Source organism: Burkholderia sp. SRS-W-2-2016 (assembly GCF_001931485.1).
Classification (GTDB): Bacteria; Pseudomonadota; Gammaproteobacteria; order Burkholderiales; family Burkholderiaceae; genus Paraburkholderia.
Genome location: NZ_MSDV01000078.1, coordinates 57,672 through 173,014 on the forward strand (window position 1 = coordinate 57,672; position 115,343 = coordinate 173,014).

The window sequence follows — 115,343 nt, forward strand, 5'->3', positions numbered from 1 at the left end:
GCGGCGTTGTTGGTGAGCTGCGTCGCGACCGCTGTACCGCTTGCCGCATTGGACAGATCGTGAGCCTGCCCGTCGACGACCCCGGCAATCGCGCCCGTCGCGTTCAGGTTGATCGTGGTGCCGGCATCGATGGTCCCGTTCGCGCCGCCTTCGTCGACGATCGCGACACCGTTCGCGCCGTTCACGTTGTAGACCGACGTACCGGTGGCCAACGTGGTGCCCGCGCCGGTCGCGACCACTCCACGCGCGCCCTGACCGTCGACGTTGCTCGTCAGCGTGCCCGCCGTCGACAAACCGCTATAGCTCGCGCCGCCCGCAACGCGGAACAGCGTCGAATCGTCTGTGCCGACCGTGAGATTCTGCGCGGCCACATTGATGCTCGAACCCGCGCCATACGCGTAGAAGCCGATCTGATTGGCGCCCGACACGAAATCCGGCACCGCGTTGGCGCTGACGTTGATCGTCGCGCCGTCGCGCGCGTGCACGCCGATCGCGCCCTCACCAGTCAGATTGACGGCGCCGTCGATCGTGGCCGTCGCATTTGCGCCCTGCGCCCACACGCCGTAGTTGCGCGTGCCTGATGCAGGATCGGCGCCGCCGGCGACGTTGATCGTGCCCGTCGATGTCGCCGCGGTAGGTGTCGAGCCGGTGCCGAGCACTTCGATGCCGATTCCGTTCACGCCATTGAGCGTAATCGTGCCCGTGTTGGTGATAGTGGCCGCGCTATTGCTCGCGAGCATCCCCACGTTGACGAACGGCACGTTCATCGCGCCATTGATCGCGATGTTGCCGCTATTGTTCAGGACCCCTGAAGTGGAATCCACACTCGCCATCGCGGTTGCATTCTGCGTCAGCGTACCGATCGTGATGTTGCCGAGATTGCTCGCGTTGCCGCTACTGCCGAGCACGATCCCGTAGGTGTGCGCGGACAACTCGACATCGGCGACGGCTTCGGGCGCCGACGCGTCGTATTGGGCCGCGCGGCCGAGATAGATCGTGCCGTCCGCCAGATTCGTGAAACTGCCGCCGTCAACGAGGCCGCCGACCACCGCGCTTTCGAACTTCGTCGGATTGACGCCGACGTTGATGATGCCGGCGTTGGAAGCGACCGCATTGTCCGACACCGCGACCGCATAGTTCAGTTGCGACGTGTTCGCGCTGCTGTAGGTCCACGCCGCGACGTTCATGATGCCGTTGTTGACGAAGCTCGTGCCGGCGCCGCTGGCATCGACCGCGTAGCCTTCCGCATAGTTGTTCAGGCCGAAGTTGTCGGGCAGCGTCGCGGTGCCGGTGTTGAAGTTGCCGCCGGACGCATAACCGGCCGAGATCACGCCGTTGTTGACGCCCTGAGCGCCGCTTTGCAGAGCGACGAGCGTCGCGGTGCCGGACAGCTGTCCGTCGTTCACGAACTTTGCACCGTTTTCCGCGAGGGCCGCATAGACCTGGCCGCCCGTGTCGAGCTCGCCGCCTGCCGCGACGTGCAGCAGCGCATTCTGGCCCGTACCGCGCATCACCGCCACGGTCCCGACCGGAAGATTGCCCGTATCGCCCGGCGTCAGATTGTTTGCGTATTGGACCGTTTGAGTGGAAAACGCGACGGCCTGATTGAACGCCGAGTCATACGCCGACGGCGAATTCAATGCGCCGCTCTGCAGCGATTGCACGAGGAAGTCGTTGTACGTGGCCAGCGATGCGGCATCGGTGACGGTCCACGCGCTGCCGTCGAATGCCTGGAAGGTCCCGGCATAAACCGGCACCTGCATCGTGAAGTCGTTAGTCGTACTGTTCGGTGCGAGCGCGGTGAAAACGATCTGATTGCGCGAGTCCCAGTTGATTACCGACGATGCCGCGCCGGTGCCGTCGGCATAGACGAGGCTCGACTGCTTGGCGGCCATCACGATGCTGTTGCCGGCGGCCGACGGCGCGTTCGCCGGATCGCCAACGTTGACGTCGAGCGTGCCGCCGGTGCTCGCGACCGTCCCGATACGGGTGTCGACGTACTGATCGCCATTGACGTCCTGGAACACCGGCACGGACGACGAGCTCCAGTTCGAAGTAGCGAAGTTGTTCGAGTTGTAGGTCGCGATCGTGGTGTTGGCGCCGGTGATCGGATCGGAGGTGGAAACGCTCTGCGTCCGCCCGCCCAGTATGAGGTTCTGTTGATTGGGGTCGCCCGACACGATGGTCGTGCTGCCGAGCGGCACTCTGGAATAACCGCTCTGGCCTCCGGAACCGGTCCACGCGCCGGAGACGGTCGCCGCGTCGCCGCCGGACACAGCGACCGCGCCGGCCTGATTGCTGTTCGTCGCGGGGCTGAAGCTGCTGAGCGCGCAGGTGCCGCCTGAGGTGACGGTCGAGCCGTCGCCGCAGTTCGATGCGTAGGCGGTTGCCGCCGGCAGGGTCGTCACGCTGAATCCTAGTGCGATCGCGATGCGCCGCAGCGATCGCAGCGGCGCGCGGTACTCACCGCCGCTGCCACGGCCTGCAACCGCGCTGCCGGTGCGCTTGCCGCGCTGTTTCGTTGTTTCCGCCACGGCAACCCAACTGCCGAGCGCCTCACTCCATATCGAACAAAATGCTTTATTCATGGCCGCCAATTTCCCCGTTCAGTACATGGTCGCTCACTCATGACCGTATTGGAGCCAGGGCGGGATTTTCCTGCCTCTCGAATATTTCCAACGTCAACCATGAGGTCCGGACATCGCAAGACGAATGTCTGCCTTTAATTTACTAAATGAAAGGCGCCAATCACGGCCACCGGATTTAAATATGGTTAATTTTTTATTATATTGAGTTAAATTGGAAAATCTCTAAATCAAAATCGCGAAACCCGGAGTCTGATAATTGCGATTTTTGTGTAGGATAAATTAGCGGAAAATGAGATTGGTTCGAGGGGAGATCGAGGGGGCGCGGACGGCGTGGAGTGCTTACGGCAACGCGGTTACAGCGGTGACGGCCCGCCAATCCACCTCGTCGATGAGGAGCGTTCCGACGATGAATTCAGATATATCTCAGATAATTTTTGAGATGACATCGAATGGTCGATCAACGACCACAAAATGACATTTAAATTGATAAATTTTACAGACAGAAAATTTCATTCATAAAATCGCAAACCCTGTATGTTCGCCTCCGCACATTTTTAAATACGAATTAAATCGAAAATCTGGTTTTGCGTAATATTTGAATATGTTGGTTGTACAGCGGATAGTCGCGGGGATTTTGTTGTGGCGCTACGCAAGCTTTTAATCGGGCAGCGCACGTCGTCAGATTCAGCCTCTATGCAGATAGATGAACATATCCAGATCCGCGGCGCGCTGCGGGTCGACTTCGTTCGTCAGCAGCTCAATGCCGGTCGCCTGCCGGCTCGTACCGAGATGCTCGGCGTTGAGGTAGATGCGCCCATCGGTCGTGTCGGACCAGATGTGTGCCGAACGCAGCCGGATACGACACAGCACGCGTGACGGCCTCCATCCGGTTTTCCATCCGGCGTCTTTGAGCTGGCTGGCATAGGCCTGTGTGATGAACGCGCCGAACATGTGCGACGAGGCGCTGATGAGAAAATCGCGGGCCTGCGGGGAAGGCAGCCACACAATGCCGTGCTCGCCCGGGGCACCGAAATTCTGGCCATCGTCGACCTTACTCACGGTTCCATCCAGCCTCACACGCTGAAAACCGAAAGGCTGCGCGAGCGGCGCGTCACTCGGGACCGTCGCGGCACGCCAATAGAGCCGGTCAGGATCGGTCGCAGGATACGGCAAATCCAGTTCGATCTCCGCGACCGGCTGATCCTCTTCCACATGGTCCGGCATCGTGTCGAAGCCGAAGAAAATGCCGCCCACGAACGCCCGCTCGTACACCGACCTGCCATTCAGGATCAGGTCCTCTTCGATAAGCTGTATCGGCTTCTTTTGCTGGTCGATCAACACGATGGACCGCAACGAGATCACCCTGGTCTTTTGTGGCGCGCCGATCTTCGAGCACAGCGTGTCGAGCGCATCCTGCACGTTGTTCACGTTCGTCAGATGCGCGCACTTGCCCGGCATGTACGCCGTACGGGCCGCGGTCTCGAACGCGGCAGTGAACAGGATCGGCGGAACGACCAGCCCTCCGGCGTCCACCAGTGAGGCCTGCACCTGGTGCGAGTCGCCGTGCCGCGCGGCGTCGATGGCCCACTCTACTTGCGCGAGACCATTCGCATCCGTGAAAGTCTGAGGCGAATTGGCGGCATCGCAAAGCGTGCCGTTGATCTGGCATGAGCCGCCCGCCGGACCGACAAACGACCATTTCACCGCGGCGCCGTTGACGGGATGCTCACCGCGGACCACCCCCACGCGAAGCTTGCCCGGCAGCGCCACCATGCCCGCCGTTGCCGTGGTGAACAGATTCTGGCCGTCGCCGCCGCGATACACGGGTATCCGGTCGCTCAGCATGCCGAATGGAATACGGCAATCGTCGAGAACGATCGCTCCCGGCGCGCCGTTCATCGCGGCGATGGACGCGTAGCGCACCTCGGGGCCGTGGGGTGTCATGGCCTGCGGCGTCGCGCCCGTCTTCGGCCAATCGACGCTGCCGTTCGCGCGCGCGGCGCACGTCCAGTAGTCGCCCCGGCGGAACGTTCCCAGTCCCGCCTTCACGATGAGCCCGTCGCCCGTATCGATGTCCTGCGATTGCACCGCGCCGCCTGCCGCGACGACCGTCGCGAGCCCCTCGCCGTCGGAGAACGCATCCCATAGCCGCAGGAGCCAGCCGCCGTTGCCGTCCGCGCCCACCGCGGCGATGTCGCCAGCGCTCTGCTCTTCGAGCACCACGCGATCGTCGGCCGCGAGCGCCACGCGGTACAGCCGCTCAGTCTTCAATGCCTGCCGCGGATCGACGTCATCGTGGACGGATACCAGCTCGGCGTACTGCCCGGGCGCGAACCAGTTGCGCTGATCGAGCGGCGGCGCGCCGACCGTGATCTCGTTTCCGGACACTTTCGTCACGCGCGCCAGCACGCTCGCGTTGCGCCGCGAGAACTTGATCCGCAGCTTGTCGAGCTGGAACCGCGGACCGTCTGCATCCGGGAACGCGGCGTCGGGAACGCCGTCGTGAATCTCGAAGCGGTAGCACAGGTTTTCCATGCGGTTGAAGCCGCCGGCGGGCGTGAGGGAACACGGGTCCGTGGATGCGACGGCCGCCTGCTCGATGACGGTCAACTTGCCGGTCGAGCCCGCAATGAGCGATCGCCACTGCGCGTCCGCCGCGCCGGTTGCGCAACTGACCGGGTTCGCACCGCCGATCGCGAGCGGAAAGACCTGCCAGTCGACCAGCGAGCGGCCCGAAGCCTGCGCGTCGCCCAGCGCCACGTCGGCGAGGCCCGAATCCTCCACGGAATCGATGTAACGCACGAGCGCCTTGATGCCGATGATCGCCGGCGACACGACGCCGTCGTCATTCCGGGGATGCGGCTGGGTGCCGTTGGTGCACGACGACGGATTCTCCAGCAGCCATCCGTCGAGATACCCGTGGCCCGCGCCGATCTTGAACGTCGCCGCCGTCGCGCCGGGCGTGATGTGGAAGCCGTCGTTGCCGGCGGGCACGAGCAGGTCGTCGGGCGGCCCCAGCGTGTCCGCCGTTTCCGTCTCGATGCGGTCGAGTTGGTGGCGCGACTGCTGGTCGAGGTCGGTATCGAGAAGCGCCATCCCCTGGCGCGCGACCACGGCACGCGGACGCCGCGGATCGCTCATCGGAATGCGTAAGCGGGTTGCATCGTTTCGGATCGTCATGGCTGGGTCCTCAATTGGGCCGCCAGGCTCGAACGCGTGTCGTCGATGACGCAGGCTTCGATGCCGAAGGGGGTGTAGTCGTCAAACAGGCTTTCGAGGTTCGCACGCCGCAGCCCGTCGGCCGCCGATGAGAACGCACCCATCTCGGTATCGTTCTCTCCGCCGAGGCGAATGCCGTCGCTCACGGCCGCGTGCAGCATGGCGACCATCGGCTCGTCGAGCGAGGTGTCGAGAAAGAGCGGCAGCACGGACAGACGCGCCGACGTGTCTTCCGGACCCGAGAGCGGCGCACCCTTCTTCGCTTGCGCCGCCGCGACGGCGAGGTCGGGCTGACAGCGAAAGCGCCGCGGCACCTGCGAGGACGGCGCGATCGAGCTGAAGCGCACGCAGCCGGACTGAGTGCGTGTCACCGTCGCCGCCGCCCAGAAAATCACATTCGTCGCTTCGAGCGATTTCATCTCGCTCGTGCCCAGAATCGTCACGTTGCGAAGCGTCGTGTCGAGGCTGGATGCGTCGATTGCCAGGTCGAGCGCGCCGTCGTCGGACACGATCGAGTCCGCAATCGCGAGCGTGCCGGTGCCGGGCGTCGCGGCGTCCTCGAGATTCAAACGCCCCACGAGACTTCGCTCGATCACGACGTTCATCCCCTGCAACGCCGCCTTCGTGCCGAGCGCCGCGGCGCCGGGCGCGCGCAGCGTGCAGTGCCGCACGCGCAACCGCGACACTGCATGGTTGTCGAGAACCAGACCTTGGGTGAGTTCCAGCCCGTCGAGCACGAGCACACCCGCTCGCACGTCCGGACCGGGCGCCGCGCTCGCCACCACCCGCAACGGCGCGTCGATTGTGAAGCGCCGTTCGCGCCGCACGAGATAGCCGTGGCGGTCCGGGTTGAAGGCGACGCTGGCCGTTTTCCGGCTCGCGCGCCATTGCGCGCTCACGATATGCAGCTCGCTTCCCGGATGCGCGTTGACCGTGATGTCCTTGGCCACGCCCGCCGCGCCTTCGCGGTCGCAGCGCGCGAGGGCGATGATGCCGCGCTTGCCTGCGCCGCTCGCGGCCCATTCCGCCAGCGCGACATCGAGCGACGCAACGATGCGGTCGGCGTCGCCGGGCAAGCCCGTGGGGGCCTGGGCCGGGTCCACGACGCGCACGAAATGCTTCAGCTTGTCCGTATCGGTGATGTCGAACGGCACGTCGTCGGCGTTCCGCTCGTGCGGTCCGGCGCCCATCTCCATCCCGAGACCCGTGGCAAACGCCGCGCGTACGTCCTGCACGTCCGCGGCGCCGGCGGCCGGCGCCGCCACGATCAGCCGGCCCGTCACAGGATCGACGCAGCATCGGACCGGTTGGCCGGGCGGCCCGTCCAAGGGCTTCGGCACCGCGCCTTCGAACCCGTGATAGGCAAGCATGCGAGCCGGCCGCGCACCCGACGTGACAGGCAACGCGTCCAGGTTGGCGATGCGGACCTGTTCCGGCATCACGCGGTCGTAGTGGTCGGCACCCGTGTTGCGCAGGAAGATCACGAACGGCAATCCGTCCTCGAACCACGGCGCGACACCCAGCCGCGCGGGACGCTGTTCGCTGTTCGCGTCGCGCAGCTCCTGCGTCTCGAGGTGCAAGGGCAAGCGGCGCAGCCGATCGCGCAGACGCGGCTCCACCATCCGTTCATCCTCGTGGTTCACGCGCCGGTCGGGGTTGAACAGCCGTAGCGCGCGGCCCGGCTGCGCCGCCAGCTGGAAATATCCCGCGTACTGGTTCGCGCCCGCGGGCCAGGGTCGCGCCGCCGGCACGCCGGCAAGCGCCGCGTCGTCGAGCGTGGCGTCGGCGCGCGGGACCGGAAACGCGAGAATCGCGGGACGCTGGATATGCACGCCCACGTTCGGTACGTGATGGCGTCCGCCCGCGCGCGCGATCGAGCGCACGTCGATCAGGCGCGGCAGCGTGTCAAACGCGGTGCCGACCCGAGACGCCGTGACGCCCCGCACCGGCAACGCCGTGCCGGAACGCTCCGGCCTCACATCGAGGAGATGCTGGCAGCGCGCGAGCCGCTGAAAGTATTCGACAGCGACCGTGCCATAACCGCCCACATCGCTGCCGAGCGCTTCGAGCACGCGCGCTGTCCCCTTGCCGCGCCGGTAATGAAGCGTGTTGGCAATGTACGCGCGCGCGCTCAAGCCATGGCCGGCCGGCAGCGGCCGCAGTGGGTCGGCCGCGACCAGCGCGGCGAGGTCCGCGAGCGCGGCCTGCGGCGCGGTCTCCACGAACATCGAGTCGTAGAGCACGTCGATTTCGGCGTCGATCGCCGCGCTGCCCGAGGCCAGCAGCTTGATGAGCGCCTTGAGCTGCCAGCCGCGCGCCGCATCCTCGGTCCGCACGTGTGCGGGCAGCAACGCATAGAGCCGCTCGGTGGCGGCGTCGATACGCGCGAGCGACGTATGTGCGGTCACGGCGCCATCTCCACGAATTGAACGGCGTCGGCATCGACAACCAGCAGTCCGGCAGCGACGAACTGCCCTTTGTCGATGTGCGGGATGGGGCAAAGCAGACGGCCGTCGCGCTCGGCGGGCCCGTCGGGCAACGCGAACGTGTCCAGGCGCGCGGCGAGCACGCCCTCCACCGACTGCAGCGCCGCGAGCACCGCGCTGCGATGAAGCGCTTCGCCGAAGCGTCGCTGGAGCGCCGCGAAGCGGTCGCGCAGGACCGCGCGCGCCTTCGCCTCCACGTCCTCGCGGCGATACCCCGAAGCGATCGCGAGCGCGGCGACGATGGTCGCGACGAGCGTCGTGAAACCCTCGATGCGGACACTGCGCCCGGGGGGCGAGACGAGCGCCAGCGCATCGCGCAGCGAGCTGACGATATCCGATCCGGCTGTCGGCGGCGCGAATGTGGTCGTGGCGATGGTGAGACACACCACCGAGCGCATCCTCGTCTGGAGTTCCGTGGCGAGCGCCTTGCCGACGCCGCGCCGCGTGCGTGCGAACGCTTCGTAGTCGGCCAGCGAAACGACGCGGTCGAGCGTGCGGATCGATTGCGTCGCGCCGCTGCGCAGGTCCTCGATGCCCTCCGCGTCGCTGCCGCCTTCGGCCGGAACGAGGTTGGCGGCCTTCGGCACGCCGAGCACCGGCGTCATGACCGTGGTGAGGCGCCCGCTTTTGAGGTTGCCCGCCAGCCCGCCGCCCGTGCGATACAGCGCCGTGACGTTGTTCACGCCCGTGGCCAGCCGCCCGGCGAACATGACCTCGCTGCTTCCGTCGCGCAAGCGCTTCACGTGGCAGACGCGGTCCGCGGAGTCCTTGCCAAAGAGTGTCGGCGCTTCGTCGTACAGACGGTTGCCGACGCGCACGTCGATGGCCGGCTCATAGCCGCGCGCATCGGCGGATGCGAGATAGGTGAGCGGCGAACGCTTGAGCGCGAAGCGCGGCATGGCGATGGTCGCGCTTGACGAACCGAGCAATTCCGCGCCACCTGGAGGCGTGTCGCCATGCGAGGCGCTCACCGCGTTGGCGGCGATTGACAGCCTGGTCGAGCGGAAGCTGATGGAGACCGCCCGCGCGAAGAGAATCAACGTGTCGTTACCCGAGGGCCGGCACGACTTCACGATGGCGACTTCCGCGGCGGGAGCGCCCTGCTTGCCGCTGCCCGCCCATGTCTCGCCCGACAGCACGACGCGCCTGCCAGGCGGCAAATTCACCTTTCCCGCGACGGCGATCCGGTCTGCCTGCGACGGCGCGGGCAGCGGCTCGTCCCGGTCATACTGAAGCAGCGCATAGCGGCCGGTCTCCAGGTAGATCGCCGTCTCGCGGACGCGGTTTATGAAGTCCGGCGTGAGGTCGAAGTCCTCGATCGTGATGTGGGTGACCTTCGCGGACAGCCCGCACCCCACGACGCCCCGCTCGTTCACTTCGGCGATGCGCGCGAGCCCGCGCGCGCCCGTGTCACGCTCGAACAGGACGAACGCGCCTTTCACCGCTTCGGCATGCACCGCATCGAGATCGACCTCGTCGGCGTGGATCGAGTCGGGCAACTTCGCGCCCTGCGGGAGCAGGGCGGGATCGGGAGCGTTGACGCCGAACGCGGCCGCGCGCGCGCCCAGAATGACCAGATGGTTCCTGAACCCAGCGTCGGCCGCCGTGTTGATGGCCGCGACCGCCACCAGCGAGGCGAGCGTGATCACCGTGCGCGACGGTGTCGTCTCGGGCGGGTCGCTGTCGGGCTTGCGCGTCACCGCGCACACACGTCCATAGAGCCAGGGCCTGGTGCCGTCCTTTCCCGACCAGACGATGACCGCGTCGCCCACCTTGACGGGCATCGTCAGGTCGGCGACCACCATGTCCAGTTCGCCGGCGCCGTCATCGATACTCTGTAGATCTTTTTGCAGCACCGGCCCGAGCGCGTTCCACTCCGGACGCACCTCCAGATCCGCATCGGTCTCGAAGATCTGCGGCAGTTCGTTCTGCCCCGGAACCGAAGCGATCCTGGTGCCCTTCGGCACGATCCGGCTCGACCCCGTGGCGTCCGCCTCGTCGGCCGTGAAGGCGAGCGTCGTGGTGGCCGCGAGCGCGGGCCGCATCTCATAGCCCAGCAGCCGGGTGAGATCGACGAGCGCGCCGCGATCCTGTGTGCGGAGAATCGAGCCGTCATCGGACAGGCGTGCCGCGTACCAGGCGAGCACGTGCATCGAGGCGGCGAACGCGTCGATGAGCGCGATGGCCGGATCATCGTCCTCGCGCGTGGTGAGTCCGTCGAGCGGGCGCTCGCGGTCGATCTCGACGGAGGCGATCGACTCCAGCAGGCGGCGTTTGATCGCACCGTGCGCATAGTCGAGCGGGTCCGCCACCGCGGGACGCGGCACGACACCGGATGCCGCGCAGATCGCACAGGTTCCGCAGTAGCACGCCATCGGCCGGACCGGGTTCATCGGCCACCTCCGATGTCCAGCACGAGCCGTCCGCGCTCGGGAAAGCTCGGGTCATCGTCGAGCTGCAGCACCTCGAACGAATGCGGCCGGATCACGCCTTCGGTGAGTTCCGTGCCCGGCAGTCCGCGCAGCCGCTGGAACTTGCGCACGTTGACGCTTTGCACGCCCTCCACCTTCATCACGGCCTGGATGAGCCGCGACAGGTAAAGCGGCGCGCCGAAGGTGAAGTGGTCGGGATGGAACAGGCCCGGCACGCCGCCGGGGCCTCCCGAGGGACGCAGGGCCTCGCGCACGCGCGCGCCGACCATCGCGCGCAACGCGCCGGGACGCGCGCATACGAGCAGCTCGATGTCGAGCGGCGCGGGAATCGCGTCGTGCAGCGCCACGTCGAATGCCATCAGACGATAGCGCTCGAAGTGGTTGAGCAGCGAGCGGCGGAACGTTTCATCCATCGCGAGGCCGCCCTTGCGATCCACGTAGACCAGCATCGTCTGCCAGGCGCCCGTCCAGCGCGGCACCGCGACGGCATTCGCGACACCGTCGTGCCACCTCGCGACGGCGGCGTAGTCGGCCGCCGAGACCGCGCGCTCCTGGCGCCGGAATGCCTGCGGCGCGGCGATGCGCACCGCGGCGATCGGTTCGGGATCGCAGCCTCCACGCGCGGGCAGCGGATTGCTCACCACTACGTTCGCCGCGTCGTAAGGCGGCGCGAGCACCACGTGCGCCAGCGCGCCGGCGCCGATGTTGCCCGCGAGGCCGACGCCGAACCGTCCGCTCACCGCGAACCGCGCGTCCCTGGTCGGGGCGAGCCCTTCGACGTTGTCGCCGAAGCGCAGCGCCACGCGCAAGTCGATCGCCGTCTCGACCACGAAGCCGCGGTCGAAATGATCGCTCGCGAGCAGATCGCGGCGCGCGGTCCACACATTGAAGTCGTCATCGAGGACGAGTGCCGGCAGACATGCCGATGGCACGACCTGCGAGAGCGACGAAGCCGTCATGGCCGGGCCGAGATCGACGGCCTGAATGCGCGCGACGTCGCCGCGATCGAGCGTGGGGCGCCACGGATCGTCCGCCTCGGGCGCGGGCGGCGCGAGTCGCGGGCGCAGCGCCTCGATCTCGCCCGAGGTCATGCCATCCACCGCGGGCGGCAGCGACGCACCGTGATCGGCGAGCACGATGTTCGCGCAGGCTTCGGCGCAGATCGTTGCGGCGGCCGCCGACAGCGCATCGGCCGAACGGGTCTGGATCACGAGATCGAAGGGGAGCGCATCCGCTTCGCCCCATTCGACCGTGACCAGCGTAGCCGTCGGCCTCAGCTTGTCGGTCACGACGCGCGCGTGAGTAATCCGGACGATGTGCCGGTGGTCCTGGCGCGCGTCGGCTGCCACGCCGTTCTCGGGCGATACCGTCTCGACCAGCAGGAGAAAATCGCCCACGGCGAGGGGCGTCTTCGCGGTCATATCGGCGACGAGCGTGGTGGACGTCGCGCCCTTCGCGAGACGGCATTCGTCATCGCCCCAGGTGTAGAACGAAATGTGATTTCGCCACGGCTGCAAGCAGATCCCGGCGACGGTCTCGTAGACCATCGGCGCCAGCGTCAGCACGTTTCGATAGACCGACACGGGTACGACCTCGGGCACGCCGTCCAGACGCACCAGCAACGGCGTGTGCGCGGCGACCTTCACATCGGCGTCGCGCGTGTCGAATCGCGCGAACACGCGCGCGCTCGCGCCCTCGTTCACCGCGTAATCGACCAGCCGCGCGTGGCGTGCAATGGACGTGCGGCTGCGCGCCGTATCGATGAACGCCTCGGTGCCGACCCAGTCGAGCCGGTAACTCTGCTGATCGGCCCGATAAGCGCCCGCTTCGACGAGCATCGTGGTGAAATCGACCGGATTGTCCTCGCGAAAGCCGGGCACCAGTTGCGCAACGCGATCCAGCATGAGGCGCCGGAAACCCTGATAGTCGCGCACCCGATAGTCGAAGGGCGGGTCGGGCAGCGGCTGCGCGTCGCCGCCGCAATCGGGCGCGCAGTCGAAATCGCTCGCGCACGCGCCCTTGAACGAAAACTCCACTGCGGCGAGGCGGTCGTCGATAAACGTCGGCGGATCGTCGTTGCTCGCGCCGGAGACGATCGCCAGCCGGTAGGTCGAAAAATCCGTCGGCTGGTTGCCGTCGATGGTGAGCGTGTAGCGCGTTACGTGGCCCGCGCCATCGAGATCCGCATCGACCTTCGCGACCTTCGGCGCGCGATAGCGCACACCGCCCGTGAGCGCGATGTTGTCGACGCCGAGCGCCGCCGCAGGCATGGCGAGCGGCTTCACGAGAACAACGTCGATCATCGTCGTGTCGGCGGTCGTGGCGCCCGCCTTCAGCTCGATGTAGTCGATGCCGCTCAGTTGCCCGGCGGCCGCGAGGATCAGGGTGCGGCGACGTTCGTCGCAGCACGCGAAGCGGTCCGCGTTCATCCCAGTCGCCAGCGAAGCGTGCTTCGTCCGGGCGCCCGCGAGGCGAGCGTCTCATACTCGAGATCGATCGCGAGCACGGCTGTGGCCTCGTCGAACGAAACGGACAGATCCCGCACTTCGAGCAGATCGCCGAGCCATTGCGTGATCGCGGCCTGCAGCGTCGCCGGCAACGCCACCGCGACAGGGCCGTTGCCGGCGGAGAACACCATCTGCACGACGGGGCTGCCCAGGTCCGGCCGCATCACGCGCTCGCGGCACAACGTCAGGATGAGCAGTTCGAGCAGCTGGCGCACGTGCTCGTCGCTGGCGTACTCGGCGGTGGCGCTGCGGCCCGAGGCGGCGACGGCGAACGGGAACGCGAGGCGGCTCATGTCGCGATCACCCGCGTCTGGGCGCCCATGATGACGGGCGGCCCGCCCGGCAGCTGTTCCGCCGACTGGCAGAGCGCGACGGTCGGGTTGATCAGCAACGGCACGCCATTGGACGTGACGCGCGTCGTGCCGACGATCCATCGCGTCGTCACGCACGGCTGCGGCTTGCCCCCCGGCGCGAACGTGCAGCCCGCAACGAGACCCTGGTCGTTCAGCAGAGCCGCCGGCATGTTGTTCACCATCACGCGCGGACTCGCCGCGACGATGTTGAGCGGCCCCCCGTGCGGACAGGTGGCGGCGGCGCCGGCATGGAGGACGGGCCCGGGCATGTCAGGTCACCGTGAGCGCGCCGTTGTTGATGATCACGGACGGCCCCACCATCGCGATGGAGGCGCCCTGCCCATTCATCATCGTGATTCCCGCCGTGCCGATGATGATCACGGCGCCCGTCGCGGTCTTCACGATGACCTGCTGCGCGGGATTGTCGGAGAGCGTGACCGACGTTCCCGTGGTGGTCTGCAGGTGGATGTTCGGTGTCGCCGGCGTGCCGCCCACCAGGGCGAGCGGAGGAAATCCCGCCGGATCGGGCCAGAAGCAGCCGCTCCACAGCGGGCACTCGGGATCGCCCGCCTCGAATTCGATCCAGACGCTCGATGCGACCTGCGGCAGCGCGACGACACCCGCCCCCTTGCCCGCGAACGGAAACGACGGCAACGCCCACGTCGACGGAAACAGCCCATAGCGGTCGCTGAGCTGCACCTGGATGCGGCCCTGCAGTTGCGGGTCGAGGTTGTTCAGCACCGTCGCGCGGTACTTGCCGAAGTAGCGCGGACCCGAGCTCATGCCGGCACACCCGCTACGTTGGCGATGAGCCCGTCGCGCACGAGCTGGAAGGACTGCTTCCAGCTCCCGCGGCCGAGCGTGTTGGTGACCGAGCGCACGAACCACAGACCGTCGTGCGCGAGTCCCGCTCCGCGCACGCCGACGAGCGCGCGGGCGTCGAGCGGCTGACCATAGCGGGTCAGGTCCAGCGTGCCCGATGCCGTCACAGGCTCGGTTCCGGCGCGGCCCGCGAGCAGCGCCACCATCACCTCCGGCATCTTCATCCTGGCGGTCTCCAGCAGCTTCATCCTGGTGGGAACGAGCGGACGCGACGAAAGCGGCGGCTTGAGCAGGCCGATATCCGGCACGGGAACGGGGACCGCAAAACCCGCCACCGTGACGAACGCATACGGCAGCGTGGCCGCATTGCCGTCCGCGGTGAACGAAAGGCTCTCGACGTTGGACGCGTGGTCCATGTCGATCGTGACCGCCGGCTGCGGCACGCCGACCCGGACCTGCGGCCCCCAGTACGCGGTATTCATGCCGGGCACGGGGCCCGCCGTCACATAGAACTCGTAGCCCGCGTCCTTCGCCAGCTTCTCCACGTATTCGAGGTCGGTGCCCTGCTGTTGCGCGTAGTGGTCCGCCGGCACGCTGGGCGACTCGAAGATCGCGGGGACCGGAATCGGCGCGATCCCGAACATCGCATACCTGGCCACGATCAGCGCCACGCGCGCGAACGACGGCATCGCGGGGTACGGCATGCCGTCGTTCGCGAACAGGTTCATGTAGCCGGTGACGTCCTCGCCCGTGATCGTGAGGCGGTTCTCGCCCGGGCGCGGCGACGCGGCCACGTCCTGCCGCTTGATGGGGCCGTCGATCAGCACCTTCGGCACGCCGTTTAGCGTCGCGAGCAGGATCACGCGGATGAGCGGATCGAAGAAACCCGAAGGCAGCAGCGTCTTCGCGATCGACGAAGTCTTCGAGTAGGTGAAGACGACCTGGAAGCCCGAGCGCTGACCGACGGCGATGGTGACCTGCGCGCTCTCCAGCGCATCGATCACCTCGCGCGGCGCGGGCGCCACCGCGACGGGCCCCATCAACAACGTGAGCGTGACACCTTTAAGCGTTGCCATCGCTGGCCACCTCGAGCGGTAACGGAATGACGAGCAGGCGGCCCTCCGGCTTCGTGGCCTCGGCGGGCTCGGCATCGCCGTTGGCGTCGCAGATCCGCCAGTACTGCTCGGGATCGCCGTAGGCCTGCGCCGCCACATCGTCGATGCGCAGGTTCGATTCGGGACGGATGCGCTCGAGCGCGCGATAGCGCTCCATCGCGGGAATGATGCGGCGAGCCACGTAAGGCGTCTGCGTGCCGTCGGGCGCCGTGTGGATCGCGAGCGGCACGTTGCGATAGCGGCTGTTGGGTGAGAAGTCGTCGCTCATGGCGCCCGGTCCAGTCCGAGAGACTGCACATTCGCGGGCTTGCGCGCGGCGAGTCTCTCGCGGCGCCGCAAGGCCGTCATGAAGAGTTCGGCGCCTTTCGTGCCGTACGACAGGTCGTCGATCGAGAGAATCCGTAGACCGATGCTCACGCGTGCGCGTATCGGATTGAGCTGCGGATCGAACGCTTCCTCGACGACCGAAAGATCCGTGATCCGCACGGGCAGCGCACGGTTCCTGCCCAGCACCAGCAGCACGAGCGGCGAAGGCAGCGGCAGCACTTCGAGCGTGCCCGATGCGGCCAGCCGGTTCGCGGCATCGAGGTCATCGGCGCGCGGCGTGACGATGGTCTCCAGGTCCGCAAGTTCGGGCGCGATGCCATCGCTCACCGTCTCGGGATTGCGCTGCGGATGTTCGAGGCGGTCCGCCGCATCGAGTTCGATTTCGAGCTTGAGCGTTTCCACGGGCGGCCCCACGAGCCGCAGCGCCTCCACTCGGTCGCCCGATTCCACCTTCGCGGCACGCGGCGCGAGCGAGCGTGTCAGCGTGTCGGGGTTGTACTGAAACGCGACCGTGCGGAGCACGGCCTTGCCGTCGGCGTCCATCAGGATGAAGCCGCCGGCGAGGGTTTTGGGAGAGCGCGGGATGGCCGTCACGATACCTCCGTCGTCTTGCCTTCGGACTTGCCCTTGCCGATGAGGTCTCTGACGATATCCATCGGGTCGATTTCCTTAGGCTCGAGCGCGATCTGCGAGACATCGGGCCACGTGATCTCGCCGGCCTTGCCGTAAGCGATCTTGCCGAGCGTGAGCTTGAGCTCGGGGCCGATCTGCTTCTGTATCTGCTTCGCGTTCCACGTCCATGTATGCGAGAGCGCGCCCCATGCGGCGTAGGCCTCGGCGACGAGATCCACGTTGAGCCTCGCGCTCATGTTGCCTTTCGCGTAGGCCTCGGCGGAGAACGTAAACGCCTGCGATGCATAAGCGGCGTCGAAGTCCACCGCGCCCTCGCCCTGGATCCGCAGCGCGGGCGTGATCTCAACGCCGCCCTTGAGCCCGGCGGCCCCCGCCAGCGCCTCCGCGCCAAGGTAGGCGCCGAAGGTTCCCCAGATCTCGCCGTAGGCGGGAACGGAGAGCTTGCCCTTGAGCGACGCCTGCACATTCGGTTCGTCCTCGAGCGGATACAGCTCGCCCTTGAAGGTCAGGCCCTTCAGCCATACCGGACCCACGCCGTAGTTGAGGCCCGCCGAGGCCTTGATTTCACCGAACGCGTTGATGCCCGGAATCGGCGTGGGCACCGGGAACTTCACGCCGATGCCCTTGATGAAGGTGAGCTTGCCGCCGGTGGGCGCGGGCCACATCTTCGTGAGTGCGATGTCGGCAACGGCCACTTCCCCGCGTACCTTCACGCGGTTGTTGTGGGACAGCTCCAGGCCGAGCGTGGGACGGATGTCCTTCGTGACCTGATAGCCGATCTTGCCCTTGCCCGTCGTGTGCCCCTGTTCGTCGAATGCGAGATCGAGCTGGCCCGACGCCTTCTCCGTCTGCACGCTCACGGTTGCGCTGCCTGAGAACTTGCCCTCCGGATCGCCGTCCTTGCGGCTGTAGGTGACCTTCATCGTCGAGTCGAGCGAACGCCACTTGATGGCCGCATCGCCAGTGAGCTGCAGCACCTCGTTCTCGTAACCGCCGTTGAGCATGACCTTGTCCACTAACGGCAGCGGCTTTTCGACCGTGACGCCGCCGCGATACGCGAGCGGTCCGCCGTTCCAGCCCACGCGCAGGTTGAGCGTCGAGCTGCGCACCTGCGTGACGAGGCTGCCGTCGCCGAACGCATGCATGACGCCCTGTTCTTCCCTGAACCCGAGGCGCACCGTGGTGGTCGAGTTCGGAATCGACGCGCTCGTCGCGGTCAGCGCACCCGCCCAGCCCTTGTCGGTGCGGTACGAGACTTCGCCCTTCGCATCCTTGATGCCCGGAATCTTTTGCGCGGGCGCGAGCGAGCCTTTCGCGACGAACGCGCCACCTTCCTCCGCGGCGTCGATCGTGCCGAGGATCAGCGGCTTTGCCTGCGGGCCCAATTCCATGTCGAGCTTGCCCGACGGCTTGAACTTCATGAGGTCCAGACTCACGCTGCCGCTCGCGAAACGGAAAAACGACGACACGCGTTGCATGGCGGCGCTCGCGTTGATCGCCGCCGGGTCGATGGGCTGCACGAGCCTCAGCTCGTCCGGTCCGAAGGCAACCTTGAGATCGCCGAGGAAGCGCACCGACGGACTGATCACGCCTTCGCCAACAAACCCTTCTCCGCTCACATCGAGCCTGGTGAGCTTTCCCCTGCTGAGGTACGGATAGTAGAACGGAAGATCCTTGTTTCTGGACGGATCGAGTTTGAGCTGCCGTACCTCGCTCGCCGCCTCCTTCTCCGCCGCGGACGTGCCCGCCGACGGATCGGGTGTGTCGGGCCGGGCCCCCACGCTCGCCGAGAGCGTGATGTTGCGTTCGCCCTTGAGCATCGGTTTGGACAGGAGTTCCGCCTCGATGGTGTCGACGCCCGCCGTGGCGCTGCTGCCCGCGCTGCGTTTGTACTGCACGAACCGCATGCCGGGGATGAGACGGCGCACGCTCGAATCGATCGGCGTTGCGTCGGTGCCGCGCACCCGGATGACTTCGCTCGCTCCGCCGGCCACCACTTGCACGGGCGTGCCCGTCCCCTTCGCCATGACCTCCTTCGAGCCCACGACCTTCTTGTCGCGCAGCAGCTTCTCGACGAGATAGCTTGCATCCTCGCTGTCCTCGGGGACCCTGGCCTCCTTGAAGCGGATCTGCAACTGCACGACGTGCGTGCGGTTGGGTTCGAGGATGCGGCGTACTTCGCCGATCAACGCGGTATAGGTATCGCGTCCCGACGCCTGGTTCTTGTCGGACAGGAGCAACTGCAGGTTACCCGGCACGCTCGTGCCGCCGACCTGCTTTTCGACCACGTGGTCGATGTCGCATCCCGCGCTGGTAAGCGTGCCCTTCGCGAGGCCGTCCACAAGCTTCTTCACGTCGGCCTGTCCGACCACCGCGTTGACCTCGGGATCGGACCCGGCGGTGTCGCGCAGGCCCTTGGCGAGGCCTGTCAGACTGGTGAATCCATAGTTGTTGAGCCAGATGTTCTTGTACTTCTCGCCCGGCTTCTCCATGTACGCCTTGATCGACTCGGCCGCCGCGTAGTTCTTGCCGTCGAAGACCGGCGAGAAAACGAGGCGGCCGCCCGACGCCATCGCGGTGTAGCCCTCCTGCACCCATGCGCCCTTGCCTTTCACGCGCGGCAACCTGAACTGCGGAACGGTCACGACGAGCACCGTCGCATTGCGCCCGGCCGGGGTTTCCTCGATCACCTCCACGTCGGCGGGCAGGTCCGGGTTGGATCCGGCGGGCGCCGCGGGTGTCCTCGCATCCGCCGCGGCGGGCGTCTTCGCGCCCGCTGCAGCCGGCGTATCGCCGTTCGCGCGGAATACCGCGGGTGTGCCGACGCGCGTGAGCGCGCCGACATGGCGGCCCGCGGTCACGTCGAGCGCCGCGCGATCGGCCTGCGCCTCGAGTTCGGCGTCGGCGTGCGCGGGCAGCGGGCCGTCCGCCTTCATCTGGACGCCTCGTTGCTGCACGCTGTGGGCGAGCTCGTGCGCGATCAGCGCCTGGCCCGCGACCGACGCCGGCCGGTACGCGCCTTCGCCGAACACGAGATGGTCGCCCGCGGCGTAGGCGCGCGCGCCGAGCGCGCGGGCATCGTCGTGAGCGCGCGCATCGTCGTGCACACGGATGCCCGAGAAGTCGCGAGCGAAACCGGTCTCCATCGCGGTGCGCGTGCCTGCATCGAGCATGTGGCCACCGTCGGCGACGGGCGGCGCCATCACGCTGCCGCTATTGCCGAATGTCGAACGCCGTTGCGCGATCACGGGACGCGGCTCGTTGCGCGGGGCAGGGCGGCGCGCGGGCGTACTGTGCGGGCGCACTTGCAGCGCTGACGACCTCATCGCGGCGACTCCAGCTTCGCCGCCACCGCTTCCCGCACGGCCATCGAGAGCCGGTCGGCCGGCATGCGCGATGAGCGCGAAAGCGGCGCGCCGTCACGCACGGCGGCAAACGCCTGTTCGAGCGCCGGCAGCAGCGCATCGGCGAGTCGCCGCGCCTCCAGACCCGACGCACTGCTGATCGTCACGCGCCGCACTTTCACCGACAAGGACGGCGAGCGCAGTATCAACTCGTTCATGCGGCGGCCTCCAGGTTGAACACGGGCATCGGCTGGTCGTGCTTGCGCAATTCGTCGGCAAGCTCGGCCGCGATGCGCCGCGCGTCGATTACTCCGCCACCGTCCGCCGCGAGGAAGGCCGCCCCCAGCGCAACGTTGCGGATACTGCCGCCGCTCAGAGGCAACGAGGCGAGCACGCGCCAGTCGATCGAGCCCAGCGGCGCGCCGCACGGGAACGCCTGCTGCCACAGGCGCAGCCTCTCGTCCTGCGACGGCATCGGGAAATCGACCACGAAGCGGAAGCGGCGCAAAAACGCAGGATCGATTGCATGCCGCATGTTGGTCGTGACCACGGTGAAGCCGCGGAACGATTCGATCCGCTGCAGCAGGTCCCCGATCTCCGCGTTGACATGGCGATCGGTCGCGTTGCCCACGGTGCCGCGCGCGCCCCAGATCGCGTCGCCTTCGTTCCATACCATGACGGCGCCGCAGCGTTCGGCCATGCGAAAGGCGGCGGCAATATTCTTCGAGGTCTCACCGATGTACTTGCTGATCAGCTGGCTGAGATCGATGACCATCACGCGCAGGTCGAGCGAGGAGGCGAGCACCTCGGCGGACATGGTCTTGCCGGTGCCGCTCGGGCCGGCGAAGAGCGCGGCCACGCCGCGGCCGCGGCCGCCCATGCGCTCGCCGAAGCCCCATTCGTCGAGCACCGTGGTCGCGTGCCGCACGTGCATCTCGACGCGGTGCAGCGCCGACTCGACGGGCGGCGGCAACACGAGGTCGCTCCAGCGGAACACCGGCTCGGCGATCGCCACGCCCGGCGGCATCGCGCCGCTCGCCACGCGGCCCGCGGCATGCCACAACGATCGCGCCGCTTCGCTACCGTCAGCCGCCTGCTCGATGGCGGGCGCCATGCGCATGCACAACGCGTCGATCTCGTCGGGCCGCAGCGCGAACTGCGCGGCGACGCGCGCGAGCCCGGGCCCCAGCTTCGCCGCCGGGGCGCCACCGAGCGCGCGCTGCCAGCGATCGAGCGAGGCGCCCGGACCGTCGGGTCCCGCGCCGATGTCGCGCACGCGCCGCCGCATCGGCGCGGACAGGCGCGCGCCCGCGATAATCACGTGGCCCGCCGTGCGGTCGATGAACTCGGCGACCGGTCCCGCGGCGCCAGCATCGGCAATCACGATGAGCGCGGCCCCGTCGAGTGCCGCGTCGCGGCTCCAATGGCGCGCGAGGCGATCGCGCGCCACGGCCTCCTGCGGGATCTCGTCGCCCGCGAGCATGTACGGCACGAGGCCGAGCGCCTGCAGGCACGCGGCGATCGTCGCGATATCGCCGCTCTCGATACAGCCCACCGGCGAAAGCCCGTCCCCGCCCCGCGCGCCGAGCGTCTCCCGCAACTCGCGCACAACGTCCTCGCGCGCGAGCGCGGGGTTCACAGGCACGCGGGCGATGCGCGCCTCGACCTCGGGCTCGCACGGCGGCGCGCCGCACAGGCGGTCCAGCACCGCCTCGCGCAGCCATATGCGCGATTCAATTCTGGGCATCTCTTCCTCGAGCGCGACGAAGCCGAAACGGCGCAAGCTCGCATGGGCCGACAGCAAACCGGCGTGCAAACCCGGCACGAGGCGCTGCGCGAGCCATAGCGGCACGCCGGGCACGCCGCCGGGACAGGCCTGCGCGACGCCGCGCGCGACGCGCTCGGACAACGCGGCCGCAAACAGCAGCAGTACGAGGCCCGCCTCGGCGGGATCGAGCATGAAGCCTTCGACGATGCGCCGCATGACGCCTCGCGTATCGCCACGCTCGAGCGCATGCGCAAGCGCCGTGAGCGCCGCGCCCTCGTCGGGTCGCCCGAGCGAGCGCAGCGCATCGAGCGCCGCCGTCTCGGCGAGCGCGAGGAGCGGTTCCTGTCCGGCTGGCACACGAGGTGAGGTCGCGTTCATGAGCTGAAAACGTTGCGGTCGTCGTTCGATGGATCGGCCTCGGGATCGGCAACCGGCCGCCCCGAGATGGAGACGCTTTGGACCTCCTTGAGCGGGGGATACGTTTCGTCGGTGTCGAGGAACACGGTCGTCACGACGTAGTACGCGCACGGCCGCATCGGCGATTGCAGCGCGCCCCAGATCTTCGTGGACAGATCGACGTCGAGGGCCATCTGCGTGATGGTGATCGATTCGGGCTGGCTGGCCGGGTCCTGCAGCGGCTCCCCGGGAAGCGTGTCCGTGAGCTTCGACGGCACCAGGGGCACCGCGACCGCCGCAAGGATTTTCGCGATCATCGGCCGTGGAACGATGGCGTTGCGATGAAGCGCATTCATGCCGATACCGAGCACCGCTTCGCGCTCGAGATCGGCGCCGTACGCGCCTAGCATGTAATGCAGATCGAGCACCAGCGGCGCCTTTGCGAAACGCGCCCCCTGGCCGTCGATGTGCGGGTCGCACATGTTGCGCCACGCACCGTTCGTCGCGACGTGATGCAGGTACAGCACGAGCCCCGCCGATTCCGCGGGCGCACTGCCGACCGGCGTTGACGCCGGACGCGGCGGCGGCTCGACCGACACCTTGGGCGGCGTCAGCGACGAGCCATAGACCGCCTTGAGCCGCCCCTCGATGATCGAACGCAGCACGAAGGTCGTCGCGGGGATGGCGAATTGCGCGCTCATTGCCCGCCCGCCCCGTGGCGCGTCAGATATTCGTCGAGCGACACGGCCGGGGCCGGGTTGCTCGCGCGCGGTGCCGGCGCGGCCGGCGTGTGTTGTGGCTCGATGCGGATCTCGATGCGATCGATCTCGATGACGAGCGGCTGCGGCACCGCCGATGCTTCGGCGACGGCGCGCACCGGCCCGGACGATGGCGGCGGCGAGACCGGTTGCGCGTGGACCGGGATCGGCTCGTGGTCTCGCGGCGGATCGATCTTGACGATGACGGGTGGAGCGTGCGCCGCGCTGTCCGTCGGCTCCGTCGCCGGCAGCGTGTGTGGCGTGTCGCGCGGCTCCGTGATGCGCGGCAAGAGCGTCGCATCGACGCCATCGCGGACCTCGCTGCGATGCAATTGGACGCGCTCGATGACAGGCGGCGCGGCACGGGGCGCCACAGCGGCCGGCAGCGGCGCGATCGCTGTCGCGGTTACGGATGCGGGCCGCCCAGTCCCGTTCTCCGACGGGCGCTGCGCGTCGTCCGTCTGCTCGCGCGGAACAAAGGCCGCAGCCGTGCGCGGCGCGTCTGCCGTGGTCTCGCGCTCCATGCGCGGCGGCACTGGCAGCGCGGATGCAGGCTGGAAAGATTCGCCGAGGGTCCGAGGCGGCGGCGCTTCAGTCTCGACATCGAAGACGTCGAGACCGTCGGGGCGCGCGTCGTCCACCTCGAAGAGCGATCGCGGACGCGGCGCGGCGGCGCCGGGCTGTCCCAGCGCCGCGCGATCGACGGCCTCCCAGAAGCCCGACATCATGCCCTCGCCTGCGGTGGAACCGCGCCGCGCAGCGCGGCCATCGCAACGTAGCGATGCCGCCGCTCGACCGGCAGCGCGAGTATCGCGTCCTCGCTCCAGCCGTACGTGGATGCCAGCCGGTCGACGTCGCGATACAGACCTTCGACGATCGCGTCGATCTCGTGCGCAACCAGGGCGGCCACTTCGACCGACGCCGCGAGCGCCGTGCCGCAGCCGACGCACGTGATGTTCACGACGATGTTCGAAAGCGGATCGATCACTTCGAAGCGGCGCCCCAGGCGCAGCATCGCCAGCTCGTGCAGGACACTCCCCGCGCCGTCGACGCGGCACCGCTCGAGCACCGCCGAGCGCACGTCATGGCTGGCGGCCGCCGCCTCGATATCGGTCATGCGCGGGAGGCGGAATACGCCCATCCCGCGGCCCAGATTCAGCTTCACGCGGGCGTCGCGTGGCGCGGCCGGCGTATCGAGGAACGCCTTCAATGGCAGATCCAGCTCATTGTCGACGCCGCAGGCAGAGCACTTCACGCAGGCTTCGAGCGGCCCGCGAACCAATGCGCAGTGCAGGCGCAGCAGCCGCCTGTTACGGTCGCCGAGCGTGTCGTCGCCGCACGCGCGCGTGTCGTCCATCGCGCGCACGAGACGCGCCAACCGCCGGTGCGGCGGCACCGACCGGTCGAGACTCCAGGCGGCCACCAGGCGTGCGGCTGAGAGCACGGCGTACGCTCCGATCAGGGTTCGGTGAACTTCGGCGGGGCCGGCTCGGTCACGGCGGGATCACGCTCCCAGCCCTCGTTCTCGATCTTGAGCTTGGCGATGGCGACGCCGTTCGCGTTGGCATCCAGGTCCGGCAGTGCCTGGAACTCCGACACCCAACAGCGGAAAATGCTGTACGAGAGCACCGTCTGCCCTGCCTCGTTGAGCAACTCGATGATGATGTCCTTGCGAAAATCCGCGAGCGATACTTCACTGCCTGCAACGGAGCCGAAGTTCCACACCTTGTTGGCCCAGCGCTCGAAATCAAGGTCGTGGGTCACCCCGCGCTCGATCGTGATCGCGTCGTATTCGGTGCGTCCCGGCGCTTTGAAGCTGGTCGAGGGATCGCCGCCGCAGCGGTGCTTGATCATCTCCGTGGTGCGCTTGAGCGTCGAGATCTTCGAGACGCCAGCAACATAGCGCCCGTCCCATTTCACGCGGAACTTGAAGTTCTTGTAAGGGTCCAGCCGGTTCGAACCGGCGGAGAACTGGGCCATGATCGCGCTCCTCTCAGGCGGTGGCGGGTTGGACCATCTGCTGCAGCGAAACCACGACGAACTCCGCCGGGCGCAGCGGCGCAAAGCCAACGATGATATTGACGACACCCGCGTTGATGTCCTCGCTCGTGGTGGTGGTCGCATCGCAACGCACGAAATACGCATCGCGCGCGGAGGTGCCCTTGAACGCGCCTTGACGGAAAAGCATCTGCATGAATGCGGTCACGTTCATCCGCAACTCCGCCCAGAGCTGCTCGCCGTTGGGCCTGTGCACCGCCCAGCGCAACGAATCGCTCAGGCTCTTCAGGATCAGGAGCGCGATACGGCGCACGGGGATGTACTTCCACTCGCTGCCTTGCGCGTCCGCGCCGTCGATCGTGCGCGATCCGAAGCTCACCGTCTGGTAGATCGGAAACTGCCGGATACAGTTGAGGCCGATCGGGTTCAGGCTGCCCTGGTCGGCATCGGAGACGGGCACGGACGTCCCGTACACGCCCGTCAGCACCGCCTCGGTGCCGGCGGGCGCCTGCCACGGGCCCGTCTGTGCATCGGTGCGCGCGAAGACACCGGCAATGGCGCCCGACGGGGGATGCGAGATGATCATCCCGGGCAGGAGCGGATCATCGACGCGAATTTTGGGGAAGTAGGCGGCGGCGTGGTTCGACTGGAACGTGAACTTGAGCGATTTCCACGCCTCGGCCTCGCCCGCCGTCTGCACGTCGGGAAACGGATCGACGAGCAGGAAGGCGAGCTTGTTCTCGCATACGCGCGCGGCCTCCGCGTACACCGTCATCGCGTTGGAGTGCTGCAGCGCGCGCGGGTCGCTCGCCAACGATCTCACGAGGTCGGGCAGGCACAGGATGTTGAAGAACGGGTCGCCGTCGTCGAGTTCCGTGACCGCGCTCTTGAATTCGTCGTCGGCCGGCTGGCCCGAGACGTCGCCGTCAGCGCCCGGGGTGGCCGCGGAGACCTGGCTCCCCTTGTAGGGCATCCCGAGGCGATAGCGCGACGGGTTCACGATCTGTGGCGCAAGCGAGTATGTGCCGAGCAGCTTCTTGCCGGCGCTCGGGTCGGAAAGCGTGACGGTGGCCTCGCTCACTCGTCTCTGCAGATTCGTCGCCGTTGGCGGCGACGTGCGCAGCCGCAAATAGACGTTGCTGTGGGCGCTGTCGATGGGCTCCGTGTAGGGCGCGATCTCGATCGCGACGTTTTGCATCGCTTTCGCCGCGTTCGTGTCCTCGCGAATCGCGCTGTTCAACGCGCGGGCCAGCCGGTTCGCGAACTCCAGGGCGGAGGTCGGTTGCACGTCGTCCTTCTCGAACACCGTCACCGCCAGGTTGTCGATCACCGGCTTCGCGTCGTAGCTGCCATCGTCTTTCGGCATCGCCACGGAGAGTTGCACAAGAACGTCCGCCGCAAACTTGCCGGGCGTGAACGCCTTGCCGATCTTGTAGATCGTGCCGCTCGCCTGGGGTCCCGCCGCGTCGGTGCCCGCCACGCTCACGCCGACGAGTTTAGAGCCCGTATCGATGTCGTCGAGCACATTCGCGAGGTAGCGGCTCGCGGACGTATCCGTGGAAAGATCGCCGAAGCGCTCGACGCGACCCGTGGTCCGGTCAGTGATCGTCACATTGAAGCGCTTCTGGTCCGCCGCGGCGTCATAGGGCTTTGCGCCTATGCCGAATGAATCGATCTCGACGAAGAGCTCATTGCCGGATCCGCCCGAACTTAGCGCCGTGAACGTGAACGAATCCGCGTTCGAACCATCGTCCTTCTTCAGCGTGCTTTCGGCACAGCCCGCGTTGCTGACCTTCACGCGCTTCACGAAAGCTTCTTTGCCGCCATTGTCAAAGAAATGCGCGACCGAGTAAGACAGGCTGCTGGTCGGGATCAGCGGCCCGAACGCGCGCTGGAATTCGAAGATGTCGCGGACCCGGATCGGCCGGCCGTCGATGCCGGTTTTCGTGGGCCCAACGAACAGCGCGATCGACGTCGAGGCCATCGCGACGCTTCGCACGCCGCTCGGGATTTCCTGCGTATAGACACCGGGACTTTTGAGCTGCAGCATCGCGCTTCCCTCCATGAAGTTTGTCGTCAGCGTGAAGTCCCTGTCGGCGGGGCGGCAAAGTACCAGACGCTACCGTCCGCCATCACCTTCTTCACAATCTCGCCGCGCTCAAACAGAGAGTCGAGCGCTTCATGCACGCTCGCGGTCGACTCCTCGTAGCGCTGCCGCATCAGCCACCACGCGATGATTCCCTGGAAGCTGTCTCCCGCTCCGCCGTGCGTGCGCAGGTAATCGCGGATGCGTCCTGCGATGACGACTTTGTCTTCCTGGCACATGGCAGCCTCGCGCCCGAAGGTGGGTCGCGCATTTTTCGCAAGGGTCATGCCAATCACGACCGGCACGGCAAAGCGTTGAGCGGAAAGGCAATCGCGGGACCCTACGCGCCCGGTAATGGGATGTCCGTATCACACGCGGCACGTGCGCAGATGCGATCAACCCGTTGATAGGCTTGCGATTGCCGGAGGTGGGACCTTCGCGCCCCACCTGGGACCCGAAGGTCCCGGTCCCTCAAGCGCCGGGCTGGTGCGCAGCGAACTGCAGGCCGTGCTTGCGCAGCAGCCGGCGAAATGCGCTGCGGTCCTTGCCCGCGCGGCGCGCGGCCAGGCTGATGTTGCCGCCCGCCTCGACGAGCAGGCTCTCCAGGAACGTACGCTCGAAGGTGGCGACCATTTTTGCCTTCGCGTCACGAAAGTGAACTTCGGCGGGTGTCGCAGGAACGATTGGCGCGCTGCCCTGCGCGCCATCCGGAGGAATGTGGATCACCGGGCCGTCGGCTAGCAGATAGTGTCGATGGAGCAGGTTCTCGAGTTCGCGTACGTTGCCCGTCCAGGCGTGCGAACTCATCCAGGCAAGCGTCTCGGGGTGCAGCCGCTTTGGGCCTTGCCTATAGCGCGCGCAAAACAGGCGCAAGAAGTGCTCGGAAAGCAGGGCTATGTCGCCCTCGCGCTCGCGCAACGGCGGCAGTGCCGCCGTCAGCACCTGGAGGCGGAACATCAGGTCGTTGCGAAAGCGCCCCTGCCGCACGAGCGAGCCGAGGTCCGAGTTGGTGGCCGCCACGACGCGCGCGTCGGACTTACGGCCGTCGTGTCCGCCAAGGGGGCGATATTCGTGGTCCTGCAGGAAGCGCAGGAGCGTTACCTGTCCCTTGCCGGTGAGCGCATCGACCTCATCGAGAAACAGCGTGCCGTGGTGTGCGCGCTCGATGAGGCCCGTGCGCCGCTCGCGCGCGTCGGTGTATGCGCCGCGCTCGTGCCCGAAAAGCTCGTTCTCGAGCAGATTGTCCGGTATCGCACCGCAGTTCACGGCAATGAACGGATGATCGCGTCGCGCACTGACATAGTGAACGGCGCGCGCGGCCAGTTCCTTGCCGGTTCCCGTCTCGCCCACGATAAGCAACGGCGCCTCGCAGCGCGCATATTTTCTAAGTACCTCAAGTGCGCTGCGCAACGCTTGCGAGCGGCCCAGCATCTGCAGCGCGATGCATTCCTCCAGCACGTCCGCTTCCGCCGGAACGCCGCTTGCCTGGACGCCGCCCTCGAAGAACCGCGTGAGGCGCAAGGACAGTTCGGCGGTATGGCACGGCCAACCGAAGAAATCGATGCAGGCGCCGAAAACTTCCTCGTCCCCTGCGGCGGCTGCGCTCAGAAAGGCGCCGAGCACGCGGGGCGTGGCGGGGGCGCGTAGCAAGGATAGCAATCGTTCCCTTGGATAGCGGCTATCCAATAGCAACACCGCGGGATCCTCCACGCGGGGCGCACGGAGCCAGGCGTCGCTGTCGACTCGCGTTGCATTGAACCCCAGGGACTGGATGGCGCGTACCAGCGTATCGCTATTGCCCGAATCCGCGAACGAAACGAGCGCGAGATGCCCTCGAGAAGCGTCTTTTCGTGAGTCCACTCCCCCTCCCCTGGTCTGGATGCAAGTACCAGATGACAATGAAGGCTCGGCACGCGGTTTTAATACACTCACCCCAGGCAGCTTGCGATGCGTGGAAAGTATTCGAACGCGGACATCACGCGCAATCGGGCACTCTCAAAGCCAACGTTCCCATTTGCAATGGTCCCTTCGCCTGAGCATATAGGCAGGAATCCGAAAACAAGGCGCGACGCTTACCTTTTCATTCCGATCTTTGCAAATCAATATCGCGGAGATTTATTGATATATCGGACGGGTATTCAGAATCGACGACGGAATGCTGCTGAAACATGCCTGAACTGCCACGAGAAGCATAGAAAGTCAGTTGAAATGTTTCCAGCCAGTATAGCTACATTCAGCGCAGAACTGTGCGGCCTCCAACATTCAGGAAGAACACTCAGAGAGATAGAAGACCCGACACGTTCGTTAGCTAACGTCAGCTACTCGAGGAAACGTGTCTGTCCAAAATGAAAGTATTCGTGGCCAGGAACACAACTCACCAAGGGGGTGTCAGAATTTCCGTGTTCAAGGCGGGTTGAGAATCACACGGAAGGTCGAACGAAGCGATCCTCATAAAGAATCGCGAACTGGTTCATGGCCGCCTTCCAGTCATGAGCGGCACGCCCCCAATCGGCAGTAATGTTGCGCAGTGCCAGCCAGATGAGTTTCGTGGCTGCCTCATCGGTCGGGAAGTGTCCCCGTGTTTTGATAATCTTACGCAGCTGCGAGTTGATGTTTTCGATGGCGTTCGTCGTGTATATAACCTTGCGAACGGCCGGCGGAAAGGCGAAGAACGGAATCACGCGATCCCAGGCGCTGCGCCACGCCGCGCTGACTGGCGGAAATTTCTGCCCCCATGGCCCGTCAGCAAAGGCATCGAGCTGGGCCTGAGCCGCTTCCGCGCTGGGCGCGGTGTAGATCGGGCGAATCGCGGCAGCCAGTCCCCTGCGGTCTTTCCAGCTCGCATAGTCGAGGCTGTTGCGGATCAGGTGAACGATGCAGGTCTGCAGCGTGGTCGCGGCAAACACCGCCGCCAGGGCCTCGGGCATGCCTTTGAGCCCATCGGTTACGGCGATCAGGATGTCATTGACGCCGCGTGTCCTGAGATCGTTGAAGACCTTCATCCAGAACTTGGCGCCTTCAGTGTTCTCGATCCACAGACCCAGAATATCGCGTGTACCGTCGGGCAGAACGCCCAGCGCCAGGTAGATCGCCTTGTTGCGCACGACAGCGTCTTCGCGGATCTTGACCCGCAGTGCGTCGAAGAACACCACCGGATACATCGGCTCAAGCGGGCGGGCCTGCCATGCGGTCACTTCGGCCATGACCTCGTCGGTCACGGAACTGATGAAGTCGTGAGAGACCGCCGTGCCGTATTGCTCCTGCAAAAATCCCTGAATCTCGCGCACGGTCATGCCGCGGGCGTACATCGCGATGATCTTGTCGTCGAACCCAGTGAAGCGTCGTTCGTGTTTGGGAATCAGCAGCGGTTCGAAGCTGCCGTCACGGTCGCGAGGCACCTCGATACGGATCGGGCCATCTTCGGTCAGGACCGTCTTGGCGCCCGTGCCGTTGCGCTGGTTGGTGACGGCGGCGGGCTTCACAGCGCCGGGCGGATAGCCGAGATGATGATTCATCTCGCCGCCCAACGCCCGCTCGATCAGGGCCTTCTTCAGGGCCAGCGTGGCGGCATTGATCGCGTCGGCCGTCATCGGGCCATTGCCGAACTGTTCAAGCAGTTCAGGGGGAATCGCCGGCAGGTCCGCCGGCGGGGTCTTCGGTTTGCGAGGCATATATTCTCCTGGGGAGCATCATATGCCTTGAACACGAAATAACTGACAGGCCCCTCACCAACTTCTACAGTAGAGGTTTGATATGGCGAACAACTTCTCTCGAATGCAATCGAGACCGTCAAACGTCCTGAATTAATTACGCCTGACTGGTTGAATGTGGCTGGACAGCGCCCGGGCACAGTACTCAGGAATCTACTCACCTCAATTTTTTATCCCCACACCTAACCCCTCAACCCAACTCCCAATTCCCCCACCCGAACAATCACCACATCTCCATCCAATATACCCATCCGGCCGAACAACCCACACCGCCCCACCGCGCGCACGATAAGCAGCCGCAAATTCCCCCGCCGCGTCCATAACCGTTGTCATAGCCTCATACCCACGCACATCACAACCGGGCGCCGTAACAAGAACATGTGCTACAGCATCGGGCAATGCCATCGACAAAGCGCGGCAACCATCGACAAACGCATCATATTGTTCCGCCCTGTCGACATAACCTACGACGGTATGCCTCCCTCGCCCAATGTACTCATGCAATCGTCTTTCATGGCCCACGAATCGCTGCGTCAGTCCCCGCGCATCCGGCGCCCGATCCCCAGGCGCAGGAGCCTCGGGATGAGCATCAGTCCAAAGATCCGCAACGATCGGACTACCGCGATAAGAAATCAGCAACTGTGTCTCACGCATCGCCGGATTCGCCGCCTGCCGCGCGAGCACAGCATTGAGCGCCGCGCTCGTCGATTTGACAACGTCGACGCCAACCGGATGTCGTTCCGCCTGATAGCTATCGAGTAAAGCGGGCCCCGCCAGACCCTTCACAACGTGCGCCAGTTTCCACGAAAGGTTGTGCGCATCCTGCAGACCGGTGTTCATGCCTTGACCGCCCACCGGCGGATGGATATGAGCAGCGTCACCGGCGATGAACGCACGACCCCGCCCATACGCGGACGCAATCCGATGACTCACCCGATAAACCGACGACCAGCGCATCGAAGATAGCCGCGAGCCCTCCGGCAAAGAAGGCAACAAGAGCCTGCACATCGTGTCGAAGTCCGGCGCCACATCGTTGGCAAGCGAAGAAGCATGTTCATCGGGAACGATCATGGAGAGCCGGTAGTGCTGCGCGGAACCGCAAACCGGCACAGCCGCGACGCTCACTTGCGCCCGTGCCGGATCGGTCCATTCGAATCGGTACATCGGCCCGCGCGGACACGGCCAATCGACATCGATATCGGCCAGCGCGAAAGTCTGTGGATATTTGTCCCCGTCGAAACTCAGGGCCAATGCAGATCGAACCTTGCTGTGCGCCCCATCGCATCCGACCAGCCATTTGCATCGCACGGTCGATGCCTCACCGTGCGAGCCGGTCAGAGCAACGTCGATCGCGTCGCCATTTTCGGTAAAGCTATCGAGCGTACCGCCGTAATCCACGCGACCGCCGTGCTGCGCGAACGCCGCTTCGAGCAGCCGCTCGGTCTCGTACTGTGCAAGTGAGAGTGAGCCGTAGGGTAGCCCTTTATCCGGTACTCGCATTGAGCGGGTGGGCACCATCACACCGTCGACCCAGGTTTCGACGCCGGTGAGCCACGTGCCCGCCGCGATGGCGCGATCGACAATTCCGAGGTCTTCGAAAATCTCAAGCGTGCGCGGCGTAATGCCGAGAGCTTTACAGAAATAGCCTCTGCCCGGCATTTTGTCGATCACCTTGACCGCGACACCATCGCGCTGCAATTGAGTGCCGAGCAATAAGCCGACCGGGCCCGCTCCAACGATAAGGACGTCCACATCCGTCATATTCCGCTCCAGACAGGTCGTTGTGCAGCCAGAAGGAGTGACGCGCATGGAGAAAAACCTTCGAGCGCGCACAGCAAAATACTAGTGGGTAACGCGGGACAATCCTATTCGCGGCTTGCGAAGAGGGGGACGGATCCGCGCACATTGACCGCCTCCGTCACCCGTACTTCTCGACTGTTCCGATGTGACGCTGTTCGCAACCGTCGCTTCCCTGCGAAAACCGCCGCTTTCACGGAAATATCACCTACGCTTTTGCATCGAATTATCGCGACCGGATTCCCACTAAAGCCCGTCCAACGAGTGTTGGAATTGAGCCGCCGTTTGTACTATGTTTCCCTACAGTGCGGCGGAGCCCTGCCGGCGCATGGAGCTTTCCAGTTTCTGCAATAGTCGCGCAAGCGTGGACTGATGGAGGAAGCGGTGGGCCAAATTCAACAGAAAACTCTCGGGTACAGGTTGGGCAGGCGAATCCCGCGCAATGATCGTTCGCCAGAGATTCCAGCTATTTTTAAGCCAGTTTCGCGTCCAGAAGTCTGCATACATCCTCCTGTAAGCAAGCCCGTTTCACTTCATGCCGCCGCATTGCTTGCACTCAATGCATTTGATTGCGTCCGCAACCATGACAGAGCGACACGAGTAGATGGCCGCACACGGTCCACGGTCATCCTCCTGAACCTCGCGGTGCTTGCCGCGCTGCAGCCGTCGGAGCGCGCGCTGGCTGCGCCGCCCTGCTATGCGATTAGTGGCGGTGGACTGGTTGCCGAGGAAATCGATGGTTGTGGCGGTTACGGCGGCGGGGTCCAGACAACCGGCTCGAACCCGACCGCCAGTACAGGCGGTGAGAGCAATCCGGCCGGTGCTGGCGCAAATGGCCAGGCTGGAGCGGGTAGCAACGGCGGCGGCGGGGGCGGCTCGGGTACGACAGGCGGCTCGGGCGGCGGTACCAACGCCGGCGGCGGTGGCACGCAGGCGGGTCAAGCTGGCGGCAGCGCCACGGGTGCCGGAGCCGGCGGCGGCGGCGGAGCGCATGGCGCGGTGACCGCGACTGACGTCAGCAACGCGACCTCCATCTCCGGCGGCGCGGGCGGTGCCGGTGCGTCGGGGTCAGCGGCCGCAGGCGGCGGTGGCGGCGGCGCCGGCGGCTACGGGGTTGTCGTGAGCAGCCCCAACGTCGCGGTCACCAACAATGGCAACGCGTCGATTGCCGGCGGTTCGGGTGGCACGGGAGGCGGCTCCGGAACTGGAACCGCGGGAGAAGGCGGCGACGGTGGGCACGCCGTCGAGTTCGTGACCGGCGGCGGCACCCTGGTCAATTCGGGCGCGATCAGCGGCGGCCGCGGCGGCAACAGCGGCGCGTCGGGCTTGGCCACGTCTTTCCCGGAAGGCGGTAACGGCGGAGTCGGGGTGAGATTCCTGAATGGCGGCGCGATGCTGACGAATTCCGGCAGCATTGCCGGCGGCGACGGCGGCAACAACAGCCAGGCCAACGCCACCAATTCCCTCGGCGGCAACGCGGGCGCCGGCGTGAGCGGCGCCAATATCCCGATCACCAACACCGGGACCATCCGTGGTGGGAACGGCGGCAACGGCGGAACCGGCGGCATCGGACAGGGTGCGAACGGCGGCGCCGGTATTGTCGACTCGGGCTCCACGGGCACCATCATCAACAGCGGCACGATCCAGGGCGGTAATGGCGGCGCGGGACGAACAGCGTTGGGCGCCAGCGGCAATGGCGGCGGCGCCGGCGGTGTCGGGATCAGCGCGTCGGGCCTGAGCATCTTCAACAATGCCGGCGGCTCGGTGATCGGCGGAGGAGGCGGCGCGTCGACGGCAGCCGGCGCCGCGGCGGGTGCCGGCGGCGCGGGGATCAGCGGAGCCGATCTGACCATCTTCGACAGCGGCACGATCACCGGCGGCAGCGCCGGCGGCGTGCAGGCCAACGCGATCACCTTTTCTGGCGGCACGAATTATCTGGAATTGCGCCCGGGTTTCGTCATCAACGGCAATGCGGTTGTCCAGGCGGGCAGCGGTACCCTGGCGCTCGGCGGCAGCGGCAATTCGACGTTCGACGCGTCACGCATCGGCGCACAGTATCTGGGTTTCGGCCAATTCCTGAAAACCGGCGCCGGTACCTGGCAATTGACGGCGCAACCGCCGGCGGGACCGCCGACGCCGTGGACGATCCAGCAGGGCACGCTGGCGATTTCGAGCAATCTCGCCCTCGGGGTCAACAACGAGGTCCTCACCTTCAACAACCCGGGCAGCCTGAACCCGCCGCCCACGCTTCGATTCGACGCGGCAGGCATCGATCTGAGCCGCGGCGTGATGCTCGCGACCGCCGGCACCTTCGATACGGCCGGCAACGCCGCCACGATCTCCGGCCAGATCGCAGGAGCGGGCGGCCTCATCAAAACCGGCGACGGGACGCTGACACCGATCGGCACCAACACCTATAGCGGCGGCACGACGATCCAGCAGGGCACGCTGGCGATTTCCACCGACGGCAATCTCGGCGCCACGTCGGGCGGCTTCACCTTCAACAGCAACAATCAAGGCACCGCACCGGCACTGCAATTCCTGGCGGACGTCGTGACCAGCGCCGGCCGCACGGTGACGCTTGCGACCACTGGCACGGTCGATACCCAGGGCAATGCAGCGACGCTATCCGGTCCGGTCACTGGCGGCGGCGCTCTCGTCAAAGCCGGCACGGGCACGCTGACGCTAAGCGGCGCCAACACCTATACCGGCGGCACGCTGCTCAACGCCGGCACGCTCACGGTCGGCAACAACTCGGCACTCGGCACCAATACGCTGGCGATGGCGAACGGCACCACGCTGTCGTTCGCGAGCGCGGACAACTTCGTCGTCGGCAACAACATCTCGCTCACCGGCACCGGTAACGTCACCCCGCCGTCGGGCACGCAGCAGACCTTGTCGGGCACGATCTCCGATGGCACGTCGGCGGCCGGCAGGCTGGCGATGCAGGGCCCCGGCACACTCGTGCTGACCGGCGGCGACACCTACACAGGCGGCACGACGATCAGTGCCGGCACGCTGCAACTCGGCAACGGCGGGACGAGCGGCAGCATCGTCGGCGACGTTACGGACAACAGCGTCCTTTCATTCAACCGCAACAACGATCTTCAGGTCGACGGCACGATTTCCGGCACGGGCAGTGTCGCGCAGATCGGCACCGGTCGCACCATTCTGACGGCCGCCAACACCTATACAGGCGGTACGACGATCAGCGCCGGCACGCTGCAACTCGGCAACGGCGGAGCGAGCGGCAGCATCGCCGGCGACGTCACGGACAACGGCGTCCTCGCGTTCGATCGCAGCAACGACCTGCAATTCGACGGCACGATCTCCGGCACGGGCAGCGTCGCGCAGACCGGCTCGGGCAGGAGCATTCTGACCGCGGTGAATCCCTACACGGGCGGCACCACCGTCAGCCACGGCACGCTCGTCGTCGGCGACCCGGCGCATACGGGCGCGGCGCTGTCGGGCGGCGGACCGATCGAGGTGGCGCCGGGCGCCACGCTGGGCGGCTACGGCACCGTCACGGGCAACGTCACCAACGACGGCACGGTGAGCGCCGGCAACGCCACGCCCGGCTTCAGCACCGCCGCCATCGGCACCTTCACGGTCAACGGCAACCTGCTCAACGAGGCGAGCGTCAATCTTGCGTCCGACCCGATCGTCGGCAACGTACTGCACGTGACCGGCAACTACGCGGGCGGAACGGCAGCCACCGTGACGATGAACACGCTGATCAATCCGGGCGGGCCGCTGGCGAACCAGCTCACGGATCGTCTGCTGGTCGAGGGCAATACGTCCGGCACGACGCTCGTCACCGTGAAGCCGCTCGCGGAAAGCCCCGGCGGGACGACCTCGCCGACCGGTGTGATCGACGCATCGGAAGGTATTTCGATCGTGCAGGTGGCCGGCAACTCGACTCAACAGGCCTTCGCACTGCCCGGCGGCTACGTGGTGGCGCCCTCCTCGCCGCACGAGTACCGGCTCTACGCGTATGGGCCGGGCTCGTCGCATGGCCCGGCCGATGCCGCGCAGGCGCTGGTCGGCAACGGCGGCAATCACTGGGATTACCGGTTGCAGTCGGCCTATGTCACGCCCGAAGGGCCGGTGGATCCCGAGCCGCCCGCTTTGAACGGCGGGCAGGTCGACCCCGAGGTGGTGATTCCGTCCGAGGCGCGGCCGGAAGTCGTCCCGCAGGTCGCCGCCTACGTCACGGCGCCGGCCGCGTTGCTCTACGCGGGCATGATCGACATGGACTCGCTGCACCGCCGCCTCGGCGAAATCCGCGACGACCAGGCGCTCGATCGCGACGGCGGACCGGGCGAGATGTTCATCCGCGCGTATGGCGGCAACTTCAACTATTCGACGAACATTGCGTTCAAGAACTTCGGCTACGACGCATCCGGCGACTACAGCGCGATCCAGTTCGGCGCGAACGCGTTGCGCTACCGCACCGAAGGCGGCCTGTGGCGGTTCGGGCTGGCCGGCTCGGTGGGCTGGTTGCATTTCGAGCCGCAGGCGGTCGACGGTCCGAGCAGCAGCCGCTCGGATGTCTACCGGCTGTCCGGCTACGGCACTTACCAGAGCCGGCAGGGATGGTACGTGGACAGCATCGTGTCGGTCGGCTGGTTCAACGGCACCGTGAACACGTCCTCGCGCGGCGAGGCGATGAAGCTGGAGGGTAACGATTACGCGGCGTCGCTGGAGGCGGGCTATCCGTTCGCGCTTCCGTATCACCTGAACATCGAGCCGCAACTGCAGCTGGTCGGCCAGCACCTGAGCTTCCACAATGCGGTCGATGCGGACGGGCTGCCCGTCAACATTGGTTCGCAGAACCAGGTGACGGGCCGGCTCGGCGTGCGCGTGACGCGGCCGGTCGACGTCGTGAGCGGCCGCGTCACGCCGTATCTGGGCGTCGATGTGCTGCATGCGTTTGCCGATGGCACGGTCGTGCAGGTCGGCGACGAGGGCTTCACATCGGGCAAGATGGGCGACGCCGTGCAGTTCTCGATCGGCGTGAACGGCACCACGAGCCCGAAACTGTCGCTCTACGGCCGCGTGTCGTACCAGCAGTCATTCGGTAGCGCGGGCTTTCGCGGCTGGCTGGTCAATGCCGGCGCCCGTTACCTGTTCTGACGATGGATTTCACCTGAGACCCGCCGCCGGCCTCGCAGGCAGTTGCTGTTCATGCGCGGCCGACATTACTGAAAGGAGCAGTCACGATGAAAATGCAACACAACGCCCCCCGGATCGCGTCGACCCTGCTCGTCGCGGCGTTTGCGTTTGGTCAGGCAGGGGGTGCAATTGCGCAGACCGCCGCCCAACCGGCCGCCAACGAGATCCACAGGACCGGCATGCCCGCGACACAGCAGCAGGGCGACGTATCGTACGTATCGGGTGGAGTGGGTCGCGACGAGTCCGCGGCGCTGCGGCAGGCACGCAGGCAGTGGCCACTGTCGCTGCAGTTCACCGGTCCCGGCTCGAGCTATGTGGCCGACGTCCAGGTACGGATCGCCAAAGGCAGCACGACCGTGCTCGATACCACTTCGCACGGGCCGTATCTGCTCGCGCGGGTGCCTCCGGGGCGTTACACGGTCAGCGCGACGTACAGCGGCGTGACCAGGAGGGAGACGGTCAACGTCCGTGGCAACGGCAGCGCACGCGCGGTGTTCTCGTTCCCGTCCACCCATTGAGCGTAGTCTCGGCGGCGCGCCGAAGCTCGCGCGCCGCCGCGACCGGCACGCGCCGCTCGGCGCCGCGCGCGTTAGAGCGGCACGAACCGTCCTCCCCGCCACTCCGCCCCCCGCGCAAACTCCACGAACGAGCGCAAATAATCGATAGAAGCATCCCCGTCGCGCGTCCCCAGAAAGATCTGCTTCGCAATCCCCTCCTTCCCGAGCTTCACGCTCACGACCGGCATCCGCTCCGCGTACTCTTCCGCCAGCCAGCGCGGCAGCGCCGCCACCCCGCGATTACTGGCGACCATCTGCAACATGATGTCGGTGGTCTCGATCGTCTTATGCCGCCGCGGCGCCACGCCCGCCGGCCGCAGAAAATAGTTGTAGATGTCGAGCCTATCGGTCTCGACCGGATACGTAATCAGCGTTTCACCGACCAACTGCTCCGGCTTCACATAGCGAGCCTTTGCAAGCGGATGCCCGTCCGCGACCACCAGCACCTGCTCGTAGTCGAACACCGGCTCGAAGCGCAGCCCCGGACGATTCAATGGATCGGGCGTCACCAGCACATCGACGTCATACCCGAACAACGCGCCAATCCCGCCGAACTGAAAGCGCTGCTTCACGTCGACATCCACGTCAGGCCAGCGCGCGAGATACGGCGACACTACCTTTAGCAGCCACTGGTAACACGGATGGCACTCCATCCCGATCCGCAACGTGCCGCGCTCGCCCTGCGCGTATTGCTTCATGCGCTCCTCGGCCTGCTCGAACTGCGGCAGCAGCCGCTCGGCCAGCGCCAGCAGATACTGCCCCGCCTGCGTGAGCCGCAAACTACGCCCCTCGCGATCCCAGATCGGTGTGCCCAACTGCTGCTCGATCTTCTTGACCGTATGACTGAGCGCGGATTGCGTCAGAAACAGCGCGCCGGCCGCAGCGGTGAGCGAACCCTGCCGCGCGACTTCGCGAACGATGACGAGGTGAATGCGTTCAAGCATGGCGCGGGACTCGCATGGCAAAAACTGTAGATGAACAAAACTAATGGATGAATGAAATAATGCCATTTTATTTCATCTATCGATAGCTCTATCATCGCTGCCACTTCGTCAGTTTTGACGTATTTCTCTACCGGATGGCAGCGCACATGGTTACCACACACAATCTCGGCTTCCCGCGCATCGGCGCTCAACGCGAACTGAAGTTCGGCCTCGAACGCTACTGGAAAGGCGAGTCGTCGCGCGATGAACTGAAGGCGCTCGGCGCGCAATTGCGCGCGCGTCACTGGAGCGATCAGCGGGGGCTCGACCTCGTACCGGTCGGCGACTTCGCGTTCTACGACCAGGTGCTCGACATGAGCTTCACGCTCGGTAATCTGCCGGAGCGCGTGCGCGGCTTTCATGGCGACAAGCTCGACAACTATTTCCGCGTCGCGCGCGGCCGCTCGGCGCAGGGCGAGGAACAGCACGCGGGATGCTGCGGCGGGGTCGCCGCCGGCGAAATGACCAAGTGGTTCGATACCAACTACCACTACATCGTCCCCGAATTCACCGCCGACACGCAGTTCAATCTCGATACGTCAGGTTTGCTCGAACAACTGCGCGAAGCCCGCGAACAAGGGGTGAAAGCGAAGCCGGTGATCCTCGGCCCGCTCAGCTACCTGTGGCTCGGCAAGGCCAAGGACGACTCCGACAAGCTCGCGCTGCTGCCGCGCATCATGCCGGTGTACCGCGCGCTGCTCGACTACTTCAGGGTGATGGACGTCGAGTGGGTGCAGATCGACGAGCCGGTGCTGGTAACCGAACTCGAACCGGCGTGGCGCGACGCATTCACGACCGCTTATGCCGGTTTCGAAGAGCGCGGCGTGAAGCTGCTGCTGACCACCTACTTCGGACAGCTCAAGGAAAATCTCGACCTCGCGTGCGCTCTGCCGGTCGACGGTCTGCACCTCGACGCAATCAATGCCCGCGACGAACTCGCGCTCGCCGCGCAAAAGCTGCCCGCGCACAGCGTGCTGTCGGTCGGCGCGATCAACGGCCGCAATATCTGGAAGACCGACCTGAACGCGACGCTCGAATGGCTCGCGCCGCTCGCGCAGCAACTCGGCGAGCGTCTGTGGATTGCGCCGTCGTGCTCGCTGCTGCACGTGCCGGTCGATCTCGAAAGCGAAGTCAAACTCGATCCGGAGATCCGCTCATGGCTCGCATTCGCGCTGCAGAAACTCGACGAACTTCGCGTCCTCGCCGCCGCGCTGAACGGTCAACGCGACGAGGTCGCGGCGGCGCTTGCCGCCAATGCCGCCGCGATCGCCGCGCGCCGCCAATCGCCGCGCGTGAATAACCCGGCGGTAAAGGCCGCGCTCGCCCGCATCGACGCGCAGCTCGGCAAGCGTCAAAACGCCTATGAAGCGCGTGCGGCGAAACAGGCCGCGCTGCTGAAGCTGCCCGCGTTCCCGACCACGACGATCGGCTCGTTCCCGCAGACCGCCGAAATCCGCCATGCGCGCAGCCAGTTCAAAAGCGGCGCACTCGACCACGCCGGTTACCAGGCCGCGATGCGCGCCGAGATCGAGCGCAGCGTGCGCGAGCAGGAACAGCTCGGTCTCGACGTGCTCGTGCACGGCGAAGCGGAGCGCAACGACATGGTCGAATACTTCGGCGAGCAACTCGACGGCTATGCATTCAGCCAGTTCGGCTGGGTCCAGTCGTACGGCTCGCGCCGCGTGAAACCGCCTATCCTGTTCGGCGACATCAGCCGCCCGACCGCGATGACGGTCGAGTGGATCGGCTACGCGCAATCGCTCACCGACAAGCCGATGAAGGGGATGCTCACGGGCCCGGTTACCATCCTGAACTGGTCGTTCGTACGCGACGACCAGCCGCGCTCGGTGTCGTGCTATCAACTGGCGCTGGCGATCCGCGACGAAGTGCTGGACCTCGAACAAGCCGGCGTGCGCGTGATCCAGATCGACGAAGCGGCGCTACGCGAAGGTCTGCCGCTGCGTCGCGCGCAATGGGACGAGTATCTGCGCTGGGCGGTCGAGTCGTTCCGGATCACCGCGAACGGCGTCGGCGACGCTACGCAGACTCACACGCATATGTGCTATTCGGAGTTCAACGACATCATCGCGTCGATCGCCGATATGGATGCCGACGTGATCACGATCGAAACCTCGCGCTCGGATATGGAGCTGCTCGACGCGTTCGACCACTTCAACTATCCGAACGAAATCGGCCCGGGCGTGTATGACATCCACTCGCCGAACATTCCGACCGAGCAGCACATCGTGCAACTGATGCGCAAAGCCGCCGAGCGGATTCCGGCGGAACGTCTGTGGGTGAACCCGGACTGCGGTCTGAAGACCCGTCAGTGGGCTGAAGTGCTTCCGGCGCTGAGCAACATGGTTGCGGCCGCGAAGACGCTGCGCGCTCAGGCGCAGTAAGTCATCAAGGAGCGGGGCCGCCCCGCTCCTTACGCACCCCCGATCATCCCCAGCACCGCGTCGAACAACGCACTGCCAGGCTGCGCAAGTTCATTGACCAGATTGAAGTGATTCGAGTGCGTATTCGGCACCAGCGTCACCGGCAAACCGCGCCGGCTGACGTCTTCGTGAAACTGCAGCGTCTGGTTCCTGAACCCGCTGGTTTCCAGCCCGCCGACCGTCAACAGCAGCGGCGGTGCCATATTCGGCAGACACAAAGCGGGACTGAGCAACGCGGCCTGATCCGGATACAGCCGCAGCCATTCATTGACGCCGATCTCGCACAAAGGCCGGATGTCATAGAGCCCACTCAACCCAACGACGCCCTTGATCACGTCCTGCGGCACGTTAAAGCGCGATTGCCAGTCGTCCGCATACAGCATCCCGGCCAGATGGCCGCCGGCCGAACTGCCGCCCACGTAGATCCGCTGCGTATCGATCCCATACGCGCCGCCCTGCTGGTACAGCCACGCAATCGCGCTGCGCACTTCACGCACCACTTCGGCGAGCGTCGCCTCCGGCAGCAACGTGTATTCGATCATCGCGACCGCGACGCCCGCCGCGGTGAACGCGGCCGCCATCGAGCACGCGTCTTCCTTGCGTTGCGAGCGCCAGTAGCCGCCGTGAATGAACACGAATAGCGGCGCGGGCCGCGCGGCCGCCACGCCCGGAAAAATATCGATCCGTTCGGCCTGCCCCATCCCGTAACGCAGATCGAGGATGCCCGCGCAACGTTCGCGCGAGTCGCGCGCGAGCGACGCATAGATCGCCATCTCGGCATCGAAGTCGCTCACCGAAGCCCGCGCGTTGTACTGCACCGCGCGCTCGGCGAGATCGGCGAAAGTCAGATCGAACGGCATCGAGGAGTCCTTGTCGGTGAATGCGAGCCTGCAATCGTAGTGGAACCGCAACCCATACGCAAAAAAGCCGCGAGCCGGATAGCCCGCGGCAAACACACACCCAGAAAAAAGCCGCCCGGGTTCAGATACTCAGATGCGCATGCAACGCGTCCGCTTCCGCACGCAGCTGGAAAGACGTGCCTTGCCACACCACCGCGCCCTTCGACATCACGTAGTGGTAGTCGGCAATCGCGAGCTGCGACGCGAGATTTTTATCGATGCACAGAATCGCCAGGCCCGTCTTCTTCAACTCGGCGAGGCACTTCCAGATCTCCTCGCGAATCAGCGGCGCGAGACCTTCGGTCGCTTCATCGAGAATCAGCAGGCGCGGATTGGTCATCAGCGCGCGGCCGATCGCGAGCATCTGCTGTTCGCCGCCCGAGAGCGCCGAGCCGAGATTGCGCGCGCGTTCCTCGAGCCGCGGAAACAGCTGATAAACCCGTTGCAGCGTCCACAAGCCGCCGGGACGCTTGACCTCGCGCGCAGTCGCCACCAGGTTCTCGCGCACGGTCAGCGTCGGAAAGATATGGCGTCCTTCCGGCACGAGCCCGATCCCCGCGCGCGCGATCCGGTACGACGGCGCGTTGTCGATCGACTCGCCCGCCATGCGGATCGAGCCGCGCCGCGTTTTCAGCAGACCGGCGATCGATTTGACCGTGGTCGATTTGCCCATCCCATTGCGGCCGAGCATCGTCACGAACTGGCCGTCGTCGATATTCAGTTCGACGCCGAACAGCGCCTGGCTGCGGCCATAAAACGCTTCGAGCGAAGCGACTTCGAGCAGGCGGCTCATGCGTGGCTCCCTGACAGATTCGACGGCGCTTGCTCATCGCCGAGATAGGCCGCGCGCACGGCGGGATTCGCGCGAATTTCGTCGGGCGTGCCGGTCGCGAGCGCCTTGCCGTACACCAGCACGGTAATCCGGTCGGCCAGCGCGAACACCGCGTCCATGTCGTGCTCGACCAGCAGCATCGCGTGCGTGCCCTTCAGCGCCTGCAATTGCGCAGTCATCTGCACCGTTTCGGCCTGGCTCATGCCGGCCATCGGTTCGTCGAGCAGCAGCAGTTGCGGACGGCTCGCCAACGCCATCGCGAGTTCGAGCTGACGGTGTTCGCCGTGCGCCATCTCCGCGACGCAGACCTGGGCCTGCGCGGCAAGTCCCGTTTGTTCGAGCAGCGCGAGCGCTTCGTCGAGCACCTCGCCGCGCGCGCCGAGCCGGCTCCAGCAGTTAAAGCGCGACGCGCGCTGCGCATTGACCGCGAGCAGCACGTTTTCGAGCGCGGTGTATTCGGGCAGCACCGAGGTGATCTGATACGAGCGCGCGAGTCCGAGCCGCGCGCGCCGCTCGACCGACAGTTGCGTGATGTCGTCGCCCGCGAAACGGATCGTGCCTTCGTCGGGCCGCAGTTCGCCGGCCAGCTGGCCGATCAGCGTGCTCTTGCCGGCGCCGTTCGGGCCGATCACCGCGTGAATCTCGCCGGGCTCGACGCTCACGCTGAAATGGTCGGTCGCGGTGAAGCCGCCGTAGCGCTTCACCAGTCCTTCGACGGTCAGGAGACTCATTGCGCACCTCCCTGCGCGGCACGCTTGCGTTCGTTCTCGCGGCGCTCACGCCGCGCATCGAGAGAGGCGACCAGGCCGATCAGACCGCGCCGGCTCAGCAGCACCGCGATCACGATCAGCGGTCCCATCACCAGCATCCAGTGTTCGGTGACGCTCTTCAGTCCTTCTTCGAGCAGCACGATCGCGAGCGTGCCGACCAGCGGTCCGACGAACGTGCCCGCGCCGCCGATCACCACCATCACGATCAGATCGCCCGACATCGTCCACGACATATAGGACGGCGCGACGAACTGCGTGAGGTTCGCGAACAGCATGCCGGCGACCCCGCACAGCATCGCCGCGCTGACGAACACCGCGAGCTTCATCCGCGTGGTCGGCACGCCGAGCGCGCGCATGCGCCGCTCGTTGATGCGGATGCCGCCGAGCGTCATGCCCGCCGCGCTCTTCAGAAAGCGTCGGCCGAACAGCATCAGCACGATCAGCAAGCCCGCGGCGACGTAGTACAGCGTGACCGGATCGCCGAGCGACACGGCGCCGAAGCGGCTCGCGCCGGCCAGCGCGAAGCCGTCGTCGCCGCCGTATTCGCGCAGGCTCACCGCGAAGAAATAGAACATCTGCGCGAACGCGAGCGTGATCATGATGAACGCGATGCCGCTGGTGCGCAGCGCGATCGCGCCGGTCACGAGCGCAACCAGCGCGCACACCAGCAGCGTGATCAACAGATGCACGCCGCCGCTAACCACGCCATGTTGCGCGAGCATCCCGGTAATGTACGCGCCGAGACCGAAGTACAGCGCATGACCGAAGCTGACCATGCCGCCGACGCCGAGCATCAGATCGAGCGACAGCACGGCGATCGCGAGGATTGCGATGCGGGCGAACAACACCACCAGAAACGGCTGGCCGCTGAGCGCCGCATACACGGGCAGCGCGAGCAGCAGCACGGCGAGCAGCCAGCCGAGCCGGTCGACGTAACTGGCGCGACGGCTCGCGGCATCCGCCGCGCGTGGCACGGGCGGCGCGGGGCGCGCGCGGGGTGCGGAAGCAGGAGTAGGCATCATGTCGGCTTCACGAATGTTTGACGGGGAAAAGACCCTGCGGACGCCACGCGAGCACGAGCGCCATCAGGATGTAGATCAGCATCGATGCGAGCGCGGGCCCGGCGGTATCGGCGCTGCTGCGCTCGAGCACCTGGCGCAGCAACGCGGGCAGCAGCGTGCGCCCGAGCGTGTCGATCACGCCGACCAGCAGCGCGCCGAGAAACGCGCCGCGAATCGAGCCGATGCCGCCGATCACGATCACCACCATCGTCAGGATCAGCACCGGCTCGCCCATGCCCGGCTGCACCGACAGAATCGGCCCGGCCAGCAGACCGGCGATCCCGGCGAGCGCGGCCGCGACGCCGAACAGCACCGCGTTGAGCAGCACCACGTTGACGCCGAGTGCGCCGACCATCTCGCGATGCGTGGCGCCCGCGCGGATCAGCATGCCGATGCGGGTGCGATGGATCACGAAGTAGCAGCCGCCGGCGACCGCGAGCCCCACCGCGACGATCAGCAGCCGGTACGCCGGATAGTGCAGGCCGAACAGGTCGACCGCGCCGGCCAGCGCTTCGGGCACTTCCATGTAGTACGGCGACGGGCCCCAGATCGTGCGGGTCAGTTCGTTGAAGAACAGGATCAGGCCGAACGTCGCGAGCACCTGGTCGAGGTGATGACGCTGATAGAGCCGCCGGAACACCACCGATTCGAGCAGCATCCCAAGCGCCACCAGCGCGACCACCACCGCGAGCGCGGCAAGCGCGAACGAGCCGCTCAGGTTATAGACCAGCGCGCCGACGAACGCGCCGACCATATACAGAGAACCGTGCGCGAGATTGACGAAATTCAGAATGCCGAAAACGAGCGTCAGCCCGGCCGCCATCAGAAACAGCAGCACGCCGAGCTGCAAGCCGTTCAGGCATTGCATGACGAGCAACGTGAGGTTCATCGCGTGGGTCCGCTCAGTTCATCTTGCATTGTTGTGCAATGGGATTGTTCACCTTCGGCACGATCGGCCCCTTCGTTTCGAACGACGCGCCGTTCGCGCCGCGCACCACGTCGACGCGATAGAAGCCGGCGCGCGGGAACTGATTCGCGTCGAAGCTGAACGGCCCGCGCACCGACTCGAACTTCGCATTGGCCAGCGCCTGGCGCAGCGCCTTGCTATCGGACACGTTGCCCTTGACCGTCGCGATTGCGGTATCGAGCAGCGTGGCCGCGTCGTACGATTGCGCCGCGTACATAGACGGCGCGCGGCCGTACTTCTTCGTGAACGCCGCGACGAACTGCGTGTTCTGCGGATTCTTCAGGTCCGGCGAATACGGCGAGCTGGTAATCGCGCCGACCGCGATTTCCTTCAGCGCGGGCAGCGTGGTGCCGTCGATCGTCGACACCGAAATCAGCGGAATCTTGCCGAGCAGACCCGCCTGGCGGTATTGCTTGACGAAATTCACGCCCATCCCGCCCGGATAGAACACGTACACCGCATCCGGCTGCGCGGCCTGCAATTGCGCCAGTTCCGCCGAATAGTCGGGCTGGTTGACCTGGGTGTAGACCTCGTCGGCGATCGAGCCACGATAGTCGCGCTTGAAACCCGACACCGCATCGCGGCCCGCTTGGTAGTTCGGCGCCATCACGTACACGCGCTTGTAGCCGAGGTTGGTCGCCAGCTGGCCGCCGGCCTCGTGCAATTCGTCGTTGTTCCACGAGGTCGAGAAGAACAGCGGCGAGCAGCCCGCGCCGGCCAGTTGCGTCGGCCCCGCGTTCGAGCCGATCAGCACCACGCCGGCGCTCGTCACCGGTTTGTGTATCGCCATCATCACGTTCGAGAACGTCACGCCGGTGATGATCTTCACGCCGTCGCGGCTGATCAGTTGCTGCGCTTCCTGCAACGCGAGGTCGGGCTTGAGCTGGTCGTCCTGGCGCACGATCTGCACCGGCACGCCGCCGAGCTTGCCGCCCTTCTGTTCGACCGCCAGCATCAGCGCGTCGTACTGGTCCTGACCGAGCGCGCCGCCCGGCCCGGACAGCGTGCCGATGAAGCCGATCTTCAGCGGCGCGGCATCGGCCGCGAGGGCGGGCGCCGGCAGGCACGCGGTGGCGGCCAGCGCGCCGAGCACGGCCAGCGCGGCGCGGGTGCCGCTGGTGCTGCTGGTGCGATTGGCTGCGGCAATACCACCTCGGCGCGACGAACGGCGAACGAACGTAACGGTCATGACAAGTCTCCTACCCGGTAACGAATGTGTGTGTGTTTTATCGGTGCTGCGGTTGGCGCGTTGAGTCCGCTTATTGAGTCCGCTGATTGACCCGTTTAAACGGCGCGCTCGAGGTCGATGCCGAAGAAGCGTGCGGCATTGCCGGCGCAGATGTTACTGCGCTGCTGCTCGTCGAGCCACTCGCTGCTGGTGACGAGTGCGCCGATCTGCTGTTCGCCGAGCGGGAACGGGTGATCGGAGCCGAGCATCACGCGTTCGGCGCCCATCACGTCGACCAGCAGACGCAGCGCGCCGTGATCGAACACCGCGCTGTCCACATAGAATCGATCGACATACTCCGACGGCGGACGCGGGCAATCCTTGCGCACGATGTCGCGGCACCGCCATGCGTTGTCGACGCGGCCGAGCAGGAACGCGAAGCTGCCGCCGCCATGCGCGAACGCGAGCTTCAGCGAACGCGGAATCCGCTCGAACGCGCCCGACAGGATCAGCGACAGAATGCCGAGCTGGGTTTCCGCCGGCATCGACACGAGCCACGGCAGCATCCACTGCTTCATGCGGCCGTCGGTCATCATGTCCCACGGATGCACGAGCACCGGAATGTCTTCCAGCGCGCAATGGGTCAGAAAGCTCACCAGGTGTTCGTCGTCGAGGTCGCGCGGGCCCAGGTGATTGCCGATCTGCACGCCGACGTGGCCGGCCGCTTTCGCGCGGCTCGCCTCGCGGCACGCGAGTTCGACATCCTGCAGCGGCACTTGCGCGAGCGCCTTCAGGCGGTTCGGCGCGTATGCGCAGTGTTCGAGCGCGAGGTCGTTCATCTTCGCAGCCCAGTCGGCCGCGGCGCGCGCTTCGTAGCGGTAGCCGAACATGATCGGCGTCGCGCAGATGATCTGCGCGGCGACGCCGACCCGGTCCAGTTCCTCGATGCGGGCGGCCGGATTCCACAGCGCCTCGCGGACCGGCCGGAAGCTGCGCTCGCCGACCATGATGTTGCCGGTCTCGCCGCTCGCGTCCACTTGCAGCCACGGGGCGCTGGATGCATCCAGCCGGCTCGCGTCTTCCCGCCCGATGCGCGGGAAGAAATGCGAGTGCATGTCGATTTTCTTCATGTTGTCGAATTCAGTAGGTTTGGCCGCGGGCCGCCGCGCGCGACTCGGCTCGCGCGGGGACCACGGGTGGTGCTGCATCTCTCGGGTTCTGGCCTGGCGGCGCCTGTTCTTTCGCGTGGGTGGCGTTCTATTGCGCTCACGCCACGCACGGGCATTCCGTTCAGACCGCCTTGCCGCGATGCACGAGTCCGCAATGCGGGCAGGTGCGCAGCTTTTCGTCTTTGTAGAACGCGTCGAACAGCGGCGGCAGATCGGTCACGATGTTCTTCAGTTGCGCTTGCGCGCGATGCACGAGGCCACCGCAGCCTTCCTCGCTGTCGCAATACCATTCGAAGCCGTCGACGTCGCCTTCCGGCCGTTGCCGTTCGATCACGAGACACGCGCTGTCCGCCTCCGGGCGCTGCGGCGAATGCCGCACGTGCGGCGGCAGCAGCATCACGTCGCCTTCGCGCAGATCGACACGTTCCTTCTTGCCGTCGATCCACAGGTTCAGATACGCGTTGCCGCGCATCTGATAGAAGAACTCTTCGCTCGGATCGTCGTGGTAGTCGGTGCGATGATTCGGACCGCCAACGATGGTCACGATGAAGTCGTGGTCCTGCCAGATCTGCTGATTGCCGACCGGCGGTTTCAGCAGATGGGCGTGCTCGTCGATCCAGCGGTTCAGATTCAGCGGCGGCTTGAAACTTGACATCAGAAGTCTCCTGAAACAGCAAACGTTATGACTGGCGGCGCGGCGTCCTTAGCGCGTCCTTAGCGCGGCTTATAGGCGACCGCCTTGATTTCGATGGCCAGATGCGGATGCGGCAGCTGGTGCACGGCGACCGTGGTGCGGGCCGGGCCTTCGCTGTCGAAATACTCGCCGTACACCGCGTTGTAGCCGCCGAAGTCGTTCATGTTGACGAGGTACGTGCAGATCTCGACCACGTCCTTGAGCGTCGCGCCTTCGGTCGCGAGGATGTCGCGAATGTTGTCGAGCACCGCGCGGGTCTGCTCGCGGATGTCGAGCTGCATCGTGCCCATCGCGTCGGCCTGCGCGCCGGCGATCGTGTTGTCGGACCGGCGCGAGCTCGTGCCCGACACGAACAGGAAGTCGCCGGCGCGCTTCAGATGCGGATAGGCGCCGCGCGGACGGGCTTTTTCGGGCAGCAGTTGGGAAGAAACGGTCATGAGGTCCTCACAGTTTGACGCAGATGGTCGACAGCTCGGAATAGAAGTCGAGCGAATGGCGACCGCCCTCACGGCCGAGGCCCGAGTGTTTGGTGCCGCCGAACGGCGTGCGCAGATCGCGGCTGAACCAAGTGTTGACCCATACGAGGCCGGTATGCATCTGACGCGACACGCGATGCGCGCGCGACAGATTCGTGGTCCACACGCAAGCGGCAAGTCCGTATGCGCTGTCGTTCACGCGGCCGATCACTTCGTCTTCCGCGTCGAACGGCGCGATATGACACACCGGTCCGAAGATTTCCTCGCGCACGCAGCGCGCGCTATCGGGCAGGCCGGTCAGGATGGTCGGCTCGACATACGCGCCCTCGTCGCGCACGTCGTTAAATTGCGGCGTGCCGCCGCCGGTCACGACCGTCGCGCCCTCTTCCCGCGCGAGGCGGTAGTACGACAGCACCTTGTCGCGATGGCCGTGCGAGATCACCGGGCCCATGTCGACATTCGCTTCGTCCGGGTAACCGAGCTTCATCGCTTCGGTCTTCTCTTTGAGCGCCGCGACGAAGCGCTCGAAAATCGGCCGCTCCACATACACGCGCTCCGAGCACAGGCACACCTGGCCCGCGTTCGTGAAGCTCGAACGGCGCACGCCTTCGACCGCCGCGTCGAAGTCCGCGTCGGCGAACACCACCGCCGCGTTCTTGCCGCCGAGTTCGAACGAGATTTCCTTCACGTCGTCGGCGACCGCTTTCATGATCGTGCTGCCGGTGCGCGATTCGCCGGTGAACGTGATCGCCGACACGTCCTTGTGCTTCGTCAGCGCCTCGCCGGCCGAATTCGGTCCGAAGCCGTGCACGAGGTTGAACACGCCTGCGGGTACGCCCGCTTCATGCATCACTTCGGCGAGCAGCGTCGCCGACGAAGGCGTCTCTTCCGACGGCTTGACGACCACGCAGTTGCCCATTGCGAGCGCCGGCGCGACCTTCCAGGTCATCAGGAGCATCGGCAGATTCCACGGCGAGATGATGCCGACCACGCCGAGCGGCTTGCGCACCACGTAGCTGAACTGATCGGAGCCGTCGGCCGCGCGGCTTTCGAAGATGTCGTTCGGGGTGGTCGAGATCAGTTGCGCGAAGGTGCGGAAATTGGCGACGCCACGCGCGATGTCGAGCGTGCGGGCCTGCTGCACCGGGCGGCCGGTATCGGCCACTTCGGCCGCGACGAAATCGTCGAAGCGGCGCTCGATGCCATCGGCGATCCGGTTGAGCAGCGCCGCGCGCTGCTGCACATCGAAGCGGCCCCACTCACCGGCGAGCGCCGCACGGGCCGCGCCGACCGCGCGGTCCACTTCCGGCGCGCGCGCTTCGCTGACGAGCGCGAGCACCGCGCCCGTCACCGGGCTGCGATTTTCGAAGCGCGTGTCGCTGGCGACGAATTCACCGCCGATGTAATGACGCAGCAATGGCGGCGCATCGGCGGCGGACGAAGAAGGAAACGAAAACGGATAGCTCATCTGCATGGATTCCTGCGTAGAACGGATGCACTGAGTCTAAGAGGCCGCTTTCATAAAAAATAATAACGATTTCGTGCGCCGCTATTCCTGTTTTTTATATCAGCGGACGCACGCATGCCGCCGCGCATAGCGCGGCTTCATCCGTTCATTCGGTAATGTGCGCGGCGCTCTCGCGCAGACAGGCGATAAAGCGCTCGCAGGCCGGGCTGATCTTCTTGTCCGCGCGCGTCGAGAAGCCGACCGCGCCGAAATCCGCGGCTTCGCGCAGCGGCACGATCGCGAGTAAACCCGCATCGACGAATTGCTGCGCGGCCGCGCGCGGCATCAGCGCGACGCACTCGCGCTCCAGCAGCAGGCCGATGTTGGTCAGCATCGACAGCGATTCGACGCGGTCGACCGGCAGCGGCAAGCCAGCGTCCTGGAACAGCCGTTCGGCTCGCATGCGGGTCGGCGAATCGGCGAGCGGCAGGATCCACGGCAGATTCGCGAGGTCGGCCAGACGCGGCCGCGCGGGCAGCGCGAGCGCATGACGCGCGCCGACCACCACGCAGATCGACTCCTTGAACAGCACCTCGTGATGCAACGGAAACGCGCTCGCAAGCGGCAGTTCGCGCTCGGGCAGACGGCCGACCACGATGTCGAGATCGCCGGTCGCGAGCGCCGGGAACAGCTGCGCGGTGGCCGCTTCGCGCACGGTGACCAGCATCCCGGGCGCCTGTTCCTTGAGCAGGCGGATCGCCATCGGCAACAGCCGCGCGGACGCGACGATCAACGTGCCGACGATCAGATGACCGGCGGTGCCGCCCTGCAACGCGTTGATTTCGTCGGTCAGATAGCGCAGCTCGGTATGCATCGATTTCGCGCGACGGCCGAGCAGCTTGCCGAGTTCGGTCGGCACCACGCCGCGATTGGTGCGCTCGAACAGCGGCGCGCTGAAAAACGCTTCGAGTTCCTGTACCGCCTTGGTGATCGCGGGCTGCGTCATCCCGAGTTCCTTCGCCGCGCGCAGCAGCGAACCGCTGTCGATGACCTTCGCGACCAGAATCAGTTGCTGCAATTTCAGCTTGCGCGACAGCGAGACGTGCGACAGCTCCGGAACGCGTTCAAGCGGGCGGCGTACGTCCTTGTTCATGTTCGACTCTCCTCCAGTGTTCACGATCCGCGCGCCGCCGATGACGCGTGAATCGACGCAGATATTACCGTTCCGACTATCCACAGCGGGTCTTTTCATTATTTTTTCCGGGCCGCTGGCTCTAGATTCGACCTGCTTTTCGCCCGAGCCTGCCGGAGCAGGCCGTCAAGCAACCCCGATGTTGCCCGTCAATCAAGCTCAAGCGAGCAGATCATAATCAGGAAAACAAATGAATAAAACCAGGACGTTCGCCGCGGCCGCGCTGGCCTGTGCCGGCGCCGCCGTGACGCCCCATGCGTTCGCGCAGAGCAGCGTGACGCTGTACGGGATCATCGATGAAGGGATTACGTACACGACCAATCAGAACGGTCACAGCAACTGGCAGATGCAAAGCGGCGTGACGCAAGGTTCGCGCTGGGGGCTGCGCGGCGCGGAAGATCTCGGCGGCGGAATGCGCGCGATCTTCGTGCTGGAAAACGGCTTCGATCCGTCGACCGGCGCTCTCGGCCAGAACGGCCGGCTATTCGGCCGCACCGCGTACGTGGGCCTCGATTCGCGCTTCGGCACGGTAACGCTCGGCCGTCAGTACGAGTTCATGACCGAGTACCTGGGGCCGCTCAGCGCGCAAGGCCAATGGGGGATTTACTTCGCGCATGCGGGCGACGTCGACAATCTGAACGGTACCGCTCGCATCAATAACGCGGCCAAATACCAGAGCCCGATTCTCGGCGGCTTTCGTTTCGGCGTGCTGTATTCGTTCGGCGGCCAGCCGGGTTCGTTCTCGACCAATAGCGTGGTGAGCGTCGGCGGCAATTACTCGAATGGGGCATTCAACGCGGCCGCCGTTTATACGCACATCGATAACCCGTATGCGGCCGTCTACGATTCATTGCCGAAAAACGCGCTGTATACGCGCTATTTGCCGAGCGCGACCAGTCAGGAGATTTACGGGCTGGGCGGCACCTATGCGCTCGGCGCGTTCCGCTTCGGTTTGAATGCGACGCGTACCGTGTTCCATGCGGGACTCGACGGCGGCAACGTCAGCTTCAATAACTACGAAGGCTGGCTCGCTTATGCGATCTCGCCCGCGTTGCAGGTCGGCGGCGGCTATACGCTCAGCGACGTCAACGAACACGCGACCGGCTTCAAGCCGCGTTATCAGCAGGCCAACCTGATGGTCGATTATTTCCTGTCGAAGCGCACCGACGTCTACGCGATGGCCGCTTGCCTGACCGGCAGCAGCGGCACGCACGCGCAGATGGATTATGTGACGGCTGCGTCGTCGAGCAACCGGCAGGCGCTGGTGCGGGTGGGGATCCGGCACAAGTTCTGAGCGGCGTTCAATTGCCGTTCAGTGTTTCCATGCTGAGAAACGGCAGACTCGCGCGACAGCCCGCTTCGACCAGTTGCCTGCAATGCTCGAATTCGGCAACGCGGTAGTCGAAGAAATAACGGGCCGTCGCGCGCTTTTCCGCGTAGAAGTTCTCGTCCGTGCTGGCTGCTTGCGCGATGCGCAGCGTACGTGCCCATGCGTAGGCGAGCAGTAGCCAGCCGATCATTGCGAGGTAATCGTCGGCGACGCGGTATGGAAGTTCTTTATCGGCGGTGCTTTGTTCTAGCAGCTTTTCGGTGATCTGCCACGCGCTCGCGCACAGCGCTTCGAGCGTGTGTCCGGCGCGTGCGAGGTCCGCGTGTGCGGGTTCCTTATGCCGGCATGCGTCTGCTTCGCCGCGCAAGTACTCGAGTAGTTCGCGCAGCTTCTCGCCGCGATCGCCGATCGTTTTGCGCACCAGCAGATCGATCGCCTGAATCTGGTTGGTGCCTTCATACAACATCGACACGCGGCTGTCGCGCACCGTTTGCTCGACCCCGTACTCGTGGATATAGCCGTAGCCGCCGAACACCTGCAACGCGTTCGACGCCGCGTCGAACCCATTCGCGGTGAAAAACGCCTTGGCGACCGGCGTCAGCAGCGACGCAAAGCGCTCCGCTTTCGCGCGCTCGTTTTCATCCGGATGATGCGCGGCGATATCGAGCCATTGACCGATCCACAAACCGATCGCGCGCTCGCCTTCGACCACGCAACGCAGATCGAGCAGCGTACGGCGCATCGCCGGATGCAGCGCGATCGGCGCGGGCTGCGCCGGGTCGCCGCGATAATCGACGGGCGTCGTGACCGCGCGCATCTGGGTGCGCTCGGCCGCGTACGCGCTCGCGCGTTGCCATGCAGTCTCCGCATGCGCGACGCCTTGCATCGCGACCTGCAAACGCGCGGCGTTCATCATCACGAACATCGCGGCGAGCCCGCGATGCGCGTCGCCGATCATCCAGCCGAGCGCGTTTTCGAAGCGCATCGTGCAGGTGGGGCTCGCTTTCAGGCCCATCTTTTTCTCGATGCCTTCGCAATGCACGCCGTTGCGCACGCGCTCCGGCGAGCCGCTTCCGTCCTCGTCGAGCCACTGCGGCACCAGAAACAGCGACAATCCGCGCGTGCCGGCCGGCGCGTCGGGCAAGCGCGCGAGCACCAGATGCACGATGTTGTCGGTCAGATCGTGCGCGCCGCCAGTGATGAAAATCTTGCTGCCGCTGATCCGGTACGCGTCGCCGAGTTCGCTGCGCACTTCCGCAGCGGGCACCGCCTTCGCGCGCAGCAGACCCAGATCGGTACCGGCTTGCGGCTCGGTCAGACACATCGTGGTCAGCCACTCGCCGCTGGCGATCCTCGGCAGATAGTGCGCCTTCAACGGTTCGGCGCCATGCGCGTGCAGACATGCGCTCGCACCGTGCGTGAGGCCCGGCGACATCAGCCACGCGTGATTCGCCGCCGCCAGCATCTCGTGCAACGCGACTTCGAGCAGTTGCGGTAAGCCCTGGCCGCCCGCGTCGGCGCTGATCGCGAGTGCCGGCCAGCCGCCGTCGATATACGCGCGATACGAGTCGCGAAAACCCGCCGGCATCGTTACTTCGCCGCCGTCGAAATGGCAGCCTTCGAGGTCGCCGCTGCTGTTTAGCGGTGCGACCTGCTCGGTCACGAAGCGCGCGGCTTCTTCGAGAATCTGCACGGCCGTCGCGGCATCGAGATCGGCCCAGTCGGGCACGTTGCGCCAGACAGTGGCCGCATCGAGCCATTCGTCGATTACGAAGCGCATGTCGCGCAGCGGCGCGCGGTAAGAAGACGTCATATCGGCTGCATCCTGAATGCTGGCGGGTCGGGGGTATGGATTGCCGGGTTGCGGGGTATTGCGATGCTATTGCGCCGAGGCTCGGCCGGTTTCGCGAAGATCCGCGCGCGGTGTGCTCCGTGATTCGCCGCGCGACGGATCACGGAGTTGCTACCTCGGCGAGTGGTGGTCCGGTGCTGACGGTGCCGCGCTTCAGTCCGGAATTTCAGGCTCGACCAGCTTCGCCAGTTGCGCGAGCGACTCCTGCCAGCCGAGATAGCACATCTCGACCGGGATCATCGCCGGGATGCCTTCTTGCACGATGTTCACGTCGGTCCCGCATGAAACCGGGCGCAGTGAAATCGTGGTCTGCATCTGACCGGGCAGATTCGGATCGTCGAAGATATCCGAATAGCGGATTTTCTCGAACGGCACCAGTTCGAGATACTCGCCGCCGAACGAGTGCCCCTTGCCGGAACCGAAGTTGCGGAACGACATTTTGAAGGTGCCGCCGACGCGCGCGTCGAGATGGTGAACCTGACAGGTGAAGCCGTACGGCGGCAGCCACTTCGCGGTCGCATCGGGTTCGAGGAACGCACGATAGATGCGCTCGGGCGTCGCGCGCAGCACGCGGTGGAATTTGACGGTTCCGGTAGTCATGGTGATCTGCCTTTCGCGGGTGGGTTGGACATACTCTCACGACGTCGGGCGGGTGGGGTAATCGACAAGGGGGAGATTGGGGGAAACCCGCAGAGACCGAAGCGGATGCGTTCGCCTAACACCGCCCGCAGTCACCTCGCCCGAACCTGCCCACTCGCCAGCGCAGTAGCGACCAAGATCGTCACACAGCCAATCTCCATCCTCAGCGTGATCTTCTCGTCGAAAACCGCGCGCCCCACAGCACGCCGAAGATCGGAATCAGAAACGTCACCGACGCCACTTAAGCCGAACCGACATGTTCGACCGGGCGGAAAAGCCCAGCAGATAGGCAAAGCCGGTGCAAACAATGCCAAGCGCGACCACATGCCGAGGCCATGTGAATCCTGCCAGCAGCAGCACGACGGCGGCGAAGAGCTGACTTCCGAACGCGACGACAAAAGGCCGTATCCCCGCGAGGTGGCGTTTCGAGTAATTGACCGCAAAGCCGTAAAACACGGTTGCGAGCAGCGCCGCGCCGATCGCGGGCGCAACCCCGTTCGCGCCCACACGGAGCGTGTCCCACACCAGCACGGTCACACCAACGAGCCCCAGCAGGAAACCGCTCGACTGCGCTCGTCCCAGCGACGCCTGAAACAACACGGCCACAATCAGCGCCGCCCACAGCGGCGTGATCGCGTTCAGTACCGAGTCGAGTCCGGCATTCAGAGAAAAGCGTCCAACCCCAACGACCAGATATGGTCGCTAAAGCCATCGAACCTGACTATGCGCTCGGCAATCATACGGCTTCGCTCGGTCTGGTCTTTTATGACCGAACGCTGTTCCCGCCTCACTATCGGGGCGGCGCATTTGTTGGCCAACACGGATCGTGGAACCGAAAGCCGTGTACCGGCTACAAGGTCGTGTTCGTGCCGTTTGTCGATGGAAAACCTGTCGGCGTCCCCGAAGACTTCGTGACTGGCTTTCTGACGGCCATGTCGTGGGTCGCCCTGTCGGCGTCGCATTAGACGCGCAGGGCGCTCCACTTGTGGCTGACGACGTGGGCAACGCTGTATGGCGGGTGACAGCGAAAAAGCCGGCCCTTTGACATCCTCCGGATGTTGCAAAGTTCGTCGCGCGTCTGAAATCGCACGCGCGCGTTCCGGTGTCAAAGCCGTGCGAATAGAACGGTGAGACGCCATTCGCACATCTCGCGGGGATCACATCAAGCATCTACCGGATCGTCGCGTAAAAAAAGGGTTACGGAAATATGCGAGAACAAACTTACGTTGCAACGTGACGCGCGCCTTTTCGCGTCATATCTCGGTTGAATCCACCAAGTGTTGATTCGCGGTTCGATCCGCGGCGCCGCCGACAGCCTGAACACCGCCGCATCGGTCATTACGCGGCAGATCAGGCTTCTGGAAGACGAAATCGGCGCGACACTGTTCGAGCGGCGCCCGCGCGGCGTCGTGCCGACCGAGGTCGCTCACGATCTGGCCGAGTTCTGGCGAACCTGCCATGCGCAGCAGGAACAATTCGAAAGCCGTTTGCAAGCTCGCAACGGGCTGCAGCTGGGCCATGTACGCGTTGTCCTCAGCGAGGACTATGTCGATGTACTGATGGACGACGTGCTCGCAGGTTGCTGCGCGCGCTATCCGCAGCCTGAAGTGAGTGTCGACGTGCTGCCGGTGAACGGCGTGGTCGGCGAGATCGCCGAAGGCCGCGCTCATCTGGGCATCGCGTACAACCCGCCGGCGCAGCCGCAGGTCGAGATCTGCGCGAGCGCCGCGCAACCGGTGATGCTGGTGGTCAGCGCGGACCATCCGCTGGCCCGCCGCAATACATCGGTCAGTGTCGCGGAGATGGTCGCGTGCCCGCTCGCCTTGATGCCGCCCTCCTACAGACTCGGCCAGATCGTGCAGATGCTCGCGTATTCGGACAACCTGTCGATACGCCCGATCCTGACGACCAATTCGCTCGCCGTACTCAAACGTTTCGTGCGCAACGGCAACGGCGCGACGCTCATGGGTTATTTCGGTGCGCGGCGTGAAATCGAGTCTGGCGAGGTCGTTGCGATGCGCGTCGATCACCCGCTGTTTCTGGCCGCGAAGATGCGCATGCTGGTGCAAACCGGACGACCGCTGCCGGCCGCCGCGGATACGCTGAATGCTGGATGCTGAATGCTGGAGAGTATTCCAGTGTTTGGAGCGGCGTCAGCCGGGGCTGACCGCGCTAGCGATAGTCACTGGGGGCCTTGCCGGTCCAGCGTCTGAACGCGCGCCGGAAGTTCGATGTCTCGCTGAATCCGACCAGATTGGCGATGTCATCCGTGCTTAGCCTGGTGGTGCGTAGATACTCGGTCGCGAGGGAGCATCGAACATCGTCGGAAATCTGCGCGAAGCTTGTGCCTTCCGCTTCGAGATGCCGTCGCAGTGTGCGGGGCGTCATGCTCAGTACTCGAGCCGCCTCTTCCATCGTTGGAAACTGGCCGGGAGTACGCATCAGCAACTGGTAGATCTCCCCGGCCGTTCCGCTCGAAGTCTTCGTCTCGCCAATCAGCCGCTCGCAGGTTTCCTAGAGCAGCGTGGAAGTGATTCTGTGCGCGAGTTGCGGGCGTTGATCCAGTAGAGAAGCCGGATAATACAGTTCGCACTCCGGCTGCTCGAAATAACACGGGCAGCCAAGGTACTCCTCGTAGATCGACGCATGAGACGGAGCGGGATACGAAAAACACGCCTTCGTTGCCACCGTATCCTTACCGGCAACATCCCTCAGATGAGTGACGTGCTGCCCAAACTGCTGCTCGATGAGAAACTCCCTGAGCTCTCGCGACGGCCCGGTAATAAACGCGTCCGGGAATACCCAGACGGCAGCGTCGGCCTCCTCACGCCACTGAATCGTCAACGTTGGCGTAGCCAGCTTATGATATTTGACACCCAGATTGAAGAAATCCCGCATCGTCACGCTGCACATTAGCGCGTAACCATACATTCCGTACGCCGACAGATGCATCCGCAGTCCAACCTTGAATGGCGTGGCGGGGTCGGCGGACAGGCGCACTGCATTCTGGCAAACGCTCAGGTACTGCCGCACCGAGGTCAGACGGTCCGGATTGTGGATTTCGTCGACATCCAGTCCACTCCCCTGCAAGCACTCTTCGGCCGCGATGCCCTGTTCCGCGAGCGTCTCCACCAGCATTTCTATCTTGTACGGCGCGTAGATGCGCTCGTTCAACAACGGCAGCCTCGCTGACACGTCGCCCTCCTATGTCCCATTCGGACACAATGTTGTCCCATTTGGCCCTTACCGCGCAAGCATTCGCTCAATAGTATCCATGTCAGAACTGCCATTCGGCCATGTTGGCGGCAGACAGATATTGGAGACAGCCGTGCAGAAGAACTTGAATGTCGCCGTCGTGGGGGCAGGTCTGATGGGCCATGGTATTGCGCAGGTATTTGCCACCGCGGGACACCACACGACGATTACCGACACCAGCAACGACGCTCTACAGGCCGCCCCCTCCCATATCAGACGAAACCTCGAACTGATGCAGATCGAGCCGCTCGGCGTGCTCGACAGGATTCGCCTTTGCGGCCAACTCGCTGACGCCGTTGCCGGAGCCGACCTCGTTATCGAAGCGGCACCGGAGCGAATCGAACTCAAACAGCGGCTGTTCGGCGAAATCGCCGAAGCCGCTCCGCAGCACGCGATTCTCGCGAGCAATACCTCGGTCATTCCCATTACGGAAATCGGCGAACGACTCGATAAACAGGCGCGCTTTCGTCTCGTTGGCACGCATTGGTGGAATCCGCCTCATCTCGTTCCGCTCGTCGAAGTCGTTTGCACGCGCTTCACTTCCGACGCCGTGTTCGACGATACCTTCGACATTTTGCGCGCTGTCGGGAAGTGCCCGGTGAAGGTGTACAAGGATGTGCCGGGATTTATCGGCAATCGCCTCCAGCATGCGCTGTGGCGCGAAGCCATCTCACTTGTTCACCGCGGAGTGTGCGATGCGGAGACCATCGATACCGTGGTGAAGCAGAGCTTTGGAATGCGCCTGCCGGTACTCGGCCCGATGGAAAACGCCGATCTGGTCGGACTCGAACTCGCGCGCAATGTCCATCAGATCATCTTCCCCGATCTGGACAACGCGACGGAACCCTCGCCTTTACTGCTCGAACTGATCGATGGCACTCATCTGGGCATGCGCACGGGCAAGGGGCTGCGCGACTGGACGCCGGAACAGGCCGACCAGGTGCGGCAGAAGCTGGCCCTGCATCTTATCTCCGCAAACGACGACTGATCCCGCTCGTCGTCATTAAAATCAATTCAGAGACATCTCATGAGCAAGACCAATCGGAAGGTCATCATCACCTGCGCCGTCACCGGCGCCGTCCACACACCGTCGATGTCGGAGTATCTGCCGATCACGCCAGACCAGATCGCGCAACAGTCGATCGAAGCCGTCGAAGCCGGCGCGGCCATCCTGCATCTGCATGCGCGAAACCCCGAAGACGGCCGCCCCTCTCCCGACCCTGCCCTGTTCGCACAGTTTATTCCGCGCATCGTCGAATCGACCGACGCGATCATCAATATCACGACGGGCGGCAGTACCCGGATGACGCTCGAGGAGCGCCTCGCCTACCCATTGAAGGCGAAGCCGGAGATGTGTTCGTTGAACATGGGTTCGATGAACTTCTCGATCCACCCGGTCGCCCGCAAGATGTCGAACTGGAAGTACGACTGGGAGCAATCGTACGTCGAAGGTATGGAATACCTGATCTTCCGCAATACCTTCCGGGACATCGCGAGAATCCTCAAAGAACTCGGCGAGCACGGCACGCGTTTCGAACTCGAGTGCTACGACGTCGGCCACCTGTACAACCTCGCGTATTTCGTGGACGAAGGTCTGATCAAGCCACCGTTCTTCATCCAGTCCATCTACGGCATTCTCGGCGGCATGGGCCCGGACCCCGAGAATCTGGCCATGATGCGCACCGTCGCGGACCGGCTGTTCGGGCGCGAATCGTACGAGTTCTCCATCCTCGGGGCCGGCCGTCACCAGATGCCGTTGCTGACGATGGGCGCCATCATGGGCGGCAACGTCCGCGTCGGCCTCGAAGACAGCATCTATCTCGGCAAGGGAACAAAAGCCCGATCCAATGCGGAACAGGTGCATAAGATTCGCCGCATCCTCGAGGAGCTGTCGTTTGAGATCGCCTCGCCGGCGGAAGCACGCGAGATTTTGCAACTGAAGGGCAAGGACAAGGTCGGCTTTTAGCCACCGACGCCCAAAAAGATAAAGCATCGGAGACAACATGCCCAGCTCATTGAACGCCGGCAAAAGCACCTATCATGCATCGAGCAGCAGCCATGCGATAGAAGACCAGGTCTATCGGAAAGTCGGCCTGCGCATCATGCCACTGCTGTTCCTCGCTTATCTACTCGCATTTCTCGACCGTATCAATGTCGGGTATGCGCAACTGCAGATGAAGACGGACCTCGGCTTTACCGACGCGGTCTACGGTCTCGGCGCGGGCATCTTCTTTCTGGCTTATCTGCTCTTCGAGATTCCGAGCAACATGCTGCTCGAACGGATCGGTGCAAGACTGACTTTACTGCGCATCATGGTGTTGTGGGGAATCACGTCGGCGGCAATGATGTTCGTGCGGACGCCGACCCACTTCTACATTGTCCGGGCGCTGCTCGGTCTGTTCGAAGGAGGCTTCTTCCCGGGCATCATCCTGTACCTCACGTACTGGTTCCCACGCGGCCGGCGCGCGGCAGTCACTGGACAATTCATGTTTGCGGTTCCCGTTGCTGGCATTATCGGCGGCCCGCTATCCGGCCTCGTGATGACTTCGTTGAATGGCACGCTGGGACTCGCGGGCTGGCAGTGGATGTTCGTGGTGGAAGGCCTCCCAACCGTCCTGTTAGGCGTGGTTTGTTACTTCATGCTGGCGAACCGGCCGTCCGAAGCACGTTGGCTGAGTGACACCGAGAAAGCCGTTGTCCAGCGCGCTCTCGATGCGGACGCGGACAAAGACGAAAGCGTCGAGCGCAATGTACTCGCCGAGCTCAGGAAGGCGGTTTCCGATCCCCGTGTCTGGTTACTTGCTTTTGTGTACTTTTCGATCGCTTGCGGCAACTATGCGTTTACGTTCTGGCTGCCCACGATGATCAAGAGCCTCGGCGTCGACAATCTGGCGAAGGTCGGTCTTTATAGTGCGATCCCTTACGCATTCGCCGGCGCGGGTGTTTTGCTGATTTCGCGTAGCTCCGATTACTTCAAGGAACGCCGCATTCACATTGGCGGCTTCCTCGTGGTCTCCGCGCTGGCATTCGCACTCACGCCGCAGTTCCAGACCTCGCTTTCCACGACCCTGGCGGTGCTCTGCTTCGTAGCCTTCTTCGAATTCGGCGCGAGCATTTCTTTCTGGTCCATTCCACCGACCTATTTGCGCAAGGAAACGGTTGCGGTCGGACTGGCTCTGGTTAGCTCCATCGGTGTGATAGGCGGCTTTGTGAGTCCGACTGTACTCGGTTTCATCAAGACGCAAACCGGAAGTCTGACCAACGGCATCTATTTCGTCTCCGCGATGATGACCATGGGCGGTCTCGCCGTGATGCTCGGACTGCCGAAGCGAGCCACGCGCGTCTGATTCGACTCCGGCGGCGACTGTGGCGCAGGACCGGCCTGTGCGCCGTGAAACGCTGGGCCGATTGGCTGGAGCGCGGCAGGCAAGCGGCGCACGGCCGCTTTTCAGGCGATACCCGAATCCCAGTACGGCGGATCGTAAATCGACTCGCGCAGCAGATCGATGAACCGCCGGACTTTCCCCGTCATGTAACGATTCGGCTGATACAGCGCGTAGAGCGCGCTGTTGACCGTTGGCTGATAAGCCTGCAGAAGCGGTATCAGTTGCCCCGTTTTCATGTATTCGCCAACGACATACGTCGGCAACAGGCCGATCCCCATTCCCGCGAGCACCTGATCGGCAATGATCTGGCTGTTGTTGACCTGGAGCCTGCCACGGATCGGCACAGTGTATTCCGCATCGCCCTTTCTGAAGCTCCACTTACCGTATTTGATGACACTCGGATAGTGGTAGCAGTTGTGTTCCCGCAAGTCCGCCGGAACCGCCGGTGAGCCGCGCCGGCCCAGATATTCGGGACTCGCGCATACCGCCCAGTTCACCGTGGCCAGACGACGGGCCACCACCGTGTCGTCCAGATGGTTTGTGATGCGAATCGCAATGTCGTGTTCTCCGGTGGCCAGACTCTCGAGGTGATCCGACACGCTCAATTCGACCCGGACCTTCGGGTGACGATCCATGAATGTCCTGATCAGCGGCCCGAGATGCATGGTGCCGAACAGAATTGGAGCCGTGATGCGAAGTGTCCCGCCCGGCTCCGTCTGCAAGTCCTGCACGATGAACGACGACTCTTCCGCAAACTGCAGCATCTGCAGACTCCGGTCGTAGAACATGCAACCGATCTCTGTCAGACACACCTTCCGGGTACTCCGCTCGAACAACAGCACGCCCAGCATCTGCTCGAGTTCCGAGATTTTCCGGCTCACCGTTCCCGTGGAAAGACGCAGTTCGGAGGCCGCCTCGGAGAAGCTCGCGCGGCGCGCAACCTGAGCAAAAACAGCGACGAGGGAGAAGTAATTTGGGTCCATTGATTTTTTCGTATAAACAACAATGTTTTTCAAAAACGAATTTTTGCATCGAAAAAAGCTGGATATACTTTGCTCGCATTGAGGCATTAGAGCAACGCGGACCACTACCAGGTTCACGGCTAAAAATAGAAGGCATGGCCGGTCGACGGTGCAACGACATGCCGATCCCACGGAGACATTGGACGTGAAAGCAGCTTCATCTATCGAGCTGGCCCGGATCGAAACACGGGTCACGCAGGTCGGTCGCAACGAAGGTCTGTCCCAGGGGCTGGTGAATGTCCCGCCTTACCGCGGCTCCACGGTGTTGTTCGACTCGGTCGCCGATCTGGAGAAAGCCAGCGGTCATCGCGCCTATGGCCGCTGGGGCACGCCCACCAATCGCGCGCTCGAGGCGGCGCTGGCGGCACTGGAAGAAGGCAGCAATTCGATGCTTACGCCTTCCGGACTTTCCGCCATCTCCATTGCTTTGCTCGCCAGCGTAAAACCCGGCGATCACATTCTGGTCGCCGACTCCGTCTACTCGCCTACGCGCAATTTCTGCAACACGGTTCTCAAAGCTCTCGGCGTTACCACGACGTACTACCCGCCGCTGATTGGCGCGGGAATCAAGGAACTGCTGCGCCCCAACACCTCGGTGGTCTTCACCGAATCGCCCGGATCGCTCACCTTCGAGGTACAGGACATCCCCGCGATCTGCCAGGTCGCCCACGCCGCCGGCGCGAGGGTGTTGATGGACAACACATGGGGCACGGCGTTGCATTTCCCCGCCTTGCGGCACGGCGTGGACCTATCCATCCATTCGCTGACCAAATACGTGGTCGGCCACTCGGACGCGCTGCTCGGCGTCATCGTGGCCCGCGAAGCCGAGGTGTACCGGCAGGTCCGCACGTTCCACGGGCAAATGGGTATCACTGTGAGTCCCGACGACGCCTATCTCGCGATGCGCGGCCTGCGCACGCTGGCGGTACGCCTGCGTCAGCATCAGGAAGGGGCTCTGCAGGTTGCGCGCTGGCTGCAGCAGCATCCGCTGGTGCGGCAGGTCCTGTATCCGGCTCTCCCAGGTGCGCCGGGGCACGAGTTGTGGAAGCGCGACTTCACCGGCGCATGTGGGCTGTTCGGTGTGGTGCTCGAACCGGCCTCCGACCCCGCGGTCGCCGCGATGCTCGACGGCATGCAGCACTTCGGCATGGGTTTCAGCTGGGGCGGCTTCGAGAGCCTGGTACTGCATATGAAACCCGACGCATATCGGACCGAAAACCCCGAACCGTTGCAGGGCACGCTGCTGAGATTGCATGTCGGACTCGAGAACCCGAACGACCTGATTGCCGACCTCGATGCCGGCTTGCAACGGCTTCAGGCGCATCGCGACTGACGGCAGCATTCGAGAGATCGATAGATCACTATAAAAACGGAGACAAACGTCATGAAAGCAAAGCTTATTCATATTCTTCTCGGCAGCGCCAGCGCGCTGATGTTGTTGACCGCGGCCACAGCGTCTCATGCGGATCAGGTCGACACGATCAAGGCGAGCGGCGTGTTGAAGTGCGGAATGGCCGCCGGCTATACCCCTTACTCCTTTGTCGAAGATCCGAAGACCCGTCAGCTGGTCGGTTACGACGTCGACATGTGCAACGCTATTGCCCAGCAACTCGGCGTCAAGGCTGAGCCGGTATTCGTCACCGGCGCAACCCGGATCACCGACCTGCAGCAGGGTCGTACCGACATCGCGCTCGCTGCGCTGACCAATACCCCCGAGCGCGCGCGGCTGATCGACTTCAGCCAGAACTACATGGTGACCGGCGTCAGAATCGTCGTGCCGGCGAGCGCAAACGTTAAGTCGTTTGCCGACCTGACTGGCAAGCGGATCGCCGGGACCGACGGCTCGAACCTCGAAATCAAACTGGCGAAGGTGATCCAGAGACCACAGGTGAAAGTGTTTCCCAGCCCGTCCACAGGTTTTCTCGCCTTCGAACAGGGCAAAGTCGAAGCGATGGCCGGCGACGACACGACGCTGCTCGGTCTGATGGGGCCGACGGGCAACAAGTACACGCTGCTCGATCAATACGTGACCAAAGAGCAGTTGGGCGTCGGCGTTCGCAAGGGGGAAACCCGGCTTCTGGCCGCGGTCAACCAGACCCTGACCGAGCTCGAGAAATCGGGAAAAGCGGCCGGCATGTTCGACAAATGGTTCGGCCAGGAGTCCAAACTGAAGATGAAACGCTCTTTCGTTATTGGACCCTATCAGGCCTCCTGATCCGGAGCGAGTCGCCACAATGAACATTTTCCCGGGTTTCGAATGGGACGTGGTGCTGCGCGACGAATATCGCGGGATCCTTTTACAAGGAATTGCGACGACACTGGAACTCACGGTAGGCACGCTGCTCGGCGGCCTGCTGTTGGGTTCGGTCATTTCGTGCGCACGACTTTCGCCATCGCCATGGTTCAACCGGCCGGCGGCAGCCTTCGTCGAAATATCGTGTGCGGTGCCTCTTCTTGTCCATCTTCTGTTCTGGTATTTCGGTGTTCCTGAGCTACTGCCAACGGCTCTCAAAACCTGGCTGTACCAGCAGGACGTGGGCTTTTACGCATCGCTCGTCGCGCTGATCCTGTATTCGTCCGCGTTTATCGCCGAAGACCTGCGTAGCGGCATCCGCAGCATTCCGCACGGTCAACTCGAAGCGGCGCAAGCACTAGGTTTCGGCTTTGTGAAATCTTTCCGGCTGGTCATTCTGCCCCAGGCATTGAAGGCGGTTATTCCGCCTCTGATCGGACAGGCAATGACGATTGCGAAGAATACGAGTGTGGCAATGATGGTCGGCGTCGGCGAAGTGGTCTACGTTACCCGGGCGGTGCAGAACAGTTCATTTCGGACCGTCGAGACTTATACGTTCACCACTGCTTTTTTTCTGCTCGTCGCGGTCGTCCTGACTTCGCTAAGTCGCGCGTACGAACGCCGGCACGTTAGTTCATCTTGAGGTCTGCATCATGATTGACATCATTCAGACTTACGGGCTCCAACTGCTGATAGGCCTCTACCCGAATGGCCCGCTCGGCGGGCTGGCCGCCACGTTGATACTCGCTCTGTCAGGCCTGCTGCTGGCATTGCCGACCGGGATGCTGCTGGCGCTGGCCCTGATCGCACCCTGGCGTTGGCTGAACCGCGCTGTCCAGCTATTCGTCTTCTATATGCGCAGCGTGCCGTTGCTCGTCCAGCTGCTGTGGGCGTACTTTCTCGTGCCGCTTCTGTTCGGACCGTCGGCGCCGCTAATGTTGACGGTGATTCTCACGCTGGCTCTATTCAATGGCGCTTATCTGTCACAGGCCATCGTTGCCGGCATTCGGGCATTGCCGCGGGGACAGTATGAGGCCGCGCACGCTCTTGGCCTCGGCCACGGCGCGACGCTGAGACTCGTGATCATCCCCCAGGCAATGCGCAACGTGACGCCAAGCATCATCGCCCAGCTGGTTTTACTGATCAAGGAAACCTCGCTTGGCTCGGTCATTGGCGTTCACGAAATGTCCGAGGGTTTCATGAATCTCAGCGACACGCTCGGCAACCGGTCGGCCGAAATCTTCATTCTCCTCGGCATCAGTTACTTCCTCCTCTGCTACCCGCTGATTCTTCTCGGGCGGTACCTGGAACGCAGATTCGCCAACCCCGGCAAGACTGTGAAAGTCACCGGCAAGCCTGTCGAAGTGACAGCGGTGGCATAACGGGACATTCGACACGACATGAAATCCTCTGTTCCCATGATCGAATTCAAGAACGTCACCAAGCGCTTTGGCACCCTGACCGTTCTCAACGGCATTTCTCTTTCATTCCATCAGGGAGAAGTCGTCGTCATTTGCGGTCCTTCCGGATCCGGCAAATCGACCATGCTGCGCTCGATCAACCGTCTCGAACTGATCGACGGCGGCTCCATCGCTATCGACGGCCGGGTCGTCGGCACCACGGCAAAAGAGATCAAGGCAATGCGGCAACGCATGGGCTTCGTTTTCCAGCATTTCAACCTGTTCCCGCATCTGTCGGTCACCGAAAATATTTGCCTCGCGCCAATACATCTGTTGGGCCTGAGCCGGGACGAGGCTAAGGATCGTGCAGCCAGACTGCTGAAGAGAGTCGGACTGGCCGAGAAGGGCGACACCTATCCGGGCTGCCTTTCCGGCGGCCAGCAACAGCGCGTAGCGATCGCCCGCGCGCTGGCCATGGAACCTCCCGTGATGCTCCTCGACGAGCCGACCAGCGCGCTCGATCCGGAGATGGTCGGCGAGGTGTTAGCCGTGGTCCGCGAACTCGCCCAGGACGGGATGACACTTTTGTGTGTCACGCATGAAATGGGCTTCGCCCGGGAAGTTGCCGATCGCATCGTGTTCATGGCCGACGGCAAGGTGATCGAAGATTGCGATCCCGACCAGTTCTTTACCGCGCCGCGCAGTCCTCGCGCGCGTGCATTCCTCGCCGAAGTACGACGCGCCTAGGAGCAATTGATGGCCACACCTTTTATCTGCGATGGCGCAGCCATCGCAGACGACCTTTATCGTCTGCTTCGTCTGAAAACCACCCCTGTTTCGATGAAGCTTTTCGAACGCCTCGAGGACATGCTTGCGGTAGAGAAAATACGGCGCCCCACCGCGATTCATGCCGCCGATCAGATCGTTGGGCAGGCCGCGCGCCTTGGCTTCACGATCGGGATTACGGCCGAGGATCTGGTTGGCCCCCAATGCAGCACGGTGTTGGGATTAAGTCCGCGCAGCGACGAATGGCTCGAAGGCAAAGCGATGGCCGGCGTCTGGTTCGCCACCGAGGCAGATTCGGCCGCGCATCAGAAGGAAATGCATTGCGTGCCTTTTGGCCGTTACGTTGCGATGGCGGTTTCTCCGCTAGCGTCCGGTCGGCTGGTCGACCCCGATATCTGCCTCGTGTACGCGAATCCGGCCCAAATGATCCTGCTGATCAACGGCCTGCAATGGTCCGGCTATAAAAAGCTCGAATGGGGCGCGGTCGGCGAATCGGCCTGCGCGGATTCGTGGGGACGCGCATTGGCGACAGGCGAGCCGAGTCTGGCGTTGCCCTGCTTCCCGGAACGGCGCTACGGCGGCGTACCGGACGACGAATTGCTGATGGCGCTGAAGCCCGAACAATTGGCTCGAGCCATCGACGGTCTCAAACATCTGGCCGGCAATGGCCTGCGTTATCCGATCCCGCCCTACGGCGTCCAGGCGGACGTCCGCGCCGGCATGTCAGTGAGTTATGGAAAGAAATAAAACATGAACAAGACAACTAACTACGACGGTATCCGCGCCCTGCTCCACCCCCGTTCGGTGGCGTTCATCGGTGCTTCCGAAGACATCGACAAATGGGGCGGTGTGCTGCAGCACCTGTTGATGAAGTTCGAGTACGCGGGGAACATCTATCCGGTCAATCCCAAAGCAGCGACTATTCAAGGGCTGACCGCGTACCGCAATATCAGGGACGTGCCCGAACCGGTGGATCTGGCCGTTATCACGATCGGTGTCGACGCGGTCGAAGATGCCATGCGCGACTGCGTGGCCGCCGGCACGCGCGCGGTGATGGTCGTGACCGCCCAGTTCGCGGAATCCGGCCCGGAAGGTGCGGCGAAGCAGGAAAAAGTATTGGCGATCGCACGTGAAGCAGGTATCGCGATGATCGGTCCGAATTGTATGGGCGTGATGAATGCAAACGAGCAATTGGTACTGCTCAACTCGACCGCATTGCTCGAATCGGTCGACAGAATCCCGACGGGCCGAATCGGAGTAGCGAGCCAGAGCGGCGCCATCGTCGGCGCTATGATCGCGCGCGCCGATCATATCGGCGCGGGGTTCAGCAGTTGCGTCACGTTGGGCAATCAGGCCGATCTGGAAATCTGCGATATTTTCGACTATCTCGTGGATGACCCCGCCACCGATGTCATTTGCCTTTACATGGAAAGCGCGAGTTCGGTCGAGCGGCTGTTCGCGATTGCGCGTCGTGCCCGAGCCGCCGGCAAGCCGGTTCTGGTGACCAAGGCAGGACGCACGCCGCACGGCGTTCAGGCCGTTGCATCGCACACCGCCAGTCTTGCGGGTTCGTACGATACCTTTGTCGCCCGTTGCCGCGACGCCGGCATGCTGGTTCAGACCGATGCGCTGCAGATGTTGCTTACCGCTCAGGCACTGCAATCGTTTCCGCTGCCGAAAGCAAAAGCCGTGGCGCTCTTCAGTGGTTCGGGCGGGGCCGGTGCGCTGGCCACGGATGCGCTTAGCGACCATGGATTGACGCTTGCCGAATTGTCATCCGAAACGAAGCATGCGTTGTCGGCGTTCCTGCCGCCCGCCCACCTGCAACTGCCTTATGACATCGGCGCGGTTGTCGTCGGACCCGGCAAGGGACGGCCGGACCTCTTCGAAGCCTCGATGGAACCCATCGTGATGGACCCGGCCGTCGGCATTGGGATTTACGTGATGACGCCGCAATTTTCCATGGTCGACATCGCGCGAATCTGTACTGGGCTCGGACGCAGGCACGGCAAGCCGTTCATGGTCGTGAACAGCGCAAGCGGCATTACCGAAGCGATGCGTCTGGAACTGATCCGGCTCGGGGTTCCGTTCTTTCCGAATGTTCAGGAAGCGCTGCTGACCGTTAAGGACATGCTCGCGTTTGCCGCGCATGTCGATGTCGCCGAGCCCGTCGTGCCAGCTGCTCCCGCCGGGCTCGCCGACGTCCTCGCAACGCTTCAGGAAGGCATACTGCCGGAGAAGGAAGCGAAGCGGCTGCTGGCATCAGCGGGCATCCCGGTCGCGCAAGGCGAGTTGGCGAGCGACGCAACCCAGGCTGTTCGCATCGCCGACGCGATCGGCTACCCGGTCGTGATGAAAATCGTGGCCGAAGGCGTCACGCATAAAAGTGACATCGGCGGTGTGAAGCTGGATCTGGCCGATGCAGGCGCAGTCCGCGATGCGTTCGCGCAGATTGCTCTGGCCGCCGAAAAAATTCCGCATGCCAGGTTTCTGGGCTGCCTCGTGCAACCGATGATCCGCGGCGACGTCGAGTTGATGATCGGTACGCTGCACGACCCGCAGTATGGTCCGTTCGTTCTGGTCGGAACCGGGGGGACGCTGGTCGAACTCCTGAAGGACACGCAACTGCTTCGCGCGCCCACGACTGCCCAGGCGGCTGAACAGGCCTTGCGTGCCCTGCGGATGTTCCCCCTGCTGGACGGCTACCGTGGCAGGACACCGGCCGACGTGCCTGCCATCGCGCGCATCGTCGAGAAAGTCTCGATGCTGGCTGCGATGCTGGGACCGCGCTTGCCGGAGCTCGACATCAATCCATTGCGGGTCGACGGCGACCGGGTGGCTGCCGTCGATGCGCGAGCGCGCTGGCTCCCCTGACTCGCGGGCGACACGGCGCCGGCAAACGACGGTTGATTCGCACCTCGCAACCGTCGTGAGCTGACCGAGCCAAGACGTTCGATAACAGTCCGACACCCACCCACCTGACTCACCCAGCCTGCCACAACGGCGCGCCGGCATCGATCTCCGTCAACGCTGACGGATAGCAGATCCAATTATTTAGTACATCTATAAAACTGCCATTCTTTTAACGTCGTAACTAAAAACATCCTCAACAACCATAGAGCGTAAAAAAATGAAAAAGAGCCTTCTCGCACTGGTCGCGCTGAGTGCTTTCACCAGCACCGCGCATTCGCAAAGCAACGTGACCCTTTACGGTATCGCCGATTCCGGGATTACCTACACTAACAATCAAAACGGTCACTCGGCGTGGCAGGCGACCAGCGGCAACGTTCAAGGCGCGCGCTTCGGTCTGCTGGGAATGGAAGATCTCGGCGGCGGCAATCAAGCCGTGTTTCGCCTCGAAAACGGCTTCAATATCGAATCGGGCGCGCTCGGGCAAGGCGGTCGCATGTTCGGTCGCCAGGCGTACGTAGGTTTCGCAAACAGCACCTATGGAACATTCACCATGGGCCGCCAGTACAATCCGATGCAGGATTTCGTGGCGCCGCTCGCTGTCGCCGGAAGCCTTTCGTTGACGCAATACGGCCTGCACCCGCTCGATAACGACAACATCAACAATACCTACCGTACCAACAATACGGTGAAGTACACGTCGCCCAACCTCGCCGGATTTCAGGCGGGTGCGCTTTACGGCTTCTCGAATTCCACCAATTTCGCGGATAACCGTAGCTGGAGTATCGGTGCCAGCTATGCGCACGGTCCGCTGCAGGTCGCGGCTGCCTACGTGCGGCTGAGCAATCCAGCGCTCAACACGACAGGCGCGATAGCGTCGGATAACTATTACTCGCCGGCGTATCTGAAAAGCGCCACCAGCGTTCAAATGTGGGGGGCGGGAGCAAACTATGCGATCGGCCATGCCACCTTCGGATTGCTGTACACCGGCTCGCTGTTCGGCAATACAACCGGTTCGCTGTTTCAGGGAACGGCGAACGGCTCTCTGCGTTTCAACAACTATGAAGGCGGTTTCCGGTATGCGTTCACTCCCGCGTTGAATTTCGCGCTCGGGGAAACGTACACGCAGGTCAGCCAGAACTCCGAATCGGGACACTATCTGCAAACCAGCGTGGGCATGCAGTATTTCCTGTCCAAGCGTACCGACCTGTATGCCAATCTGGTCTATCAAACGACTTCCAACAACCTGCACGCGTGGATTCAGGGGGTCGGTTCCGCATCGAGTACGACCGCCCAGGTCGTCGGCATCGTGGGTATGCGGCACCGGTTCTAACGCCGTTCCGGCGACGCTCTGCTGACACGTGTGCCGGCACCGCCGGCCATCCACAGGCTATCGCTCTCCATGCAAAGATTTCAGGACATTCCCGCACCATGACACCCCTCGTTACTCTCGACCGGCACGGCGACATCGCGTTGCTGCGCATCGATAACCCGCCGGTCAATGCGCTGTCCCCGGCCGTGGTGAGCGGCCTTGCCGAAGCGATCTCGGCTTTCGAAACCGACCGCAGCTTCAAGGCGCTGATGATCTACTGCGCGGGACGCACCTTCGTGGCCGGCGGCGATATCTCGTCGTTCGACTCGCCGGATTTCTCCACCGCACCCTATAACGGGGCGCTCGCGAAGCTCGAAGCACTCGATCGCCCGGTCATTGCCGCACTGCATGGCACCGTGCTCGGCGGCGGTCTGGAACTCGCACTGGCCTGTCACTATCGGGTGGCCAAGCCCGACACCCGGCTAGGTCTACCGGAAGTCAAGCTAGGGCTCCTGCCCGGCTCGCTCGGCACACAGCGCCTGCCGCGCCTCGTCGGCGTAGAGCTGGCGCTGGAAATGATCTCGAGCGGTCGCGCTATCGACGCGACGCAGGCCCTGAAGATCGGCCTTATCGACGAGCTTGGCGAGGAGACGCCGCTGGAAGCAGGCATAGCGTTCACCGCGGCGTTGCTCGCGCGTGGCGTCGAACCGCGCCGTATCAGCGAGCGAGCCGTGTGCATCGAAACGCTTCCGGCCGGCTTCTTCGATCAGGCGTTAGCCGACGCCGCGCGCAACAAGCCTTTCTATCCGTCCGAACGCAATATCGTGCTGGCGGTCCAGGCATCGACGTTGCCTTTCTCCGAAGGCGAGGCAGTCGAGGCGCGCCTGTTCGACGCACTGCTTGCTTCGCCGCAATCGAAAGCAATGCGCCACCTGTTCTTTGCACAACGAATGGCATCCAGAATTCCCGGCTTGCTCCGCGATACGGATATCCGGCCGGTCCGTTCTGTCGGGGTGCTCGGCGCCGGCACCATGGGCACCGGCATCGCAATCAACTTCGTAAACGCCGGTATTCCGACTGTGCTTGTCGAGGCTTCGCAGGCCGCCCTCGATCGCGGACTCGGGATGATCCGCGCCAATTACGAAGCCAGCGCGGCTAAAGGACGGATCACGGTCGACGAGCTCGACCGCCGCATGGCGCTGCTGCGCGGCTCGGTGGTCGATACCGTGCTCGCTGACTGCGATCTCGTGATTGAAGCCGTGTTCGAAAACATGGCCCTGAAGAAGCAGGTTTGCGCGCGACTAGGTGCGATCTGCCGGCCCGGCGCCATCATCGCAACCAACACCTCGACGCTGGACGTCGACCAGTTGGCCGAAGCCAGCGGTCGCCCGGCGGACGTGGTCGGCATGCATTTCTTCAGTCCTGCTAACGTCATGCGCCTGCTGGAAGTGGTTCGCGGCGCCGCGACGGCACCCGACGTACTCGCGACCGTGATGCAACTCGCCCGCACGATCGGCAAGGTGGCTGTGGTCTCCGGTGTTTGCTATGGCTTTATCGGCAATCGCATGGCGGAGGTCTATCTGCGCGAAGCCGAATTCCTGATGATGGAAGGCGCGAGCCCTCAGCAGATCGACCGCGCGGTCGAGAGAGTCGGCATGGCAATGGGCCCCTGCCGAATGCTCGATATGGCGGGCATCGACGTGGGCGCAAAAACCGTCATCGAACGCGGCAAGGCCGGCGGACTGCCGCCCGACAGCAGTTACCGGGCGGTGGTTCAGCGCATGTTCGAGCTCGGGCGCTTCGGCCAGAAAACCGGCTCGGGTTACTACCGCTATGAAGGACGCAAAGCCGTTCCCGATCCGGAGACTGCCCGTATCGCCGCGGAAATCGCCTCGCTGCACGGCATTTCGCGCCGCCCGGAAATCAGCGATCAGGAGATCTTCGAGCGTCTTATGTATCCCCTTTTCAACGAGGGTGCCCGCATTCTGGAGGAAGGGATCTCCTATCGTCCGGGCGATATCGACATTGTCTGGACCGCCGGATACGGCTTCCCCGATCACCTCGGCGGTCCTATCCATATGGCAGATGCTATCGGACTGCCTGCAATCGTCGAACGGATGGCGCACTACGCGACGCGCGACGACAATCCGTACGGCTACTGGAGCGTTTCACCGCTGCTGGCGGCGTTAGCCGGCGAAGGTAAGCGGCTGTCCGATTGGCGACAGGCCTGAGGCCCGCACCGTCCAATCGAAATAACACACGCTGAACAACTTCGGATCCGCCATGAAAGAAGCCGTTATCGTCTCCACAGCTCGAACCGCCATCGGTCGTGCCTATAAGGGAGCACTCAATAATACGAAGTCACCTACGATGCTGGGGCACGTAATTTCGCACGCGGTGCAACGCGCCGGCGTCGAAGGCGGCGAAATCGAGGACAGCGTTATCGGCTGCGTGCTTTCAGCCGGCACGGCAGGCATGAATCTCGCGCGCAATGCGGTATTGGCGGCCGGATTGCCGACCAGCGTCTCAGGCCAGACAATCGACCGGCAATGTGCGTCGGGCTTGATGGCAATCGCCACCGCGGCCAAGCAGGTCGTTGTAGATGGGATGAACGTGGTGGTGGCCGGCGGACACGAGAACATCACTGCCGTTCAGGATACCTACTTTGATTGGGTCACGAGGGAACAGGACCCGACGGTGCTCGCACGAGCCGCCCATGCTTATATGCCGATGCTGCGGACGGCGGAACATGTCGCAAAAAAATACCGCATTACTCGCGAGGCGCAGGACCAGTACGCTCTGGCGTCGCAACAGCGCACCGCCGCCGCGCAGCGTGCCGGCCGCTTCGACGACGAAATCGTGCCGTTCCGGACCAGCACCGCCACGGTCGACAGGAACAGCGGCTGCGTATCGTACCGGGACATCACTTTTGAGCGCGACGAGGGCAACCGGCCGGACACGTCGATCGAAGGACTCGCCGCGCTCAAACCGGTACTGACGGACGGCGTGATAACCGCGGGCAACGCGAGTCAGCTTTCCGACGGCGCGTCGGCTTGCGTGATCATGGAGCGATCCCTCGTCGAACGCCGCGGTCTTACCCCGCTGGGCATATACCGCGGTATGGCCGTTGCCGGCTGCGCGCCCGAAGAAATGGGTATTGGGCCGGTCTACGCGATTCCTAAACTGTTGAAGCAGCACGGCCTGAAAGTGGACGACATCGGCCTCTGGGAACTCAACGAAGCTTTTGCCTGCCAGGCGCTCTATTGCCGCGATCGTCTCGGCATCGATCCAGACAGATACAACGTCGACGGCGGCGGCATATCGATCGGACATCCGTATGGAATGACCGGGGCTCGCCTCGTAGGTCATGCACTGATCGAAGGCAAACGCCGGGCCGCGAAGTATGTCGTGGTGACCATGTGCGTAGGCGGCGGCATGGGTGCTGCCGCCTTATTCGAAATCACCTGATAGGTCGCCCGGGGATATCAACGTGAGTACTGTCAGCCCCGTGTCGATCGAGAGCTTCTTCGACCCGGATACATGCACGATCAGCTACCTTGTGGTCGAGGCCCAGACACTGGAATGTGCTGTCATCGACAGCGTTCTCGACTTCGATCCGAAGTCGGGCCGGACGCATACGGCAAGCGCTGACAGGATCGTCGCCCGGATTGTCGAACTGAACGCAACGGTACGATGGATTATGGAAACCCATGTCCACGCTGACCATCTTTCCGCGGCCGCCTACGTCAAGGCAAAACTCGGCGGCGACACCGCAATCGGTGCGGACGTCGCAAACGTGCAGGACGTGTTCGGCAAGCTGTTCAACGACGGCGCCGCGCTCGCGCGCGACGGTAGCCAGTTCGATCGCCTGCTCCACGACGACGAGACGGTTGCGATCGGGAAGTTCACGCTGCGAGCCATGCACACGCCCGGTCACACGCCCGCTTGTATGACCTATGTCCTGAGCGATGGATCAAACACAGTCGCTTTCGTCGGCGACACCCTGTTCATGCCCGACTATGGGACCGCACGCTGCGATTTTCCGGGTGGCGATGCCCGCACCCTGTATCGCTCGATCACCAAAGTGCTGAGCTTGCCGCCGGATACGAAACTGTACATGTGTCACGACTACCAGCCGAATGGCCGCTCGATGCAATTCGTCGCTACGGTCGCCGAACAGCTCGAATGCAATATCCACGTCAGGACCGGAATTAGTGAAGACGCGTTCGTGGCAATGCGTACCGCCCGTGATTCGACACTGGAGATGCCGACGCTGATGCTGCCGTCGGTACAGGTCAATATGCGCGCTGGATCGATGCCGGAGCCAGAAGAAAATGGCGTGTCTTACATTAAGATTCCGCTCAACGCGCTTTGAGCGCAATGGTTCGAAATAGAAGCATCCGGAGAATTGAATGGAACTGAACAAGCCTGTGGGGCAATTGGGCACCGCCTCGAAAGCGGCACACGACGCACTGGAGATCACCCGACACGACGTTGTTATCGTCGGAGCCGGCGCGGCCGGAACCGCGGTTGCCGCGAGCCTGCTTGCCCGCGATCGCGGCCTCGACATCGCCGTGATCGAGCCCGCCGATGCTCACTACTATCAACCGGGATGGACCATGGTCGGGGCCGGGATTTTCCAGGCCGAGAGCACGGTCCGCAAAATGCAAGAAGTGTTGCCCCGGGATCTGAACTGGATCAAAGCTTCCGTGACGGCGTTCGACCCGGAGAACGATCGGGTCATTCTCGAAGGACAGCGGGCTATCAAATACCAACAGCTGGTTGTTTGCCCCGGCCTGAAACTCGACTGGGATGCAATCCCCGGCTTGTCGGAAAGCTTGGGGCGCAATGGCGTGACGTCGAACTATCGATACGATCTCGCCCCCTACACTTGGCAACTCGTGCGTGAGCTAAAAAGCGGCCGCGCGCTGTTCACCCAGCCGCCGATGCCGATCAAATGCGCCGGCGCGCCGCAAAAAGCGATGTATTTGTCTTCGGACCACTGGCAACGGACAGGTCGACTCGGTCAGATAGACGTGCAGTTTTGTAACGGGGGCGATGCCTTGTTCGGTGTCCCGGCCTATGTTCCTGCTCTGATGGAATACGTTCGACGCTATGACATCGAACTGAACTTCCGCTTCAATTTATGCGCTATCGACGGGCCGCGAAAACTCGCGACGTTCAATCGCAAGCTCGACGACGGCACCACCGAAACGGTCACCCGCGAATTCGACATGCTTCACGCGGTGCCGCCGCAAAAGGCACCGGACTTTATCCGCAATAGTCCATTGGCCGATCAGACGGGGTGGATCGATGTGGACCCCGGCACGTTACGCCATCGGACTTATTCGAATATCTTCGCGCTCGGCGATGCCGCGAACACCACCAATGCGAAGACCGCGGCCGCTGCGCGCAAGCAGGCGCCGGTCGTCGCGCACAATCTCCTTGTCGCACTGGGGAAAGCCGAGAATCACGCGGAGTACAACGGTTATGGATCGTGTCCGTTGACGGTCGAGCGCGGCAGGATCGTGCTCGCAGAATTCCTCTATAGCGGGAAAGTTTCGCCTACGTTTCCGAAGTGGTTGATCGACGGGCAGCGACCTTCGCGTCTTGCGTGGCTGCTAAAAGAGCGCATTCTCCCGCCGCTTTACTGGAACGCGATGCTCAAAGGACGGGAGTGGTTGGCGAAGCCGAAGCTGATTCGATAGTTTGGTTAAGCAACGTTGGTTACGGACATCTCAAACAAGCTTCAATGTCCAATCCCCCGTTCTAGAATCCATCTTTCGCTATCGGTGGAGTTGCCCCTGTAACTCAGGACACTTGGACACCGTTAGGTTGATGATTCCGCAGCACGCCTGAACTCGCGAAGCGAGCGGTATTTCAGGGCTTTATGCGGATGGCGCTCATTGTAGTGTTCAAACTGTTGATTTTCACCAAGTCTTAACCCACCGGGGATGCGGACATTTTCCTGGACTGATTTACGTCGTTAGCCCGAGGCTTTCACGGTACTCGATGGGGCTGAGATAGCCAAGCGAGCCCTTGATCCGTTTCTCGTTGTACCAGCGAATGTAGGCGTTCAGTACCTCAACGAACTCCGCGATGGTCGTCGAACGCCAGTCTCCTGGATAGAACATCTCGGTCTTCAGCCTGCCGAAGAATCCCTCACAGGCCGCGTTGTCCGGCGAGCAGGCTTTACGCGACATGGATCGGACCAGATTAGCTTTTGCAACCCGCGATAGCCAGTCAGGCCAACGGTAGTGGCCACCCCGATCGGAATGCACGATCGGCGTCTCATCGTCCCCGGTTACGGTCTCGATAGCCGCATCTAACATGGTATTCACGAGCTCTGCGTCGGGGCTTGTGCCAATCGTCCAGCTGACTACCATGCCATCGAAGCAGTCGATCATGGGTGATAGATATACCTTTCCCGCGGGAATCTGGAATTCGGAGATATCCGTGACCCACTTTTCGTTCGGGGCGTCAGCGTGGAAATCGCGATTGATGATGTTATCTGGCGCTGGGCTGATTTCTCCGATATAAGAACGATATCGGCGACGCCTCGGCCTGGCCGCGTGGCGGCCGCCCTGTTTCATAAGGCGACGCACGACTTTCTCCGATAGAAGCACCCGTTGTCGGCTGAGCGCTGCCTGCACTCGACGATAGCCGTAGGATCGGTGATTGTCCTCGAAGATCTCAGCAACGGTACAACGGACCTCTGCATATTTGTCGGCAAGCCGTATGGACGACCGATGGTAGAAATAGGAGCTGCGCGCCAGGTCCAACCGCGCAAGCAGCTCAGCCAAACCGTATTCTTCTCTCAGGGCGTCAACCAGCGTCGTTTTCTCCCGATTGCTCAGGAGTGGCAGGTCGACGCCCAGGTCTTTTTTTATGAGTTCATTCGCCTTCTTTAGCAGGTCGTGTTCAAGCTGGAGAGGGGATGCGGACAAAATCTTGGACTACCTGGAGGTAGTCCGTTTACTCATACGATGAGCGCATTCGAGCAGTTCGGCTGTATCTGAAGTTAGGCAAGCGCATCAGGGCGACCATCAGGCAACTGGGTTACCCGACAAAGAATTCGCTGAAGGCCTAGCACCGCGAATACGAACAGTGTCACGATTTGCGAGCCGGCTATGTTTGTGTTGCGCCAAGGTATTCAGCCGCACGTGACGTCATCGCAAACATCTTCGAGCTCAATTACCGCTGCTACGGCTATCGCCGGATCCGCGCAGCACTAGGCAGGCACCAGGTATTCATCTCGGAGAAGGTCGTGCGACGTTTAATGCGGCAGGAAGGTCTGACTGCTGCTACAACCAGACGACGCCGCTACGGCTCCTATCGTGGAGAAATCAGCCCCGCGCCAGAGAATCTCATCAATCGCGATTTCCATGCGGCCGCTCCTAATCAGAAATGGCTTACCGACATCACCGAATTCGAGATCCCGACGGGCAAGGTCCATCTGTCGCCGCTGATCGACTGCTTCGACGGTCTTGTCGTGAGCTGGACGATCGGCACGCGGCCAGATGCTGAACTCGTCAATACCATGCTGGATTCGGCCATCGCGTTGACCGCTGATGGTGATGATCGGCCGGTGATCCACTCCGATCGCGGTGCGCACTATCGTTGGCCGGGATGGTTATCGCGGATGCGCGATGCCAGACTTGTTCGCTCCATGTCACGCAAAGGATGCTCACTTGATAACGCGGCCCGTGAAGGTTTCTTCGGCCGGCTCAAAACGGAACTGTTCTATCCTCGTGACTGGCTGCGACCGTTGATGACTTCATTAAAGTCCTTGCCTCGTATATCCGCCGGTACAACGCGACCCGGATCATGGTCCCGCTCGGCTCCCCGCCGTGAATTCGGCACACAACTTGTGCGGGGGCGCCCACCGAGGCAGACAGTATCGTTGCTGCTCAATCAGCGAGTTCTTGCCGGCCTGTCTCGTGGGGAACAGCCCGAACAGGATCGACTTTGTATCCATCGCGATCTTGCCGGCGGTCGAAATAGCTCCCGCCGTCATCGAAGCGGAAGCGGTAGATGTTGAAACAAGGAAACGCACAACACTGAGATTGCAGCGATGCGCTAAACGGACGGCCACACCCAGGCGACGTTCACAATGGCGAAGCTGGATGAGTTCGTTGCCTGCCTCCCCCCTTGCGCCAGATTCGCATCTGACTGAACGACGTGCTAAAGCGTATGGACTCGGTCTTCGCACACATCTACGATGTGTGACGCGAAGGCCGTCCGTTCTCGCAACTTTCTGGCGCAAAGGCCCACCGAGCTTTACTCGACAACCCGTTCCCCTTCGGCTGATACCGCTTCGCTAGTGACCTCCGATGATGCCGAGCATGCCGTCTCACCGGACGAGAGGAACGCATCGTCGCCTGGTATGGCTGGGCAGTCGATGCCGAAGTTTGTCGAGTTAATTGATAAGGATAGCTATAGTTTTACGGCCGGGTGGTCTACGTTCATCAACTTGACGAAACCGTTGAACGTCGCTGCGACATCGATAGCTTGACCAAAAAGCCTGAATACCCAAACAATCATGGCATCCATGCATATCACGCTGCTGCGGCCTGCTTCCGGGCGGCTTCCAGCTCGCGTACGAGTGGCAAGACCTTTTCGCCGAAGTACTCAACCTCCTCGATAACATGCAGGAACCCGGCTAGCACAAGATCAACACCCACCGACTTGAGCTCGACGATCCGTTCCGCGATCTGCTGCGGTGTTCCGATCAGATTGGTGCGAAAGCCGTCGTTGTATTGCACCAGATCCTCGAAGGTCGACTTTGCCCAGTTGCCCTCCTTTTCGGGCGACGCGTTGCCGGCCTGCTTCACGGCGTCGCCGAATGCGTGCACAGCTTCCACATGGGCATGCCTGATGATGTCGTCGAGCAGCGCTTTCGCCTCTTCCTCGGTATCCCGCGCAATCACGAAGGCGTTTACGCCAATCTTGACCTTGTGATTGGTTTTGGCGGCCTTTTCGCGGATATCGTCGATCTGCTCCTTCAGACCTTCAGGCGTATTGCCGTTCGTGAAGTACCAGTCAGATACGCTTGCCGCATTATCTCGCGCGGCGCGCGAACTGCCGCCCTGGAAAATCTCAGGGTGAGGCTTCTGCACAGGCTTCGGGCTCAGCGTATAGTTGTTGAAGCGATAGAAATCGCCACGATACGTGAAGTTGTCCTGCGTCCAGATGCCCTTGAGCGCTTCAATGAGCTCCCTGGAGCGGCGATAGCGCTCGTCGTGTTCGAGCCATGGCTCACCGATCGCGGTGAACTCGCCCTTGAACCAGCCGCTCACGACATTGATCGCGATACGCCCATTCGAGATGTGATCGATGGTGGCGATCTGCTTGGCCACCACTGCGGGATTCCACGGGCCCGGCAGGATCGCCGCGATGAGCTTCAGCCTGGTCGTTACCTGCAAGAGCGCCTGACTGAACGACACCGGTTCGTGCTGATATTCTGCGCCATAGCCGGCCGTGAAGCGAATCTGGCTCAGTGCATAGTCGAAGCCCGCTCGCTCGGCGGTCTGCGCGAGACGCACGTTATAGTCGAGGCTCCAGTCGGTACGTTGCTCAATAGTGCTAACGACGAGACCGCCGCTGACGTTCGGTACCCAGTAGGCGAATTTGATGGCGTCGTCGGCCGATTGTGTCGAGAGAGTCATGAAATAATCCTGATAGTGAGGGTTGCAAACCACATGGTCAGCGCGTGTGCCGCGCCCACCTCATCCAGTTGATGGCATGTCGCGCCGCCTAGATTCTCAGCAGCCGTTCTGCGTTACGCTGCAGCAGCCGTTCAAGCAGATCGTCGCGGATGCCGAGCCGGAGGAAATCTTCGATGCTCTGCCCGATCGGCCGGAATGGATAGGAGGAACCGAACAGCAACTGGTCGCCGAGAAATCCATTCGCCGCCTCCACGTAGGCCGAGCTACCCGCAACGAACAAGTACATGTCCGGCACCAGAAATACATTCGGATAACGAAATGCCAGCCCTATCGCCTGCTGAACGTTCGGCCAGAAACCGTGGTAGCAGACGATCTGCAACTGCGGGAAGGCACGAGCCACGGCCGCGACCGGCGCCGGATCATTGAATCGCGGATCGGGCGTGGTCGGCCCCGTCATCAGGAAGACCGGCACTCCCAGTTCGCTGCATCGCTCATAGACCGGGAAATAGATTGGGTCATCCGCGAAGCGGGCTGGTTCGCCGAAGCCGGGCTCGATATTGATGCCCGCAAAACCGAGCGTACCAATTGCGCGATCGATTTCCGCAAGCGCGACCTCATGGCCCTGCAAGACTGGATCCACCGCGCCGATGCCGATCAACGCTTCGTGGCCATGCACTGCCTGATGAATCAAATCGTTGGGCAGATGCTGCGAAGGGGTATGGCGGCCGACGACGACCGCCCGTTTGAGCCTTGCCTGATGGACTTCACGCAGGAAGCCCTCGGGCGTGCGCGAACCAGCATGGTGCTCCAGACTGCCGCGCGTGCCGACACGCCCGTTCAGCCACTTCGCCGTCTCGTTTTCGGCGGAGCCAGGCGTCCTGCCGAAAAAGTCATGCAGCCATGCCGGTCGGCAGCGCATGTCGATAACCCGGTGGTCCCAGTGCGATGCTGTCAATACCGATTCGATGCGCTCGCTCATTTCGCGTACTCCGCAGAACCGTCGGTCGTCGCGCTGCCGGCCAAGGTGCTGGTGTCGAATGGTCCGCCGGTAAACTGTCCGCCGCTCGTTACCGGCTGCTTACCTGGCAGCAGCGGGAACACCAGCTCCGCAAAGCGGATTGCCTCTTCAAGATGGGGATAGCCCGACAGCACAAAACGGTCGACGCCAAGATCCACATATTCCTTGAGCCGCTGCGCCACGATATGCGGATCGCCAACAAGCGCCGTACCGGCACCGCCTCTGGCGAGCCCCACCCCGGCCCACAGGTTCGGGCTGACCTCAAGCCCGTCGCGGCGCCCGTTGTGCAGGGCCGCCATGCGCCGCTGCCCGACCGAATCCATGCTGGCGTAACGTTCCTGGATGCGCGCGATGGTTTCGTCGTCGAGGTAGCGGATCAGGTCATTGGCAGCCGCCCAGGCTTCCTCGGTGGTTTCGCGCACGATCACATGCAAGCGCACGCCAAAGCGAACCGTGCGCCCCAACGCCTGCGCGCGCCGCCGCACGTCTGCGATTTTCTCAGCCACGGCCGCCGGCGGTTCGCCCCACGTCAGATAGACATCGACATGTTCAGCGGCCAGCGCATGCGCGGCAGGCGAGGACCCGCCGAAATATAGCGGTGGATGCGGGTGCTGTACGCCCGGAAAGAAATTGCGGGCGTCGATCACCTTGTGATGCTTGCCTTCGAAATCGACACGCTCGCCAGCCAGCAGCTTGCGCCAGATCGTCAGATACTCGGCGGCCGCCTCGTATCGTTCGCCGTGGCTCAGGAACACGCCATCCGCAGCCAGTTCCGCCGCGTCACCGCCAGGCACCACGTTGAGCAACAGACGTCCGCGGCTGGCTGCATCGAGCGTGGCGGTTGCGCGTGCCGCCGCGGTCGGCCCGCCCAGCGAGGTGCGCAGTGCTACCAGAAACTTGAGACGCTTGGTGATCGGCACCATGCTTGTGGCCACGACCCAAGGATCGAGACAGCCGCTGCCTGTGGGAATCAATACCCCATCGTAGCCGCGATTGTCAGCCGCCACCGCGATCTCCCCGAGATAGTCCATGCTCGGCGGCCTGCCGAAATCGGACGTGCCGAGATAACGCGTGTCGCCGGAGGTCGGCAAAAACCAGAAAATTTCCAAACTCATGCTGAATCCTCTTTGATGGCAGGCGCGTCGGCTGCCGCTCTGCGACGCGATGTACCGATGCCGCCCGTCCGCATCAGCCGGGCGCGCACAATATTCCGGCTGATCCCTAGCACGCGCGCGGTTTCGCTCTGGCTTTGACGGCAATACTGGAACACCTCGTCAAAAACACTGTCTTCGATCAGTTGATGCAACTGATCGGGCCTCTCTTCGCACAGCCGCCGCACGGCAAGCCGCAACGCCTGCTGTCCTGAGGCGGGTATGGCGTCGGCATTCCGCTCCACGTGCAGACAGGTCTGGTGTGCGGGAAAACGCAGATCGGTCGTGTCAATCTCGCCACCGCCCGACATCAGCAGCGTGCGGTGCACGACATTCTCAAGTTCGCGGACGTTGCCCTGCCAGGGATAGGCCTTGAGCGCCTGCTCTGCCTCGGACGTCAGCGCCGCGCCGCTGTAGTTAAGCTGACGGCTGTACTCTTTGATGAAATAGCGTGCGATCGGCACAATATCTCCCGACCGCTCACTCAGTGGCAGCGTCTCCAGGTTGACGACATTGAGGTGGTAATACAGATCCGTGCGAAACTGCCCTGTGGTAATCCGCTCGGTAAACCGCCTGGTGGTCGACGCCACGATCCGCACATCAACTGCAATGCCCTGCTGGCCGCCCAAGCGGGTCACTTCCCGGCCCTTCAGGGCCCGGAGCAACCTGGTCTGGACGAGCGGCGGCAGATCGTCAATCTCATCAAGAAACAGCGTGCCGCCGTTGGCCTGCTCGAGGCGTCCGACCTGGCTTCCAAAGGCGCCGGCGAACGCGCCGCTCTCGTGGCCGAACAGTTCGATTTCCACCTGGGCCTCGGAAAACGCCCCGCAGCTCACCGTCAGGAACGGCGCATGACGACGCAGACTGAGGCTGTGAATATAACGCGCGATCAATTCCTTACCGGTGCCCGTCTCGCCGCTGATCAGCACACTCGCGTCGCTGGGCGCGACGTGCTCGATTTCGGCAAGCAGCGCCCTTGACTGCGGATCCTCGAAGATCCAGTCCTCCGGCACCGCCTCCGTTTCGGCCGTCCCCGGCCAACGCGACAGGACTTGCATGGCAAACGCTCACGAATAAAACGAGGGTTCTGGCAATGTGTCGTTCACTGCCCAATCGCCCAGTTCCTGCAGTTTGTAATCGACCGGATCGTGCAGCGTCTGCGTGCGCAGGTTGCGCCAGAAGCGGTCGAGCCGTAACGCGCCGTGCGTTGCGCGCGCGCCAGCCACATCGAACAGCCGGCTGCTGAGATCGAGGCCGTTGCGCGTCGCAGCCACTTTGGCTGTCGCGATCGCCACAGCCACGCGGCCACGCGCCGCCTCGTCAACTGCCTCGCCGCGAGCCCAGGCGTCGTCGAAGCGACGGACTGCCTGCTGAAGCAGCAGCCGCACGCTTTCCAGACCCACCCAGAACTCGCCGTAATGGCGCAGCGTATGGGGATCTTTGCTGGCCTCTTTCGCCGGCGACTTGAACCAGGGGCGGGATTCGTTCAGCGTGTAGTGCTTCGCCTCCTCGAATGCTCCCTCGGCGATGCCGAGAAACATATGGACGAAGATCAACTGGGCGAGCAAAGGGCGCAGACACGCAAACGGCGTACTCAGCGGGCCGGGGTCGAGCAGCAACTCGCTTTCTTCCACGCGCACCTTCTCGAACAACGCGCTACCGCTGTCCGTCTGGCGCTGACCGAAGCAGTTCCAGTCGTGGTATAGCGTGACGCCGGTGCGCGAGGTCGGTATCGCACCGATCAGTAACTTGCCGCTTTGCGCATGCAGGCCGGACGCCACCAGCATTTCCGAATCCAGCGCACCCGAGCAAAAGCTCTTTTTCCCCGAGAACTCGTACCAGTCGCCGAACTGCTGGACCAGCGTCCGCGTATCGAGCGGATTGAGCGCATTGCCCCAGAACCAGTTCTTCTGCGCGGTCTGCTCGAACCACGGCTCCCACTGGTCCGGACGCCCGAACTGACGAACGGTCGCCAGCAATAGATGATGAAAGCCGAACACGTGTGCGATCGAGCTGTCGGCCCGCGCAAAGGCTCGGACCACATCCAGCGTCGCCTCCCAACTCGCGCCCTGGCCACCGTACTGGCGCGGAATGGACAGCGCGAGTAGACCGCTACCCCGGATTGAGTCGCGTTCGGCTTTGGGCGTGCCGCCCGTCTGATCGCGTTCGATGGCGCTTGAAGCGAAACCCTGCGTCAGTTCGCGCACCAGGTGCGCATGCGACGATGGCAAAAAATCGATTTGTGCGGACATGAGCGGTCGATCCTCGTGCATTAGGCGGCGAGTGGCCCGGTCGTGCGAAAACAAGCGGCGGGAAACAGTCCCTGGATCACAGGCAAAGCCTGACCGACGACCAGCTCGATCCGCGACTTCAGCGCGGCATCTGTGATGTCGTAATCTGTGAAATCGTCCGGCGTGGCATAGACGCCCGTCGGCAAGACCAGCGACTGGAAGAAGCTGAACAAGGGCCGCAGTTGATGATCCACCACCAACGCATGCCGCTGGCTTCCGCCAGTTGCTGCGATGAACACAGGCTTTCCGGCAAGCGCGTCGATGCCGATCAGGTCGAACAAATGCTTGAACAATCCGGGAATCGAGCCGCGGTACACCGGAGCGCCGACCAGCAAGACGTCGGCCTGCTCGATCGCACGCAGCGCTTCTTCGACATCGCCTGAGAGGTGTTCGCGCGACAGCGCCGCGCCAATATCCGTGGCGATGTCGGCTAGCGCGATCACCCTGGTGCGAACCGGTAGTACCTGTTCAAGTCCAGTGGCTAGCGCGCCCAGCACGACATCGGTGCGCGAGGGACGAAAGGGGCTGCCGCTCACGACAACCAGATTAATGACAGAAGACATGACACAGGCACCCGGTAAGTGATGCCGCATCCGCCTCTCGCTAACGTGACGGCGCTCGTCGCGCACGGGTTCTGCCACGAGATGGCCAGCGGCACATGGGCGAAACGATGTTGCTTGAGCAACACCTGCTGGAAAATCAGCAATCGCCCGACGCCTGTCAGTGTATGAAGGGGCTCCTCGCCACCCTACCAATTGTTTCCCGAATACTTATGCAAATTTTGAATATGTCGCAAATCCTTGTTTTTTATCTCTATTTCGCATTCCCAGAAAATATCCCCCGGAAATTGGGCAGCGCCGGATGTTTCGCGCCTGCTTCGCCAGAAACAGGCCATCCCAAAACTGCTGACAGGGAAACAAGGGACATCAGACATAGACGAGACCGTGTGGAAACTGAGGACGTATTTCCAGGAGACCCCATGGGCTGGAGCATGGGAGCGAGGTGGGATCTGTCCACTGGGAGATGCTGGGCTGCTGCCTGACCAGGCCAAGGATTTTCAGTTCCCACGCCAATATGACGTCCAACTGGGAGGGCTGTCAGGTTTATCGTGTGCAGGAAACCTGTCAAGCTAGAGAGTTGGCGGCGATTGCGACAGATGGCGGTCTTGCGCATACGGTCTCGACCGTACTGACTGGTACGCTGTCACGCTTCAATTGCGCTACTACCCGATACCGTCGAGCCGATTGCCTCCGCGACGCTGCGGAAAAGTCGCCTTGCCTGAGCATCGGTTTCCGCAGTGTACAAAACGACGTCACGCGCAGGCAACGGCGGCAATCCGAAGCGCCGGCCCACGTCGACCACGTCGGCCGGCGCCACGCGCAGCCCGAGCGCCGCGACCGCGACGCCCGCCGAGACCGCCGCGCCGATCGTCGCCACACCGCCGCCCAAAAAAACTTCCGTCCACGCGATACCGGCTTCGTCGAGCGCGTCGATCGCCATCCTGCGCACGCTGCAAGGTTCAGGTTGCGTCGCCAGCCTCATAGGCTGCGCCGGATCATGCTCGAAATCGCGCGCGGCAACCCATCCGAACGATTCAGTGAAGAGCGTCTCGCCGTCAAGACGCCGGTTGTCGTGCTGCAGAACAATGGCCGCATCGAGCTTACCTTCGTCGAACGCATCGAGCACATCTCTCGACGCAGCGATGCGCAACTCCACCAGCACATCGGGATGGGCGTCGCTCACGCGTCTTAGCAGAAACGGGAGTTGAGCACCCGCGATGTGATGACTGATACCGATCACGAACCTGCATCGCGTCCTGCCAAATGCGCCGATAGCGCTGCGGTGCGCGGCAATCAACGCGCGGGCCGGTTCTAGAAACGCAACGCCGTCCACCGACAGGCGCACCTGCCGCGGCGTGCGCTCGACAAGACGCCGGCCGAGCCCCTCTTCCAGGCGCTTGATTCTCAGACTGACCGAAGACTGGGTGGTGTCCAATGCCTGCGCCGCGCGAGTAAAACTCTTCAGTTCGGCAACCAGCACAAATGCCTGCACGGCTTCCACGTCGAGGCTTTTCATACGCATCCATTCTGAAATTCAATCACTGAAATATTCGGCCGTCGTCTTGTCTGGCGAGACGCGCACTGCCAGGATCTTCTCACGTATTGGCTGCGCTCAAGTCCCCGCTACGAAAGGAACCTGCCATCATGCTGACCGCCTTCTACATGCACCGCCTGCCTGCCGACTACGATACGGGCGTTCTCCACACGCGCGCCCGCCAGCGCGGCGCACTGTGGGACGCGGCGCCCGATCTCTACTTCAAGGCTTTCTTGTTGCGCGAGTCAGGTCACTACGGCGCCGCGGAGAACAACTACGCTTCGCTCTATCTCTGGCGACATGACGCAGCGTTCAGCGAATTCATCACCAAGGGGAGCTACCTGAACGTGACGAAGAGCTTCGGACGCGCACCGATTTACGTCGAAGGCGCGTTGGACGCGCGCCGAGGCCCGTCGTCGAGCGCTCGATTCGTGTATCGGGAAACGTTCGCCATTCCTGACGATGCCGATCTGAATGCCACGCTCGCGCGCGAAATCGCTCAAAATCGTGAAGCCGCAATGCGGCAACGCGTATTCGCCTCGGTCGTCAGTCTTGACACACAGCGCTGGACGCTCACGCGTGTTCTACTTTCCGAAGAGGAACCTCGCGGCAAACATGCGGGGACGGCGTGGGAAATTCTGCATCTCGCACACCCCCTTGCGCACACCCTCGATACGGGAATTGCCGCATGAAAGACCAGCGGTCTCGCCAGGCCCATGACGCGTGCGAGCGACCGATAGCGCCAGGCACGGCGCTCGCCGCGCATCTTGCGGGCGTCGCAATTGCCGCGTGCTACGTTGTCGTGTTGACGATCGTGCTGACAACAGCGCTCACACTGCTGCATTCCTATGCGCGTTAGCGTGCCAAACCGCCGTGTCCTTGCACAGCGTCCGTTTGCTGTACGCATGTCACTGGCTTATTCATAAGCATCCGATAATCGAATGGTTCACCTCGCCATTGAGGCATGCCTACACTGAATCGCCCCAATTACCGAGTGGTTCGTCATGCGCCGCAAAGCCGGAACACCCACCGCGGTAACGCCGTCCATCCATGCAGTCGGGGGATGCGGACATTTTCCTGGACTGATTTACGTCGTTAGCCCGAGGCTTTCTCGGTACTCGATGGGGCTGGAGATAGCCAAGCGAGCCCTTGATCCGTTTCTCGTTGTATCAGCGAATGTAGGCGTTCAGTACCTCAACGAACTCCGCGATGGTCGTCGAACGCCAGTCTCCTGGATAGAACATCTCAGTCTTCAGCCTGCCGAAGAATCCCTCACAGGGCCGCGTTGTCCGGTGAACAGGCTTAACACGACATGGATCGGACCAGATTAGCTTTTGCAACCCGCGATAGCCAGCCAGGCCAACGGTAGTGGCCACCCCGATCGGAATGCACGATGGGCGTCTCATCGTCCCGGTCACGGTCTCGATAGCCGCATCTAACATGGATTCACGAGCACCTACGTTCGCTGGTACAACGAGAAACGGATCAAGGGCTCCCTTGGCTTCCTCAGCCCCATCGAGTACCGCGAAAGCCTCGGGTTAACAACGTAAATCAGTCCAAGAAAATATGGACCGATAAGCGGCTTCGTGTCCGACCGACGAGATGACGCTGACGCAAATCGAGCAATGAACAGGAAGATTGCGGCGCCCAGACCAATCGCCGCGACCGGCGCCGGCCCCAGGCGGCCAAGTGTGAAGGTATCGATGGCCACCGTCGCAACGACCGGAACGTCCATCGCTGCCAATGGAAGTGACAGCACAAGCAGGTGTGATGCGCGGCGCGCGATGTTTTGCATGAACGGAGTCTTCCTGGTTCGCTCACGCGTTGCGCATGAAGCATGCCGCCAGCCGGCGGCACCGTTGCCGGCCGTCTCGACCCGAAGGGCGCCAAACGAATCTCGGCGGGTACAACGTGTGCTCGCCATCACCACGAGAGAACCCCCTAAGGTTTGACTGGCAAGCCACGCATTCAAACCGAATTGCAACCAGGAGTCATCGTGGACACGAACCAGGAGACAGGCGAAGAAACAGGTGGATGTGCGTGCGGCGCGATACGCTTTCGCGTGACCGGCGCGCCGCGACGCGTATCGATTTGCCACTGCATGACGTGCCGGCGGATTCATGGCAGCGCGTTCGGCGGTTATGCGATGTTCGAGCGTAGCGCCGTGCAATTTTCGGGGCCTACTCGAGTGTGGCAGAGTTCTCCTCGCGGGCGGCGGCATTTCTGCGCCACATGCGGCTCGGTTGCATTCATGGAATACGTCGACAGCGGCGAACTGGACGTGCCGCTCGGAGCTTTCGACCGTGTAGGTGTCTACGAGCCAACCTATGAACTCTGGTGCCGCCACAAGGAGCCCTGGTTACCGAAAGGAGTACGGATCGAATACGACGAAGACCGACCACCGCAATGAATCTCGGCATCGCGCGAGCGCGTCATGGGACGCGACACAGTCGGACCGCCCACAGCGGCGAGCGTCGCGAGACCGCCCAGAGCGAATGAACCTTGTGTCTGCCGCTGGTGACCATATGCGCGTCTTTCTGCGACGCCGTCGCATCGAGTGCGAGAAACATCAGCACGACCACTGGAAACAATACGCAGCAGCTTCCCGGCGCTGCGCCGAACAATGGCGCACTTTGGGGCGATGAGACGGCAGTGAATTCGCCAGCGGCCAGGCACCCTGTCTATATCATTTTCCTGCCGGCGCGATGTCGGCAGGCTTGCCGTCGTTACGCGGCGCTATTCGCCAAACAGCGTTACCGACGTCGTCAGCCACGAGCAGCGCTCCATGTGCGTCCAGTGCGACGCCAACGGGACGACCCAGGGCGTGGCCGTCTGGCGTCAGAAAACCGTTCAGGAAGTCTTCAGGTGAGCCAGCCGGTTGGCCGGCGACGAATGGCACGAACACGACCTTGTAGCCGGCCCGCGGCTTGCGATTCCATGATCCGTGCTGTCCAACGAAAGCGCCCCCTCGATAATGAGGCGGGAACAGCGTCCGGTCGTAGAACACCAGACCGAGCGAAGCCGTGTGATTGCCGAGTGCATAGTCCGCCGCGATAGCCTTTGCAACCATGTCGGGGCGTTGCGGTTTGACGCGGGCGTCGACGTGCTGACCATAGTAGCTGTATGGAAAACCGTAGAATGCCCCGTCTTTCACGGCCGTCATGTAATCCGGCACCAGGTTGTTGCCGAGGTCGTCGCGCTCGTTGACCGCTACCCACAATGCGCCGCTGTCCGGTTGCCACGAGAGTCCATTGGGGTTACGTAACCCTGTCGCATACGGCCGCAAACGGCCGCTGTCCACGTCGAACTCGAGAATTCGGGCTCGCCCTTCTTCCGCGTCGACGCCGTTCTCTGCTGCGTTGCTGTTCGATCCGACCGTGATGTACAGGTGCTTGCCCGAACGATCGGCGAGGATATTTTTGGTCCAGTGGTGGTTGATCGAGCCGGCCGGCAGGTCGGCCACCTTGACGCCGGGGCTTGTGATCTGCGTGGCGCCCGTCACATAGTCAAAGCGCAGCAGCGCATCCGTATCGGCGACATAGAGTTGATTTTTAATCAGTACCATCCCGAACGGAGAGTGCAGGTGCTGCAAAAAGACGGTCCGGGTCGTCGCGACTCCGCTGTCGTTCACGTCGCGCAACAGCACGATGCGGTCGGGGCTCGGCACACCCGCGCCCGCGCGCTTCATGACCTGCTTTCTGATCCAGCCGGACAGGCCGCTGCCTTCATCGTGCTCCTTCGGCGCGTCGGCTTCGGCTGCCAGGACGTCGCCGTTGGGCAGCGTGTAAAGCCAGCGCGGGTGCGCAAGGTCCCTGGCAAACTCAGTGACGAGAAAGCCGGCGGGAGCGGTGGGCGTAAAGCCTTCGGGGCGCGGCTGAACCGGCGCGATGTTGACCATCGGGATCAACGACGATCCCGGAGCCGGCATGGCGGGCGAGGCGCCGAAGCCCGCGTCAGATGGACCCGATGGTCCGATCACACAGGAGGCGAGCGGCGCCACCATCAAGACAGCGAGTCGATTAAGCAGGCGCATGTTTTCAGCTCGATTGGAACAGTGCAGCGGGACGGATTTTCCGTTCGGTGACCGGTGGTTTGTCACGCTTTCAGAGGTCCACCATTGAGCACTCCATGGAGTGCTGCCCCTCGACCGCGAAGAGCCCATCCGCAAGCTGCATGCCACCTTCACCATCCGACGCATTCCTGCGCTCGCACCGTCTAACATCTGGACACGCTCGCGGCTTTTGCCGCGATTACAAGTGCGCAAAGAGAGTCCCGGTTTCAACCTAACCGTGCTGGCTCTTCTTGAGATGGTGCTCTGGCAGGGAATAACCTGATGTAAGACATATCGACTATGAACGTCTATCGAAGGCGCACGCTCACGCCTGGAAGAAACTGCCGCGCGAGGGCGGGATTGTCCCTCTCCAGACAAAGAAATGGCCGACCAGTTTGTTAAAGGGATCAGGCATGACAGGCAACAAGGAGGTAGCTAGTAGCGAAGTCATCATCTGCTTCGTTTATGATGTTCGACCGATGAAACTAGCGATCCGGGGAAGTACGATGAAGCCGATCAAACTACGAGTGCCGCGCGGCGAAGCGCACGATCTGCTAGACGATCTGACCGCCTGGGCAAGTACTAGCGGCATTGACCCCGGTCTTTCCACGTTTGGCGAACCGGACATGGCGGTGAGCACAGACGCGCAGATTCTTTACCAGGTGTATGTGAGCGAGAGCTTCTTCGAGCTGTTTCCGCAGTGGCGCACCTTCATTGAGCAATAACCTGCCGCGAGGCTCGGCAAAGTCAAGCGACTCTCCCCGAGCGCTCGACGTGGATCGCGTCTCCGGCGAGAACGTCAGACGCAATGTGAGGGCCGAGTCAACCGCACCTGAGCCCGCATCGAGCCCCGACATTAGCCATCGGCCGTCTTCGCGCCTTCCCGCACCCCTGCGGCTTATTCGTGCTAATGCTTCTCCGCGCCGGGTTCTCTGCAAGCCAACGCGACAGCGCCATCCTCGCGTGCATCGCATTCTTTCGTAAAGACCTGTGAACTGAAAGCGACTACCCTGAATCCTCCCGCCTCGCGGCTGCGCGCTACGGTGATTCCCCAATGCCAGCCCCCCTCCTGCTCAAACACGTGAAGGGTGGGCGGCGGTGGCCAGACGATTTCAGACCGCATCATGACGGCTCCAAGCTTTGCACTAACGGCTAACCGAGCTTTCTTACCGACAGGCTGCGGGAAGGGATTCGTTGTGCAATGCAGCACGGTCCGTGCCCGAAGCGGTCCAGCACGCTGCCTCCGCGCGCTGGAGGTCGATCAAATCGAAACACGTCGGCAAACAGCAGCCGGGCCAACGAGCAAACGGGCCACCGTTTGACGAGCCCGATAACGAAGCGCCGGATCCTGACTGCGCAACAGACCTCGTGCGTTTATTTTCGCGGTTGGGCGCTTGCCCACCGCGGCGCATCAAGCGCCGATAACCCACCCAAAAGAAACAGTCCGATCGCATCTACGGCTTCAAAACCACCTTCACACACCCATCCTCCTTATCCCGGAACACGCGATACATCTCCGGGCCCTTCTCCAGCGGCACCGTATGCGTGATCACCACCGAAGGATCGATCTGCCCTTCCTGAATCCGCTTGAGCAGATCATCGGTCCAGCGGTTCACATGCGTCTGCCCCATCCGAAACGTCAGCCCCTTGTTCATCGCCGCGCCGAACGGAATCTTGTCGATCAGTCCGCCATACACGCCCGGAATCGACAACACCCCAGCCGGCCGGCACACATACATCATCTCGCGCAGCACATGAGGCCGATCGGTCTCGAGCATCATCGCCTGCTTCGCACGATCGTAGAGCGCATCGAAAGAGCGCGTTGCGTGCGATTCCATCCCGACCGCGTCGATGCACTTTTCCGGCCCCTTGCCCTTCGTGAGTTCTTTTAGCCGCTCCAGCACGCTCTCGTCATCGAAGTTGATCGCGATTGCGCCGGCCTGCACCGCCATCGCGAGTCGCTCGGGCACGTTGTCGATCACGACGACCTGTTTCGCGCCGAGCAAGATCGCGCTGCGAATCGCGAATTGCCCGACCGGCCCCGCGCCCCACACCACCACCGTATCGGTCGGCTCGATCTCGCATTGGACCGCCGCTTGCCAGCCGGTCGGCAGAATGTCGCCGAGAAACAGCACCTGTTCGTCGGTGAGTCCGTCCGGCACCTTCACCGGCGTGAAGTCCGCGAACGGCACTCGCACGTATTCGGCCTGCCCGCCCGGATAACCCCCGGTCAGATGCGAATAGCCGAACAGTCCCGCGGTGGCGTGACCGAATACCTTGTCGGCCATTTCCTTGTTGCGATTGGACCGCTCGCAGACCGAATAGAAACCGCGCCGGCACTGATCGCACTCGCCGCACGCGATCGTAAACGGCACCACCACCCGGTCACCGATCTTCAGCCGCGAGTTGCCGGGCCCGACCTCGACCACCTCGCCCATGAATTCGTGGCCGAGAATATCGCCCGATTTCATCGACGGCATGAAGCCGTCGAACAGATGCAGGTCCGAGCCGCAGATCGCGCAGCTCGACACCTTGACGATCGCATCGCGCGGATGCTCGATGACCGGATCCGGAACGTTATCCACGCGAACATCTTTCTTGCCGTGCCAACAAAGGGCTCTCATGTCGTGCTCCACAGGTGATGGGCCCTTGGCAAGGGCCGCCAGGTGTGACGATGGTCAGGTACGAGCAATCGGTTGAGCAACGCACATGCCGCCGGACCGGCCGTGCTCAACGTTGCCGTCGCCGACGACGCGGACCGATATTTGCTCGCTATCCTGAACATTTCGACCCGGAGGCCAAGCGATGAACATCCCCGAACAGGTCGTGTCCTTTCTGAACTCACGCGCACTGAAGCTCGCCACCGCCGAGTCCTGTACCGGCGGCCTGATTGCGTCGAATCTCGCGGGCGTGCCGGGCAGCGGCGCGTGTCTGGACGTCGGCTTCGTCAGCTACTCGCCGTCGGGCAAGGCCGGCTTTCTGGGCGTGCGGCACAGCACGATGGAGCGCTGCGGGCTCACCAGCGAAGCAGTCGCGCGCGAGATGGCCGAAGGCGCGTTGGGTCAGGACGGCTGCAACGCCGACATCGCGGTATCCAACACCGGCCTTGCCGACAGCGGCCCGAACGGGGGCGCCGGCGACGAACCGCCGCCGGGCACGCAATGCTTCGCGTGGTCGTTCCGGCTGCGCGACGGCAACGCGCTGAAGACCTTCAGCGAAACGCGCCGCTTCGCCGGCGACAGAAACGACGTGCGTTCGCAGGCGGCGCTCTACGCGCTGTCGCTCGTCGCGCACTATTTCGATCAACTCCCGCTCGCCGAGCGGGAACACCATCCGGAAACCGCACGATGAACCTGCTCTCCTCACTCGATACTCACGCGTGGCAACAGGAAGTGATTCGCGAACTCGGCGTCGCGCACGACTTCGACGTCGATCACGAACGCGAGCGACGCGTCGCGTTTCTCGGCGACTATCTCTCGTCGCAGGGCTTGCGCACCTACGTGCTGGGCATCAGCGGCGGCGTCGATTCATCGACCGCCGGCCGGCTCGCGCAACTGTCGGTCGAACGGCTGCGCGCCCGCGGCTACGAGGCGAAGTTCGTCGCGGTGCGATTGCCATACGGCACTCAGCGCGACGAAGCCGATGCCGAAGCCGCGCTCGAATTCATCCGTCCGGACGAAACGCTGACGGTCAACGTCAAGGATCCGGCGGATGCGATGCTGTTCGCGCTCAAGCGCGGCAAGGCGCAGTACGTCGACGACTTTCAGGAAGACTTCGTGCTCGGCAACGTCAAGGCGCGCCAGCGGATGGTCGCGCAATACGCGATCGCCGGCGCGCGGGTCGGCGCGGTGATCGGCACCGACCACGCGGCCGAATCGCTGATGGGCTTTTTCACGAAATATGGCGATGGCGGCGCGGACATCCTGCCGCTCGCCGGCCTGACCAAGCGCCGGGTCCGCGCGCTCGCGCAGGCGCTCGGCGCGCAAAATCGGCTCGTCAACAAGGTGCCGACCGCGGACCTCGAATCGCTGACACCGCAAAAGCCCGACGAGGACAGTTACGGGATCAGCTATGAGAACATCGACGACTTCCTTGAAGGCAAACAGGTCAGTGAGGAAGTACTGACAACGATTCGCCGCTTCTACATGGCGACGTGTCACAAGCGCGCGTTGCCGGTCGCGCCGCCGGCATCGGAAAGCTAGGACGTCGCAGTCGGCGCACCGCTCGCGCCGTCGCGGTGCCCACGCGAGATACACGCTGCAGCATCGGCGCGATCAGCGGAGCGTGCAGCAGCACAACGCCTGAAACGCAACCGCTGCACCCGCGGCCCCCTGCCCCATCACTTCGTCCGCTGCCGCTTGGTGCGCGGCGCCAATGCCGCGGCGGCTCCGCATCCCCGCCCGGCGTCGCGGGCGATCGCTGTTCGGGCGCGATGCGCACGCCGCGGTCGCGGTCGATGGATTGGTCGGTCGGCTCGGGCGCCGCGCCGTCGCCTTCAGCCTCGATTTGCCGGCGCGCTTCTTCCCAGTGAGTGTCGGTCCTGCCTTCCGACGATGGATCGTCTTCCCGGATGTGATACGCGCGCGTCCTCATGCGAGCTTCCAGGTCCTTGTCCATGTGTTCTCCCTGAACGTTACGTGGGCGTGCCGAAGGGAAATGCCGCGGCTACGCGAGATCGCCAAGGCGCGGTGCGCGAAGCGAGCGAAACCCTCGCAAACCGTATTCCCCGGCGCCCAACACCGCGCCACGTGCGCCTTTTCGCAGCCTCCCCCCGATCTCCCGTGTGGGCAAGCTTCATCGGCGAGCTCGCGCGCAATCTGCGTCCACAGTCTGGCGAGTCCTGATTTTGCTTCGAAGCAGAGGACTGTTCCGCTCCCGAGCCGGCTATTCACTGCAAGCATCCCGACGAGCAAGCACGCAAACAGCGCCCGCGTCCCGTGGCCCGACGAACGGCAACCGCGCCTCGTCGCATGTCGCGCGAAGACGATGGCGCGTTCTGCACATGCTTATCTTCGCGGCAGCGCGGCGCGCTTCTACGCGTGGCTCGATAGCCAGCCAGGTCGTGCCACCCGAATGTCCGGCGGTATCGATCGGCGTCGACTGTCATCTTGGCAACCTCGGGCCGATTGCGGACGCCGACTGCAACGTCGCGGTACAGATCCGCGATCTGAATCAGAGTGTGAATCGGCAATCCGGTTCACACTCTGCTGCGACTATCGCTGAACACCGCCGCACGCAGCGCGGACTCGCCCGTCGTGATCATTAGCAGCATGATCGATGCGCTCGTCGACGGTTACGAGCAGGCCCTCGACAACAGCCGCAGCGATGCGATCCGGCCGGCGCAACGCCCTTCGGTCGTGAAGATCAATGGAAAAAGCGCTGCACCGGTCGTGTCGGCAAATGAACCGTCAGACCATCGACAACGTCCGCCTGTTTGGGAGCGAATCAGCGCGCGCTGTTGGCCCGGCGCTAATCGGCAAACCCGCCCGACCGGAGAAATGGAAGTACTCGATGCTGCGTATTGGGTCAAAGGAAGCAGTTCACTCCGCAGGCACCGCTACGCGGTGTTGCTGAACCTCGACGACGGGCTGCGCGGGACATGGCCCGCCGTGGCTCGTCGACATCAAGGAAGCCGCTCCCGCCGCGGCACGGCATGGCAAACGCGCGGACACCCCGCGCGACGATGGGCGTCCTTCGCCCCCGTGATCGATACGACCGGCCGCGCCGTTGACAACACCTGTGCCATTACGTACAGCATACCAGGCCGGGATGCGGTTGTCACCGCTCCGAGCAGGTAGCGAGGCGGCTTGCTTCAGGAACGCCCCATGCGCGTACCCACACGTAGCTCGTTTTCCACCCGCGGCTAATGCCGCACATCCGCCAGAGCACCCTCGCTCTGAGACCCGGGCGCCCATGTCGGGTGCGGCAATCAATCTGTATCTGGCCGCTGTCCGGTTTCCGTATAGCTTGACCTCCGGCTGCCATGGCGGTGCCCGCTGCCAGACGGCAACCGGTTGTCCGGCCTTCCATGGAGAAATGACATGTTCATGCACAACAAGCGGCTTCAATATACCGTCCGCGTTGCCGCACCCAATCCAGGTCTCGCAAACCTCCTTCTCGAACAGTTTGGCGGCCCGCAAGGTGAACTTGCCGCGGCCTGCAGATATTTCACTCAGGCCGTCGGCGAAGACGACCCAGGCCGCAAAGACCTGCTGTTCGACATCGCCACCGAAGAGTTGAGCCACCTCGAAATAATCGGCTCGATCGTGGCGATGTTGAACAAGAGTGCGAAAGGACAGCTCGCAGAGGCAGTGGAGGCGGAAGCCGAGCTGTATCGTTCGCTGACGGGCGGAGGTAACGATTCGCACACGACAGCGCTGTTATACGGGGGGGGCCCTGCCCTGACGAACTCGGCGGGGATCCCCTGGAGCGCGGCCTATATTGACACCATTGGCGACCCGACGGCGGACCTCCGATCGAACATCGCTGCCGAGGCGCGCGCCAAGATTGTCTACGAAAGGCTGATGAATGTGACTGACGACCCCGGCATTTCGGAAGCGCTCGGTTTTCTGATGACACGTGAGATTGCCCATCAGAAATCCTTCGAAAAAGCGCTCCACTCGATTCAACCGAACTTTCCACAAGGCAAGCTTCCCGGTGTCCCGGAATTCACTAACGTCTACTACAACATGTCGCAGGGTGATGACTCGCCGCGAGGTCCGTGGAACGAAGGTCCCGAGTGGGAATTTGTCGAGACTCCCGAACCCGCTGTGGATGGTGGCGACGGGCTGGCAACTGTGCACATTTCGAACGCCGAGGTGGAGGTTCTGAGTGCGATGGCCGCGCGGACGGCTTCGGATACCAGCATTGACCCGACCACGGGCGCTGACCTTGGGTCAGGTCAAATCACTGAGCCCGCCGAGCGGAAGTAGTAGTGTCGAACGCCACGAGCCTAACGACGCCCTACTTTCGTAGGGCGGTTATTTTCGCGGAATTTTGTCAATTAAACGCTGTACGAAGATCGGTTGATACCCGACGCCGACGTAGTTGTTCCAGATTTTTAATGCATTTTTTTGCAAGTGCTGCCTGTAGCGGGCGTTACGGTGTCTGGCGTTCGCAAATAACACCGCTGCTAACCGCCTGTGCGAGTTCGCCCGCAGGCCTGGGCGTAGGCATCACGGCCAGCATCGCGAGTCGATAGCTTGCCAGCGCGCTGCGGTGTGGTGTTCCGAGGCGCGCGACATCCGCGTGTATGTCAGGCGTGCCGCAATGAACGACTCCACTGTGTCCAGCAGTAACTCTACTGAGACGGGCTTTTGCAGGAACGCAGTCCAGTAGCGGCCTCCTTCCCTAGGCTCCTGCATAGCCGACAGCAGGACTACCGGTATGTCGGACAATCCGGCTCGGCTCCTCAAGCGATGGCAAAGCTCCTCGCCGTCCATTTCCGGCATCTGCAGATCGGTGACAACCAGCGCCGGAAAGTCTGCGGCCGCCTTCTGCAGTGCGTCCCGTCCATTCTCCGCAAGCACGACGTGGTGCCCCCGGCTCTCCAACGCGAGTTGTAGCGCCCATCGGTTTTCGAGGTCATCGTCGACGAGCAGAACGGTAGACATGGCATGACACGATTGAAAGGAGCACTCGAGTTTCGCAAGCCGTGTACCTACCGGCACTCGCTGCCATGCTCCGCGAAATCACCGTTGCGTCGGCGAGGGCGCGCTGCATGGTCATCCGCACGGTGTTCCGGTCTGCTCGTACAGGAGAGATGCCATTTGTCCGGGACAGCGCTCGCGCGTGAACGGCGGGCATATCCGTTGCGGATAGACGACTGCACCATTACAAGTGGAGGACATCATGAGCATATTGGACCCGCAAGGCACCGCTTCGGCAACCGGCGGTGCGGACATTGTCGGCAGTGGCACCGGTGACGGTCCCGGACCGGACGTCATGGCCGCGGCGACGCTCGACGGCACACAGGTTATTTCATCGGACGGAGAAGATGTCGGCAAGATTTCGGACATCATGCTCGACGTGCGCAGCGGCAGGGTTGCCTATGCCGTACTGTCCGAAGGCGGCTTCCTGGGTATGGGCACGAACCTGCACGCGATCCCGTGGAACGCCCTCACGCTGGATACCGACGCGAAGTGTTTCCGTGTCAGCATCGAAGCTCAACGCATCAAGGACGACCCGGGCTTTGACAAGGATCAGTGGCCATCGATGACAGATTCCACATGGGGCACCACGGTTCATCAGTACTACAACCGCGACCCCTACTGGACGCCGGCACGCAACATGGGAGATTTACCACCTACGGACATCTGACGATCGCATGTCGCTAACGGCAGGCTGCGGTTCAACCCGGCTTGGCGTTCGCATCATTGAGGGAGGCAATCATGAGCGCAGTAAAGAAAGCAGCGTTGTATTCAGTATTGGTGCTCGCGTCGGTTGGGACCGCGCTAGCGCAGGGCGCTGGCGGCGGTGGCGGTAACGGCGGAACCAGCGCTGGCGGTGGCGGGGCTGGCGGCGCCAATGGCGCGGGCAAGGGCGGGGCCGGTGTGAGCGCGCCCAACACCGGCGGAACGACAGGCTCGACATCGTCTTCCAAGGGGACGAACACCATGAAATCGCAGTCCGGAATGGCGAAAAGTGATCCCCGTGCCAAGGGTGCGTCCGACGCGGCTGCCTCGGGCGCCCAGTGATGTCTGGCGCAACATGCAAACGCAGGTGCGGGACCGGCGCATAACCAGGTCTCGCGCTGCCGCTGCTGCCGCTGAACCATATATCGCCGGCCAGGCGACAAATCACTGCGGCGTTGTCGCCTGCGAGCGGGACAGTGGGCGCGACGGTCAATCTGAACGCAAGCATGATGGATAAGTCGAAGTGGTGCGCACCCCTACGGTAGCCATCGAGTTTGTCGCAAAGCGCACGCGTAATTTGATGCGTCGTCCGAACGCCCGAAAATCCATCTCTAACTCGCGGCACACCGTTTTAGTCACAAACTCCAGCCCGACAAGAAAAGCGGCACGCGGGAGCTACCGATGTGATTGCATTTGCACATTTGCCACTGCCATAGCGTTCGCGGTACTGCGGCACTGCCTGAAATGCCCACGAAGCCGCAGCTATACGTCTCCGCGCTGTCCGGCGACATATTCGCGTGGCCGAGCAGTGTTGTCATAGTGTGTTCGACGCCGTCGCTGTGGACACCCTCCAGCGCCGGTTCTCCTAGCAAATCAGGCGTTGTAACAGTCCGGAGGTTGAACACCGCGGACACCCACAATGGCGAACTGTGGTTAAGCTTCGGACGACCTTCGACGAATTCGTCGCGGTGGTGTCGCACGAGCTCAAGCATCCGCTGAACCTGATTTCGGCGAGCGCCGAGCTGATCCCGCGTTCGCCCGAGACGCGCCAGAACCTGAACGTGTCGCGCGCGACCGATACGATCCGCCGTACCGTCATCGGCCAGGCGCAGATCATCGACGACCTGCTCGACATTTCGCGGTTGCGGACCGGCAAGTTGTCGGTGGTGCGCACCGTGGTCGACATGCGCGACATCGTGCAGCGCGTGTGCAGCGCGGTGCAGGAAGACGCCGCGCAGCGCGGCATCGCGTGGCACGCCGCGATGGCCGACACGCCAGTGATCCTGCATGCGGACCTCACGCGAATCGAGCAGATCGTCTGGAATCTGATCAGTAATGCGCTGAAATTCACCCAGCACGGTTCGATCGAGGTGTCGCTGCAGGTCAACGACCATGACGAAGCAGTGCTGCGCGTGACGGATACCGGTACCGGCATCGAGTCTTCGCTGCTGCCGCACATCTTCGACATGTTCCAGCAAAGCCGCGATCCGGGCACGCGTCGCGCCGGTCTCGGCATCGGCCTCGCGCTGGTGCGCGATCTCGTCAATCTTCATGGCGGCGCGGTGCGCGCGGAGTCGGATGGACTGGGCCGGGGCGCGACCTTCACCGTCACGCTGCCTACCCACCGCACCGTGATGCATGCGAATGCGGGAACGGAAATTGTCGAGGACTCGCTGAAAGGGCTGCGCATCCTGATGGTCGACGACGACTCGGCGACCGTCGAAACCTTCAGGCTGCTGCTCGAAACCGAAGGCGCCGAGGTCCGCACCGCGACCAGCGGCGACGAAGCGCTGACGGTAATCAACGGCAATGCGCCGGACGTGATTCTGTCGGATATCGGCATGCCGGGGATGGACGGCATCGAGTTCATCGGCAAGCTGCGCGGCATGCCGGGAATGGAAGCGGTGACGTGTATCGCCGTCAGCGGCTTCGGGCAGCAGGCCGATATCAATGCGGCTGAAGCTTCCGGTTTCGATGCGTATCTGAAGAAGCCGGTGGTGCTCGAGGATTTGCTGAGTATCTTCGCGCGGGTGCGACGGTGAACGGCGCGCTCCGGTCTTGCCCTTACGGGCTGACCGGCGGCGCGGCGGCGCGGCCGGTCAGCGTGGGACAATTCTCGCGAGCGCCGCGTTGACCTTGAGGGTCGGCGGTTTCTCGAACGGTTCGACTACGAAGCGCTGCGCGACACCCGGCTCGAACAGCAGGCACCAGGTCGAGCCGCCGTACTGGAAAAAGCCGAGTTCGTCGCCTTTGCGCACATGCTGACCGGGGAGCGCCTCGATCATGCACGACGACACGTCCGCCATTCCGACGAACACGCAGGCCAGCTGGCCGAGCGCCGGATCGTCGGCTTCGATCACGATCACTGCGCGCGCGGCCAGTGCGGTGATATAGCCCTGCGAATCGTTCAGCCCGCTCGGGTCCTCCCCTTCGCTATCGGCGGTCGAGTAATAGCTGCCGTCCACCCCGTACGCACACACGATCTTTCCGCTCACCGGCGCGTGCCAGCGGTGATAGTTGAACGCGCTCAGATACGCCTGGTAGATCGAACCGCCTTCGAAACGTCGCGCCAGTTCCTGCTGGCGCGGCGTCAGCATGTCCTGCAGCGAATACGGCTGAGACTTGATCCAGAACGTGTCACGCAGCTTGATGCCATGCTCGACGTTGTACGGCGTCGACTCGCACGCGCTGACGATCAGCTTCGGGTTATCCGGTTCTTCGACCGGTCGCGCGCCCGGACGAAAGCGCCGCGTAAAGAAATCGTTCCACGACGTAAAGCCCCAATACGGTTTATCAGGATTGCAAACGAATTGCGCGAGACCGATGTGCTGGTCGGCCTGCGGGCTGAACCAGCCATCGGGCGGCGCGGTGTTCAGATGCGTGCGCGAATGCGGCCCGCTCAGGAAACCGCACCAGCAGTTCAGCACGTGCTTCAGTCGGCCGTTCAGCGCGGGATCGCGGAATAACGCGTAACCGGACGGCATGCACATCGGCCAGTCGAGCAGCGCGTTCAGCGGGCAGTGAATCAGATCGGATTCACTGAACGGCGGCGCGTAGGTCATCAGGTAGTCGACGATCGTCATCAGTTCGCCGATCGACGCGTAGCCGAGCACGTAGCCGGCATCGCGCGCCTGCCCGATCGCGCGCGTCAGGTCCATGCGCAGCACCGGGTCGCCGTCGATCAGCGCCGCGAGTTCTTCGACCGCGCGGGTGCGCGGCGCCTGGCCGGCGCGCTCGCGGGCTTTTTTCGCGAGATCGGTGCGGTAGCGCGCGAGGTGCGCTTCGCCGCTCGGCAGCCAGCCGCCAAGGCGCTGGCGTTCGGTAAGCGGGCTGGTCGCTGCATCCTTTGTCATGCGTGGTCCTTCTTCTGGTTGCTCATTTCGCGGACTTAATGCGCGCTTCACCGGCTCGGTCATTTGGGGCGGGGCGCGTGGAGTTCCGTGTCGGGCTCTTTCCTGCCGTCCCGAACCTGCTCCACGCAATTCGCGACCGCCTCAGCCACGTTCGCGACTTCCCGCTGCATGTCCTCGTCGCGATCGAACGTCTCGTGGCTCGTCGCATACGGCTCGTAATAGCCGATAAAACGATCGAGCCGCGACTTCGCGCCGGACTCGATGAAACCCATCCAGTCGAGCCAGTCGGACAGCGCGCGCCGCGTGCTTTCGATGCCGGCCACGTCGCCGTGCACGACCACGCCGTACGCGCGGCCGGCCAGATGCTTTGGATAGTCCCAGCCCGCGAGTTCGAGCCGTTTCGCCGCTTCGGCATCCTTGCCGTGCGTCGACGTCGGATCGGGGTTGCCGCCGTCCGCGCAGACGAGACGGTCCATCAGCAGCTTCAGCGGACTCGCCACCTGGTACCAGTAGACCGGCGTGACGAACATTACGCCGTGACAGGCGGCGAAACGCTCGTAGATCTCATTCATCCAGTCGTTGACCAGACCGAGCGAATGATTCGGATAGCAGCTGCATGGCCAGTGACACAGCGGCATCGCAGTCGATACGCAGCCCTTGCACGGATGGATGTGCAGGTCGCGATCCGAAGTCAGAAGCGACAGGTCGAGAAAATCGACCTCATAGGCGCGTCGCTCCAGCGCCTGCTGCGCGATCTTCGCGAGCCGGAAACTCTTCGACATCTCGCTCGGGCACGTATAGTCGTTTCGCGACGATGCGTTGACGATCAGCACCCGCGAGCAGCTCGCCGGATCGCGCTGCTTCGCTTCGGCCGCCTTGATGCGCTCGCTCGCCGCGCGCCATTCGACCGACAGGTCGTAGTCCGGGTCCGCGAAGCCGGGACCGGCTTTGGCGTTGAGCGGCGATTTACGCCCGTGCGAGTACGCGTCCCATGCGATCGCTTCGAGCCGCGCGAGCGCTTCGCCTTCCTGACGAAACGCCGGATCGTAGAAACGGGCGATGAAGCGCTCGCGAAACGCGTCACGCGACATCGGTTCGGTCACTTGCCCGCGGCGAACTTCCACGGTGCGGACGTGAGGGGGCGGTTTGGACGTTGGGCTCATGGCGGTGGGTGCATCGGCGATTCGCCGTGCGGGCGAGACAGGGGTTGAACCGCTGGGTCAGCAAGCGATGTACCTACGCAACTTCGCGCACCGCACGCCGCGCGGAACAGTGCTTGCTCGGCCCCGCCAACCGGAATCGCTACGAGTGAGCGTTCCGTCTGCGCACTTCCGTGCATTCATCGCCAACCGTGGTCGCCCCGCATGACATCGAAAAATCCACGCCTGCTCGTTGTCTCGCCGCATCTCGACGATGCGGTGCTCAGTTGCGGCCTGTTGCTGGCGGCGCACCCGGGCACGACCGTTTGCACCGTGTTCACCGCGCCGCCCGCGCAAAACATCACGACCGACTGGGACCGGCAATCCGGCTTTGCCGATGCCTTCGAAGCGATGCACGCGCGCAAGGCGGAAGACCTCGAAGCGATCGCGGCGCTCGGCTCGCGCGCGGTGCATTTGCCGTTTTGCGACGCGCAATACGATGCGACGCCGGAACTGGCCACTCTGTCTGCTGCGCTGGAACAAACCGTCTCCGAGATCGAGCCGACCCATCTAATGATGCCGCTGGGCCTGTTTCATTCGGATCATCTGCTGGTGTCCGAGGCCTGTCTGAATCTGCTGGAACGCGCTCGCGCGATTAGCTTGCTCGCGTATGAAGACGTGCCCTATCGCCATATGGCCGGCACCGTGCAGCAGCGTTTGTGCGATCTCGTGCGCCGCGGCGTTCTCGCTGACGCACCGGATAGGTCAGATTTTTTCAGCGCGCAGCAGGATGTGCGCGTCAAACGCGCCGCGGTGGAGAGCTATCGCAGTCAGATGCGCGCGTTCGGCCCCCACGGCCGCGCGAACCTCTATTCGGAAGAGCGCTACTGGCAGCTGCGCGTCGCGGCCAAAGCAGACTGCCTGCGTGTGCGGGGCATAACGCTTGCTGAGCCGTCGCTGCCCGTCCGCTGAAGCGAACTCATAACATGGATAGAAAACCCGCTAAGCCGCGCATTTCCATCGTCGTGCTCACTTATAACCGCGTCGATGAATTGCTCGCCACGCTCGCACGTCTTCTCGCACTGCCCGATAATCCGCCAATTTTCGTCGCCGATAACGGTTCGACCGACAACACGGTTGCGCGCGTTAATGCGTCGTTTCCCGAAGTGCGCGTAGTCCAATGCGGCGGCAATCTCGGCGCGGCCGGGCGCAATCATGCGGCAGCGTGTGTTGAGACCGATTACGTAGCGTTCTGCGACGACGACACCTGGTGGGCGCCCGGCTCGCTCGAACGCGCGGTGCAACTGCTCGATGCGTGGCCGCGGGTCGGCGTGCTGAACGCACGCGTCGCAGTCGGCGGAAACAATGCGACCGATCCGACCTGCGTGGCGATGCGCGCGAGCCCTCTAGTTAGCGATGAGCTACCGGGGCCCGCGCTGATCGGTTATATGGCCGGCGCATGCGTGTTTCGCACCGCGTTGTTTCGCGAGGTGGGCGGCTATGAATCGCGGCTTTTTATCGGCGGCGAAGAAGCGCTCGTGTCGCTCGATGTGCTCGCGCCCGGTCATGCGATCGTCTATTGCGATCAGTTGACCGTGCATCATCATCCGTCTCCGGCACGCGATAGTGCGCTGCGGCGGCGCATGCTCGCGCGTAATGCGGCGTGGACCGCGTGGCTGCGATTGCCGGCGCGCGAAGCGACGAGCGCGACGCTGCACGCGGTCAGGATGTTCGCGCAGGAGCGCACGGTGGTGCGCGATGGAATCGAGCTAGTGCGCGGACTGGGGTGGGCGTTCAGGCGACGCCGGGTCGTGCCGGCGCGGGTGCTGAATATGCGGGAACGGGTACGGGTAGCGGAGCGGGAAGTCGAGGTCGCGGCACGCAATGCCGAGGCGAACGTCGCGGCGCAAGCGCAAGCCGAGGCTCGACGCGCCCCTCACAACGTCGACGCGCAAACCTGATCTTGTCGCGCGTCGCGGGAGGGATCGTATATCGCCAGGGTTCGCGCCCCCCGCTTGTGGCTACTCGTAACACTCTTGGGTTGCATCCGCGCCCGAGTCGCCACCCGCCAACCGCCGTATCGCCGCGATCAACTCATCCGGCGACACCGGCTTGTGCAAATGCGCATCGAACCCGGCGCTTTGCGACCGCCGCGAATCCACCGCCCCGGTGTAGCCGGTCACCGCGATCGCCGGCAAACGCCCGCCCACCAGCGACGGCCGCGCCGCTTCCAGCTCGCGCAACGCCCGCAGCACCTGATAACCGTCCTCATCGGCCAGCACGATGTCGCACAGCAGCACCCGCGGCCATTGCGCCGCATCGTGCGCGCGCAGCCAGTCGAGTGCTTCGTTCCCCGAAGCAAACAGCGCCACCCGCGCGCCGCTCATGCTCAACACCGCTTCGAGCGCATCGCGCGCTTCCTCCTGATCGTCGATCGCCATCACGAACACCCCGTCGAGCGGCGCGGCGACCGGCTCCGTTCGCGACGCGCCATACTCAGCCGCAGTGGGCGCCGGCGGTCCCACATCGGCCACCGTGCGCAACGGCAGCATCGCCACATATGCGAGCCGTCCTTGCAGCGGCATCAGCGAAAAGCTGCCGCCCGCCGCCGCGAGCGCGCGTTCCATCTGCCGCGCGGCGGCCAGCGACAACTCGGCCGGCCGGCCCGCCATCCCATGCACGCTGACCCACGCATGATTGCCGTGCCGCTCCGCGCGCAGCGCGATCCGCTGGCCGGCACTCGCCTGCTCGATCTCATCGCGGCACAGCTCCGCGATCAGCGGCTGCAATACGCCCGGGTCGCCGGTCACGCGCAATTCCTTTTCGGTCGGCTCCGCGTACAGCACCACGCCGCGCGCGGCGATCTCGTCGTGCAGCGCATCGATCACGCCGGCCGTCAGCGCGCTGATGCTCACCGATTGCGCGGTCAGCCGGCGCTGCGCGTGCTCCAGTTCGCCCTGCTGCCATTGCAGCGACCACATCTTCGCGTACACGCCGTCGCGCGCGAGTAGCTCGCAATGCATCCCCTGCTCGACGAGATGGCCGTGCTCCATCACGAGAATCCAGTCCGCGTCGACCACGGTGCTGAGCCGGTGCGCGATGACGATCGTCGTGCGGCCCTCGGCGAGCCGCGTCAGTTCGGTCTGGATCGCGCGCTCGGAGCGCGTGTCGAGCGCCGAGGTCGCTTCGTCGAACACGATGATGCGCGGGTCCTTCAGGATCGCGCGCGCAATCGCGATACGTTGCCGCTCGCCGCCCGACAAGCGCACGCCGCGCTCGCCGACGCGGGTGTCGTAATGATCGGGCAAGCGCTCGATGAATTCGTCCAGTTGCGCTGCGCGCGCCGCGCGCACCACGTCCGCGCGCGTCGCCGACGGTCGCCCGTACGCGATGTTGTAGGCGATCGTTTCGTTGAACAGCACCGTATCCTGCGGCACGATGCCGATCGCCTCGCGCAGACTGCGCTGCGTGACCGACGCCAGATCCTGGCCGTCGATGCGGATCGCGCCGTGTTCCGGCCGATACAGCCGGAACAGCAGCTTCACGAGCGTCGATTTGCCGGAGCCGCTGCCGCCGACCACCGCGAGCGTATTGCCCGGATGCACCTGGAAATTGACATCGCGCAGCACCCGGCGCGCGGCGTCGTAGCCGAAGTCGACGTGCTCGAACTCGATCCTGCCCTGCGTGACCGTCAAAGGCTGCGCGTCGCGCGCGTCGATGTCCTCGCCGGTGCGGCCGCGCGCGGCCAGAATCACGAACATTCGTTCGACGTTGACGAGCGCGTCGTTGGTCTCGCGAAACACGAAGCCGAGCGTGTTCAGCGGCATGCAGATCTGGATCAGATACGCGTTCACCAGGATCAGATCGCCGACGCTCATCGTGCCCGCCATCACGTGCTGCGCGGCGAGCAGCATCACCGCGGCGACGCCGAGCGCGATCACCGCGCTCTGGCCGACGTGCAGCGCGGTCAACGCCTTCTGATTGGCGATGCGCGCATGGACCCATTTTTCCAGTACGTCGCCGAGCCGGCCGGTTTCGCTTTCTTCGGTCGCGAAGTACTTGACCGTGTCGTAATTCAACAGGCTATCGACCAGCCGGCCGTCCGATTGCGCTTCGAGCTGGTTCACCGCGCGCTGGAACGCGACGCGCCGGCGGGTGAAAACGTACGTATAGACCGCATACACGACGCAGGTCGCCGCGATCGCGAGCATGAATTCGCGCGCGTAGTTGTGAACCATGATGCCGACGATCACCGCGATCTCGAACACGGTCGGCACGATCGTGAAGAGCGCTGTGCCGAGCAGAAAGCCGATCCCGTCGGCGCCTTTCTGCACGTCGCGCACGATCGCGCCGGTCTCGCGGCCCGCGTGAAAGCGCGCGCTGAGCTTGTGCAGATGCGCGAAGGTCCGCTCGGTCAACGCCGCGACTGTACGCTGCACGACCCCACTGAACACCACGTCGCGCGCCTCGTTCAGCGCATCGCCGAAAAACCGCAGCAGCGCATACGCGAGCACCAGAAAAACCGGAAATAACGCATGTTCGAGCGGGTGGCCGAGTTCATCGACGATGTGCTTGAGCGTCAGCGGCATCAGCACCGTTGCCAGCCGCGCGGCGATCATCAACGCCATCGCGGCGACTGTTTGTCCGCGATAGCGCCACACCGCGTGCGCGAGATCGCCGAAGATTCTGCGGGTCAATAACGAGCGAGGCAGTGACGGGGCAGAGTTCGGCATGAGTGCTTGATGAAGGCCTATGCAAAGGGCCCAGGGCGGAAAAGATTGCGGACGAGGCTTGAGCGCAGCAAGCAGCGCTCCCGCGCGTCGGCAAAAACGCCTCGCCGCAATGCGCGCGCAACGATGCCTCGCTTACATGAGCCCTTCAAGCGCGCCCTTCAATCATCGTAGTCCTTAGATTCGGCGCACCGCTTCGCTTTTACACAGTGCTGTGTAGAAACAGGGAACGCCACAGCGGTTCTCCGCAGCGCCGCATCCGCAAGCGCGTCCGGGCGGCCCCACGTTGCAGCGTTCGGGCGCATTCCATTCGCCGCGTATCGCGACCCGCTACGCGCGCCAATCACCCCAGTGGCACACCACATGCTCGGCGCCGTTCAGCACCGTTACGACTCCGTCACTGCCCCTCTCGCGAAGGAATGCCAATGAAAATCGCTCTAATCAGTGAACACGCGTCGCCTCTCGCTGTCGCCGGCGGCGTCGATAGCGGCGGACAGAACATCTATGTCGCGAACGTCGCGCGTCAACTGGTCGAGATGGGTCACCAGGTCGACGTATTCACGCGCCGCGACCGCGCGCTGGTCCCGCTGAGCGTCGTCATGGACGGCGCGCGCGTGATCCATGTGCCGGCGGGGCCGCCGCGGCAACTGCCGAAGGAACGTCTGCTGCCGTTCATGGACGAATTCGCCGCGTTCCTGATCGACTTCTTTCGCCGCGAGGAGCAGCCGTACGACGTGATGCACGCGAACTTCTTCATGTCGGGCCTTGCCGCGCTGAAGGTCAAGGACGCGCTCGGCGTGCCGCTGGTCACGACGTTCCATGCGCTCGGCCGCGTGCGGCGGATCCACCAGGGCGCCGACGACGGCTTTCCCGATGCACGCTTTGCAATCGAAGACGAACTGGTCGCGCGCTCGGATGTGGTCGTCGCCGAATGTCCGCAGGACGAAGCCGATCTGCTCGAACACTACCGCGCCGATCCCGCGCGCATCGAGATCGTGCCGTGCGGTTTCGACGCCGACGAGTTCCGGCCGGTCGAACGCGCGGCGGCCCGCGACGCGCTTGGCTGGCGCCACGACGAATTCATCGTGTTGCAGCTGGGCCGGCTCGTGCAGCGCAAGGGCATCGACAACGTGGTGCGCGGCGTCGGTGTGCTGAAGCAGACCTATCGCGCGCCGGCCCGGCTGTATGTGGTTGGCGGCAATTCGGATGCGCCCAACGAGATCGCCACGCCGGAGATCGCGCGGCTGCGCGGAATCGCGCGCGAATGCGGGGTCGCGGACGAGACCTGTTTCGTCGGCCGGCGCGGACGCGCGCGGCTGCGCGAGTACTACAGCGCGGCCGACGTATTCGTGACGACACCGTGGTACGAGCCGTTCGGCATCACGCCGGTCGAGGCGATGGCGTGCGCGACGCCGGTGATCGGCGCCGACGTCGGCGGCATTCGCTATACGGTGGCCGACGGCCTGACCGGCTTCCTGGTGCCGCCGCGCGATCCGCATCTGCTCGCCGCGCGTTTGCAGCAGTTGCGGCGCGATCCGGTGCTCGCCGCGCGAATGGGCGAAGCGGGCCTCGAACGCGCGCGCGCATTATTCACGTGGCGTGGGGTCGGCGCATCGCTTGCGCAGCTTTATGCGCGCGTGGCGCGGCTCGTGCCGGCGAAAGATGCGGTCGATACGCACGCGCAGCGCGCGGATGAACCGCTGCGCGCGGCGGGCGGCGCGGCGTTCCGTTGAGTGTCGCGACGCGTGCGCCGCGCGAGCGACGCAGTGGCAGTGCAAGTCTCGGCGCCAGGAGTCGCGCTGACTTCCACCCCCTACACACGAACACCATGAACACCCAACCCGCAGTCTTCATCGACAAGGACGGCACACTGCTCGAAGACGTGCCGTACAACGCCGACCCCGCGCTGATGCGTTTCGCGCCGGGCGCGCGCGAAGGGCTCGCTCTGCTGGCCGCCTATCCGCTCACGCTGTTCGTGATCAGCAATCAGGCCGGCGTCGCGCTCGGCAAGTTCGACGAGACCGCGTTGCTCGACGTCGAAAACCGCCTGCAGCACATGTTTGCCGAATGCGGCGCGAAGCTCGCGGGCGTGTACTGGTGCCCGCATCATCCGCAAGGCAGCGTCGCGCGCTACGCGCTCGCGTGCGATTGCCGCAAGCCGGAGCCCGGCATGCTGCTGCGCGCGGCGCAGGAGCATCAAATCGATCTGGCGAACAGCTGGTTCATCGGCGACATTCTCGACGACGTCGAAGCGGGCAATCGCGCCGGCTGCCATACCGTGCTGCTCGACAACAGTCACGAGACAGAGTGGCGGGTCGGCCCGCAACGCGTGCCCGGCATATGCGCCGCCAATCTGCACGAGGCCGCGCAGCACGTGGTGCTGCACGGTATGCCGGCGGGTGCCGCCGCGCACCACAAGGGAGCGATCCAATGAACGCGCCGCTGCCGCTCGCGCCGCCGATCCTGGCGCACGCGCGCGTGCCCGACACGTCGCCGCCCGGCTGCTGGGGCGCCGACGTCAAGCGGATTCTGTGCGTGCGCCTGGACAATCTCGGCGACGTGCTGATGAGCACGCCCGCGCTGCATGCGTTGCGCGAGTCCGGCGCGAACCGCCATCTGACGTTGCTCGGCTCGCGCAGCGGCGTCGCGCTCGCGCCGTTTCTCGACGACATCGACGACGTGATCGAATACGACGCGCCGTGGGTCGCGCCCGCGTCGGGCAGTGGTCACGATCTGGCCGCCGATCGCCGGATGCAGCAGCGCCTGCGCGCCGGCCGCTTCGACGCTGCGGTCATCTTCACCGTGTACAGCCAGAGTCCGCTGCCGGCCGCGATGCTGTGCTATCTGGCCGGCATTCCGCGCCGTCTCGCGCATTGCCGCGAGAACCCGTACGCCTTACTGACCGACTGGCTGCGCGAACCCGAGCCGCAGCAACGCACCCGTCACGAGGTGCAACGTCAGCTCGATCTGGTGGGCCACGTCGGCGCGCGAACCTTGGACACCCGTATGCGTTTCCACGTGCCGGCCGCCGCGCGCCGCTCGCTCGACGCGCAACTGGCCGCGCTGCGCATCGGGCCTAACGGGCCTGACATGCCCGGCACCCCCGCCGCCGCGAATGCCCAGAACGCCCCGCACGCCTCTAACACCGCCCCGATCGTCCTGCATCCAGGCGCGACCGCCGCTTCGCGCCGCTATCCGCCCGAGCGCTTCGGCGCGGTCGCGAGCCGGCTCGCACTGGCCACCGGCGCGCCGATACTGCTGACCGGCAGCGCGAGCGAACGGCCGCTGGTCGAAGCGGTGCTGCGCGCGGCCGTGCCCGCCGTCCGCCCGCAACTGCACGACCTGAGCGGCGCGTTGAACCTCGGCGAACTCGCCGCGCTGCTCGAACGCGCGAGCGTGCTGATCTCGAACAACAGCGGCCCGGTCCATCTCGCGTCCGCGCTCGGCACGCCGGTGGTCGATCTCTACGCGCTGACCAATCCACAGCACACGCCGTGGCAGACCGCGCAGCGGGTGCTGTATCGCGATGTCGAATGCCGCTGGTGCTATCGCAGCGTGTGTCCGCACGAGCATCACGCCTGCCTGCTCGGCATATCGATCGATGAAGTCGTGCACGCGGCACTGGAATTGCGACACGAGCAGGCACCGTCGGGTCGACGCGACCCGCCAGTGAAAAGCGCTTGCGCGCAGTGCGAACCGTGTAGCGACGGCGTCGCGTCGTCGCTGACCGATCAGCCCGCGGTCCCCTGAACCCACTTCCATAGCGAACGCCATGTACACACTCGGAATCAATGCGGTCTATCACGACAGCGCGGCCGCGCTGCTGCGCGACGGCGTGGTGCTCGCGGCCGCCGAAGACGAACGCTTCACGCACGTGAAGCACGCGAAACGGCCGGTGCCGTTTTCCACCTGGCAATTGCCGTTCGACGCGATCGACTACTGCCTGAAAGCGGCCGGCATTACGCTCGCCGATGTCGATCATGTCGCCTACTCGTACGATCCGCAGCTATTCGGCGGGATGCCTAAGCAACCGGGCGCGACGATCGAGCTGCCGTTCGATCCGGCTGGCACGCGTTTGGACAATCCGTCCGCGTCCCCGTGGGACCCGCTGTTTCTCAGCTATATCGCCAACGCGAAGGGACAACTGCTCGACGGCGCGCCGCATCATCTGCGCAAGCGTTTTCAGCGGGTGAACCGCGAGCACGGCTTTGCATGGCACTTCGTCGATCACCATCTCGCGCACGAGGCAAGCGCGTTTCTCGCCGCGCCGTTCGACGACACCGCGGTGCTGACGATGGACGGCCGCGGCGAAGGCGTGACGACCAGCATGGGACAATTCGTCGGCGGCGAGTACACGCGCCTGAAACAGGTGGAGCTGCCGCATTCGCTCGGACTGCTGTATGAAGCGGTCACCGATTGGCTCGGCTTCCTGCATTCGTCGGACGAGTACAAGGTGATGGCGCTCGCGTCGTACGGCAAACCGGTGTACGTGGATGTGTTCCGCGAGATCGTCCGCTATCGGCAGGACGGCAGCTATACAGTCGACACGCCGCGTCTGACCGAACGATTCGGCCCCGCTCGCGAGCGCGGCGGCCCGCTCGAACAGCGTCACTTCGATATCGCGCATTCGTTGCAGCGCGTGCTCGAAGAGACTGTGCTCGAACTGGCGAACTGGCTGCATCGGCAGACCGGTTTGAGCCGGCTGTGCATGGCCGGCGGCGTCGCGCTGAACTGCGTGATGAATTCCAAGCTGCGCGACGCGGGACCGTTCGACGAAGTGTGGGTGCAGCCGGCGGCCGGCGACGCCGGCACCGCGCTCGGCGCGGCGCTGTGGACCGACTATCGCGAGCGGGCCGCGCACGGCGACCGCGCGCGCCACTGGCGCATGGATCACGCGTACCTCGGCCCCGAGTACGGCGAGGCGGAAATCGAGCAGTTTTTGCGCTGGTCGAAGGTGCCGTACCGGCGTCTCGACGATATCGCCGGCACCACCGCCGATCTGCTCGCGAACGGCAGCGTGATCGGCTGGTATCAGGGCCGCACCGAGTTCGGGCCGCGCGCGCTCGGCGCGCGTTCGATCCTCGCGTCGCCGGTCGATCCGCGGATGCAGGCGAAGCTCAACGAGATCAAGGATCGCGA

At 63.8% G+C, this 115,343-nt stretch carries 90 protein-coding genes and 7 pseudogenes (2 of these 97 cut by a window edge); 41 read left to right on the plus strand and 56 right to left on the minus strand.

Going from position 1 to position 115,343, the window contains the following annotated elements:
• From BTH42_RS32095 to BTH42_RS32205, 23 genes are all read right to left on the minus strand, one after another.
• Nucleotides 1-2,588: the beginning of an autotransporter outer membrane beta-barrel domain-containing protein gene (locus tag BTH42_RS32095; protein WP_075305205.1), read on the minus strand. It extends 2,713 nt beyond the left edge of the window; only the first 2,588 of its 5,301 coding nucleotides appear in the window; the start codon lies at nucleotides 2,586-2,588; its stop codon lies beyond the left edge, outside the window.
• A gap of 684 nt (nucleotides 2,589-3,272) precedes the next feature.
• Nucleotides 3,273-5,768: a DUF6519 domain-containing protein gene (locus BTH42_RS32100; RefSeq protein WP_075305206.1), complete on the minus strand. Its 2,496-nt coding sequence runs from the start codon at nucleotides 5,766-5,768 to the stop codon at nucleotides 3,273-3,275.
• Complete coding sequence (locus tag BTH42_RS32105) at nucleotides 5,765-8,215, minus strand: hypothetical protein (RefSeq protein WP_075305207.1); 2,451 nt, start codon at nucleotides 8,213-8,215, stop codon at nucleotides 5,765-5,767. Before BTH42_RS32105 ends, BTH42_RS32100 begins: the two co-directional genes overlap by 4 nt.
• Nucleotides 8,212-10,686 carry a baseplate J/gp47 family protein gene (locus tag BTH42_RS32110; RefSeq protein ID WP_075305208.1) on the minus strand — a complete coding sequence of 825 codons (2,475 nt, stop codon included), beginning with the start codon at nucleotides 10,684-10,686 and terminating at the stop codon, nucleotides 8,212-8,214. The genes BTH42_RS32105 and BTH42_RS32110 overlap by 4 nt, the downstream gene beginning before the upstream one ends.
• Entirely contained in the window at nucleotides 10,683-13,154 is a 2,472-nt protein-coding gene (locus tag BTH42_RS32115; RefSeq protein WP_075305209.1) for a baseplate J/gp47 family protein, read from the minus strand. Before BTH42_RS32115 ends, BTH42_RS32110 begins: the two co-directional genes overlap by 4 nt.
• The gene (locus tag BTH42_RS32120; protein WP_075305210.1) at nucleotides 13,151-13,525 is read right to left on the minus strand and encodes a GPW/gp25 family protein; all 375 of its coding nucleotides are present in this window, start codon (nucleotides 13,523-13,525) and stop codon (nucleotides 13,151-13,153) included. The genes BTH42_RS32115 and BTH42_RS32120 overlap by 4 nt, the downstream gene beginning before the upstream one ends.
• Entirely contained in the window at nucleotides 13,522-13,854 is a 333-nt protein-coding gene (locus BTH42_RS32125; protein ID WP_075305211.1) for a hypothetical protein, read from the minus strand. Before BTH42_RS32125 ends, BTH42_RS32120 begins: the two co-directional genes overlap by 4 nt.
• 1 nt (nucleotide 13,855) lies before the next feature.
• Entirely contained in the window at nucleotides 13,856-14,368 is a 513-nt protein-coding gene (locus tag BTH42_RS32130; RefSeq protein ID WP_075305212.1) for a phage baseplate assembly protein V, read from the minus strand.
• Entirely contained in the window at nucleotides 14,365-15,483 is a 1,119-nt protein-coding gene (locus tag BTH42_RS32135) for a hypothetical protein (RefSeq protein ID WP_075305213.1), read from the minus strand. Before BTH42_RS32135 ends, BTH42_RS32130 begins: the two co-directional genes overlap by 4 nt.
• A complete protein-coding gene (locus tag BTH42_RS32140) occupies nucleotides 15,470-15,790 on the minus strand; it encodes a hypothetical protein (protein ID WP_075305214.1) in 321 nt (106 codons plus the stop codon). The genes BTH42_RS32135 and BTH42_RS32140 overlap by 14 nt, the downstream gene beginning before the upstream one ends.
• Entirely contained in the window at nucleotides 15,787-16,443 is a 657-nt protein-coding gene (locus BTH42_RS32145) for a hypothetical protein (RefSeq protein ID WP_075305215.1), read from the minus strand. Before BTH42_RS32145 ends, BTH42_RS32140 begins: the two co-directional genes overlap by 4 nt.
• Entirely contained in the window at nucleotides 16,440-19,730 is a 3,291-nt protein-coding gene (locus tag BTH42_RS32150) for a DUF4157 domain-containing protein (RefSeq protein ID WP_075305216.1), read from the minus strand. Before BTH42_RS32150 ends, BTH42_RS32145 begins: the two co-directional genes overlap by 4 nt.
• A gap of 74 nt (nucleotides 19,731-19,804) precedes the next feature.
• A complete protein-coding gene (locus tag BTH42_RS32155) occupies nucleotides 19,805-20,044 on the minus strand; it encodes a hypothetical protein (protein ID WP_075305217.1) in 240 nt (79 codons plus the stop codon).
• Entirely contained in the window at nucleotides 20,041-21,972 is a 1,932-nt protein-coding gene (locus BTH42_RS32160) for an ATP-binding protein (RefSeq protein WP_083655006.1), read from the minus strand. Before BTH42_RS32160 ends, BTH42_RS32155 begins: the two co-directional genes overlap by 4 nt.
• Nucleotides 21,969-22,691 carry a DUF4255 domain-containing protein gene (locus BTH42_RS32165; RefSeq protein ID WP_075305219.1) on the minus strand — a complete coding sequence of 241 codons (723 nt, stop codon included), beginning with the start codon at nucleotides 22,689-22,691 and terminating at the stop codon, nucleotides 21,969-21,971. Before BTH42_RS32165 ends, BTH42_RS32160 begins: the two co-directional genes overlap by 4 nt.
• Nucleotides 22,688-23,476, minus strand: a complete 789-nt coding sequence (locus BTH42_RS32170) for a hypothetical protein (protein ID WP_075305220.1) — start codon at nucleotides 23,474-23,476, stop codon at nucleotides 22,688-22,690. The genes BTH42_RS32165 and BTH42_RS32170 overlap by 4 nt, the downstream gene beginning before the upstream one ends.
• Nucleotides 23,473-24,192 (minus strand): hypothetical protein, encoded by a 720-nt coding sequence (locus tag BTH42_RS32175; protein WP_143752292.1) that lies wholly within the window; start codon nucleotides 24,190-24,192, stop codon nucleotides 23,473-23,475. Before BTH42_RS32175 ends, BTH42_RS32170 begins: the two co-directional genes overlap by 4 nt.
• A gap of 14 nt (nucleotides 24,193-24,206) precedes the next feature.
• Nucleotides 24,207-24,728 carry a phage tail protein gene (locus BTH42_RS32180; RefSeq protein ID WP_075305222.1) on the minus strand — a complete coding sequence of 174 codons (522 nt, stop codon included), beginning with the start codon at nucleotides 24,726-24,728 and terminating at the stop codon, nucleotides 24,207-24,209.
• 13 nt (nucleotides 24,729-24,741) lie between these two features.
• On the minus strand, nucleotides 24,742-26,730 hold the full coding sequence (locus BTH42_RS32185) for a phage tail sheath C-terminal domain-containing protein (RefSeq protein ID WP_178392282.1): 1,989 nt from the start codon (nucleotides 26,728-26,730) through the stop codon (nucleotides 24,742-24,744).
• 92 nt (nucleotides 26,731-26,822) lie between these two features.
• Entirely contained in the window at nucleotides 26,823-27,137 is a 315-nt protein-coding gene (locus tag BTH42_RS32190) for a hypothetical protein (protein WP_083655008.1), read from the minus strand.
• A 166-nt stretch (nucleotides 27,138-27,303) separates the two neighbouring features.
• Nucleotides 27,304-28,692: a sigma-54-dependent Fis family transcriptional regulator gene (locus tag BTH42_RS32195; RefSeq protein WP_256702478.1), complete on the minus strand. Its 1,389-nt coding sequence runs from the start codon at nucleotides 28,690-28,692 to the stop codon at nucleotides 27,304-27,306.
• A gap of 560 nt (nucleotides 28,693-29,252) precedes the next feature.
• Nucleotides 29,253-30,503: an IS256 family transposase gene (locus BTH42_RS32200; protein ID WP_075305224.1), complete on the minus strand. Its 1,251-nt coding sequence runs from the start codon at nucleotides 30,501-30,503 to the stop codon at nucleotides 29,253-29,255.
• Between the two features lie 201 nt (nucleotides 30,504-30,704).
• The gene (locus BTH42_RS32205; RefSeq protein ID WP_075305225.1) at nucleotides 30,705-32,303 is read right to left on the minus strand and encodes an FAD-dependent monooxygenase; all 1,599 of its coding nucleotides are present in this window, start codon (nucleotides 32,301-32,303) and stop codon (nucleotides 30,705-30,707) included.
• Nucleotides 32,304-32,984: 681 nt separating this feature from the next.
• Between BTH42_RS32205 and BTH42_RS32210 the strand changes: the two genes are divergently transcribed.
• Complete coding sequence (locus BTH42_RS32210; RefSeq protein ID WP_075305226.1) at nucleotides 32,985-37,475, plus strand: autotransporter outer membrane beta-barrel domain-containing protein; 4,491 nt, start codon at nucleotides 32,985-32,987, stop codon at nucleotides 37,473-37,475.
• Nucleotides 37,476-37,561: 86 nt separating this feature from the next.
• Nucleotides 37,562-38,032 carry a carboxypeptidase regulatory-like domain-containing protein gene (locus BTH42_RS32215; RefSeq protein ID WP_075305227.1) on the plus strand — a complete coding sequence of 157 codons (471 nt, stop codon included), beginning with the start codon at nucleotides 37,562-37,564 and terminating at the stop codon, nucleotides 38,030-38,032.
• A gap of 71 nt (nucleotides 38,033-38,103) precedes the next feature.
• On the opposite strand, the gene BTH42_RS32220 is transcribed toward BTH42_RS32215, so the two are convergent.
• A complete protein-coding gene (locus tag BTH42_RS32220) occupies nucleotides 38,104-39,015 on the minus strand; it encodes a LysR family transcriptional regulator (RefSeq protein WP_075305228.1) in 912 nt (303 codons plus the stop codon).
• 146 nt (nucleotides 39,016-39,161) lie between these two features.
• Here BTH42_RS32220 and metE point away from each other — a divergent pair, with 146 nt between their 5' ends.
• On the plus strand, nucleotides 39,162-41,456 hold the full coding sequence (gene metE / locus BTH42_RS32225; RefSeq protein WP_075305229.1) for a 5-methyltetrahydropteroyltriglutamate--homocysteine S-methyltransferase: 2,295 nt from the start codon (nucleotides 39,162-39,164) through the stop codon (nucleotides 41,454-41,456).
• A 29-nt stretch (nucleotides 41,457-41,485) separates the two neighbouring features.
• Here the strand turns inward: metE and BTH42_RS32230 are convergent, their stop codons facing one another.
• The 11 genes from BTH42_RS32230 to BTH42_RS32280 form a co-directional block, all read right to left on the minus strand.
• A complete protein-coding gene (locus BTH42_RS32230; protein WP_075305230.1) occupies nucleotides 41,486-42,355 on the minus strand; it encodes an alpha/beta hydrolase in 870 nt (289 codons plus the stop codon).
• 121 nt (nucleotides 42,356-42,476) lie between these two features.
• Nucleotides 42,477-43,187 (minus strand): ABC transporter ATP-binding protein, encoded by a 711-nt coding sequence (locus BTH42_RS32235; protein ID WP_075305231.1) that lies wholly within the window; start codon nucleotides 43,185-43,187, stop codon nucleotides 42,477-42,479.
• Nucleotides 43,184-43,957 carry an ABC transporter ATP-binding protein gene (locus tag BTH42_RS32240; protein WP_075305232.1) on the minus strand — a complete coding sequence of 258 codons (774 nt, stop codon included), beginning with the start codon at nucleotides 43,955-43,957 and terminating at the stop codon, nucleotides 43,184-43,186. Before BTH42_RS32240 ends, BTH42_RS32235 begins: the two co-directional genes overlap by 4 nt.
• Complete coding sequence (locus BTH42_RS32245; RefSeq protein ID WP_143752294.1) at nucleotides 43,954-45,018, minus strand: branched-chain amino acid ABC transporter permease; 1,065 nt, start codon at nucleotides 45,016-45,018, stop codon at nucleotides 43,954-43,956. The genes BTH42_RS32240 and BTH42_RS32245 overlap by 4 nt, the downstream gene beginning before the upstream one ends.
• A gap of 7 nt (nucleotides 45,019-45,025) precedes the next feature.
• Complete coding sequence (locus BTH42_RS32250; RefSeq protein WP_075305233.1) at nucleotides 45,026-45,946, minus strand: branched-chain amino acid ABC transporter permease; 921 nt, start codon at nucleotides 45,944-45,946, stop codon at nucleotides 45,026-45,028.
• 13 nt (nucleotides 45,947-45,959) lie between these two features.
• On the minus strand, nucleotides 45,960-47,213 hold the full coding sequence (locus BTH42_RS32255; protein WP_083655009.1) for an ABC transporter substrate-binding protein: 1,254 nt from the start codon (nucleotides 47,211-47,213) through the stop codon (nucleotides 45,960-45,962).
• 95 nt (nucleotides 47,214-47,308) lie between these two features.
• Complete coding sequence (locus BTH42_RS32260; protein WP_075305234.1) at nucleotides 47,309-48,322, minus strand: amidohydrolase family protein; 1,014 nt, start codon at nucleotides 48,320-48,322, stop codon at nucleotides 47,309-47,311.
• Between the two features lie 160 nt (nucleotides 48,323-48,482).
• Nucleotides 48,483-49,016, minus strand: a complete 534-nt coding sequence (locus BTH42_RS32265) for a 3-hydroxyanthranilate 3,4-dioxygenase (protein ID WP_075305235.1) — start codon at nucleotides 49,014-49,016, stop codon at nucleotides 48,483-48,485.
• Nucleotides 49,017-49,075: 59 nt separating this feature from the next.
• Nucleotides 49,076-49,492 (minus strand): RidA family protein, encoded by a 417-nt coding sequence (locus BTH42_RS32270; RefSeq protein WP_075305236.1) that lies wholly within the window; start codon nucleotides 49,490-49,492, stop codon nucleotides 49,076-49,078.
• Nucleotides 49,493-49,499: 7 nt separating this feature from the next.
• Complete coding sequence (locus tag BTH42_RS32275; RefSeq protein WP_075305325.1) at nucleotides 49,500-50,999, minus strand: 2-hydroxymuconic semialdehyde dehydrogenase; 1,500 nt, start codon at nucleotides 50,997-50,999, stop codon at nucleotides 49,500-49,502.
• 145 nt (nucleotides 51,000-51,144) lie between these two features.
• Entirely contained in the window at nucleotides 51,145-52,131 is a 987-nt protein-coding gene (locus tag BTH42_RS32280) for a LysR substrate-binding domain-containing protein (RefSeq protein ID WP_075305237.1), read from the minus strand.
• A gap of 229 nt (nucleotides 52,132-52,360) precedes the next feature.
• Here BTH42_RS32280 and BTH42_RS32285 point away from each other — a divergent pair, with 229 nt between their 5' ends.
• On the plus strand, nucleotides 52,361-53,464 hold the full coding sequence (locus BTH42_RS32285; protein ID WP_083655010.1) for a porin: 1,104 nt from the start codon (nucleotides 52,361-52,363) through the stop codon (nucleotides 53,462-53,464).
• A 7-nt stretch (nucleotides 53,465-53,471) separates the two neighbouring features.
• On the opposite strand, the gene BTH42_RS32290 is transcribed toward BTH42_RS32285, so the two are convergent.
• The 3 genes from BTH42_RS32290 to BTH42_RS32300 form a co-directional block, all read right to left on the minus strand.
• Nucleotides 53,472-55,313 (minus strand): acyl-CoA dehydrogenase, encoded by a 1,842-nt coding sequence (locus tag BTH42_RS32290; protein ID WP_075305238.1) that lies wholly within the window; start codon nucleotides 55,311-55,313, stop codon nucleotides 53,472-53,474.
• Between the two features lie 192 nt (nucleotides 55,314-55,505).
• On the minus strand, nucleotides 55,506-55,952 hold the full coding sequence (locus BTH42_RS32295; protein ID WP_075305239.1) for an SRPBCC family protein: 447 nt from the start codon (nucleotides 55,950-55,952) through the stop codon (nucleotides 55,506-55,508).
• Nucleotides 55,953-56,219: 267 nt separating this feature from the next.
• Nucleotides 56,220-56,597: a hypothetical protein gene (locus BTH42_RS32300; RefSeq protein ID WP_075305240.1), complete on the minus strand. Its 378-nt coding sequence runs from the start codon at nucleotides 56,595-56,597 to the stop codon at nucleotides 56,220-56,222.
• A 68-nt stretch (nucleotides 56,598-56,665) separates the two neighbouring features.
• On the opposite strand from BTH42_RS32300, the pseudogene BTH42_RS32305 reads away from it, so the two are divergent.
• A pseudogene (locus tag BTH42_RS32305) lies at nucleotides 56,666-57,036 on the plus strand (sorbosone dehydrogenase family protein); the annotation flags it as partial.
• 223 nt (nucleotides 57,037-57,259) lie between these two features.
• The gene (locus BTH42_RS32310; protein WP_075305241.1) at nucleotides 57,260-58,111 is read left to right on the plus strand and encodes a LysR family transcriptional regulator; all 852 of its coding nucleotides are present in this window, start codon (nucleotides 57,260-57,262) and stop codon (nucleotides 58,109-58,111) included.
• Nucleotides 58,112-58,163: 52 nt separating this feature from the next.
• On the opposite strand, the pseudogene BTH42_RS32315 reads toward BTH42_RS32310, so the two are convergent.
• Nucleotides 58,164-59,129 (minus strand): annotated as a pseudogene (locus tag BTH42_RS32315) (AraC family transcriptional regulator).
• A gap of 190 nt (nucleotides 59,130-59,319) precedes the next feature.
• Between BTH42_RS32315 and BTH42_RS32320 the strand changes: the two are divergent.
• Genes BTH42_RS32320 through BTH42_RS32330 form a run of 3 tightly spaced genes read left to right on the plus strand, consistent with a single transcriptional unit; the run spans nucleotide 59,320 to nucleotide 62,593 of the window.
• On the plus strand, nucleotides 59,320-60,234 hold the full coding sequence (locus tag BTH42_RS32320; RefSeq protein WP_256702479.1) for a 3-hydroxyacyl-CoA dehydrogenase family protein: 915 nt from the start codon (nucleotides 59,320-59,322) through the stop codon (nucleotides 60,232-60,234).
• 39 nt (nucleotides 60,235-60,273) lie between these two features.
• On the plus strand, nucleotides 60,274-61,212 hold the full coding sequence (locus tag BTH42_RS32325; RefSeq protein WP_075305243.1) for a 3-keto-5-aminohexanoate cleavage protein: 939 nt from the start codon (nucleotides 60,274-60,276) through the stop codon (nucleotides 61,210-61,212).
• A gap of 37 nt (nucleotides 61,213-61,249) precedes the next feature.
• Nucleotides 61,250-62,593 (plus strand): MFS transporter, encoded by a 1,344-nt coding sequence (locus BTH42_RS32330; RefSeq protein ID WP_075305244.1) that lies wholly within the window; start codon nucleotides 61,250-61,252, stop codon nucleotides 62,591-62,593.
• A gap of 101 nt (nucleotides 62,594-62,694) precedes the next feature.
• On the opposite strand, the gene BTH42_RS32335 is transcribed toward BTH42_RS32330, so the two are convergent.
• Nucleotides 62,695-63,615 carry a LysR family transcriptional regulator gene (locus BTH42_RS32335; RefSeq protein ID WP_075305245.1) on the minus strand — a complete coding sequence of 307 codons (921 nt, stop codon included), beginning with the start codon at nucleotides 63,613-63,615 and terminating at the stop codon, nucleotides 62,695-62,697.
• A 184-nt stretch (nucleotides 63,616-63,799) separates the two neighbouring features.
• Between BTH42_RS32335 and metC the strand changes: the two genes are divergently transcribed.
• The 12 genes and pseudogenes from metC to BTH42_RS32395 all read left to right on the plus strand — a co-directional run.
• Complete coding sequence (metC, locus tag BTH42_RS32340) at nucleotides 63,800-64,987, plus strand: cystathionine beta-lyase (protein ID WP_256702481.1); 1,188 nt, start codon at nucleotides 63,800-63,802, stop codon at nucleotides 64,985-64,987.
• 51 nt (nucleotides 64,988-65,038) lie between these two features.
• A complete protein-coding gene (locus BTH42_RS32345; protein WP_075305246.1) occupies nucleotides 65,039-65,869 on the plus strand; it encodes a transporter substrate-binding domain-containing protein in 831 nt (276 codons plus the stop codon).
• A gap of 19 nt (nucleotides 65,870-65,888) precedes the next feature.
• Nucleotides 65,889-66,590, plus strand: coding sequence for an amino acid ABC transporter permease (locus tag BTH42_RS32350; RefSeq protein ID WP_075305247.1), 702 nt, complete (start codon nucleotides 65,889-65,891; stop codon nucleotides 66,588-66,590).
• Nucleotides 66,591-66,600: 10 nt separating this feature from the next.
• Complete coding sequence (locus BTH42_RS32355; protein ID WP_075305248.1) at nucleotides 66,601-67,329, plus strand: amino acid ABC transporter permease; 729 nt, start codon at nucleotides 66,601-66,603, stop codon at nucleotides 67,327-67,329.
• A gap of 36 nt (nucleotides 67,330-67,365) precedes the next feature.
• Nucleotides 67,366-68,094: an amino acid ABC transporter ATP-binding protein gene (locus tag BTH42_RS32360; RefSeq protein ID WP_075305249.1), complete on the plus strand. Its 729-nt coding sequence runs from the start codon at nucleotides 67,366-67,368 to the stop codon at nucleotides 68,092-68,094.
• Nucleotides 68,095-68,103: 9 nt separating this feature from the next.
• Nucleotides 68,104-68,880: a DUF169 domain-containing protein gene (locus tag BTH42_RS32365; protein WP_075305250.1), complete on the plus strand. Its 777-nt coding sequence runs from the start codon at nucleotides 68,104-68,106 to the stop codon at nucleotides 68,878-68,880.
• A 3-nt stretch (nucleotides 68,881-68,883) separates the two neighbouring features.
• The gene (locus tag BTH42_RS32370) at nucleotides 68,884-71,007 is read left to right on the plus strand and encodes an acetate--CoA ligase family protein (RefSeq protein WP_075305251.1); all 2,124 of its coding nucleotides are present in this window, start codon (nucleotides 68,884-68,886) and stop codon (nucleotides 71,005-71,007) included.
• Between the two features lie 256 nt (nucleotides 71,008-71,263).
• Nucleotides 71,264-72,376: a porin gene (locus BTH42_RS32375; RefSeq protein WP_083655012.1), complete on the plus strand. Its 1,113-nt coding sequence runs from the start codon at nucleotides 71,264-71,266 to the stop codon at nucleotides 72,374-72,376.
• A 98-nt stretch (nucleotides 72,377-72,474) separates the two neighbouring features.
• The gene (locus tag BTH42_RS32380; protein WP_075305253.1) at nucleotides 72,475-74,586 is read left to right on the plus strand and encodes a 3-hydroxyacyl-CoA dehydrogenase NAD-binding domain-containing protein; all 2,112 of its coding nucleotides are present in this window, start codon (nucleotides 72,475-72,477) and stop codon (nucleotides 74,584-74,586) included.
• A 52-nt stretch (nucleotides 74,587-74,638) separates the two neighbouring features.
• Entirely contained in the window at nucleotides 74,639-75,823 is a 1,185-nt protein-coding gene (locus BTH42_RS32385) for an acetyl-CoA C-acyltransferase (protein WP_075305254.1), read from the plus strand.
• 22 nt (nucleotides 75,824-75,845) lie between these two features.
• Complete coding sequence (locus BTH42_RS32390) at nucleotides 75,846-76,730, plus strand: MBL fold metallo-hydrolase (RefSeq protein ID WP_075305255.1); 885 nt, start codon at nucleotides 75,846-75,848, stop codon at nucleotides 76,728-76,730.
• 112 nt (nucleotides 76,731-76,842) lie between these two features.
• Nucleotides 76,843-78,063, plus strand: a pseudogene (locus BTH42_RS32395) (FAD/NAD(P)-binding oxidoreductase); the annotation flags it as partial.
• Nucleotides 78,064-78,333: 270 nt separating this feature from the next.
• On the opposite strand, the pseudogene BTH42_RS32400 reads toward BTH42_RS32395, so the two are convergent.
• Nucleotides 78,334-79,287 (minus strand): annotated as a pseudogene (locus BTH42_RS32400) (IS3 family transposase); the annotation flags it as partial.
• A gap of 206 nt (nucleotides 79,288-79,493) precedes the next feature.
• Between BTH42_RS32400 and BTH42_RS32405 the strand changes: the two are divergent.
• A pseudogene (locus tag BTH42_RS32405) lies at nucleotides 79,494-80,209 on the plus strand (IS3 family transposase); the annotation flags it as partial.
• Nucleotides 80,210-80,913: 704 nt separating this feature from the next.
• On the opposite strand, the gene sfnG reads toward BTH42_RS32405, so the two are convergent.
• The 7 genes from sfnG to BTH42_RS32440 all read right to left on the minus strand — a co-directional run bounded on the left by sfnG (nucleotide 80,914) and on the right by BTH42_RS32440 (nucleotide 88,559).
• A complete protein-coding gene (sfnG, locus tag BTH42_RS32410) occupies nucleotides 80,914-82,023 on the minus strand; it encodes a dimethylsulfone monooxygenase SfnG (RefSeq protein ID WP_075305256.1) in 1,110 nt (369 codons plus the stop codon).
• Nucleotides 82,024-82,111: 88 nt separating this feature from the next.
• The gene (locus BTH42_RS32415) at nucleotides 82,112-83,002 is read right to left on the minus strand and encodes an amidohydrolase family protein (protein ID WP_075305257.1); all 891 of its coding nucleotides are present in this window, start codon (nucleotides 83,000-83,002) and stop codon (nucleotides 82,112-82,114) included.
• On the minus strand, nucleotides 82,999-84,156 hold the full coding sequence (ssuD, locus tag BTH42_RS32420; RefSeq protein WP_075305258.1) for an FMNH2-dependent alkanesulfonate monooxygenase: 1,158 nt from the start codon (nucleotides 84,154-84,156) through the stop codon (nucleotides 82,999-83,001). The genes BTH42_RS32415 and ssuD overlap by 4 nt, the downstream gene beginning before the upstream one ends.
• A complete protein-coding gene (locus BTH42_RS32425) occupies nucleotides 84,153-85,250 on the minus strand; it encodes a sigma 54-interacting transcriptional regulator (RefSeq protein ID WP_075305259.1) in 1,098 nt (365 codons plus the stop codon). Before BTH42_RS32425 ends, ssuD begins: the two co-directional genes overlap by 4 nt.
• Before the next feature lie 9 nt (nucleotides 85,251-85,259).
• Entirely contained in the window at nucleotides 85,260-86,444 is a 1,185-nt protein-coding gene (locus tag BTH42_RS32430) for an acyl-CoA dehydrogenase family protein (protein ID WP_083655014.1), read from the minus strand.
• A 20-nt stretch (nucleotides 86,445-86,464) separates the two neighbouring features.
• Nucleotides 86,465-87,046: an FMN reductase gene (gene msuE, locus BTH42_RS32435; RefSeq protein ID WP_075305260.1), complete on the minus strand. Its 582-nt coding sequence runs from the start codon at nucleotides 87,044-87,046 to the stop codon at nucleotides 86,465-86,467.
• A gap of 640 nt (nucleotides 87,047-87,686) precedes the next feature.
• Nucleotides 87,687-88,559: a LysR family transcriptional regulator gene (locus BTH42_RS32440; RefSeq protein WP_075305261.1), complete on the minus strand. Its 873-nt coding sequence runs from the start codon at nucleotides 88,557-88,559 to the stop codon at nucleotides 87,687-87,689.
• Nucleotides 88,560-88,687: 128 nt separating this feature from the next.
• Here BTH42_RS32440 and BTH42_RS32445 point away from each other — a divergent pair, with 128 nt between their 5' ends.
• A complete protein-coding gene (locus BTH42_RS32445; protein ID WP_075305262.1) occupies nucleotides 88,688-89,269 on the plus strand; it encodes a DUF4865 family protein in 582 nt (193 codons plus the stop codon).
• A 395-nt stretch (nucleotides 89,270-89,664) separates the two neighbouring features.
• Here the strand turns inward: BTH42_RS32445 and BTH42_RS35190 are convergent.
• Nucleotides 89,665-90,022 (minus strand): annotated as a pseudogene (locus tag BTH42_RS35190) (transposase); the annotation flags it as partial.
• A 12-nt stretch (nucleotides 90,023-90,034) separates the two neighbouring features.
• On the opposite strand from BTH42_RS35190, the pseudogene BTH42_RS32455 reads away from it, so the two are divergent.
• Both BTH42_RS32455 and BTH42_RS32460 read left to right on the plus strand, forming a co-directional pair.
• A pseudogene (locus BTH42_RS32455) lies at nucleotides 90,035-90,127 on the plus strand (IS3 family transposase); the annotation flags it as partial.
• A gap of 446 nt (nucleotides 90,128-90,573) precedes the next feature.
• Nucleotides 90,574-90,987 carry a GFA family protein gene (locus tag BTH42_RS32460; RefSeq protein WP_075305263.1) on the plus strand — a complete coding sequence of 138 codons (414 nt, stop codon included), beginning with the start codon at nucleotides 90,574-90,576 and terminating at the stop codon, nucleotides 90,985-90,987.
• A gap of 276 nt (nucleotides 90,988-91,263) precedes the next feature.
• Here the strand turns inward: BTH42_RS32460 and BTH42_RS32465 are convergent, their stop codons facing one another.
• Complete coding sequence (locus BTH42_RS32465) at nucleotides 91,264-92,610, minus strand: sorbosone dehydrogenase family protein (RefSeq protein ID WP_075305264.1); 1,347 nt, start codon at nucleotides 92,608-92,610, stop codon at nucleotides 91,264-91,266.
• Between the two features lie 100 nt (nucleotides 92,611-92,710).
• Here BTH42_RS32465 and BTH42_RS35195 point away from each other — a divergent pair, with 100 nt between their 5' ends.
• Together BTH42_RS35195 and BTH42_RS32470 are read left to right on the plus strand one after the other, a co-directional pair.
• Complete coding sequence (locus tag BTH42_RS35195) at nucleotides 92,711-92,911, plus strand: hypothetical protein (RefSeq protein WP_143752296.1); 201 nt, start codon at nucleotides 92,711-92,713, stop codon at nucleotides 92,909-92,911.
• A gap of 130 nt (nucleotides 92,912-93,041) precedes the next feature.
• Nucleotides 93,042-93,353 (plus strand): hypothetical protein, encoded by a 312-nt coding sequence (locus BTH42_RS32470; RefSeq protein WP_256702484.1) that lies wholly within the window; start codon nucleotides 93,042-93,044, stop codon nucleotides 93,351-93,353.
• A 729-nt stretch (nucleotides 93,354-94,082) separates the two neighbouring features.
• Here the strand turns inward: BTH42_RS32470 and BTH42_RS32480 are convergent.
• Nucleotides 94,083-95,252, minus strand: a complete 1,170-nt coding sequence (locus tag BTH42_RS32480; protein ID WP_075305266.1) for a zinc-dependent alcohol dehydrogenase — start codon at nucleotides 95,250-95,252, stop codon at nucleotides 94,083-94,085.
• Nucleotides 95,253-95,433: 181 nt separating this feature from the next.
• On the opposite strand from BTH42_RS32480, the gene BTH42_RS32485 reads away from it, so the two are divergent.
• From BTH42_RS32485 to BTH42_RS32500, 5 genes are all read left to right on the plus strand, one after another.
• A complete protein-coding gene (locus tag BTH42_RS32485) occupies nucleotides 95,434-95,979 on the plus strand; it encodes a CinA family protein (protein ID WP_075305267.1) in 546 nt (181 codons plus the stop codon).
• Nucleotides 95,976-96,830: an ammonia-dependent NAD(+) synthetase gene (nadE, locus tag BTH42_RS32490; RefSeq protein WP_075305268.1), complete on the plus strand. Its 855-nt coding sequence runs from the start codon at nucleotides 95,976-95,978 to the stop codon at nucleotides 96,828-96,830. The genes BTH42_RS32485 and nadE overlap by 4 nt, the downstream gene beginning before the upstream one ends.
• Before the next feature lie 454 nt (nucleotides 96,831-97,284).
• Nucleotides 97,285-97,851 carry a DUF2252 family protein gene (locus tag BTH42_RS36525; RefSeq protein WP_143752298.1) on the plus strand — a complete coding sequence of 189 codons (567 nt, stop codon included), beginning with the start codon at nucleotides 97,285-97,287 and terminating at the stop codon, nucleotides 97,849-97,851.
• 32 nt (nucleotides 97,852-97,883) lie between these two features.
• Nucleotides 97,884-98,426 carry a hypothetical protein gene (locus tag BTH42_RS35210; protein WP_143752299.1) on the plus strand — a complete coding sequence of 181 codons (543 nt, stop codon included), beginning with the start codon at nucleotides 97,884-97,886 and terminating at the stop codon, nucleotides 98,424-98,426.
• A gap of 243 nt (nucleotides 98,427-98,669) precedes the next feature.
• Nucleotides 98,670-99,560, plus strand: a complete 891-nt coding sequence (locus BTH42_RS32500) for a manganese catalase family protein (RefSeq protein ID WP_075305270.1) — start codon at nucleotides 98,670-98,672, stop codon at nucleotides 99,558-99,560.
• Between the two features lie 243 nt (nucleotides 99,561-99,803).
• Here BTH42_RS32500 and BTH42_RS32505 read toward each other — a convergent pair whose 3' ends face one another.
• Nucleotides 99,804-100,241, minus strand: coding sequence for a response regulator (locus BTH42_RS32505; protein WP_075305271.1), 438 nt, complete (start codon nucleotides 100,239-100,241; stop codon nucleotides 99,804-99,806).
• Nucleotides 100,242-100,479: 238 nt separating this feature from the next.
• Here BTH42_RS32505 and BTH42_RS32510 point away from each other — a divergent pair, with 238 nt between their 5' ends.
• Both BTH42_RS32510 and BTH42_RS32515 read left to right on the plus strand, forming a co-directional pair.
• Nucleotides 100,480-100,947: a PRC-barrel domain-containing protein gene (locus BTH42_RS32510; RefSeq protein WP_075305272.1), complete on the plus strand. Its 468-nt coding sequence runs from the start codon at nucleotides 100,480-100,482 to the stop codon at nucleotides 100,945-100,947.
• 71 nt (nucleotides 100,948-101,018) lie between these two features.
• A complete protein-coding gene (locus BTH42_RS32515) occupies nucleotides 101,019-101,324 on the plus strand; it encodes a hypothetical protein (RefSeq protein ID WP_075305331.1) in 306 nt (101 codons plus the stop codon).
• Nucleotides 101,325-101,617: 293 nt separating this feature from the next.
• Here BTH42_RS32515 and BTH42_RS36530 read toward each other — a convergent pair whose 3' ends face one another.
• Nucleotides 101,618-101,974, minus strand: a complete 357-nt coding sequence (locus BTH42_RS36530; protein WP_083655021.1) for a 2OG-Fe dioxygenase family protein — start codon at nucleotides 101,972-101,974, stop codon at nucleotides 101,618-101,620.
• On the opposite strand from BTH42_RS36530, the gene BTH42_RS32525 reads away from it, so the two are divergent.
• Nucleotides 101,912-103,024, plus strand: a complete 1,113-nt coding sequence (locus BTH42_RS32525) for an ATP-binding protein (protein ID WP_256702486.1) — start codon at nucleotides 101,912-101,914, stop codon at nucleotides 103,022-103,024. The genes BTH42_RS36530 and BTH42_RS32525 overlap by 63 nt on opposite strands.
• 57 nt (nucleotides 103,025-103,081) lie before the next feature.
• Here the strand turns inward: BTH42_RS32525 and BTH42_RS32530 are convergent, their stop codons facing one another.
• Both BTH42_RS32530 and BTH42_RS32535 read right to left on the minus strand, forming a co-directional pair.
• The gene (locus BTH42_RS32530; RefSeq protein WP_075305274.1) at nucleotides 103,082-104,335 is read right to left on the minus strand and encodes a phosphatidylserine decarboxylase family protein; all 1,254 of its coding nucleotides are present in this window, start codon (nucleotides 104,333-104,335) and stop codon (nucleotides 103,082-103,084) included.
• A gap of 59 nt (nucleotides 104,336-104,394) precedes the next feature.
• Nucleotides 104,395-105,426, minus strand: a complete 1,032-nt coding sequence (locus BTH42_RS32535; RefSeq protein ID WP_075305332.1) for a flavodoxin family protein — start codon at nucleotides 105,424-105,426, stop codon at nucleotides 104,395-104,397.
• 273 nt (nucleotides 105,427-105,699) lie between these two features.
• On the opposite strand from BTH42_RS32535, the gene BTH42_RS32540 reads away from it, so the two are divergent.
• Nucleotides 105,700-106,446 carry a PIG-L deacetylase family protein gene (locus BTH42_RS32540; protein ID WP_075305275.1) on the plus strand — a complete coding sequence of 249 codons (747 nt, stop codon included), beginning with the start codon at nucleotides 105,700-105,702 and terminating at the stop codon, nucleotides 106,444-106,446.
• Between the two features lie 14 nt (nucleotides 106,447-106,460).
• Entirely contained in the window at nucleotides 106,461-107,435 is a 975-nt protein-coding gene (locus tag BTH42_RS32545) for a glycosyltransferase family 2 protein (RefSeq protein WP_075305276.1), read from the plus strand.
• Between the two features lie 60 nt (nucleotides 107,436-107,495).
• On the opposite strand, the gene BTH42_RS32550 is transcribed toward BTH42_RS32545, so the two are convergent.
• A complete protein-coding gene (locus BTH42_RS32550; protein ID WP_075305277.1) occupies nucleotides 107,496-110,207 on the minus strand; it encodes an ATP-binding cassette domain-containing protein in 2,712 nt (903 codons plus the stop codon).
• 422 nt (nucleotides 110,208-110,629) lie between these two features.
• Here BTH42_RS32550 and BTH42_RS32555 point away from each other — a divergent pair, with 422 nt between their 5' ends.
• From BTH42_RS32555 to BTH42_RS32570, 4 genes are all read left to right on the plus strand, one after another.
• Nucleotides 110,630-111,937, plus strand: coding sequence for a glycosyltransferase family 1 protein (locus BTH42_RS32555; RefSeq protein WP_075305278.1), 1,308 nt, complete (start codon nucleotides 110,630-110,632; stop codon nucleotides 111,935-111,937).
• A 95-nt stretch (nucleotides 111,938-112,032) separates the two neighbouring features.
• Nucleotides 112,033-112,638: an HAD-IIIA family hydrolase gene (locus tag BTH42_RS32560; protein ID WP_075305279.1), complete on the plus strand. Its 606-nt coding sequence runs from the start codon at nucleotides 112,033-112,035 to the stop codon at nucleotides 112,636-112,638.
• On the plus strand, nucleotides 112,635-113,954 hold the full coding sequence (locus BTH42_RS32565) for a glycosyltransferase family 9 protein (protein ID WP_083655016.1): 1,320 nt from the start codon (nucleotides 112,635-112,637) through the stop codon (nucleotides 113,952-113,954). Before BTH42_RS32560 ends, BTH42_RS32565 begins: the two co-directional genes overlap by 4 nt.
• Nucleotides 113,955-113,976: 22 nt before the next feature.
• Nucleotides 113,977-115,343: the 5' portion of a carbamoyltransferase C-terminal domain-containing protein gene (locus BTH42_RS32570; protein ID WP_075305280.1), read on the plus strand. The gene runs 379 nt beyond the window's last position; the window shows 1,367 of its 1,746 coding nt (coding positions 1-1,367); it begins with the start codon at nucleotides 113,977-113,979; its stop codon lies off the right edge, out of view.

Bases quoted from the DNA above. Each gene is read 5' to 3' on its own strand.
- BTH42_RS32550 (WP_075305277.1), bottom strand. From the start codon at position 110,207: ATGCCGAACTCTGCCCCGTCACTGCCTCGCTCGTTATTGACCCGCAGA.
- BTH42_RS32140 (WP_075305214.1), bottom strand. From the start codon at position 15,790: ATGAGCGACGACTTCTCACCCAACAGCCGCTATCGCAACGTGCCGCTC.
- BTH42_RS32115 (WP_075305209.1), bottom strand. From the start codon at position 13,154: ATGAACGCGGACCGCTTCGCGTGCTGCGACGAACGTCGCCGCACCCTG.
- BTH42_RS32265 (WP_075305235.1), bottom strand. From the start codon at position 49,016: ATGTCAAGTTTCAAGCCGCCGCTGAATCTGAACCGCTGGATCGACGAG.
- BTH42_RS32235 (WP_075305231.1), bottom strand. From the start codon at position 43,187: ATGAGCCGCCTGCTCGAAGTCGCTTCGCTCGAAGCGTTTTATGGCCGC.
- BTH42_RS32530 (WP_075305274.1), bottom strand. From the start codon at position 104,335: ATGACAAAGGATGCAGCGACCAGCCCGCTTACCGAACGCCAGCGCCTT.
- BTH42_RS32350 (WP_075305247.1), top strand. From the start codon at position 65,889: ATGAACATTTTCCCGGGTTTCGAATGGGACGTGGTGCTGCGCGACGAA.
- BTH42_RS32230 (WP_075305230.1), bottom strand. From the start codon at position 42,355: ATGCCGTTCGATCTGACTTTCGCCGATCTCGCCGAGCGCGCGGTGCAG.
- BTH42_RS32185 (WP_178392282.1), bottom strand. From the start codon at position 26,730: ATGGCCTCGACGTCGATCGCGCTGTTCGTTGGGCCCACGAAAACCGGC.
- BTH42_RS32155 (WP_075305217.1), bottom strand. From the start codon at position 20,044: ATGAACGAGTTGATACTGCGCTCGCCGTCCTTGTCGGTGAAAGTGCGG.
- BTH42_RS32255 (WP_083655009.1), bottom strand. From the start codon at position 47,213: ATGACCGTTACGTTCGTTCGCCGTTCGTCGCGCCGAGGTGGTATTGCC.
- BTH42_RS32375 (WP_083655012.1), top strand. From the start codon at position 71,264: ATGAAAAAGAGCCTTCTCGCACTGGTCGCGCTGAGTGCTTTCACCAGC.
- BTH42_RS32215 (WP_075305227.1), top strand. From the start codon at position 37,562: ATGAAAATGCAACACAACGCCCCCCGGATCGCGTCGACCCTGCTCGTC.
- BTH42_RS32500 (WP_075305270.1), top strand. From the start codon at position 98,670: ATGTTCATGCACAACAAGCGGCTTCAATATACCGTCCGCGTTGCCGCA.
- BTH42_RS32360 (WP_075305249.1), top strand. From the start codon at position 67,366: ATGATCGAATTCAAGAACGTCACCAAGCGCTTTGGCACCCTGACCGTT.
- BTH42_RS32370 (WP_075305251.1), top strand. From the start codon at position 68,884: ATGAACAAGACAACTAACTACGACGGTATCCGCGCCCTGCTCCACCCC.
- BTH42_RS32565 (WP_083655016.1), top strand. From the start codon at position 112,635: ATGAACGCGCCGCTGCCGCTCGCGCCGCCGATCCTGGCGCACGCGCGC.
- BTH42_RS32415 (WP_075305257.1), bottom strand. From the start codon at position 83,002: ATGAGCGAGCGCATCGAATCGGTATTGACAGCATCGCACTGGGACCAC.
- BTH42_RS32165 (WP_075305219.1), bottom strand. From the start codon at position 22,691: ATGAGCGCGCAATTCGCCATCCCCGCGACGACCTTCGTGCTGCGTTCG.
- BTH42_RS32470 (WP_256702484.1), top strand. From the start codon at position 93,042: ATGACAGGCAACAAGGAGGTAGCTAGTAGCGAAGTCATCATCTGCTTC.
- BTH42_RS32100 (WP_075305206.1), bottom strand. From the start codon at position 5,768: ATGACGATCCGAAACGATGCAACCCGCTTACGCATTCCGATGAGCGAT.
- BTH42_RS32205 (WP_075305225.1), bottom strand. From the start codon at position 32,303: ATGACGGATGTGGACGTCCTTATCGTTGGAGCGGGCCCGGTCGGCTTA.
- BTH42_RS32240 (WP_075305232.1), bottom strand. From the start codon at position 43,957: ATGAGTCTCCTGACCGTCGAAGGACTGGTGAAGCGCTACGGCGGCTTC.
- msuE (WP_075305260.1), bottom strand. From the start codon at position 87,046: ATGTCTTCTGTCATTAATCTGGTTGTCGTGAGCGGCAGCCCCTTTCGT.
- BTH42_RS32280 (WP_075305237.1), bottom strand. From the start codon at position 52,131: ATGAACAAGGACGTACGCCGCCCGCTTGAACGCGTTCCGGAGCTGTCG.
- BTH42_RS32335 (WP_075305245.1), bottom strand. From the start codon at position 63,615: ATGGACCCAAATTACTTCTCCCTCGTCGCTGTTTTTGCTCAGGTTGCG.
- BTH42_RS32120 (WP_075305210.1), bottom strand. From the start codon at position 13,525: ATGAGCCGCCTCGCGTTCCCGTTCGCCGTCGCCGCCTCGGGCCGCAGC.
- BTH42_RS32440 (WP_075305261.1), bottom strand. From the start codon at position 88,559: ATGAAAAGCCTCGACGTGGAAGCCGTGCAGGCATTTGTGCTGGTTGCC.
- ssuD (WP_075305258.1), bottom strand. From the start codon at position 84,156: ATGAGTTTGGAAATTTTCTGGTTTTTGCCGACCTCCGGCGACACGCGT.
- BTH42_RS32290 (WP_075305238.1), bottom strand. From the start codon at position 55,313: ATGACGTCTTCTTACCGCGCGCCGCTGCGCGACATGCGCTTCGTAATC.
- BTH42_RS32445 (WP_075305262.1), top strand. From the start codon at position 88,688: ATGCTGACCGCCTTCTACATGCACCGCCTGCCTGCCGACTACGATACG.
- BTH42_RS32160 (WP_083655006.1), bottom strand. From the start codon at position 21,972: ATGAACGCGACCTCACCTCGTGTGCCAGCCGGACAGGAACCGCTCCTC.
- BTH42_RS32130 (WP_075305212.1), bottom strand. From the start codon at position 14,368: ATGAGCTCGGGTCCGCGCTACTTCGGCAAGTACCGCGCGACGGTGCTG.
- BTH42_RS32260 (WP_075305234.1), bottom strand. From the start codon at position 48,322: ATGAAGAAAATCGACATGCACTCGCATTTCTTCCCGCGCATCGGGCGG.
- BTH42_RS32220 (WP_075305228.1), bottom strand. From the start codon at position 39,015: ATGCTTGAACGCATTCACCTCGTCATCGTTCGCGAAGTCGCGCGGCAG.
- BTH42_RS32545 (WP_075305276.1), top strand. From the start codon at position 106,461: ATGGATAGAAAACCCGCTAAGCCGCGCATTTCCATCGTCGTGCTCACT.
- BTH42_RS36530 (WP_083655021.1), bottom strand. From the start codon at position 101,974: ATGCTTGAGCTCGTGCGACACCACCGCGACGAATTCGTCGAAGGTCGT.
- BTH42_RS32270 (WP_075305236.1), bottom strand. From the start codon at position 49,492: ATGACCGTTTCTTCCCAACTGCTGCCCGAAAAAGCCCGTCCGCGCGGC.
- BTH42_RS32345 (WP_075305246.1), top strand. From the start codon at position 65,039: ATGAAAGCAAAGCTTATTCATATTCTTCTCGGCAGCGCCAGCGCGCTG.
- metE (WP_075305229.1), top strand. From the start codon at position 39,162: ATGGTTACCACACACAATCTCGGCTTCCCGCGCATCGGCGCTCAACGC.
- BTH42_RS32380 (WP_075305253.1), top strand. From the start codon at position 72,475: ATGACACCCCTCGTTACTCTCGACCGGCACGGCGACATCGCGTTGCTG.
- BTH42_RS32180 (WP_075305222.1), bottom strand. From the start codon at position 24,728: ATGGCCCAGTTCTCCGCCGGTTCGAACCGGCTGGACCCTTACAAGAAC.
- BTH42_RS32355 (WP_075305248.1), top strand. From the start codon at position 66,601: ATGATTGACATCATTCAGACTTACGGGCTCCAACTGCTGATAGGCCTC.
- BTH42_RS32250 (WP_075305233.1), bottom strand. From the start codon at position 45,946: ATGAACCTCACGTTGCTCGTCATGCAATGCCTGAACGGCTTGCAGCTC.
- sfnG (WP_075305256.1), bottom strand. From the start codon at position 82,023: ATGACTCTCTCGACACAATCGGCCGACGACGCCATCAAATTCGCCTAC.
- BTH42_RS32465 (WP_075305264.1), bottom strand. From the start codon at position 92,610: ATGCGCCTGCTTAATCGACTCGCTGTCTTGATGGTGGCGCCGCTCGCC.
- BTH42_RS32430 (WP_083655014.1), bottom strand. From the start codon at position 86,444: ATGTCCGCACAAATCGATTTTTTGCCATCGTCGCATGCGCACCTGGTG.
- BTH42_RS32365 (WP_075305250.1), top strand. From the start codon at position 68,104: ATGGCCACACCTTTTATCTGCGATGGCGCAGCCATCGCAGACGACCTT.
- BTH42_RS32535 (WP_075305332.1), bottom strand. From the start codon at position 105,426: ATGTCGCGTGACGCGTTTCGCGAGCGCTTCATCGCCCGTTTCTACGAT.
- BTH42_RS32425 (WP_075305259.1), bottom strand. From the start codon at position 85,250: ATGCAAGTCCTGTCGCGTTGGCCGGGGACGGCCGAAACGGAGGCGGTG.
- BTH42_RS32275 (WP_075305325.1), bottom strand. From the start codon at position 50,999: ATGAGCTATCCGTTTTCGTTTCCTTCTTCGTCCGCCGCCGATGCGCCG.
- BTH42_RS32485 (WP_075305267.1), top strand. From the start codon at position 95,434: ATGAACATCCCCGAACAGGTCGTGTCCTTTCTGAACTCACGCGCACTG.
- BTH42_RS32285 (WP_083655010.1), top strand. From the start codon at position 52,361: ATGAATAAAACCAGGACGTTCGCCGCGGCCGCGCTGGCCTGTGCCGGC.
- BTH42_RS32295 (WP_075305239.1), bottom strand. From the start codon at position 55,952: ATGACTACCGGAACCGTCAAATTCCACCGCGTGCTGCGCGCGACGCCC.
- BTH42_RS32510 (WP_075305272.1), top strand. From the start codon at position 100,480: ATGAGCATATTGGACCCGCAAGGCACCGCTTCGGCAACCGGCGGTGCG.
- BTH42_RS32480 (WP_075305266.1), bottom strand. From the start codon at position 95,252: ATGAGAGCCCTTTGTTGGCACGGCAAGAAAGATGTTCGCGTGGATAAC.
- nadE (WP_075305268.1), top strand. From the start codon at position 95,976: ATGAACCTGCTCTCCTCACTCGATACTCACGCGTGGCAACAGGAAGTG.
- BTH42_RS32245 (WP_143752294.1), bottom strand. From the start codon at position 45,018: ATGATGCCTACTCCTGCTTCCGCACCCCGCGCGCGCCCCGCGCCGCCC.
- BTH42_RS32515 (WP_075305331.1), top strand. From the start codon at position 101,019: ATGAGCGCAGTAAAGAAAGCAGCGTTGTATTCAGTATTGGTGCTCGCG.
- BTH42_RS32125 (WP_075305211.1), bottom strand. From the start codon at position 13,854: ATGCCCGGGCCCGTCCTCCATGCCGGCGCCGCCGCCACCTGTCCGCAC.
- BTH42_RS36525 (WP_143752298.1), top strand. From the start codon at position 97,285: ATGCCGCGGCTACGCGAGATCGCCAAGGCGCGGTGCGCGAAGCGAGCG.
- BTH42_RS32135 (WP_075305213.1), bottom strand. From the start codon at position 15,483: ATGGCAACGCTTAAAGGTGTCACGCTCACGTTGTTGATGGGGCCCGTC.
- BTH42_RS32170 (WP_075305220.1), bottom strand. From the start codon at position 23,476: ATGATGTCGGGCTTCTGGGAGGCCGTCGATCGCGCGGCGCTGGGACAG.
- BTH42_RS32110 (WP_075305208.1), bottom strand. From the start codon at position 10,686: ATGAACCCGGTCCGGCCGATGGCGTGCTACTGCGGAACCTGTGCGATC.
- BTH42_RS32555 (WP_075305278.1), top strand. From the start codon at position 110,630: ATGAAAATCGCTCTAATCAGTGAACACGCGTCGCCTCTCGCTGTCGCC.
- BTH42_RS32385 (WP_075305254.1), top strand. From the start codon at position 74,639: ATGAAAGAAGCCGTTATCGTCTCCACAGCTCGAACCGCCATCGGTCGT.
- BTH42_RS32560 (WP_075305279.1), top strand. From the start codon at position 112,033: ATGAACACCCAACCCGCAGTCTTCATCGACAAGGACGGCACACTGCTC.
- BTH42_RS32200 (WP_075305224.1), bottom strand. From the start codon at position 30,503: ATGCCTCGCAAACCGAAGACCCCGCCGGCGGACCTGCCGGCGATTCCC.
- BTH42_RS32325 (WP_075305243.1), top strand. From the start codon at position 60,274: ATGAGCAAGACCAATCGGAAGGTCATCATCACCTGCGCCGTCACCGGC.
- BTH42_RS32505 (WP_075305271.1), bottom strand. From the start codon at position 100,241: ATGTCTACCGTTCTGCTCGTCGACGATGACCTCGAAAACCGATGGGCG.
- BTH42_RS32330 (WP_075305244.1), top strand. From the start codon at position 61,250: ATGCCCAGCTCATTGAACGCCGGCAAAAGCACCTATCATGCATCGAGC.
- BTH42_RS32540 (WP_075305275.1), top strand. From the start codon at position 105,700: ATGACATCGAAAAATCCACGCCTGCTCGTTGTCTCGCCGCATCTCGAC.